The sequence below is a fragment of the Candidatus Lariskella endosymbiont of Hedychridium roseum genome (genome assembly GCF_964020185.1).
Classification (GTDB): Bacteria; Pseudomonadota; Alphaproteobacteria; order Rickettsiales; family Midichloriaceae; genus Lariskella.
The window spans coordinates 1,441,783-1,557,125 of record NZ_OZ026538.1 but is presented as its reverse complement, the minus strand read 5'-3'; the positions used below and the strand labels follow the sequence as shown (position 1 = coordinate 1,557,125).

Genomic DNA, 115,343 nt, shown 5'->3' with positions numbered 1-115,343 from the left:
GTAGAAGACATAGTATCATTAGAATTTCGTATAGAAATCAAAAATTTTATATTATCTGGAGCTTCAAAAAGAGGGTGGGCTGCGTGGCTTGCCGCACTTGAGGATGAACGTGTTTCTGCATTGATGCCAGTTGTAATAGATATTCTAAACGTAAGAAAAAATATACACCATATTTGTTCTGTATATGGTGGCACATGTCCTATCGCTCTTAAAGATTATATAAATGAAGGAGTAATAGAGGCTCTACAATCAAAAAACGGCGAGTATTTAATGGATATAGAAGATCCATTAAGCTACCTTAAACCTGAATATGATACGAAATATTTAAATAGGCTTGGAATAGCAAAATATATAATAAATGCGAGTGGCGATGACTTCTTTACTCCTGATTCTTCACGCTTTTATTTTAGCATGCTGCCAGGAAAAGAAAATTACATTAGGTATATTCCAAACGCTGCTCACTACTTGCTTGGGGGGAAGATAGGAAGCATATTAAAAACAGATGTGGTCGTACAAGATGCTGTTGAGAGATACCTATCTTTGCAATTAAATAAAGTTGCATTGCCGCAAGTTTCTTGGGAGTTTTTCCCTTCACAAATTGTGTTACACTCTTCTGAAATTCCACAAAGTGTAAAACTCTGGAGAGCTTATAATGAAGATTCTAGAGATTTTAGATGTCTTCAGATTAACCATTCTCCTTATCAAAAGCTTAGCCTTTGGTATTTTTTCGCCAAGAAATATATTGCTTCATGGTTTACAGAGAAACTTTGTGACGCACAATATTCTTCTATAAATATTGATTATCAATGTGACGGCATTTCACAATGTGTTATAACAGCAGAGTTACCTAAAATAACAAGAGGATTTCAAGCTGCATTTTTAGAAATAGATTATTTTTTAGATGATATGAATCCATTTACTATTACTACAGAAGTGAATATTGCTGGAGTAAGTGACAATCCTTACAAAGTCACTATTGACTAACCTTTAAAATTGTTTATATTTTGCTTGAAATTTTAGAAGGACAAAATAATAAACAAGAACTTTTTAAAGTCCTTGCATCATAATTCTAAGGAATATAGGATTTCTCTTGATCTGCAGAAAAATTGACAAAATTGCCAAAAACCTTATGGATTTTATGAAAGTATAGTTATTTGAGTTGCATTAGCCTATGTATTGAGTTATAAGGAAAGCTAAAATGCGCACAAGTCACTATGGTATAGATTTAAGAGAGAAAGTAATAAGCTTCATAGAATCGGGTAACGCCAAGTCTGTTGCATCTTGACACATTAGATGGCTTCTTTTCAACGTGCTAATCTAACTCAAATAACTATAGTTAACCTCATTATATTCCTTGCATAGAATTTTGAAGTGAAGTTGTAATTTCTCTGCCATTTATATATTCACCTAGCATATCTCTTGCAAATGCAATGGTGATTTCTCTTCTTTTTTCAAGAGCAATTCTATCAAAATATTCTACTATATCCAATATGCTGGAAAAACTGCCTTCAATTCTGCAACTTATATATTCTATCACATTTAATGAGACAGAAATCTGTTTATCTGAAAAATGTTTTATCAATAGCGCTTTGATCAGATCTAAACAAGGAGTTTTAATAAAAATATGATATGTCGAGTTTATTCTTGATTTCAGATCTGGAATTAAGCACTGTAATGGCGAGGCTGTCGTCATCAATAATGATATCTCATTTTCAAGTGCAAAGTTTATCAAGTAAAGTAGGGCTCTTTCGTCACTACATGTTTCCACATTTTCGAAAATTAGGTTCTTACTATATTCTAAGCTTAGTAAATTAGTTTGTTGACCTACATACACGGCATTTTTTCGTGTGCCCCAAATGTTCGCTAAATGGCTTTTTCCACTACCTTTTTCTCCTACTATAATTAACCTATTATGCGGCCAAATATTATCCCGTGTCACAGCATTGTACGCTTCTAAATTGCAAAGCGATACAACGAAATCATATGGATTATAATTAGATTTATAGACCAGAGGTAAAACTTGCTGTGTATATTCCATCTTTTTGACAACTACTCTACTTAGATTTATAGATATTAAAGGCATGGCCAATATACTAGTTACGCCTTGTGTCATAACTCTAAGGAATATGGGATTTATCTTGGCCTGCAAGTCATTATGGCGCACCGAAAATCCAGCAAAAAATGGCAAAATTGCCAAAAACCTTATGGATTTTGTTAAGTAGTCGTTGCAAGGTACAGGATAAATTATATATCCGAAAATTAGCGCATGGTAATTCTAAAAGCTAATTTTTGTATATTTAATTCTCCACAAAAATTTATTTGCGTAGCAAACTGATTTTTGACAAACAGACTCATTTGAAAACGAGTGTACTGACCAAATGAGCTTTTTAGCAAAAACTTCATCCAAGTCTGATACTCGCATATTTATGCTATAATAAAATACCTACAGCAGTATAGTTAAATCATTACTTTTGCTGCAAATAATGCAATTCAATAGACCTCTTGCATAACCTGTTCCAAACTGTGATTTGATTGTCACTAAAACATAAAAACACTCACGTGGATCATTGTTTGGACGTTTTGCAAAAATCTACTCTATAAGAATTTCTACCTCAGAATGAGGTTATGCAAGAGGTCTAATATCTAGTAACTTAATTTCTTTTCAATTTGTTTGCCTATATGCTCTATGATTAGGACGAATATATAATAGTAAACACCTGCGATCAATAGAGGTGTAAAAAAGGTAAATTGTTCTGCTGCGATAGCTTGTGACCTTCTCATTATATCCATTGCTCCTATTGTTCCTATTAGAGCAGTTTCCTTAAGCAACGCGATAATTTCATTTATCATGGAAGGAAAAATATTACGTATAACTTGCGGGAGTATTATGTCACGCCACATATAGAAATTCGGTATTCGCAAGGTTTGGGCAGCTTCAAACTGCCCTTTTGGGAGATATTCTATTCCAGCTCTTAGAATCTCTGCGACGTAAGCTGCGCTATTAAAACCAAATGTTAATATTCCAGCAAGCACAACGCTCATTTTTATTCCTAGGAATGAAGGAATTGCAAAGTAAACAAAGCTTAACTGTAGAATTACAGGCGTACCTCTTATCACAGAAATAACCGCACTTATACTTCTTGTGCAAAGATTTTTATGTCTCATTACAGCCAGTAGCGTTCCTAGTAGTATGCCTACAAATGCAGCAGAGAAAAGGATTTGCAAAGTTACAACTGCACCAACGCCTATCAAGAGAAACTGAGAGCCAATATCCCAGAAATAACTTTTTATAGATTCTATATACTGCATAAGTAATGACAGATTATCAAGATGAATGCAAATTGCAAGATGAGCTGTAAGACGTTACCATAAACTTTAAAGCAACACTTTTATCTATCACTTTTTCTATATCTGTCAAACTAAATATTAATTCTGCAGTACATTTTGAAACCACTGTGCTGTTATATGAAAGCTCAGTAATGAGAAAGTCCGCCGTGGCTCTAAAGGGGCGATTATAGTATTCAAAGAACTTTACATCCTTAACACTTACGTCTTTTCTTGTTTGTGTTTTATATTTTAGTACAGGGCTATCAGGATTTTGTCTTGTATCCATATAATTTAAAAACTCAGAAAGCACTTTTTTTGAAGAATTACTTTGTAAAAATGCTATTTTCTGATCCCAACTTTCTTTATTTGAATATTCTTCGTATTTATAGCTTTCTCTAGATTGAATATACGCAGTTATCATATATCTTGCAACGGATTTATCTATACTATCTCCTAAGTGTGATATAGAGTGAATCCTAGTGACATAATTAACTTGATCGTCTGTATAAGAAACTAATGGATATTGTTCAATAGAATAACGTGCTCTTGTCAGGTGTATAGCAACAATAGCAGCAACAAGTGCTAACAGTGTTACTATAAACATATATATGCATTGTGTATAATAAGAAAGATATCTGGATGTATGCCAATCCAAAGCAGCTTTAAAATAGCGCCCTGTTTCTATCTCATCATCAATGTTGAGCTCAGTCTTTTCCATTCCTAGGCTTAAGTAATATAAATATAGCTTCGTATCAAAATCCGAAACACCAACTCTTCATTTACCTGTGACATATATTGTAATATGCATTATTCTAAAAAACCAAATACTCTATTGCAATACTATTTAACTGCTTTCTTCTAATTGCTTTGTGTATCTTTACTACAGTGCCTGCAAACAAAGTGCTTATGTAAGAATTTTAATGGCATGATTTTTTAGAGTAGCAGTTAATTTCTGAATCAAATATTATATATTTGCAAAAAAATTAACGAAGTAATACTTGAAAATCAGGCTAAAGGAGTCTGCGCAAATGACTTGGCTGGCAGGGCCTACTATATAGTTTAATGCAGAGTTTGCCATTTATATCAATTACTACCGGCTAAAGCGCGGTAGTTTGTGTAACGCTTGCAAAGCAGATTAAAAGCGTAAACGCTAAAACTCTGATATTCTAAAATCATCTTTTTTGTGATGTTCCTCATGCTGTTCTATATAGTTTTTGCACTTCTTCTGAATTCACATTGCCAACTGTCACAACAAAATACCCTCTGGCCCAAAGATGTTGTCCCCAATACCGCTTACGGAGCAGTGCAAATTCCTGTAGCAACTTACGACTACTTATACCTTTAATATATTGCACAGCTTTAGATATTGATATACTAGGCGGAACCAATGCTAATATATGTACGTGATCAGGACTCATACTGCCACTAATTATATTTATGTAATTAGCAGCACATATTTCTCGGATTACTTCCCTAGTTCTAATCGCAACTTGCCCAGTTAAAACTCTATACCTATACTTAGTACAAAATACTGTATAGCATAAGTGACTAAGATACTGACAAAAGTTAGGAATTAAGATATAAAAAGTGAGTATGAAATAAAAAGCATAAAATTATGGCAAGAGCATATCCAATAGAACTTAGGGTAAGAGTAATAGAAGCATTAGAAAATGGTGCAAGAATCACTAAAGTGAGTAAACTATTTAGAGTGAGTCGTGATACTATCTATAAGTGGAAAATTCTGCAAGATAAGCACGGTTCTTTGAAAGCAGCAAGTGGTTATCAAAAAGGTCACAGTCATAAGATCAAAAATCTAGAAGATTTTAAAGAATTTTTTGAATTAAATATTGCTATGACATCAAAAGAACTAGCAAAGAAGTGGTGTAATATATCACCTACAACGATCTTACAGGCGATAAAAAAACTTGGTTATAGCTATAAAAAAAACTCATCTTCATCCGAAAAGAGATATTCCGTTAAGACATGAATTTATTGAAAAGATAAAAACCATCACAAGAGATAAAATAGTATATCTTGATGAATCTGGAATAGAAGATAATGCTTGTAAAGAATATGGTTGTAGTATTTTAGGAGAAAGGTGCTATGGGGAAAAGGTGTATCAACATAAAACTAGAATAAGTATGATAGCTGGTCTTTGTAATTGTAATCTTATTGCTCCCGTAATATTTGAGGGTAATTGCAATAAAGAGGTCTTTGAAGCTTATATTAGGGAGATGTTAATTAAAGAATTAAAACCTGGACAAACTGTTGTTATGGATAACATTAACTTCCATAAGAATCCTAAAGTGAAAGAGTTAATTGAATCTGTGGGTTGTTACATATTATTTTTACCAACTTACTCTCCTGATTTAAATCCTATAGAGCATTACTGGTTTAAGATAAAAAATGAAATTAGAAAAACTATAGATTTATTTGATACTCTTTATGATGCTGTTTTTAATACAATTAAATTGTCAGCACCTTAGTCACTTATGCTATATGATACTTTAGGTCATATATGCTGTGGGATCATCTCCTATATTCCATTCGTCCTCCCTTAGCACATTTCCTAGATAATAATACTAAAGTGTTCGCCTAAAGGCTAGGGTGTTAACCATATCACATATAACTACATAAATTACTTGCATTACAATAGACTTCTTCTTCATACTCGATTGCGAGGTAAGTGCAAGGAGCATAAGAAAGCGCAGTGTACAAGAAGCACATGAGCATACTATGTATGCTCAGGGTGCAACAAAGCAATTGTCAAGCTGTAACAAACGTTTGAAGAAGAAATCCAATAAAAATTCTACATGCCAGATCTAGCATCTGCATTTGGAAGCATAGGTAATAAGCTATATGATATGTATTAGTCGACATTTTATCTTACATTTAGTAAATTAAATTAGTTATTAAATGGAGATAAGCAATGAACTTAAATCAAAAAATCATCAAACCGAAACTAGGTTTACTTGAATTGGCAAAAAGCCTTGGTAGTATATAATCTGCATGTAAGGCAATGTGTTATAGTAGAGATAGCTATTACAGATTTAAAGAATTATATGAAACGGGAGGAGAAGAAGCGCTATACGAGATAAGTCGCAAGAAGCCAATAATCGCTAATAGAGTAGATCCTGCAGTAGAAAAAGCAGTAGTTGATATGGCGATAGAGTACAGCATATGGACAACTTAGAGTATCAAATGAGCTGAAGAAGAGTAGTATACTTGTTTCTCCTGGAGGAGTAAGATCGATTTGGTTACGTAATGATTTGAATAATATCAATAAAAGATTGAAAGCCTTAGAAGCTAAGATGGCCCAAGATGGTATTATATTGACCGAAGCACAGCTGCAAGTACTAGAGAAACGCCGTAATGAAAAAGAAGCACATGGAGAAATTGAGACACAACATCCAGGTTATTTAGGTTGCCAAGGCACATATTATGTAGGCAATTTCAAAGGGATAGGAAAGGTTTATGCTCAGGTATTTATTGATAGCTACAGTAGATTTGCTGATGCTAAACTGTATACTGACAAAACTGCGATTACTGCTGCTGATATGCTAAATGATCGAGTGTTACCATGGTATGAGAGTCAAGGGATACCGATGCTTCGTATTCTTACAGATCGTGAAGGAGAATATAAGGGAAATATAGAACATCATGCTTTTGAGTTATTTCTCAGTATAGAAGGTATAGAGCATACAACAACTAAAGCATATTCACCTCAAACTAATGGTATGTGTGAACGTTTTAATAAAACTATGAAACAAGAATTCTTTGATACAGCTATGCGTAAAAAGATTTATACATCATTGGATGACTTGCAATTAGATCTTGATATTTGGTTAGAATATTTCAACAATGAAAGACCTCATTCTGGTAAATATTGTTATGGAAAAACACCTATGCAAACTTTTTTGGATAGTAAAAAGTTAGCTGTGGAAAAGAATAATGAAATCTTGTATCTCAGTTACATATCTGACAGTCGAAACTTAACTGACAAGCAGATATAAAATTTATAACTGTCTGTAAGATCAAATCTTGACTTCTACATTGTATTTCATCGTGCAGCTTTAGCCATGAAACTAACTCCAGCGCTGTTGTTTGGGTAGTAGGCCTAGGTAGATCTTGTCTTGGTGTGTCTATAACATGAAGTGTTAAATCTTTGTCATGCAAATCAGATTGATTATATAAATACTGCATTAAGTGTGTCTCTGTTACTTCGTGCCAACTACTGAGTGCGAATTTGTCAGCTATTTCTGCTAATTCTTCCTCAGTGCCATCAACACTTGTATTTACATAGCGTTCTCCTGTAAGTAATATTACAGAACTAGCCTTCAAGCCAGACTCCAGAAGCGAGTTGGCATATTCAATTCTACTTAACATAGTTGGGCCAGTTGCTCCTAGAATGCACAGAGCATCAGCTTTTTTCATGACTGGGACGATAGCATTAATAAAACCTAGAATTTTGAGATTTTGAATATTAGGCGTTTTATTTTCTGTCATCCATTCAGCAGATTGCATCTCCCAGCGTTCTTTTGTTCATACTCTCATTGATAGATTACTTTGAGTTCCTTTAACCATTGTTAGAATATATAAGGCTAGCTGATCTTTGGTACTTCTCGGTGGAAATGCAGCAAGCAATGATTGGTCACTTGGAATTATCGATGATTGTTGTAGAAGATCTTGCATTGCACCTTTTTGTTCAGTGCTGTCAAATCCGTAGTAAGATAATGCATCATTTAGTGAGTATCGCATCTCTCGGTCACTGTAATACATAATAATCACCAATAATTGATAGCAGTATACAAATCTTTTTATAGCGACGCTTAACGATATTTAATATATTTAACAAAAAAACAAGTTGCACACCTAATAAGATTATAAATTTGTTTGCATTTATTCAACTATAAATTGTGCCGCGTTAAACATTAGAGCATGCTTACCTAAGATCGTCATACTGTTCAAAATTAATGTTTTTAGAATGTGCCTTATTATTTTGTTAACACTTGTGTACTATTCTTCTTAGCTCTTTTTGAAGTCTAATTTCGTATCTAGTCTGTTAGTCAAAAATCAATTTGCTGCGCGAATAAATTTTTGCCGAAAGTTAAATGTACAAAATTAGCTTTTAGGTGTGGCCCTATGCTAATTTTTGGATATATTCATTGGTCCCATGCCGCGCGCAAACACTATTTTCACAAAATCCGTAAGGTTTTTGCATTTATTATAACATTTTCTTACGGATTTAAAGCGCCATTTTATGCGCACTTTTGAGACTTTTGGCGCGCGTACTATATAATATTTGACTCAGAAAATTAAATACTAACTATTACTGGAAGTATGAATGCAAATAGTGATTTTGAAAACAAAATCAGGGATGTCAATTGCAGCACAAAATCAAATATTGAATCTAAAGTGCATTACATCGCCGTCTCGTATAATATATTCTCTTCCTTCAAGGCGCATTTTCCCTGCTTCTTTTGCCCCAATTTCGCCACTATGTTTTATGTAGTCATCATAAGATATTGTTTCTGCGCATATAAAGCCTCTAGTAAAATCTGTGTGTATTACTCCAGCTGCGTCTGGCGCTGTGGTATTTTCTTTGATATTCCACGCGTGCGCTTCTTTAGGTCCTATTGTAAAGAAAGTGATTAAATCGAGTGCTTTATAACTGCTCTTTATTAATTTGCTCAAAGCACTCTCTGTAAGTCCAATACTACTAAGGAATTCTTCCTTTTCAGCTTGATTCTGAAGAAGAGCTATCTCAGCTTCAATTTGAGCTGATATAAGGATAATTTCTGCGCCTAGCGGACCAATCTTATCTGATACGCTTTGTGTATAGATATTACCACTATTGACATCTTTCTCTGGGACGTTACATGCATATAAAATTGGCTTGGAAGTAAGTAATTGTAGGATATTGACATCATTTTTTGATATTCCTTCTTTTTTCAATATCTCTCTTGCTGGTTTTCCATCATTGAGTAGTTTAATAATCTCTTCTATTAACTGAAGTTGAGCTGCTGCGCCTTTATCTTGTTTTGCTTTTTTTTCTAGGTTAGGTCGCCTTTTTTGAAGACTTTCTAAGTCTGCCAGCATTAGCTCTGTTTCTATTATTTCAGCATCTCTTAGAGGGTCTACGTTTCCCGCGACATGGATAATGTCATCGTTATCGAAGCATCGTAGAACATATATTATGGCATCGACTTCTCTAATATGCCCTAAGAACTGATTCCCCAGTCCCTCTCCTTTACTTGCACCTTTAACAAGACCTGCGATATCAACAAAATCTATTTGAGTATGTATGATTTCCTTAGAGCCAGCAATTTTCGCTAGTGCCATTAGCCTATCATCTGGGACAGCAACTCGTCCGATATTTGGTTCAATAGTGCAAAAAGGGTAATTTGCAGCTTCTGCTGCCATAGTGCTGGTCAGTGCGTTGAAAAGAGTTGATTTTCCAACATTGGGAAGACCAACAATTCCACATTTTAAACTCATATCTAATTGCTATATATTTATTTAATCAAAACGTGCTATTTCTTATTCATTCATATAGTTTTCGTTGTTAAGTGAATCAGTCACTTTAACTGTGACTTTAGTAGGAATTCTATATGATATATTAGACCTCTTGCATAACCTGTTCCAAACTGTGATTTGATTGTCACTAAAACATAAAAACACTCACGTGGATCATTGTTTGGTGACGTTTTGCAAAAATCTACTCTATAAGAATTTCTACCTCAGAATGAGGTTATGCAAGAGGTCTATTAATTGGTGAATAAAACCGCATTTGTAGTAATGTATGTGATGCTTTTCAAAATTTGCGTCTTCAAAACGCGTTTTATGTGTTTTGTATACAGCTCTGTTAATCCAGTCATTGTATAGGATTTTAGCTTAAGTATTACATTATTACTTCGTTAATTTCTTTTCAAATATGTAAAAGTATTCGATATAGAAAGTAAACTTGTACTCTAAAAAAATCATACTCAAAACCCCTTGCGCAAAACACTTATATAGGCAGTGTTACACATGCAACTAAATTCTTCCTAACTCTTTTTGAATTCTAATACCAACTCCCACAAATAATAGAACACTTTAACTTCGCCTTTTTAGGAAATTTAAGCCCCTTCCTTGCTGCTGTACTTTTAGTACCACTAAATTCAAATCTCATCTTAAATTTTCTAAAAAATACGCAGCAAATAAATATATGCTATTATTTATGAGATTTTGTATAATTTCGTATGTACACAAGCTAAATACTAGCTCTGCATTTACCTACGGTATATATGCATAGCAAATTCTATTACTATTTACTCCTTTTCTTTGAAAACTAAAGGTTTATATCTAAAAGTTTATATGCTGTAGCATAAGTATAACAGATGTTACAGCGGATATATTACTAAATTTTTATAGGCGATTTACAGCAAATCTAATCAAAGCTTGCTCCTCTTGCTATGAAATCATAACTGCGCATGGTTTCTATTCCAAGGACTTCACTTGTGGCTTTTAATACTGATACAACACGTCCAATATCTCGGATTGTTGTCATGGCAATTCCATCGTCTGTCAACTTTTTTTTATGTATGTTGACGCAGTATTGGCATCCATTTAGGATAGATGCTGCCAAGCAATATATCTCAAAATCGCTTTTTGTAACTTCTATATTGAATATGCTATCCATGTAAAGTTCTAATGGCATATTGATTAGCTCTGGATCACATGTGTAATGAGCAAATCTATAATATGTGTTGTTCATAGACATCATCACTGCTGCGATTTTGCAGGCTTTTGCATCTACTTCTTCAAGATGAAGCTTTGCTTCAGCGCGGATTGCATTTAGCAACTGCTCGTTTCCTAGCAAGTAACCAACAGTTAGTGCAACACCATAAAGTTGCGGATTTGCTAAAGAGGTATTTCCGTTCACAAAGATTGAAAGGAGATTTTGCTTTATGTTCAACGCATACTCTGGTAGTTTCTTTGCTACGCTAGATACAGACATAATTAATATTCCCTAAAAAGTTTATTGATCTCTTGTATTTAAGTAATTTTATCAAAAAGACGCTAAAAATTTTTATATGCATGTAAAGGCATGTGGTGTAGTTCAGAATATGTATCACCTAATTTTAATATAAAAAATCAAAAGTGGACATAATTTTGAATTGCACATAGCTCAACCTGGCTAAATAAAGCATTGCAAAAATTAACTAACTACAACCTTCCTGAGTCAAAAGTTATTAGTTGGCATGCGATATCCTTTAATTACACGGCATATAGGTTAATACTAATAGTAGTCTGACATCTTTTATAGTTCTTTAATTGGTTATGCAACATTATTTTTGCACTTGGCAAAATATATTATAAGCGTCTTTGCTCATAAAGATTTTTCTAAAAATTCTTGTAAAGCAAAAATTGCAAAAATAAAGAGAAAAATGTATATTGCTATTTGTAAGCCTAATTTGCAACATGTAATCTTAATAATAAATCCAGCAAGTGCAGTCATGCAGAAACTTAGTAAAATAAAACAACTTCTTACTTCTGACATTTCTCCTCCTGTCATCTCAGCTCAAGAGGTACATGGTGAACTTGTTGTTCTTGTGGATACAGAAGATTTGCTTACATTAATGCAATTTTTAAGGGATGACAAGAACTGCAGATTCTCAGCGCTTATGGATATATGCGCCGTAGATTACCCAAGTCGTACTGAGAGATTTGAAGTAGTGTACCACATGTTAAGTGTTGAGCATAATCTTAGAGTAAGAGTGAAATTGTGTGCCGGCATAGAAGACATAGTTCCTAGTTTAACTGATTTATTTGGGTCAGCTGGATGGTATGAAAGAGAGGTTTGGGATTTGTATGGAGTTTATTTCAAAGGCAATACAGACTTGAGAAGAATATTGACAGATTACGGCTTTGTAGGGCATCCTATGCGGAAAGATTTTCCCTTAACTGGATACACTGAAGTTAGATATGATCTTATCCAGGAAAAGGTGGTCTATGAGCCTGTTAAACTAAGTCAAGAATTTAGGAACTTTGATTTCTCAAGTCCTTGGTATGGACCAAATTATATATTACCTGGAGATGAAAAAGCATCGAAATAGCATAGTACGTTTACAGATGTTTCTATCAAATTTTTTTGATAGGATGTCAAAAAGACGCTTGCTGATACCTAAAATTTACGATAATTTCATAAATTCTTCTAAAATAGCGCGCCTGATGCGCCTAGATAAGCCTGTGGCTTGTGTGTTGCTTATCCTCCCAGTTTTGTGGGCGATTGCCTTCAATCTGAAAGATGTATTTAAACTTATATACTTCTTCTTGCTGTTTTCAGTCGGCGCTCTTGTCATGAGGAGTGCTGGTTGTATCATCAATGATATAGCAGATCGCAAATTTGATCATAGTGTAGAAAGAACAAAAAATAGACCACTTACATCTGGGGAAGTCAGTTTAGGTATGTCTTTATGCGTTCTTGCAATACTTCTTTTGTTAGGTATGATCATATTGATGCAATTGCCGGATGCTGCTATTTATATCGGTTTTGCTGCAATGCTGCCAACTATCGTATATCCATTTATGAAGCGTTTCACACACTTTGCACAGTTTTTTCTTGGATTTACTTTTAATATTGGTGTAGTAATTGCTTGGATTGCTGCAACAGGATATTTTTCAATTCATGGCTTGTTGTTATATGTAGCATCTGCAATGTGGACTGCCGGATATGATACGATTTATGCACATCAGGACAGGACTGATGATGTTTTGCTGGGGCTCAAGTCAACTGCTATAAAATTTGGAGAGAATACACCGCTATTTGTTTGGTGTATATATCAGGTGTCAATTACTGCTATATGTATCGTTGGTCTTGCGCTACATATGAATATTATTTTTTATGCTTTTATGGGTATTGCTGCTTACCATTTATATTGGCAAACTGAAACTTTGGATATTCATGATGCTAAGAGTTGTGGTATTAAGTTCAAATCAAATATTGAATTTGGTGTGATAGTTTTACTTGGAATTTTGCTCGGTCACATATAAGTATATTTCAAATAAGAATTATACAATAATGAGTTGTGAGATAATAGATTTCTTCTTTAAACTCAAGCTTCAAGTGATGCAAGTGCAAGAAGCACAATTAGCATCACATGAAGGCTCAAGGATACGACAAAGCAATTTGCTGCCAGAACAAACGTTTTTTAGAAGAAGTCTAATGAGGCGCTTGGCCGGTAGTTATATGTGCTGTGTGGGGACTAAATTATCTAGGCACTGCCGGTAGAGCCTTAGTTTCTCCGTCAAAAATCGATTTGCTGCGCAAATAAATTTTTGTGGAAAGTTAAATGTACAAAAATCAGCCCCGGCTCTGCGCTCATTTTTGGATATATTAATTTGTCCTGTACCTAGCAAATACTACCTAACAAAATCCATAAGGTTTTTGGCAAATTTACCACTTTTTCTGCTGGGCTTTCGGTGCACCATAATTACTTATAACCTAGATAAATCCAGCGCTCCTTAGAGTTATGACGCAAGCGACTATCTATAGTGTTTTTCGCATATTATAAGATCATGGTATTTTTACGCAAATTAGGAGGTTAATAACTTGAATAAGATCAATAAAAGTGTATTGAAGGACATAATGCAAAATACTACTAATTTCTATGCAGGGCGCACGTTTCGTGCTGTTTTAATGTGTATAACTCTTTCTTTTACTTTAATCAGCGCTGGTTGTGCACTTTTTATTCCAGTTGCTGCTGTTACGGCTGGTGCTGTCATGATGGATCAGAGATCTATAGGGGCTGTTGTTGATGATAATGTGATATTTACAAAGATTAAGGGAGAGTTTGGTAGGTTTACTGTAAAGGATGTATTCACTAAAGTAGCCGTTAATGTTAAAGAAGGACGTGTTATGCTTACAGGCGCAGTAAAAGAGGAGTACTACAAGCATGAAGCAGTCAGAATTGTTTGGGGCGTTATGGGTGTCAAAGAAGTCATAGATGAAATTATTGTCTCAAGTGAGGTAATTAATAGTGCAAATGATACTTGGATCGCTAATCAGGTTAGAAGTAAGTTGTTATTCAGAAAAAATATGGATTCTGTAAACTATACAATTGCTGTCAATAATTCTGTTGTGTTCCTCTTTGGAATAGCTCAAGATCAGGCAGAATTAGATTTAGCAATAGAAATTGCTAGTTCTGTTAAAGGTGTTAGAAAGGTAATTAATCATGTTTTGTTGTCTAATGATCAAAGACGAAGAGTTCCTTAAATATATCGGTTAAGCACTTGTAAATAGCACTAGCACGTTTGTTTTATAAGATGAACGTTATGAATTTTTTTGTATGTTTAGTGCCTGCTGCGTCTTTTGGCAAAATTAGAATACTTCGTAAGTATATCCGCTAAAAATTGCTTTGCTACGCAAATAAATTTTTGTGGAGAAGTTAAATATGCAAAAATTAGCCCAGGATTCCGCCATGCGCTAATTTTTGTATATATTATTACTCATGTGCCTAAGCAAACACTGCTTTCACAAAATCCGTAAGGTTTTTGCGTTTATTAGACCTCTCGCATAACCTCATTCTGAGGTAGAAATTCTTATAGAGTAGATTTTTGCAAAACGTCACCAAACAATGATCCACGTGAGTGTTTTTATGTTTTAGTGACAATCAAATCACAGTTTGGAACAGGTTATGCAAGAGGTCTATTATAACATTTTCTTGCGGATTTAAAGCGCTATTTTGACACTTCAGGCGCTATTTCATGCGCACTTTCGAGACTTTTGGCGCGTACGAGAAAGGTTTTTCTAAGGAGGTAAGAGCATTATTTTAGTATTATATGTTCCAATCCTTATTCGAGATTCTCCTTTGATATTTCAAATGTAGCTTATTCATCTAAGATAATATACAAAGATGTAATAATTCCATCGTTCTTTCGGGCGCATATGAGGATTTTTAGGTATTTTGTGATTTGCAAACTCTATTTATCATGTCTATAATCGTTCTAGAAGGTGTTGCACAGTTTGTGTTTTTAACTTGTTTTAGATCTTTGGAGAGCAGGTGGGGCGTATAATACAATCTTTTGTAGATAGAAAGAGAGCAAGCATAATGTTATTAATTATGGTTGCTCTATGTGGTTACGTCGCTTTCTTAAAAATTCCAAAAGAAAGCAATCCAGACGTAAAAGTTCCGATGATTTATGTGCTTATAACCTATGAAGGAATTTCTCCTGAAGATGGGCAGAGGCTACTTTTAAAACCAATGGAGAATGCGCTTAGAAACATCTCTGGGATTAAAGAGATGACGGCATATGCAATGGAAGGTTCTGCATCAATAATAGTCGAGTTTGAAGCTGGTAAGGATGTAGATCAAGCTTTGACCGATGTTAGAAATGAAGTTAATGATCATGAGCATGAACTGCCCACTGATGCAGACAGGCCAATAGTTAAAGAAGTTGACCTTAGTCTTGAGCCAGTTCTTAATGTTATTTTGCTCGGAGATATCCCTGATAGAACTTTGCTTAAAGCTGCAAGAGATTTAAAGGATGCAATAGAGAATGTGCAAGGGGTTTTGGATGTCAATATAAGAGGTGACAGAGAAGAAGCTCTAGAAATAATAGTTGAGCCAAAAGTACTAGAAAATTACGGACTTCCACTGCAGCTATTAGGCAATGCAGTAGACAGTAATAACCAGCTGGTACCAGCTGGTACCATACAAAATCAAAACGGCTCTTTCCCATTAAAAATCCCGAGTCTTGTGAAGGATTTTCATGAATTAATGGAGTTTCCAGTCTTCGCCAAGGGAGAAATGGTATTAAAGTTAAAGGATATAGCAAAAGTCAGAAATACATATAAGGATATTAAAAACACAGCTAGAGTAAATGGAAAATCTGCACTGGTTTTGGAGATCTCGAAACGTACAGGATACAATATAATATTGACTGTTGAAGCTGTAAAAGCTGAAATTGATAACATGAGAGATTCCCTGCCAAACAACCTAGAAATCGTTTATTCACAGGATAAATCAGATGATATTAAAGATATATTGTCAGATCTTGAAAATACTATTCTTATAGCTTCAATCCTTGTTGTGATTGTCATCATGAAAGCCGTTGGGACAAGGGCTTCTTTTTTGATAGCATTTTCTATTCCATCTTCGTTTTTATCTGGAATCTTGATACTGCAACTAATGGGTTATACGCTAAACATAGTTGTATTATTTAGCTTAATACTGACCGTTGGAATGATCGTAGATGATGCAATAGTAGTAAGTGAGTATGCTGATCGCAAAATAATTGAGGGGGTCCCTCTACAAGAGGCATTTACTACTGCTGCAACACGTATGTTTTGGCCGATTTTTACATCTACACTGGTAAAAATCATAGTGTTTTCTCCTCTTCTATTTTGGCCTGGAGTTCTCGGACAATTTATGCAGTATTTGCCAATTACTGCTATTTTCATATTAGGTAATTCTCTGCTTTTTGCGCTTTTCTTCCAACCATCCCTTGGTCCATTATTTGGAAAGAGTGAATCTATACATGAAGATGAAATAGCGGCAATGAAGGCTTCAGAGGAAGGAGATATGGAGAATTTAGGAACATTCTCCAAGTTATATATGAAGTTTCTATTATACGTCTTAGATCATGCCAAAATTTTTGTATATGCAGTAATCGCAGGGATAATTGGAGTATATATATTCTTCTTCAAATTTGGCACTGGGATAGAGTTTTTCCCTAAGATAGAGCCAAGTTCAGCTGTTATTACTATAGGTTCTCCAGGAAATATTTCGATTACACAAGCAGATGAGATCATGAAACGGATCGAAGAGAAAGTTGTAGATATGTCGCTTGGAGTTAAGATATTTTATGTCAAAGCTGGAAATGTTAATGACAATAACCAATTCCCAGAAGATACGATAGGTGTCATAGAGATGGAGTTTGATGATTGGAAACGTAGACCAAAAGCCGAAGTAATTATAGAAGAGATTAAAAAAAGATTAGATACTGTAGGAGGTGTTTCATATCAGGTGCTTGAAGAGCGCGTAGGACCTCCATCACAGAAGCCTATCGAGATAGATTTTTCTGCGCCAGATTATGATAAATTGCTTTTGTTCGTAGATAAGTTTCGCAGTGCTATGGACGAGATTGGAGGGATGGAAGATATAGAAGATTCAAGGCCTGTTCCAGCAATAGAGTGGCACTTGTTAATTGATAGGGAGAAAGCCGCAAAATACTCTGTAGATGTTGGTTCAATTGGGTCTATGCTTAGACTTTTGACAGATGGTGTGAAAATCTCTTCATATAGGCCAGATGATACGGATGATGAGGTTGATATCATGGTCAGATTGCCAAAGGAGAAACGTTTTATTACTACAATTGAAAGTCTAAAAATTGTTAATACAAATGGCGTTGCTATTCCACTAAACACTTTTGTAAAAAGAATTCCAGATAGACAGGTGAGTCAGATCAAGAGAGTGGATAAAAAAAACGTTATAACTGTCAAAGCGAATGTTGAAAAAGGGGTTTTAGCTGATACAAAAGTAAAGGAATTGGGGGCTTGGTTTAAGCAAAATGCACAGGACGGAGTAAAAGTTAAATTCAAGGGTGATAATCAAGATCAGCAAGAAACTGGGACATTTTTAATTAATGCTTTCGTACTTGCGTTCTTTGCTATGTTTATAGTGATGTTGATACAGTTCAACAGTTTTTATCAAACTCTCATAGTAATGAGTGCAGTTTTTCTCTCAACAGTTGGGGTTTTGTTAGGATTGCTTATTGCATGGCAGCCTTTCGGAGTAGTTATGTGTGGCATAGGGATAATAGCGCTCTCTGGCATAGTATTGAACAATAATATTATATTTGTTGATACATATCAGCACTTAAGAAGAGATGGTTTTGACGTAAAGAAAGCTGTTATCACAACTGGAGTTCAAAGGTTGCGGCCAATTTGCCTTACAGCAAGTACTGCGATCCTTGGCCTTATACCAATGGTGCTTGGGATAACTATTAACTTTTTTGAAAGAGAGATTACATATGATGCACCTGCCAGCCAATGGTGGAGACAGCTTTCTACAGCAATAGCAGGTGGCCTTGCTTTTGCAACAGTATTGACATTATTTTTTACTCCTTGCCTGCTATTACTTTTAAAGAAATATGATAGCATAGGTAAGAAGTCTGAATCCTGATATGGAGCCTTGTGGTTTGATCCAAGGAGGGGGCAAGAGATATGATATGGCTAAAGCGCTATAAAACAGCCATGGCAAATGAGTATTTAGAATAAGTCCATCTGCCAGAAATATGCATTATAGCTTTTGAAATGCCTTGGCACAACTGTGTATTGTGTGGTTTATTGCTCAGCTGATGGTATCTGTATCAATTTATTGTGATTTTTTACGGCAGAATGGGAAAAATTTGAGAGTTTTCACATAAAGATAGATAAGAGCTGTTCTTGATATTGTTTGAATATTTGTGTAATAGTAAGAGCGCACCAAAGCTTGATGGATCCGTATACCCTTGACTCTTTTTTAGAAACGATTTTAGTGCGCCGTGTCATTCGGCATAAATGATGTCGCGTGTTGCTATTATCTCTCTCGATACATACTGTGCCAGACTTTCCAATTGTATGACGCTCTTTGGGTAAAATTTTAGAAAAAGCATCCCAATCATCCGTATAAAAATGACATTCTTTCAGATTACTCACTTTGTTGTAGAGCTTTTGGAATGTTGCAGTATCACGATTGCCTGTAACCCAGGCAACTGTTCTCCTTGTACTACGATCAACTGCCTTAATGATCCAAAGCTTGTTTTTTTTGAACCAGTAAAATGCCACATCTCGTCGAATTCCATCTCCATAATATCCGAAGAGACACCTGGCTCCTGAGTCTTGCCCATCACCTCTACTACCCAGCGATAAATTATGGACGGCGAATGCCATAATATCTTGCCTAACATAGAAAAAGGGCATTGCTAACCAAGAATAGATTTTGCTTTTAAATTCGCGTATATCGTATACTGCCTTGATAGTAAGTTATATTGGAAGCATTATATATGTTAAGTTGTAAGCATTGTGGCAGGATAGGAAGCACAAAGAATGGCTATATTAAAGGTCGTCAGAGGTATAAGTGCCTAGAGTGTAAAAAGAGCTATAAGTCTGGAGATATGAGAGTAAAGTACAGCCTTAATAAAAAGATGAAGGTTGTTAGTATGTATCTGGAGGGAGTTGGAATTAGATCAATCGAGAGATTAGAAAAGGTCTCGAGTTCACTTATAATAAAGTGGATTAGAAAATTCTCAAAGCTTCTAAAACAAAGGCTGAATGATGTTACGATACCTGAGGATGCCAAGCAAATCTCAATTATTGAGCTGGATGAGCTTTTTAGTTATTGCCAAAAAAAACTAACAAAGTCTACATTTGGCTTGCTGTTGATAGGGACAGAAATAAAGTTGTTGATTTTGAAGTGAGCATTGTCAGGGATTTTGCATCCTATCTTCCGATTGCCATGCGATTACAAAGTAGCTACGAGATAGAGATATCATGCAGTGACCATTACGACGTTTATGAAAAATTTAGGATTGCTAAAAAACACTATTCTACTAAGGCAGAAACGTCTTTAGTGGAATCATTCAACTCATTAATACGGCACTATTTAGCCAGGTTTCATCGTAAAACCAAACGTTACAGTAAGGCCATAGATATGATCTATAACTCTATCCTAATGCTTTTTAATAAAGACTTGCTGATATCTATCTTTAGTTAGCAATGCCAGAAAAAGAGCCATTACCAAGACTATATAGCATAACGCATAATGCTTTCTTAACAGCTGTTTGAGGCTTCTTGCGCAGATCGCCCTTAACAAAATTTAGAAAGCATGATCTGCACTTATAACGCTGTACACCCCTCACAATGCCATTCTTTACAAAGATATCAGAGCAACATCCCTTACAACAAACCATAAAACCACTCTTTAGTTTTTAAAAAAGTGATCATATCATACTTCTATCTAATTGTGAAAACTCTCAAAAATGTTTGTAAGGCACGCAAAATGCTGCGTTTTAAGCATACGTCCTCTATTGCCACTTTGTGGCATTTGATTTTTATCTATTTAAATTCAGGTGATTAGCCAGATATGGTGCGTCCTATCGCCTTCAGATTCATGCTTATGGCTGATATAAATGGGTTTATTATATCTCATAGTCCGTCCCTTGAATTCTAAAACGAAGTGCAACAATCATGGCCGAATCCTGAGCTAATTTTTGCACATTTAATTTTCTGCAAAAATTTATTTGCGCAACAAATCTATTTTTGATGGATAGACTAAGAAGAGTGCTGGTGGCATGCTGTATAATCATGTTAATTTTAAAAAGTATGACTGGTATATTTCTCAAATTTGGTTGCAGCCATACACTTACAGCGCAAATTTATCTGATCAATATATTTATCTGATCAATATTCATATATTAATTATTAATTGAGCAATAACTTGCCGTACGCTTTACATATTTTCGCTCAAAACACAATATTTTAGCGAAAATAAATACTATTGCATGTTTAGAATATAATTGGTATAATTACACGGCAAAAAGGGTACTTAACAGCATATGCTTAATCTTTCGCTTTGTCTTTGCTCTACATATTATAGATTGCGTTATTGGCATGCTATCTTCAGAGCCCCGCCGCATGTTATGCTCCTCTAAAAATTCCTTTCTTTACTGCCTTTACCAGATAGTACAAAAACAAGAAAGTTAGATCTCATATCTATTTTACAAATTGTGTTGGTATATGGCGCTGCCTTAAGTAAGTACACGCGCGAGTATTTTAATGGCATGATTTTTTATGGTACCAGTTAATTTCTGAATCAAACATTATATACATTTTTGCGAAGAAATTGACGAAGTAATACTTTAGAATCAGGCAAAAAGGTCTGTAAAATGACTTTTCCGGCAGCGCCATATTAGTCAAGTAGTTGGTAAAGGTGGCACGCGCTTTGTGTATACTACTCAAAAATCGCATTATCTACATATGTTGCAAGTTATCTAACCAACATCAGAGTGCTATTATGAGTTCGTTCTAAAAACACAAAGCGTCATTTCCAATTTGTTCATAAATTCAACAAATCTTTTTTTAGGGGTCTCATAATACATATGTTCACGATCAACAAGAGTAACAGTACTATTTACGGAATTATATTTATGCTGATTAATACAATGGCTCTTGCAGGGCTTGACATATCAGCAAAGACACTCAGAGGCACTATTGACGCTCCGCTTATAGTTTTCATGTATAAATTCAGCTTGTTTCTGATAATTTTGCCTTGGGTCTGTATGGAAGGGATATTACGCCTCAAGACTAAAAAGGCACATCTGCATATGTTTCGTAGTCTACTCAGTGTAGCTGGGTCATTCTCATTCATACATGGGCTTGGGCTTGTAAATATGTCAGATGCCGCTGCACTAGAAAACATACAGTATGTCCTAGTTGCAATAGTTGGAATGATATTTTTTAAAGAACGTTGTACAAAAATCAAGATAGCTGCAGTAATAGTAGGGTTTGCAGGAGCTGTGATAGTTGTAAAACCCGATATTTTTAACTCACTTTCAAATACTTCATTCAATAAAGATTATTGGTTTATAATACTTGCTATATGTTTTTGGTCTTTAAATACAATTCTTGTGAAGCTTCTTGGAAACACAGAGCACAATAAAACTCAGATGTTCTACCTACTGCTATTTGCTTCTATATTCTCTTTCCTAGGTGCATTTATAAACTACAAGTCTTTACAAATAATGGGCTTGCCATTGAAAATCATCCCTATTTCCTTCAGACAATTTGGACCGCTAGAAATAGGAATAAAATCATTACTACTACTTGCAACTATGGCTAGCTGTTATTTTATACACGGTGTTGCATATTTTAACGCGCTAAAATCTGAATTATCTATAGTCATTCCGTTTAGATACACAAAATTATTATTCAGCGGAATACTGGGCTATACCATTTTTGCAGAAATTGTGAGTAATCATTTCTCATATGTTGGATACTCTTTAATTATTGCAAGTGGTTTGTTGTTATTCAGCACACAAGTGCGCAAAAAAAAGGAAGAAATTCAGACTTCAGTGGATAACAATGATGCAGCAGTGAATATAGGGATTACAAGAAAAAAATTACTTAATATTTTGCAATCGTAACATACAAATAATTATCAGAGGTATATTACTAAACCCTGCGTATAGCAAAAATCTTAGTCTAAATCACATCAGTAAGATGCAATCAAACATCTCGATAGCAACATAGACAAAAGTTATGCCACTACCGGCAAAGCCGCTTGCGCAGATTTTTTTGGCCTGATTTTCAAGTATTACTTCGTTCATTTCTGCGCAAATATATATAGTATTTGATTCAGAAATTAACTGCTCCTATAAAAGATCATGTCATTAAAATCTTCGTGCGTGCATTTACTTAAGGCAGTGCCATAGCATGATTGCTATGTATTTTATCTTTCAGACAGCAGAAATATTTTGACAAACGCAATATTATAAGATCTATTGTTGCTAGCTACTTACTGTATATTAAGTCAAAGGTTATTCAAATATTGCTTTGCTTGTTTGCGCAACAAAGTCTTTATGTTTTGAAAATAAAAATTGACTGAAACATAAAGCGCTGCACTTATAAGACGTATATACCGCAGGTAAAATGAAGAGTTGGTATTTGATTTATGCATACGAAGTTATACTTCAAAAAGAGCTAGGAAGAGCTAATGCGGCATGTGTATAAACCAATACATAACGAGCGATTTTTCAGGCGCAAATTTTGAAAAGTATGACTAGTATATGAGTTGCAGTATGCACCCATCAACTAATCGTTTTGCAAGTACTAACGCGTAAGACTTTATAACTGGCTCAAATTTTTAGAGATACTAATCTGAGCACTAAGCTAAAACGGATAATGCTTAATTTATTCGACCATAAAGCAAAATAAAACTAAAACTAAAAGGAATCATATGAGTAAATTTTCGAAAAATGCTAAGACTGCTATTTCTGGAGTGCTCGGCTATCTTTTCTTCTTTGCAATTATTTCACTACCACTTTTTACACAATCTGCTCTAGGCGTTGATACTACTGCAATTTCTCAATCAAATTGCAAAATAGCTATAATAGATACGCGACAATTTATGGAGAAATCTCTAGCTTCTCAGAGCATGAATAAGCAAGTTGAGCAGAAAGCAGACGAATATAAGAAGAACGCAATTAAGATACAAGAAAAACTTCAAAAGAAGTTTCAGGAAATTGAAGCCCAAAAGTCTACCCTTTCAAAAGAAGCTTTAACAAAAAAGAACGAAGCACTTGCTCAAGAAGCTGAGTCTTACCAAAAATCTGTTTATGCAGAGAGAATTAGTCTCGACAAAGCTTTTAATGATGCAATGGTCATTTATGAGAACAAAATTCACGATATAGTCGCAAAGTATGCTGAAGAGAATGGTATAATGCTCGTCATAACAAAAGAAGCAGCTCTCTACAATGTAAATAGCATTGAAATCACAGATGTCATACTAGAGCAACTAAACAAAGAAATGACAGACATAAAAGTGAATTTCGAACCTTCTCCTACACATGAAAAGACATCACAGCCTACTAAAAAAGAAGGTGATAAGGCGAAGCAAACAAAGTAGTTTACGTAATTGCTTAAATGCACCATAGGTGACACATCGCAGACCTCAATCTCTCTTTAAAGTGCGAAATACATTAAACAATTTCGATTGTAGAGAGCATGATGATGCAGTGTGTTGTCACACTTTTTGTGTTTTACAGAAAAATTAGGCGCGGCCTTCATAAGTGTATGCACAAGGATTTTAATGGCATGATTTTTTAGAGTACCAGTTAATTTCTGAACCAAATATTATATACATATTTGCGCAGAATTTAATGAAGTAATACAAACTCCACAAATAACAGCATATATTTGCTGCGTATTTTTTAGAAAATTTAAGATGAGATTTGAGTTTAACTGTACTTCTAGCACAGTGACCATGAGTGTGCTTAAATTTTAAAGAAAAGAACGAAGCTAAAGTATTTTGTTACTTGGGAAGTCGGTATTATATGGAAAATCATGCCAAAAAGATCTGCGCAAGTAACTTTGGTGAGCAGTGCCATAGTGAGTATATAAACTCTTTATTCAGAGGTAATATGCAATTACACAAATTAACTCGCTATCTAGTAATTATTTTCTGCTGTTTTGGCTATCACTATACAGAAGCAGAAGCCAAAGAATCTAAATCAATTTTCGACTTCTTATTTGGCAAAAACAAAAAACAAGATGAAGTAGATACTTCACCACAAAACTTACTACCACCTGGTTATGATAATGGAGATACTTACTCAATTTTAACGGATGGCTCATTCAGAAGCTCTGCAAAATTAAGAATTCTTAATATCAACACTGGCAAATCGCAATACCACACAGTTGGCATGAGCGATGTTAAAAAACTCGATAGCTTTTCCATACATGTACTATCTTGTTGGCAAGAAGAAAAGGTAAAGATACATCCAGAAAGCATGAGTTTAGTTGCACTTTATAAAAATCAAGATATAGATGGAGAAGATGTATATATTGATGATGAACAATCGTCTATACAAGATCTTATTTTTTATGGCTGGATATTCGGAAATCACAAATCTATTGCGCAGCCACGTTACAAAAACTACTACATACAACTTGACAAATGTGAATAAACTTTCTGCAATGATTTGTGATATCAAGTCGCCTGCGCAATAACTCTAAGAAGCTGAGGATTTATGTTGGTTGCAAGTGATTATGAGGCACCGAAAGTCTAGCAGAAAAAATTGTAAAGTTGCTACAAATCTTATGGATATATAATTTGTCCTGCGCCTAAGCAAACACTACTTTCACAAAATCCGTAAGGTTTTTGCGTTTATTATAACATTTTCTTACGGATTTAAAGCGCTATTTCATGCGCACTTTCGAGACTTTTGGCGCGCGTACTATAAAAAAATCCTCAAACATAAGCACTTTGTTATCAGCTCCTATTATAAAGTTGGTCGCATCTTCATGATATAGGCAATTACATCTGCTACTGCCCTGTAGTGCTCGTAAGGAATTATGTCATCTAGCTCAACTGACTCGAATAAAGCCCGTGCTAAAGCCTTGTTTTCCACTATCGGCACGCCATTTTCTTTAGCGACTTCTCTAATCTTTAGCGCTAAGTGATCTTGTCCTTTTGCAACAACCTGCGGAGCCTTCATAGATTCTGGAAGATAAAAAAGTGCTACTGCATAATGTGTTGGATTTGTAATTACAACTGTAGCTTTTGGCACAGCAGCAAGCATTCTTCTCTTCATCCTTTGTATACGAATGCTTTTCATCTTTGCTTTAATCTCTTGATCTCCTTCAGATTGCTTCATTTCATCCTTTACTTCTTGTTTTGTCATACGCATTTTTTGCATGTATGTATGTCTTTGATAAAAGTAATCAAAAAGCGCAAGCAATGCCATTATAATAGAAACTGTAATAAACATCTTAAGAATGATGTTAGAAAGCAGTTTCAATATCCCAGACCAACTATGCAAATAAAGCTCCGTAAAAGACTGTATTTCTGGTATGATCACTATAAATATGGAAAAACCAACCAGCGATATCTTCAAAATATTCTTAATTAGCTCAACAATTGAGCGCATAGAAAATAACTTGCCAAAACCTGTGAGAGGAGAAATTCGATTTAAATCGAACTTTAGAGCTTTAGTAGAAAAAATAAAACCACCACGCTGTATCCAATATCCTAATATAATTGCTGTTATAACTGATAAAATTGGAATTGCTCCAATTACAGCAAAAATTATTATACTTCTTGCATATAAATTCTTTATGCTGAAAGCATCTATATGCATATCATGTATACTATACGTATATGGAGCTAGCATTTTTGTAGCACTCTTCATAATCAGAGGCATTCCAAAATAAAGAGAGAGAGTAAAAAACGTAAATAACAGAAACGTAATAGTTTCTCTAGAAGTCACTACATCTCCTTCTTCCCTAGCCTTTTCAAGCTTTCTGGAAGTGGGCTCTTCAGTCTTTTGTGATGGATCTTTTTGATCTTCCGACATAACATCCTACCAAACTAGAATATCCCAAATAAACCGGCCATTATCTCATGATATTGTTCTAAAAACCACACAACACTACTAGATATCACCATGTAAAATATAATAATAAATACAGCAATCTGCGCAGGTAACATCAGGAAAAACATTTGAAGCTGCGGCATAAGCCTAGACATGATACCCATTGCTATAAACATTACAAGACCTGCAATAACAAATGGCATAGAGAGACGCAGCCCAACAGACCACACATTAGAGACAGTCTTCACAAAAATCTCAGCAAAATCGTTATAATGCGTCGAGAAACTCATAAAGCTTATCACATCATAGCTATTTGCAAGCGTTCTCACAGAATCCAAATGCAAATTTGCAAGCAAAAGCAATACTATTACTATATTATAAAGAAAATTTCCAATTATACTGCTCTGTGTATCTTGAATATTACTAAACATCATAGCTGCAGATAATCCGGATTGCATACTAACCACCATTCCAGTAACGTGCAACGCAGATAACACAAGTTTGGTAATCAGCCCTAAACAGAGACCTACCAAAACCTCATGAGCTATTAATAAAAATAGTCCAATTATAGACGCTGGCATTTTTGGAAATTGAAAAGAGGCCGCATTGTATATAATTATGCTAAGACATATAGAAATAAGTAATTTCCACCTTGATGGAACATTAACCTCACCAATCCCTGGCATTAGCATGCAAGCACTACCTACTCTTGCAAAAACCAAAAAAACTGAAAATACGGTATTTGTCGAGATTGTTGTTACGACCACTGTTTTACTCACCAAACCTATGCTTATATGTTTTTGATAACAACTACATACTAAACTAAAAATTGATCGAGTATACACTACATTTTCATTTCTTTGTAGAATGCCTATGGCACTGTCGGCAAAGTCACTTGCGCAGACCTTTGAATAATTGACAAAATTACTTTCCTTCTTCCTGATTTATATTTGCACAAATGCTTGTCTCCCATTTCAAGCCATTCTGCAGGAGCTTTGCTTTATTAAAGATCAGCTCAACGTGAGTTTCTGTCGCATATTCAAAGTTAGGCCCCTCAACTATTGCATCTACAGGACAAGCTTCTTGACACATTCCGCAGTAAATACACTTGGTCATATCTATGTCATACTTAGTCGTCCTCCTACTAGCATCCAACCTAGCTTCAGCCTCTATTGTAATTGCTTGCGCAGGACAAATAGCTTCACAAAGCTTACACGCTATACATCTTTCTTCCTCTATATCATTTGCATAACGTCTCAGAGCGTGTTCTCCTCTGAACCTCGGACTCATATAGCCCTTCTCGTATGGATAATTTAGAGTGACCTTCTTCCTCACCATATGCTTCAGTACTCTAATCATGCCAACTATAATATCGACCATTAGGTAAGCTCTCAACCAGAATATCAAACTTTTTATAGGAGACGTTTGCATAAAATTAATCGACACATCTGAATTAATATGTAGAATCGCTTGCAATAAACATGCTATCCATATTATATAAATTATATCACAATAAAAGGCGAAAGTTTTTTATGATTTTAGCCTTTTGGATTGTGAAATACTAGTTCTTTGATAGCGCATTACTACATCTGGAAATTTTTATTTGCGTAATTTGCAAGCTTGTTTTATATAAGGAAGGCTGTCGACGCTTTGAAGCTTTCTTAGAAATGCGTATGTCTTTAAAGTGAGAACTGCAGTACATGCCGTTATAGCACAGTGGTAGTGCACTTCATTGGTAATGAAGAGGTCGCAGGTTCAATTCCTGCTAACGGCACCGCGAAGATGTAATAAAAGCAATTCTTGCGCTTTATAAACTTAAGCTCGCGCTGCATAAATTTTTGCTTACGCAACTCTGCTTCGAGCAATCTGATGAGCGCTATGTAACAAGTGTTAAAGGTTGACTATGCTCTGTTATAATTTAAGTATTGTTCAGTGTCTATATTTACTCTGAAAAACGCCAATAGCCGCTGCCACTGCGCTTCAATTTTTACGCCATGAGTAACATAAGAGATGACAAAATGCATATCCAAGTAGAAAAAAAATTATTTTTGAAGGCTCTAAATAAAGTACAAGGTGTTGTAGATAAAAAACATGCTCTGCCTATTTTGGCAAACGTTAAAATCACTGCTAAAGATGATAAAATAGAGCTATACACCACCGATACTGAAATGTCTGTTATCAGTACTACTGCTGGAGAAATTATATCACCTGGCGTTGCAACTGCCCCAGCTCAAATGCTTTGTGAAATCATAAAGAAAATGCCAGATGATCTAAAAATTCAGATTAGCAAAGTTGGAACTACAGATAGTTTATTAATTAAAACAGAAGTGAACGAGTTTGTGATACCTTCGCTACCTGCAGATACATTTCCGGATTTTGATGCTGGAAACTGCTTGTGGAAATTAAATCTAGATGCAAATTCACTATATATGTTACTTTCATTTGTAAGGCATGCTATGTCAACAGAGGAAATTAGGTATTATCTAAACGGCATATACCTTCACATAGAAAGTGTGAATAATGAGAAGAGATTATTTGCTGTTGCAACAGATAGTCACAGGATGGCGGTTGCTGACATTGCAATCCAAGATACCGCAGAGGAATTTTCTGGGATAATATTGCCGAAAAAAACTGTAGCTGAGATATTAAATATCTTGTCTGAAGCTGAAGAAGAAGTTGAATTAGAATTTTGTGATAACAAAATTGCTCTAGTAACAAACGGCACAAAGCTGATATCTAAACTAATAGATGGTAAATTTCCCGAGTATAAAAAAGCTATCCCACCACAAAGTACAATTACCGCAACTGTGCCTGCGCAAGATTTAAGTCGCGCTATAGATCTTGTAACTACTATCACGATAGATAAAACCAAATCAGTAAAACTATTATTTGATAAGCAAAAACTTCAGGTGACTGTAAATACTCAGAACAACTCGCATGCTCTACAAAACATAAGCGGTATTACATATAATGGTGATAGTATGCTTGAGATTGCTTTTAATTCTAGATATATCATGGATATACTATCCCTCTTAAATGGTTTTGACATAGAATTTTCACTGAGCTCTTCAAACACTGCTGCATCGATCCGCTGTAGTAATTATACAAATGTATTTTTTATCTTAATGCCTATGCAAGTCACTGCATAAGCTTGAGAATAAATGACTATACTCAAGTTCGTTAGTCTGTCCGTCAAAAATTGATTCGCTATATAAAATAAATTTTTGCGGAAAGTGAAATGTACAAAAATTGACTTAAAGCCGCAGCCCTGTGCTAATTTTCGGATATATAATTTGTCTGATACTTAAAAATACGAGAGTTTTCACATAAAGATAGATAAGAGCTGTTCTTGATATTGTTTGAATATTTGTGTAATAGTAAGAGCGCACCAAAGCTTGATGGATCCGTATACCATTGACTCTTTTTTAGAAACGATTTTAGTGCGCCGTGTCATTCGGCCTAAATGATGTCGTGTGTTGCTATTATCTCTCTCGATACATACTGTGCCAGACTTTCCAATTGTATGACGCTCTTTGGGTAAAATTTTAGAAAAAGCCTCCCAATCATCCGTATAAAAATGACATTCTTTCAGATGACTCACTTTGTTGTAGAGCTTTTGGAATGTTGCAGTATCACGATTGCCTGTAACCCAGGCAAATGTTCTCCTTGTACTACGATCAACTGCCTTAATGATCCAAAGCTTGTTTTTTTTGAACCAATAAAATGCCACATCTCGTCGAATTCCATCTCCATAATATCCGAAGAGACAACTGGCTCCTGAGTCTTGCCCATCACCTCTACTACCCAGCAATAAATTATGGACGGCGAATGCCATAATATCTTGCCTAACATAGAAAAAGAGCCATTACCAAGACTATATAGCATAACGCATAATGCTTTCTTAACAGCTGTTTGAGGCTTCTTGCCCAGATCGCCCTCAACAAAATTTAGAACATGATCTGCACTTATAACGCTGTACACCCCCTCACAATGCCATTCTTTACAAAGATATCAGAGCAACATCCCTTACAACAAACCATAAAACCACTCTTTAGTTTTTAAAAAAGTGATCATATCATACTTCTATCTAATTGTGAAAACTCTCGAAAATACTGCTTAACAAAATCCATAAGATTGTTGGCAATTTTACCACTTTTGCTGCGGGATTTTCGGTGTATCATAATTGCTTGCAGGCCAATATATAAACCACTCAGCTCCTTAGAGTTATGACGCATGCGACTAGTTCAAGTATAATGACAAATGTATTTTGTGTTATCCGCTGATTATGCAAAAAGTAACCTGAATGATGCCGCAGTTATTAATTAAGTTGCACTTTAGTTCTATTTTGTGTTATCTTCACTTCTCACTAAAGTTTGTTTTACATGGAGTGTTTTTTCGTGCTTTCATCTCGCATTCTAGCTTGTGGCTCCTTTCTTCCTGAAAAAATTTTATCTAATGACGAGATCACAACTTTTCTTGATACAAGCGACGCTTGGATTTCAGAAAGAACTGGAATAAAAAGCAGACATATTATCTCAAAGCATCATAACACTTCTGATCTTGCTACCTTTGCACTTTCTGATGCACTTAACTCAGCAAAACTAGGCCCAGAAGACCTAGATGGAATAGTTCTTGCAACAACCACACCTGATCTTGTATTTCCATCAACAGCAGTGCAAGTGCAGTCCAAAATACGTATGCCTAAAGGCTTTGCCTTTGATATTCAAGCAGTATGCTCAGGATTTTTGTACGCACTCTCTATTGCACATAACTTCATCATTTCAGGCTCCGCAAAACGAATAGCTGTAATAGGAGCAGAATCCATGTCAAGAATACTGGATTGGAATGATAGATCAACTTGCATACTTTTTGGCGATGGAGCAGGTTGTGTGATACTGGAAAGATCCGATATAATCGAAGGTATTCTTGAAATCCAGCTGTTTTCTGATATGAATACAATAGATTTACTAAAAGTAGATGGAGGAGTCTCGAAAGGTAATTTAGGTGCTAAATTACAGATGTCTGGTCGTGAAGTATTTAGAATTGCAGTGCTCAAAATGTGCGAATCTTTCCTTTCGCTACTTGAAAAATTAAATATACCAATAGAGGCATTGGATTGGTTTATTCCTCACCAAGCAAACTCTAGAATCTTATCTGCAGTTGCTGAAAAATTAGCACTACCAACACATAAAATAGTTTCAACAATTGCAACTCATGGCAACACTTCTGCAGCATCAATTCCACTTGCCTTTGATTCTTATGTAAAATCAGGCAGAATAAAACGTGGACAACTCATTGGGATGTCAGCAGTTGGCGCAGGAATGACATGGGCAAGCGGCCTTATTAGGTTTTAAAAAATGCTTGTTATAAAAAACCAACATACATAAACTAAATATATGACTAAGCTTGTTGGCGTATTGAATTATAATAATATATCATTTTCAGATGGTGGACGCTTTAGTACTCCACAAGCTGCAGCTGAAGGTGCAGCACAGATGTTGCAAGAAGGCGCCGAGATAGTTGATATAGGTATTACCTCAACTTCTTATGGAGCAAAGCTTCTATCACAAGAAGAAGAATGGGAAAAACTAGAAGCGCTGTTAAATTTATGCACAGAATACGAAATTAGTGTAGATACTTTTTATCCAGAAAATGCACTGCGTTCTATAATGCTTGGAGCTTCCATGATAAACGACGTATCAGGAGGAAAAGATCCAAGAATGCTTGAGATCATTGCAAACAATCCAAGTATCAAATATGTATTAATGCAAAGCTTAGTACTTCCCGCAGACAAAAAAGTAAGAGTTAAAGATATTTCAGAGATATATAGCTTTGGAGAACGTAAGATAGAGGAATGTTTAAGATATGGAATACAAAAAGCTCAGATTATTTTTGATCCAGGAATAGGATTTACAACAAATCCTGAACAATCATTAGAACTAATTGCAAACATTAAACACTATAAAAGACTAGGCGTGCCTATATACGTTGGACACTCTAGAAAGTCTTTTCTACAAGAATTAACATATTATCCACCAGAACAAAGAGATATAGAAACAACAGCGGCTTCCATATACCTTATGCTAGAAAATGTGGACTATTTGCGAGTACATAATGTTCATATGCATAAAAGAGCCTTGTCTGTAATCGAAGCTATTCTAAAACATAAAATCAATTAATAAAATAATGTGTCCATCAAAAATCGATTAGTATTACACATTCTTTACCTTGCAACGCCAAATTTGAGTTGTAACAAATTTATGTGCATAAAATATCGCAAAATACGACACTATATAGCATATCGCAGCAGACACTAGTAAAAATAACATTTCTAATATCTTAGAGTTTACAATTTGTAACAATTGCAAAACACATAATGATATTACCATTATCAGTGCTGCTATCATGCTATATATGAGACTAAAAATCGATCTAATGTCTATTTTATAACCACTGTGCTTATAACAACCTCTCATAAGCATAGCAGCGTTTATAAACGCAACAATAGATGACGACAGCGCGATCCCAGAATGCTGAAGAGGAATGACAAGCGCCACGCTAAAACAGGCGTTTAAAATAAGACAAATAGCTCCTATTGTCACAGGTGTCTTTACATCCCCTTTGCTGTGAAGATAACTAATAAAAATTTTATTTAAAACATAAGCTGGCAATCCAAGAGCAAAAAACTGTAGCGCAGCAGCAGTTTTAAGAGTGTCTGAATGTGTAAATGCTCCACGATGGAAAAGCAAATCAACTATTTCAAACGCTAAGTATATAATACCAAAGCAAGATGGAATGGCAAAAAACATTGTAAATTTCAACATGGAATTCTGAGTAGCATTCGCAGCTTCGAAATTACTTACTTGAAAACTTTTCGCAAGTGTCGGAAGAAGTGTAAATGATGATGCTGTGCCTATCACAGCAAGAGGGAGTTGCATTATTTTATCTGCAAAATATAAAAACGAAATACCGCCAGAAATAAATGAAGCAATCACCATATCTATCCAAACATTTACTTGCAATATTCCAGCCCCGAACATCCCAGCCGTCATTCTCTTTAACATGGTTTTTATTTTACTATTTATTTTTGGCTTCTTAATTGGAATAATTACATCATTCCTTTTTGCGAAATAAATCATCCAAATTAACTCGATAATGCCAGCAAGCAGCAGTCCATAACACAATGCATGAGCAGTAGTTTTGAATACAGATCTACACAATAAAAATATAATTAGTGTGATGTTGAATAGAATAGATATAGAAGCAAATGGAAAAAATTTGCCTATACTATTTAATACTCCACCATAAAAGGCCACCATTGAGATAAGTAATAGATAAGGAAATGTGATTCTTGCAAGTTCTGTGATGAAATTTAAATACTCAGGATTATCAAATGTCAGTCCTGGAGTTGTGATTTCTACGATAAATCTCATAGATAACAATGCAACCACACAAAAACAAAATAATGACAGAAATAATAAAGACTGTACTCTCGACGCAAAGGCTTTTGCATAGTTGATGCTCCTGCGTTTTATCATACCTGCAAATATTGGAATAAATGCACTGTGAAAGGCTCCTTCTCCAAATAAACTACGAAATAAGTTTGCTAGTCTAAATGCTACCAAAAAAGCATCATTCATAGACCCTGCACCTAGGATACTAGCGATCATCACGTCTCTTAAATACCCAATTATCCTAGATGCAAAAGTGACTATACTAACTATTAACGTTGATCTAACAATATGCACAAAAAAATTTGAATTTGATGTTAAAAGTATGTGAACCGCTGCTATGAATAGCGTATAATCACTGATCTCTGCATTTCACTTTTTTTTTGGAGCTCAAGCTGCCGCTTCCTTCATTTAAAAACTGCATTATAAATTGCAACAATCACTTATTTATCTAGATTACTCTTATAAAATCACCTTTTAGTCTTTCCATCAAAAATCGATTTGCTGTGCAAATAAATTTTTGCAGAAAGTTAAATATACCTCTTTCGAAACTCTACTTATGACAAGAATTTGTGCGTCGATTTTGTGTTCGCAGCTCCTCATGTATACCAAATATACTCTTGTCTTGCCGTATCTAAATCTTCTACCACTTTTTTGCCAGAAGCTAGTTTCGAAAGAGGTCTAATGTACAAAAATTAGCCTGAAGCCTCTGCAATGCGCTAATTTTGGGATATATTAATTGACCCTATGCTGCAAATGCTACTTTCACAAAATCCATAAGTTTTTTGCGCTTATTATAACATTTCCTTACGGTGCGTACTAAGTATATGCTATATACACCATAATATAAATTCAAAAGTTTTGTGCCACATAATACCAACTCCCGTAAGACACAATTCTATTAAACTATTTAGCAAGAGGATGTTTTGTAAAAACTATTTCTGCCGCTCTATTGCTGGTAATTTTTGTATATATCTGTGTAGAGGATATATCAGAGTGACCCATCAGCTCTTGTAAAATCCTAAGATTTGCTCCATTTTCTAACATGTGTGTTGCGAACGAATGTCTTATCTTATGTGGAGACACAAGATGTAGTGGAACCCCTGATTGTATCGCTAAGCTTTTTAATATCTGACCAAATCTCTGCCTGGTAATATGAGATATATTGCCTTTTTTATCAACAGATGGAAAGAGCCAATCTGTTTTTTGCTTATTTTTTATGAATACAGATCTAATTTCTAAATATTTGTCTAGTATATCGACCGCTTCCAGGTTTAGAAGTACTATACGCTCTTTGCCACCCTTTCCCCTAATTAGTATATGTCTTGCAACTTCTTTACTCTTTAAATCTCTTTCAATTACCTGCATTTTAAGCGTTACAAGCTCAGATATCCTCATTCCAGTTGCATATAACATCTCAAGCATAGCAGATGTTCTAATACCTTCATTAGATGTATCTTTACTTGCAGCCTCTATTAATAGAAAAACATTATCTTGAGATAATGCTTTAGGAAGAGAACTAGATATCTTAGGATTTTTTATTGATATGATAGGGTTATGATCACACCTCTTTTCACTAACTAAAAAGTCGAATATCTGTCTTGCTACAGAAAGCTTTCTTGCCAATGTCCTTGTGCTAAGATTTTTCACCTGAAGATATGAAAAATATTCTATAACATCAGACTTAGAAGCATACGCAATTGAGAGATTGCGGAAATTCATATATGCAACTAACTCCAGGGCATCGTTTTGATAAGCAAGTAGCGTATTATCAGACGTAGCTCTTTCAGCAGCTAACATCTCTATGAACTGTTCTACATATAATGTATCATCACATAACATAAGCTAGTTGAAACCTTCCGCGAAGCACATTACTACATATGGCATTGCTCACTAAATCAGTGTGCAGGTCTTGTTTGTCTCATTTTCCATATTTATAGTCAAGGAAGTTAAAAGTGTTATAGAGTGTTTATAACTCTAAAGATTGATATTTATACGGATTTCAAGCAAATGTGAGCTATAACAAGCAATCATATTGTAAGATATCCAAATATTGTTTTGCACCTTTAATACCTGTTTAAAAAGCGCTTGTGAAAAAGCAAGGCTTTTTTCATAGAGTCAGTACACTGGGGAGTGCTTTTGCGATTTTGACTAACAGTTCTTAACTATAAAACTCTTCAGCCTTAAAACCAGCAGTATAAAGCTTTGGAAGCCTGCGCACTTATGACAACATGCTTCCAAATTTTGGACGCAAAACAACTTCCACAGTACTCAAGTGCAAGTCCATACCTTACAGCAGCATCTACAGCTTAGGCGCTTGTACATGCACGTAAAATTAGTCTCTCACAACCGTGATAGCAACACGATTCTGTGCCCAAGCTTCTTCGTTACTACCTTGAACCACTGGTCTTTCTTTACCATAGCTTACAGTGCTGAGTCTTTGACAATCTACACCAAGCTCTTTTAGACACTTCTTAGCGCTATTTGCACGACGCTCACCAAGTGCAAGATTGTATTCTCTTGTTCCTCTTTCATCTGCATGCCCTTCGATTGTTGCAGTCATACTAGGATTTTCTTTGAAGAAACGTGCTTGTCTTCTTAGTGTATCTTGCTGTACTTGATCTAAGCTAGACTTATCAAATGAAAAGAATACCCTATCTCCAGCTTTTGCATTAAACTCATCTTGTAAAGTTGTTTGCATAGCAGTTCCCGAGCTATCAACATTTGCGCTATCAGATACAGTCTTCTTCCCACCGCAAGCTGTCAATGCTACTAGAGAGCAAGTGGTTAATAAAAATTTTGTAGCAATTTTCATAAAATTAACTCCTGAAGTAATATAAAATAGTTACGCATCACTATAAATTTTACCATTACATTTTTTTTGTATAATGGTCAAACATTTTGAGTTTCTAAGCTGGGAATCATGCAAGCCATTTAACCGAAATCAACAAGCTTTCAGCTTTCATTTTACAACTTATGAAAGTACCACTCAAAATCTTACAACACTGCGTTAGAACAACAACAAAAGCGGTTAAAACTAGTGCGCTTCGATATATACATTAGAGCGCAATACTTACAAGCAAAAGCCATATTTCGCACTAAATAAAGTATGAAAATTCTACATCCATAACATTTTGCCTGCAAAATAGTGTATTTACACTCACTTTAATACATACCGAAACGCACAAAACAAAGAACCATGATATTTTGATATGCTCCAGCTTATTAGGATACAACAAAGACATTAGAAGATCTAACTTATTTTGCTATGACTTACTATTTAACATTTAGCCATATGTTTTGACATAGTATACTCGCTATATTTCAAAAACTGGCGCCTCTTAAAAAGACCTAGTGTTATGTATTGTATACACCATCTATGCGCTCCCAAGTTTTTCCTCGCTCTTTTCGAAGTCTAGCTTCATATGCAAACGCAAGTTAAATACCAAACTCTTCATTTACCCTGCGGTATACACTCTCTAGCAACACTCTACACTTATATAACTGGAGTATATCCATTAGTGGTAATTACAAATGAAATCAAAACAAGCCAAACAAAAGTTAGCGGAAGAAAAACTTTCCAGCCAAGCCTCATCAACTGATCGTAACGATACCTCGGCAGTGCAGCTCTAACCCATATGAAAATAAATAAACAGAAACAAATTTTCAATACTAACCAAAGCGGACCAGGTATAAAACTCAGCCAATCAAAACCAAATGGAGGAAGCCATCCCCCCATAAAAAAGATTGCAGTAATAGCGCTCATTAGTATCATGTTCGCATATTCTCCTAGAAAGAAAAGAGCAAATGCCATAGAGGAATATTCAACATGATAACCAGCAACAAGTTCTGCTTCCGCCTCTGGCATGTCAAATGGATGTCTATTGGTTTCAGCAAGCACTGAAATGAAAAATATTACAAATACAGGTAATAAAAGCAAATCTAGATAAAACGGCGCATTAGACTTTATTATGACGACTTCTCTAAGATTCAAAGACTGCGTTACAAGTAGAACACAAACTACACAACAACCCATGGCAAGTTCATAAGAAATCATCTGAGCTGCTGATCTCATTGCACCAAGGAAAGCATATTGTGAATTACTTGCCCAACCAGCTATTATAATGCCATATACACCAAGCGAAGATGTCGCCAACAAATAGATTACACCAATGTTAATATCTGCTATTACAAAATCTCCTATTGGAATCACAGCCCACCCTATCATTGCTATGCTAAATGTAATGATTGGAGCAAGTAGGAACAAGATTTTATCTGCATTTCTTGGAATAAGCTGTTCCTTAAACATCAGCTTTAAAGCATCAGCCAATGGCTGCAGAAGACCAAATGGCCCAACTATATTAGGACCAAGCCTTAATTGCATCCACCCTATTATTTTACGCTCCGCATACGTTAAATAAGCAACGCATATAATGAGTGGTACAAGCAAAATAACTATATTCTTTAAATTTGGTATAATCAGCTGATATAAGACTTCCATATCTTTCCAAAAAACATGAGAAAAAGGATAAACTATATGCTGTAGGATACAACTGACATCCTATATTATCAAGTAACAAAAAAGGAGAGTTTTCACATAAAGATAGATAAGAGCTGTTCTTGATATTGTTTGAATATTTGTGTAATAGTAAGAGCGCACCAAAGCTTGATGGATCCGTATGCCATTGACTCTTTTTTAGAAACGATTTTAGTGCGCCGTGTCATTCGGCCTAAATGATGTCGCGTGTTGCTATTATCTCTCTCGATACATACTGTGCCAGACTTTCCAATTGTATGACGCTCTTTGGGTAAAATTTTAGAAAAAGCATCCCAATCATCCGTATAAAAATGACATTCTTTCAGATGACTCACTTTGTTGTAGAGCTTTTGGAATGTTGCAGTATCACGATTGCCTGTAACCCAGGCAACGGTTCTCCTTGTACTACGATCAACTGCCTTAATGATCCAAAGCTTGTTTTTTTGAACCAATAAAATGCCACATCTCGTCGAATTCCATCTCCATAATATCCGAAGAGACAACTGGCTCCTGAGTCTTGCCCATCGCCTCTACTACCCAGCGATAAATTATGGACGGCGAATGACCTAATATCTTGCCTAACATAGAAAAAGAGCCCTTACCAAGACTACATAGCATAACGCATAATGCTTTCTTAACAGCTGTTTGAGGCTTCTTGCCCAGATCGCCCTCAACAAAATTTAGAACATGATCTGCACTTATAACTCTGTACACCCACTCACAATGCCATTCTTTACAAAGATATCAGAGCAACATCCCTTACAACAAACCATAAAACCACTCTTTAGTTTTTAAAAAAGTGATCATATCATACTTCTATCTAATTGTGAAAACTCTCAAAAAAAGCTTTATTATGCTTTCATATATAAGTCAGTACTCGCTGTTTTTTAGATATTGATTGAGTGGTTTATAAGTAAACAACTATGCAAACTTTGTAAGGAAGAATAAGGACCGCTCACCAAGTTATTTTGCAGGCTTCTTTGGCTTAATTCTCCATATTACTTTGTTAATTTCTTTGCAAATATGCGCCTTCTGAGAAATGAAGAATTATTATTTATCAGAGTATATAGTGTATGTCCGTCAAAAATCGATTTGCTACGCTAATTTTTTGGATATGACACTGTTCACAAAAATCCACAAGGTTTTTGGCAATGTTGCCATTTCTTCTGCTGGACTTTCAGCGCATCATAACTGCTTACAACAGAAATAAATCCTCTGCTTCTTATAGGTGATGACACAAGGCTGTCATATAAAGACTAGCTCGCAATGCCAAAAAGTCTCGGAAGCAAGTATGAAATGGCGCTTGGGGCGCAAAAATAGCGCTTTAAATCCGTAAGAAAATATTATAATAAACGCAAAAATTTTACGGATTTTGTGAAAGTAGTGTTTGCCTAGGCACATGAGTAATAATATATCCAAAAATTAGCGCAAGACCGAATCCTATGCTAATTTTTACACATTTCACTTCTCCACAAAAATTTTGGCGGATGGACTAGCAAGCTTCTAGTACTCGAGACACAACTTTTTATTTACTTTCACAAATAATATCACCGCTAATATACACCTAAAAGCAAGTGCCGGCTCCTTACCTTCAAAACCAGCACCAAAATAGAACTCTCAACCAGCACTCTTCTCTAAATAATTTAAGGTGTAACGCTACTTGAGGCCACTTATAACTATGCCAAAACTCTCAGCAAGACGCTCTATAGAACGCAACTTCTTATTTGCTTTCATTACAATCTCATCACTGATATTCATTTCAGCAGCATAACTTCTAACCTTTAACGCTAGATTTAAAGCAGAGCTTTCAAGAAGCTTCATTTTCTCTCTTACATTCTCAGCAATTTCATGAGCAGATTTCTCAGCATTTAATACATATGACCTTGCGCCATCTGCTATACGCTGAGCCGCAGCTTCAATGAATTTGAGATTAGCTTGGAGTCTACTGATTGCACGACTTTGCGCTTCCTTCTCTTTTGCTTCTATTCTCGCAACAGGTGTCTTGATTAGATCCCAAGCAAGACCAAGTTTTGACATAGCATATATTATCCACTTATGCACATCAAATTGATACCACTTCCATCCATTCCTATAATCCCTTGCAAATGCATGGTGGAAATTATGCCAATTTTCACCGAGCAGCAGGAAAAACATCCACCAAATATCTCCAGCTGTTCCATCAGTATATTTTCTAGCTCCAAGGTAGTGACAAAGTGAGTTGACACAAAATGTCATATGTTGTTGAAATGCTCTACCAAGACCTAAAAAGATGTAAGCAGCAATAGCACCTTGTAAACTAAACGTCAGCAAATAACCAAGCACTAGCGGCACCACAACATTCATGAAAATAGCGAGCTTATAATAATGCTTCAGCTGCCAAAGCAACGGACTACCAGGCTTTCCTAACTTCCTCATTGTCATAGTATCTATATGAAAGTCACTACGTATTAGCATCCAGCCCATATGAGACCATAAGAAACCAAGCCATCTATTTTTATATTTTAATGGAGAATGTGGATCAAGCTCTGTATCAGTATACGCATGATGCCTCTGATGATCAGAAGCCCACATCAAAGCAGGACCTTGAAGCACACCAGCTGTAAAAAGTGCTAAGAACCATTCAACCCATTTGCTTGTTTTAAAAGCTCCATGTGCCCAAAGTCTATGCAGCCCAACACCAACAGATATATTCGTGCAGTAATGCCCCATCAGCAACATAGAAAGTTCAAATATCCCAAACTGACGATTTCTTAAATACACAAATGCCATGGAAGCAAGAATAATTGGATAGACTATTAAAATGAACGCAACAAGCCAATTAATGCGTCCAGCTACGCCAGATCCAGCATACTTCATAAGGATAAACCCCCTTTAGATCAAAATATATTATATATGACCAACTAATCAAAATTAGAGCTGCACAGCTACACCATTTTCAACTGAAAGTAAAGCTGGTATGACACTGCTCACCAAGCTATTTCCGTATCAACTTAAGCACTTTGTTATTAGTATCATATGCTTCCTACACAGTATACAAGCAACTGCTGAAAATTGCACGCAATCAATCAAGACTACTCTTTTGATATTTATTAGCGGAGCTTATAACACGAGCTAGCAGTTACATAAGGAAGCAGATGCAGAAAAACATGGCTTAAGAACACTAAATTAAGGCAATATAAGACTACACCCATGCAAACACACGACGCAATTATAATAGAATAACAACTGCTTCTCACACACATGAAACAACAGAACAAAATTTTCAAAGCTTCACTGCATCCTGTCTACCATATTTAGAAGAATGCGTCAAACTACAAAATCGATATGATAAAGCAAGCAAACATATAGCAAGCGAAACTGCAGAGTAGATAATATGCCAAACAACCATAGAAATTCCCAAAAATACTCCTTGTTTCGCATCGCATGTTACAATGCCAACATTCTCAATAATATTCTTTATGTCTAGTAATGAACGTGCGTCGCTAAAATCACTGATGCACTTAGACTTATATGATATCAAGCCACTCTCAACGCAAAAATGAAATATTGAGATTGAAAATCCAGAGAAAATTACAACGGTACAAATTACAACATACCAGGAATATAGAAAATGCCACCTACTGTGCATAAGCATAGCAAAAAGTGTCAAAAACATTAATAGATAATAAGGAATCCTTTGATATATGCACAAATTACACGGCATCATCCCACCGAAAAATTCTATTGTATATGCAACGAGTAGCGCTACAGCACTTATTGTCAGAGCTATAAAATAAAAGTGTCGATAAAGAAGTTCTAGGTAAATAACCTTTTTATTATTCATGATACAACCATATTGTTAAAATCTAAACCTATGATATAAATACTACTATTAGTAATCATATATATGTAATGATATTGCAAATTTTAGAAGACCACACACATATATAGTATAAAATTATAGAACAATTAAGCTCTCTAAATTTAGCTGCAGTCTTACAACTTTTCTATATACAGCAATTGACGACGTTACTTAGCAAATTGTTTGCGCTACTTAGAACGAAGGGCGCTTATACGCTTTGCGATAAGATATTTTCAATAGATTCAAGCACTCCCACCATCCTAGAGGAATTCTGTCCCTCTACCATAATACGTATCAATTTCTCAGTCCCAGAAGGACGAACTATGATTCTAACATCTGAACTATCATTTTGAATCTTGCTTAACTTCTCTATAATTTCTTTATCTTCAAGCGGACTGGATCCCAAAAACCCTATATCTTTTCTTATCTGAGGACGTAATTTAAAAATATCACTTATGTCGCTTGCCTTGCAATTTTTTTCAATCAGAAGTGTGAGGATCTGAAGTGCAGCAAGTATTCCATCTCCAGTTGTGCTATGATCGCTAAATACTATGTGACCAGATTGTTCAGCGCCAAAATTGCAACCTGAATTTTTCATCCTCTCTGAAACATGCTTGTCCCCTACTTTACAGCGATACACAGAAATTCCATTCTGAGCAAGAAATTCGTCGAGCGCACTGTTTGACATATGAGTAACAACAATACTGCTTCCATTCAATAGCGCCCTTTCCTTTAGAGATAACGCAATCGCTGCAATCACATGATCGACATGTACAACTTGCCCAAGCTCATCACATATAATCACTCTATCTGCATCACCATCCAATGCTATCCCTATATCTGCTCTAGTCTCTATAACTTTAGCAGAGAGCAAAGCCGTATGAACAGCTCCACAGCCCTCATTTATATTAAAACCATTTGGCTCACATCCGATAGAGATAACTTCAGCACCAAGCTCCCAAAGTATAGCAGGCGCAAGTCTATAAGCTCCTCCATTTGCACAATCCAAAACTATGCGCATGCCGTTTAAAGTCTTATCTTTTGGAAAAGAATTTTTTACATGTTCAACATACCTTCCAGGCGCATCATCAAGACGTTTAGCTCTGCCTAATTTCTCTGGCAGCGCAAGGTGTTCTTCAAAGTCATTACAAATGATTAGCTGCTGAAGTTTATCCTCACAATGTTCTCCAAGCTTATAACCATCATTACCAAATAATTTAAGTCCATTATCATAGTAAGGATTGTGTGAAGCTGAAATCATAATGCCAAAGTCTGCTCTTAGTGACTTTATTAACATTGGTACTGCAGGAGTTGGCATCGGACCGACTAAAGTAACATCAACACCTACTGAGATTAGACCTGCTGTTACTGCTGGTTCTATTAAATAACCTGAAAGTCTAGTGTCTTTTGCTATTAATGCACGATTTCTATAACCAGCACGATGTAGGTAAACACCGGCAGCCATACCAAACTTGAGTGCAACCTCAGCTGTCATAGGATACTGATTTACTTTGCCTCGTATACCATCAGTGCCAAATAGTTTTTTTGTCATTTTTAAGATATCAGGATTTATGCTTTCTTATAAAATTTATAAAATTATTGGAATATGAGTGCAGCGCCATTATATCACTCTCAGAAATCTTACCAACTGCAGCGCGAGGTAAACACAGATATTCTGGCATCACAACACTTTTTAGATGCACCAGAATATCATGTAGATGAAGCACTGCTCTAACTGCACCAAATTGGCTAGGACTTGCACTTAAAACTCCACAAATCTTTCCAACAAATGGTTGAATATAACCTTCTTCCTGCAAAATGTTGAATGATAACCAGTCTATCAGATTCTTTAAACATCCTGGTACCGAGCCATTATATTCAGGACATGCGATCAAGATTGCATCAGCTGAATGCGTCATTTCCAGCAGCTTTAGTATGTCAGCATTTCTCTCCAACTTGCTAAGCGCTATGTCACTAAACATCGGAATGTCAAAATCTGCCAGTCTGAAATTCTCTAATGCATAACCTTCTTTTTTGCGTATATTGTCTAAAGCAAAATCAAGCACATGCTCAGTCAAAGAGCCAGATCGTATGCTACCGGCAAAAGCTAAAATCTTCATATATTCCCCACAAATAACGCATATTCATCCTTCCCTTTGGCAGTACAGAACCACACATGCGAAGCTATATAGCACACAAGATACACTAGTAATACTTTTGGCATCTGTCGAAGCGCTTCTATGTATTTTGCATACACATGCACTCAAATTCTTCCTAGCTTTTTTGAAGTCTAACTTCGTATACATATAACAGACTTCTTATTAAAACTCGCTTCCAGTTTAGACAAGCGCAAGAAGCATACGAAAGCGCGAGGAAACGCAAGTGTACAAGAAATACACGAGCATCCAAAACACGGACGCGGCCAAGCAACTGGCTGCCGAAACAAGCGTCTGAAGAAGGGATCTAATAAATACCAACTCTTCATTTACCTGTGGTATATATCCTTTTGCACGACCATTTTTCCTATACAATTATCAGTTAAATAAAAGTCAAAATCGCTTTAAGGAATATGAACTTTATATTTGCTGGATATTACACAATATCACCAAAAAAGAATCGGATTTCTCGCATAGCATTTTCTTTTGAATCAGAGCCATGTACTGCATTGATTCCTATACTTTCTCCGAAATCCCTCCTAATTGTTCCTGGCTCAGCCTGACTTGGATCTGTAGCGCCCATAACATGCCTATTCTTCTCAACAGCACCAGGCCCTGAGAGAACCTGCACAACAACAGGTCCGGAAGTCATATACTCAACAAGTTCGCCGAAAAATGGCCTTTCTTTATGAACAGCATAAAAATCTTCCGCTTGCTTTTGCGTCATATGCAATTCTTTTGCAGCGACAATTTCCAGCCCAACATCTAAGAATCTTTGATTTATTGCAGATCTTAAATTCTTTCTGATTGCATCAGGTTTAATAATGGATAACGTTTGTTCTATCATTATGTTTAGTAAAATTTTATTTTTAATCAATAACTTTTTGATGTTTCTGCTGCATTTTTAACATAAATCTCATATCACTTGCATTAAAAACGCTCTAGATACTGCCGAACTACTTTCTGCAATTTTGCCTCTGCCTCATCACAAAACCTAATTTTTAAATAGATCATGCTCTAGATAAAATGATCATAACTCAAAAATCAGCATCATTTCAAACATATTAGTTTGGCATCATGAATAATTTGTCCATACGTTAAATAAAAACGCTTGAAAAACAACACTACTTTACAGACTTAAGTACTAGGCACTGCCTTAAGTAAGTGCACGTGCAAAGGATTTTAATGGCATGATTCTTTAGACTACAAGTTAATTTTTGGCAAATATTTATATATATCTGCGAAGAAATTAACGAAGTAATACTTGAAAATCAGGCAAAAAAATCTGCGCAAGTGACTTTGGTGAGCAGCGCCTAGATGCTGCTTTCTATAGAAAATGAATAAATAAAGCGCACATACCGACCATAAGCCAAAAAACACATGGGATGGAATTATAGCTTAAAACAACGAAATTTTCTACAAGATTATGCTATATAATGTTCAGATGGCCTCTTCCTAACACAAGGCGCGTTATCGTATAATCCATCTTCACTTGCCGCACAAGGGCTTTTCAGATCGTAAGCTGAAGGATCTGACCTGCATGATGCAAGAGATAACATTGAGACAATAATCAAAAGTTTTATGTAAAAATCGAATTTGTTCATAGTTTACCGCTCACTCCTCACGATCCAAACCAAAAGCAGTATGCAAACTGCGCATGGCTAATTCTTTATGTATATCATCTACCAAAACAGCCACCTTTACTTTTGAGATGGCAGTAGCTAAAATATTTATACCTTTTTCTGATAAGATTTGAAACATTTTTTGTAATATAGAATCCTGCTTGCTTGTATTAGTATTTACTATAGCAATTTTTGCGACCGACGTATTTAATGTGTATTCCATGCCACGAAGCTGCGATTCTGAAGCAAAAACTTGTTGTACTTTGTTTATTTCTGACTTATTGACTATAAACACCAAATAATTCATTGCTCTCAGGCTCTGCGCGCTTAGTTGCAATACTTCCGTATATAAAGAATGATACTCGAAAAGCTTGTATATTTTTTGTGCTAAGGAGCCCACTATGTCAGCACATGGCAACATTAGAACCGCTATATCACTTCGGCCAGCTATACCAGTTATGTAATTTTTACTACTTGCATTACAATCACTCACCAGTATTGTTCCTGGCGTATTATCAAAAGTTGATAATACTTGCATTTTAAGGTTCGAGCGCATTGCGATTTCAACAGCTCTTGGATGCAGAACTTTTGCACCCGTCATAGACATCTCAAGCATCTCTGCATAAGCAATCATTTCTATCTGATTTGCTTTTTCTACAATTTTTGGATCTGATGTGTAAACACCTGATATATCAGTGTATATATAACATCGCTCTGCATTAAGTGCGGCCGCAATGGCAGCTGCTGTTGTATCTGACCCGCCGCGCCCTAATGTTACAATTCTACCTTCATATACCCCTTGAAAGCCACATATTACAGGGATTTCATCGATGCTGAGAGACTGAAGTATTGGAGCCGTATTTATTTCAACTATATTTCCACTGGAAAAATTTCCATCAGTTTTTATTGGAAGTTGCCAGCCAAGATATGACCTTGCTTTTAAGCCAATAGACTGTAGCGCAAGTGCAAGTAGTCCCGCACTAACTTGCTCTCCAGATGAGAGGATAGAGTCATATTCAAAAGATGTAGCAGGAGAACTCAAATCTGAAACTTTGCGTATTGTTTCAATTAAAGAATCTGTTACCCCGGACATTGCAGATAAGACAACGACCACTTTTTGCCCACTTTTCAAAGAACGACTAATTATGTTAGCAACACGCTTTATCTTCTCGATATTGCCAACAGACGTTCCTCCAAATTTCTTTACAACTACTTGCACAAACTTTACATCGTGAAAATTGAAAATTTGTTATCCATAAACCCTGCTAATTATTATGAAACAGAGCATTTTACATGCTCATTAAAAATAAATCTAAAGGTAGCATGCAGTTGTCAATACGCAATATCACAACGGCGATATCTTTGCAAATCTTAATAATTTTAAAATACATAGGTTGTATTAAATAACAAAAAAGTAAGCAATGAAATTTAGTTATGTATAACGCATTATCTATATGATACCATCCAAAAGTCGACCTCTGTTTAGCGCTAATCTTGTACCTAAGCACCGCTTACAGTGCTAAGCTATGCATCTATATAGAACGACCACCTAGTTCTTTTTGAGAATTGATATATAATAGACCTCTTGCATAACCTGTTCCAAACTGTGATTTGATTGTCACTAAAACATAAAAACACTCACGTGGATCATTGTTTGGTGACGTTTTGCAAAAATCTACTCTATAAGAATTTCTACCTCAGAATGAGGTTATGCAAGAGGTATAATGTCTAAAACTAATTATTCATGAAATACAAAGAAGTGGAAAAAATAAGAGACGAATCTTATAAACGTGGCATTTACTTAAGTGTGTTTTTATTTGCTGTCTTTATAGTTACCTCTTTTAGCTATAAAATATTTGCCTCAAACTCTCAATATATAGCTGATTATTTTATTGCTCTTTTAAGTTCTGCAGTTGCAGCACTTGTAGTATTTCTTATGGCAATTCTATACTTAATATTGAAGTATCTCTGTCCAAAGTGTCATGGTCGTTGGACTTATAGAGCTGTTAACGAGATAGTAGTGGATATCGTCACAAAGCGTATAAGAATGCCTTATTCTAATAGGGAATTTGTATACAAAATACAAAAATGCATAGTAGAATTTGAATGTTGCAATTGTTTACACATAAACTCTGTGTTAAAAACTTATCGATCTCGTGAAATATAGATTTACACTTCAAGCGAGGTCATAAAGCTTTTCAGTGCATTTTAGATCTGCAAGTGCCAGTGAAATCTACCGCTGATAAATTACTTATTTTTATATGGAGCGTTTTATGCAAGATTTTGATGTCATCGTAATAGGAGCTGGCCCAGGTGGTTACGTTGCTGCAATTAAGGCTGCACAACTTGGCAAGAGCGTTGCTTGTATAGATACATCAAATTTTCTTGGTGGAACTTGTTTAAATCAAGGCTGTATTCCATCAAAAACGCTCTTAAACTCATCGTATAAATATTATGAGACTTTACATAAACTAGAAGAACACGGCATATCCTGCACTTCTGTAGAATTCTCCTTATCTAAGATGATGGAACGTAAGGATACTATAGTATCAACTCTAGGCAAGGGTATAGAAGGTCTTTTCAAGAAGAATAAGGTAGCTTTATTTAAAGGTCGTGGAAGTTTTATATCATCAAATGAAATTAAAATCACACAGAAACAGAATGACATTGAAAGTTCTATAAGAGGCAAAAACATTATAATAGCCACAGGCTCTCAACCAATTTCATTACCAAACATAGCAATAGATGAGAAATTTATATTTTCTTCCACCGGGGCTCTTGCACTACCTTCTGTACCAGGTGAGATGATAATACTTGGTGGTGGAGTAATAGGTCTTGAAATGGGCTCAATTTGGTCAAGACTAGGAGCAAAAGTGACTATTATAGAGTACGCAGAAAAAATAATGGGAAATTCTGATACAGAAATAGCCAAAGAAGCTCAAAAAATACTTGAAAAGCAAGGTATCAATTTCTTACTGAAAACCAAAGCTATTTCAGCAAGTATTAATGATAATGTTGTGTCACTTAACATAGATATCAATGGCAATATAGAGACAAAAAAAGCTGATGTTATACTGGTTGCTGTAGGAAGAAAAGCCTATGTAGAGGGACTTGCGCTTGAAAATGTAGGAATTGTTTTAGATAAATATGGCAAAATTCCAGTTGATAGCTCTTTCAAGACATCACGCGAGAACATATTTGCCATTGGAGATGTAATATCAGGCCCTATGCTTGCTCATAAAGCTTCAGAAGAGGGCATTGCAGTCGCAGAAATAATTGCAGGACAACATGGGCACGTAAACTACAGCGCTATACCAAGCGTCATTTACACACATCCAGAAATCGCAAGCGTTGGAGCAACAGAAGATCAATTAAAATCACGAGGAATTGAATATAATATAGGGAAATTCCCATTTGTGGCAAATAGTAGAGCTCGAACAACTGCTGAAACGGAAGGCTTCGTGAAAATAATAGCGTGTAAAAAAACTGATGAAGTGTTAGGTGCCCATATAATAGGACCGTGTGCTGGTGAGCTGATCACAGAAATTTCTCTTGGAATAGAGTTTAAAGCCGCATCTGAAGATATTGCTAGAACAAGCCATTCTCACCCTGGCTTCAGTGAGGCAGTAAAAGAGGCTGCGCTTGCTGCATTCTCAAAGCCAATACATATATAAATAGTCAATCCTATCTTCCGATGGCCATGTGATTACAAAGTAGCTACGAGATAGAGATATCATGTACCATTACGACGTTTATGAAAAATTTAGGATCGCTAAAAAGCACTATTCTACTAAGGCAGAAACGTCTTTAGTGGAATCATTCAACTCATTAACACGGCACTATTTAGCCAGGTTTTATCGTAAAACCAAACGTTACAGCAAGGCCATGGATATGACCTACAACTCTATCCTAATGCTTTCTAATAAGAAGTTATTGATAGCTATCTTTTGGTTAGCAATGCTCAAAACTTACGCATGCAGACATTGACTTAATATGCAAAAATCTAAATAATACACCAAGGAAAATTCTTCATTTCAGAAAGCCTAGAGAAGATATTCTCCAGGCTGTACGATAGATTGGTGCACTTAGTTTTAGAATGCAAGGCGCGTACTATATATATTATTTGTGAAGAAATTAACGAAGTAATACTTAAAAATCAGGCCTAAAAGGTCAGCATAGGTGACTCATGAAGGCAGTACCTAAGCACTTTATTATCAGCGCTATGGATATTTTATAAGTGAAATATGGAGACAAATGCTTAGAGATGATGGTTTACTAAAGGGATTTTTTCAGTATACAAAGTTTATTGCAGGCACAACAACACTTAATGGATTGAATATTCCAATATACCCAGAAATAGCATTTGTTGGACGCTCAAATGTTGGTAAGTCTAGCATGATTAATCTTATTACTGGTAACAAGAAAATGGCGCGTGTTTCTAGATCACCTGGCTGCACAAGGCAGATAAACTTTTTTTTGGTGCGAAACACTTTCATACTTGTTGATTTGCCTGGTTATGGATATGCATCAGCTTCTAAGTCAATGATAAAAAACTGGCAACGATTAATGGTTGAATATTGTCTGCTCAGAGCACAGTTAAAGCAAATAATGTTGTTAATAGATTCAAAACTTGGGATTACAAAAAAAGATGCTGAGATAATAGAAACTCTTAGAGAGTGTGGAACAATTACCCAGATTGTGCTGACAAAATGTGACCGCATATCTCAAACAGCAGTAAAAAACACACAGGAGCAAATCCTCAAATCTATAGAAAACGAAGCATTCATAAAGCCAAATGTCTTGCTCTCATCAAGTAAATCTGTGGAAGGTTTTTGCGATATGCGCAGTGAAATACTAAATACTCTCTCTATCAACTTATCAAAATAGTAAGTCATCATCTATGTATGTTTCGCAGGTAAATGAAGAGTTGATATCTCACTTATGCGCATCAAAAGTCTCAAAAGCTGTATTAAATGGTGTTTAGAGTTGGAAATAGTGTTTTAAATCCGTAAGGAAATATTATAATAAGCGCAAAAATTTACGGATTTTGTGAAATCAGTGTTTGCTGGGCACATTGTAGAAGTCAAGATTTGATCTTACAGACAGTTATAAATTTTATATCTGCTTGTCAGTTAAGTTTTGACTGTCAGATATGTAACTGAGATACAAGATTTCATTATTCTTTTCCACAGCTAACTTTTTACTATCCAAAAAAGTTTGCATAGGTGTTTTTCCATAACAATATTTACCAGAATGAGGTCTTTCATTGTTGAAATATTCTAACCAAATATCAAGATCTAATTGCAAGTCATCCAATGATGTATAAATCTTTTTACGCATAGCTGTATCAAAGAATTCTTGTTTTATAGTTTTATTAAAACGTTCACACATACCATTAGTTTGAGGTGAATATGCTTTAGTTGTTGTATGCTCTATACCTTCTATACTGAGAAATAACTCAAAAGCATGATGTTCTATATTTCCCTTATATTCTCCTCCACGATCTGTAAGAATACGAAGCATCGGTATCCCTTGACTCTCATACCATGGTAACACTCGATCATTTAGCATATCAGCAGCAGTAATCGCAGTTTTGTCAGTATACAGTTTAGCATCAGCAAATCTACTGTAGCTATCAATAAATACCTGAGCATAAACCTTTCCTATCCCTTTGAAATTGCCTACATAATATGTGTCTTGGCAACCTAAATAACCTGGATGTTGTGTCTCAATTTCTCCATGTGCTTCTTTTTCATTACGGCGTTTCTCTAGTACTTGCAGCTGTGCTTCGGTCAATATAATACCATCTTGGGCCATCTTAGCTTCTAAGGCTTTCAATCTTTTATTGATATTATTCAAATCATTACGTAACCAAATCGATCTTACTCCTCCAGGAGAAACAAGTATACCACTCTTCTTCAGCTCATTTGATACTCTAAGTTGTCCATATGCTGTACTCTATCGCCATATCAACTACTGCTTTTTCTACTGCAGGATCTACTCTATTAGCGATTATTGGCTTCTTGCGACTTATCTCGTATAGCGCTTCTTCTCCTCCCGTTTCATATAGTTCTTTAAATCTGTAATAGCTATCTCTACTATAACACATTGCCTTACATGCAGATTATATACTACCAAGGCTTTTTGCCAATTCAAGTAAACCTAGTTTCGGTTTGATGATTTTTTGATTTAAGTTCATTGCTTATCTCCATTTAATAACTAATTTAATTTACTAAATGTAAGATAAAATGTCGACTAATACATATAATATATACAAAAATTAGTGCAGTGCTGAGTCCTGTGATGATTTTTGCACATTTTACTTATCCACAAAAATTTATTTGCGCACACAAATCGATTTTTGACGGACAGACTACATAACACTGTTACCAAAGCGTACGTACAATTTTGTGTCCTACTACATGCGTTCAAATATTTTTTCCAAATCCTTTAGTGCGAATTTTGTATATGTTGGGCGACCATGATTGCACTGCCCACTAAATGCCACTGTTTCCATCTCTCTAAGCACAGCGTTCATCTCATCAACACTCAACTTTCTACCCGCTCTAACGCTGTTATGACAAGCTATAGTACTCAATATTTTTTCTATCTTTGCATCTACTACTGCGATATCATCAAACTCATCTATATGCTCTGCTAAATCGACCATTAAGCCTTTGAGGTCTACACTCTCTGGTAAAATTGCTGGAACGCGAGTCACAGCAATTTGAGCAGCACCGTTACGATCTATAAAAAAACCAAATCTCTCAAGCTCAGATTTTTTAGCTAGTATTTGATTCACAAGAGCTGGTCTAAGTTCTACAACCTCTGGCACAAGCATTAACTGCATTTCTAAGCAACCATTTTTGATTTGAGCTTGCAATTTTTGTAGCGTTATTCTCTCATGCGCAGCATGCTGATCAACTATGATAATGCCTTCATAATTTTCAGCGATTATATACATGTTATTAATTTGACACTTTGCAAAGCCTAGAAATTGCTTTTTGTCTAATGTTTCGTTGCTTGTTGAAATTTTGACGCTGCTTTTCACGGGCGCTGTGCTATCATGTGCGTCTAAAATATCTTGAGATTTAATGTGTACTTCAGGCATTCGCATACTATCTCTAAATGGAATGCTGCCTTGAGATATCTCAAGGTCTTTAGAAGTGACTACTTTGTTACTACTGGGTTGCGGCAGGTTAGTAAAGCGCTTTAGTCTGCTATCTTCACTTAAAATGTCGTGCATTTTTCCAGTGTTCGGTATTTGCTTTGCGGCACTTAAGTTGTCTATATCATTTTCACTCTGTTTTAACTCTTTTTTTGTAAAAATATCACTAGCAGTAAGCTTAATATTATCTTGCAGAATCTCTGAATTTTGAGCTTTTATATATGATATGGCCTTCTCTTCAATGACAGTCGAAGAACGTGGACCACTTGCAGCTATAGCATTTCTTATCGCTTTTGTGATACAGCTATGCAATAATTTCTCGTTTTTAAAACGCACTTCAGTTTTTGTAGGATGGGCATTCACATCTACTTCAGAGAATGGAAGTTCTATAAAAAGGATAATAGATGGATATCTGCCGCTTGGGATTAGATCCCTATACGCATTTCGAATGATGTATACAACTAATTTATCTTTGATAACTCTATTGTTAACATATATAAATTGTTTATTTGATGTCGCGTGATTGTAAGTTGGAATTGAGGTATATCCAAACACTCTGTGACCACTTTCTGAAAATTCGAAAAATATAGAATTATCTACAAACTCCTTGCCTAGAATCGATAATAATTTACTGCTATCACTTGATATGCATCCATCAGTACCGCAGGCTTCTATATATCTTTTTCCATCTATGATGAGTTCAAATGATACGTGATAAAAAGATATAGCAAATCTATTTATCAGATCTACACATGCAGATGTTTCATGATTCTCAGATTTTAAAAATTTTAATCTAGCAGGAGTAAAACAGAATAGATCTCTTACCTCGACTGTGGTTCCGGATTGTCTTGCCGCTGGCTTGACATCAGACTCGCTACTACCCTCTATGTAAATTTCCCAAGCTTCATTTGCGTCTTTATGACGGCTGGTAATGCGCATTTTACTGACAGATGCAATTGATGGCAGAGCTTCTCCTCTAAATCCAAGATTTGTTATATTGCTTATGTCTTCTTCATCTAGTTTAGATGTTGCATGACGCTTAATTGCTCTATGTAGATCATCTTTTATAATTCCATATCCATTATCCGAAACTCTAATTAAGTTTCTGCCGCCACTTATAATTTCGACTTTGATTGAGGTGGCGCCAGAATCTAAAGAATTTTCAACTAATTCTTTCACGACGGATATAGGCCGCTCTATTACTTCTCCTGCTGCTATCTGATTAATAGCTTTTTCCGATAAAAACTTTATCTTAGATGATTGCATAATAAAATTCCAAAAAACACATCATAATTCGCAATAAAAGACTCTTTATTTCTAGCAAATTGATATAATACTTTCTTTGGCACGTCATACTTTGTTGTTCCTGCTCCGAGACTTTTTAAATGCCGCATGAAATGCAGAGGAGTAGGGTGAGACACATTATATCTAATTTTATCAAATTGATAGTGTAGAGGTTTTAAACTTAAACAAATTTTTACAATTTCGTCAAATGATTGATAGTTTGAAATATTTGAAGGTACGTTATACTGTTTATAAAAATCTTCTAAATGCTGAAAGCTACCTCGTATCGGCATAGAAAACGCTATGATATTTCCTATTTTTGACAAATTTAAAAGTGTACTTTCGATATCATAAAACCATTGCATTGCAAAGTTTGATATAACCAAATCTACCATATGAAAATGCATCATTTCCGCATCTCCATACACAGCTTCAAATTTAACACCAAGGGTTTTGAACTTAGAAGTTGCAACTTTTAGCATTTCTACTGAGATATCATTCAAATAATAAGTAGCGTTTGGCAAAATATCACATAATAATTGAGATGCTGTTCCAGTCCCTGTTCCGATATCAAGAACTGAAGCGCAGTTCTCAATAAAGCCTGAATACTTTATTTTTTTCACAAGCTCTTGAGCAGTACGATTTTGCACATGTGCTATATTGTCATAGTTATAAGAGCCAATATCAAAGTTTTTTGCTACTGTATTTTTGTACGACATTTATAGCTCAAACTATAGATTAATAATGCGATATATCTAAAGCAGTATAAAATACTCGTTTATAACACTCATTTGTACTGTCTTATCTATAAATAAAAATTTTCTAGAATACTCGCGTATCATATATATTTTATAGCACTTTAGCTATAAATAAAATTTCCTGTTTTTGTATGAGGAGTTACATCATTATACACAAGCCCTTTTCTGAATTTAGACATGAGCTGATTAAATTACTAGACATAATACGCATTTGTTGCTATAAACTTCCACTGATCCCTCTTCTGTTGGCTCGTTCTATTTTGTTTTATTGAAGCCTGGCTTTGATTTATTCTGCTATATGGGACCTTAGTTCAGAGGTTAGAACGCACCGCTCATAACGGTGTTGTCGCAGGTTCGAATCCTGCAGGTCCCACCATGTTACCTCTTCGACATTCTTTTCGTCGTTTAATCATGCAGTTCCCGCATTTAATCTCTGAAGCTTAAACGTATGTAGTCCATCAGCAAAAAATTATTTGCTGCGCAAATAAACTTTTGCTGAGACAGTTAAATGTACAAAAATTAACCTTTAGAACTGCCATGCACTAATTTTCAGATATATTAATTGGCCTTATGCTGCAATTTACTTTCACAAAATTCGTAAGATCTTTGCACTTATTATAACATTTTCTTACGAACTTAAAACACCATTTTGACATTCGGGGCGTCATTTTCACCGCTTCTGAAACTTCTGGCGGATATATACTATCTAGCTTAAGCATCTTCAATATTATAATTCTTTGAGATAAGTGCCAAAATACCTGGTAGTGTTGCATTCTCCAAAAATTCTAAGAATGCTCCGCCTGCAGTAGAGACATATGAAAAGCTTTTTGATACACCAGCTGAGTTGATAGCAGCTGCAGTATCACCACCACCTGCTATACTAATTACACCACCAAGCATAGTCAAAGATGCAATGTATCTGGCAATGAATTTTGTACTGTTGTCAAAATACGGATTTTCAAATATGCCAAGTGGTCCATTCCATAAAATTTGTTCCATTCCTTCAATGGTATGACTGATTTTTATCAGACTTTGAGGGCCTACATCCATTATTGCTGCGCCTGTCGGTATGCTTGATAAGCAGCATATTTCTATTGCATTATCTGAAGTTTGAACAACAAAATCTGAAGGTAATATGATCTTATCATCAGAGGTTGCCAATATTTTTTGAGCGTGAACTAGCATTTCAGGTTCAAAAAAAGAATCTTTTATGTCAAAACCTGAAGCTTTTAAGAAAGTATTTGCCATGCCGCCTGCTATGAAAACTCTCTCAAACTTAGGAATAATACTGTTTAATACTTTTAGTTTTGTGGAAACTTTTTTACCACCAACTATAAGCATGCTAGGTTTTTGCTCCGCATCAATCAAATTTTGTAAGAATGCTAATTCTTTTTTAAAAGCAATTCCTGAGTAAGAGGGTAAAAAGCGACATACACCAACTATTGAAGCATGTTTCCTATGCGAACAGGAAAATGCTTCGTTTACATAGCAATCAGCTAGATCTGCCAGCATCTTAGCAAAATTCAGATCGCAAGCTTCTTCTTCATGGAAAAATCTAAGATTTTCCAGTAATAAAACTTGTCCAAAATCTAGCTCGTTTACTGCTTTTTTAGCAATTTCTCCTATACATGAGCTAGCGAACTTAACATCACATTCCAGAACCTCAGATAAATATGGTAATACCTTTGCAAGTGACATGTCAGAAATTGTATCTGGTATTTCAGAATGTTGTTCAGATAGTGATAAATATTGTTTTGGTCTGCCAAAATGGCTGATCAATATAACTTTTGCTTCCTTTTTGATTAAAGAAAGCACAGTTTCTTTGATTTGCAATAATCGACTTAAGTCGCAGGCAAAACCTTCATGCATCGATATGTTTAGATCAACACGTACCAAAACGGTTTTTCTATTGCAGTACGCATTTTCTATAGAACATATGTATTGTGCCATTTTCTTCATATAACACTAATTCCCAACAGATTTAACTTTATTAAATTTTAAAAATATTCTTTCAGGTGCAAGCCTAAGGTCAAGACATTTCACATCTCCACGTTTTAATATATAATCCTTTAATTTCGAATCGAAAAGAGATGCAGCTTTTTTTATATCATTTTCTGGTAATTTAACCATAAGACCATTTTTTAAAAGAATATTCCATCTACGTTTTCCTATAAATTGTAGAGAAGAAATCTGATCCTTAAATTGTGTTTCATCAATTATCTTTAGTGCCTGAATGAAAGTAGCATTTGCTTCATCACCAACAACAATTATATAATCAGTTGGTAGTGGGATAAACTGTTCTTGCAAGACGTTGCCATCTACGTCTATTAGAAAGAATTTGCCACCATGCCACCAAATTGCTTTGTGGATCCTTTCATTAATTTCAATATCAATTGTGCTAGGTAATATAATACGTACTTTTACACTTTTCACTACGTTGAATTCTTCCAAAGAAGATTTGATATGATATGGCGATATATTCCAGATCTTATGATTTCGACTGCACTGAAAGTTGTAATCACTTTTTTCTTCTCCTGCTTCATTATGAGTATACGGGATATTCTGAGAAAGGTCAGCTAAAGATAAGTTGATGTGATCCAAGATTTGTTTATTAGATAGTCTTAGGTTGCCTCGAATCTCAATATTTTTCACAGTAAAGTAGTCGCAATATAAAAAGCGAGAGAAGCCTATCATATCAGAATATAAGGTGCGCAGCGGAATAACGGAATTTATCGCAAATAGCGCAGCAGATATGGTTATACAATGCTTTAAAAGTTTGATGATACTCGGTATGTAATTATAACTCTTTTTTTTCCTGCTTGAAATCTTTGGATTCAAGGTGCGTCTAGCACTACGAATACGTGGTTTTATGGCCTTTTTTCGCATATTGCATCATTTAGTAATTGCATCACTAACATTTCAAACGAGATCTCATTGTGAGCAGCTATTTCTGGCAAAATCGAGAGAGTGGTAAATCCTGGATGTGTATTGAGTTCAAGGAAATAAAGCCCGTTGTCGCCTTCCTCTGGGTTATATCTAAAATCACTTCTGCTAATTGTTCGGCAGCCAAGAACATTATGCATCACTTCAGCGGCATTTAGTGCTTCTTTATAAGCATTTTCTGGAATTTCAGCCGGATATATATGACTTGCAGCTCCATCTGTATACTTTGATTGATAATCATAAAATCCTGATTTTGGCCTCAGTTCAAGAACGCCAAGCGCAGTGCCAGAAAATACAGCAGCACTTATTTCTTGTCCTGGAATATATCTCTCAACCAATACTTGATCTCCATAATGCCAATCCTCAGCAATTGGTAGATGGGAATGATGATCTTTTACTAAAAATACGCCTATTGTAGATCCTTGCTCAACTGGTTTAATTATGTAAGGGAATGTCATAGGATGCTCCTTTTTACTTAGCATTTTAAAGAGATCTGTACTTCTGATCATTACATGTTCTGGCATTTTTATACCAAGAGATTGGGCTATCCTTCTGGTCATTCCTTTATTCATTGCAACGGCAGATGCTATAACTCCTGAGTGTGTGTATGGAATTTGCATCACCTCAAGGAGTCCAGGAATAGAGCCATCTTCCCCGTATGTCCCATGCAAGCAATTAAAGACGACATCTGGCCTTTGAGCAATAATCTCGACAGGCAAATTTTGTCCTGGATCTATCTGCAGAACATCATATTTCATGTTTTCGAGAACAGTCTTTACACTTGCAGCAGACATTATAGAAATATCATGCTCTGCTCCTAGCCCACCTGCAAGAATTAGAATACGCACTTGTTAATTCACCTCCAATACTTATGGATACCTATCATTTATTTTACTTATATACTCGTCATACTTTTCAAAATTGGCTGGTGTCAAAATGACCCTTACTCTTAATAGCTCTTTTTCAAGTCTAATTTCATATGTACATAATCAAATACCAACTCTTTATTTACGTGCGGTATATAGGCACTGCGCTCAAGTCAGTGCACGCTTTTTTAGGATTTAAATGGCATGATTTTTTAGAGTACCAGTTAATTTCTGAGTCAAATATTATATATACTTGCAAAGAAATTAACGAAGTAATACTTGAAAATCAGGCTAGAAATCTGCGCAAGTGACTTTGCCGGCAGCGCCTAATCATATGAAATTTTTCATATGATTAACACATAAAACCATCAAACTTTCTCTGTATTCTTCAATCCATAAAAATTATTAATCATGATTAGGATAGGCGCAGAAATATAGATGGATGAATATGTTCCAAATGCAATTCCGAAAAACATTGCCATACTAAAGCCCCTAAGATGATAGCCACCGAGCAATATCAAAGCAAGACACACAAGAAGTGTAGTCAAAACTGTCATGATTGTTCTAGATAGTGTCTCATTTATGCTTCTATTAATGACCTCTATTAGGGTTTTTCCATTATGCTTGTTCAAGTTTTCTCTAATCCTATCATATATAACTACACTGTCGTTAACAGAATATCCAACAACCGTAAGTATAGCTGCTATGGATGTTAGATCAAATTCATATCGGGTCACCATATAAAATCCAAGAGTTGCGAGTGCATCATGAAACAACGCAACTGTAATGCCAACTGCAAAACGCAAATCAAAGCGCAGTGCTATATAAATCATTATACCAAGTAATGAGAATAGTACAGCTAAAGTCGCTTTATGGACCAGAGCTTCTCCGACCTTAGGACCAACATAATCTATCTTGTTAAACTCTGCATTTTCTATATTTTGAGTAATCAGATCTTTGAAAGATGTAACATCTTCAAGCCGTCTATTTTTATCGATACGCAATCTGATTATTACAGATTGATTACCACTTTCTTGTATCGTACTATTTTCATATTTATTTAATGTAAGAGTTTTTCTGAGCGAATCTATATCAATTTTTTTGTCAGACCTTATATCAAAAATCATTCCTCCGGTGAAGTCTATACCGAGGTTCAGGCTGTTGAAAAATAAAAGGAATATTACACAAGCGCTTAGCAATATGCTAAATATAAACGCATAGTGTTTTTTCCCCACAAAATCCACATTTAGTTTACTTGGAATAATGGATATAGGAAAAGACATACAACAGTTACTTGGGATACGTTTTTTAAGAAGAACAACATGAGCGCTGTTCTGGTTACAATGTAAATCATGTGCATTATAATCAAAACAAGTATTTTAGAAAATAAAAAAAACTGCACGCACAAAATTGATACAAAGAATAACAAACCAAATTTTAAGATAAAGGCGAGATGCTGCCTTACAAAATGAAAGCTGCAATATATGGAATGAAATACAGAAGATTTATTAAATATTACGAAGAAATCACTAAACACACATGCTATTGCTACGAATATAGTGATAGGTGGGAATATAAATATTCCTATGCCATAGAATAAAGATATAACAAAGTATAGCTGTGCTAGGTTAAATAAATTGGTTTTGACGAAGTTAAGTAGTTTTTGTATAAAAAGTGGATCTTTATTATTTAATATTATCACTCCAGTTTGCAAAGAGCGCACAATAGCTGCAACGAATGCTTCTAAGAAAACAAGTACTATTAGAATTAAAGGCTGAGTTTTGCTATTTGCATGAACCAAATCTGCAAGATCAGCCGACTCTTCCATATTGATAGTGGAATCTGTAAATTGTAGTAACAGATAAATGTATAAAACACTGCGCAGAAGATCTAGCAACTGCACTGTAATTACAGCCTTCATATTATTAAAACATACAAATGCGGATTGTTTAACTAAATTGATTACTTCACGCATAAATCAACTGAATATAATTGCTAGATTCAATAAACTCCTTCTGCAAATATTTGTTCCAGGGGCCCATTGCTTTGTCGCATATTTAGCCTTTATTCTAATACTCATGTACTTCTTGTACACTTGTTGCCCCCGCGCGCTCGTATGCTACTTGCACCTCGCATAACTAGAACAAGCGTTTGAAGAAGAAGTCTAATCAATATCAACTCTTTATTTACCTGCGGTATATGTATATTGCTACTTCTATTAGAATACTATTATGACGTATGCAAAAAGCTAATCACGTTTTGTAGAGACATCATACTTTTTAATTTTAAGAAAGGTATCAGAAATTGATTTTTAGTAACACAAATTACCAATTATTTTATAATTTGCAATCCATCTCAATGCATGAGAAAATTGAGCCAGAAGAGTTTTTCCTAAAGCTTTCAAAATGTAACATTCAACGCTTTTTGTATGGAAAATAGTACTGCAAGTCATTAACTAAAGTAGCAAAACATTCACTAAATCGCCATTTGAAGAAAACACTTTCCTGCTATTGGCTCTTTTTTAGAGCGCTAAAAATTTTTATTTGAATGCTTAGATTCGAAATAAACATCCGTATAAAGTTCACTCTCATCTGGTTCAGGACTGTTTTTTGCAAATTCTATTGCTTTATCTACTATTGTTTTTATTTGTTTCTCTGCTTCCTTAAAAAAGTCGTCTTTAACTAATCTATTGCTGAGCATGTAAGTTTTTAGAGCAACAATAGGATCTTTATGTTCTTTATATTCTTCTACTTCCGCTTTTGTTCTATAAGTTGCGGGGTCAGACATAGAATGCCCTCTATACCTATAGGTTTTTGTTTCAACTATGATAGGTCCTTTGCCGCTTCTAACATGCTCACAGGCTTTGGTAAATGCTTCATGTACAGCAAGGAATGACATACCATCAACTTGCATGCCTGGAATACCAAAAGATTCTCCACGCTTATAGAGTTCTACAGTACTACACCCCCTTGCGACAGAAGTGCCCATTGCATATTCGTTGTTCTCTATTACGTATAAAACAGGTAAATTCCAAAGTTTTGCCATATTAAATGACTCATATACCTGCCCCTGATTCGCCGCTCCATCTCCAAACATTGTAACTGCAATGTTGTTTTGTTCTCTGTATTTGAAAGCAAAACCTAGACCTGTTCCAAGTGAAACTTGGGCCCCTACTATTCCATGCCCACCATAAAATGCGTTTTTAGTATCAAACATATGCATAGAGCCGCCTTTTCCTTTTGAACAGCCACCAGCTCTTCCCAATAATTCAGCCATTATCCAACTTGGATCACTTCCAGTTGCTAGCATCACACCATGATCTCTATAGCTTGTTATCATGGCATCACCTTTCTGAAGAGTACTTTTTATGCCAACGGCGACGGCTTCTTCTCCTATATAAAGGTGACAAAACCCGCCTATTAAACCCATGCCATAAAGTTGTGCAGCTCTCTCCTCAAACCTGCGCAGTAGCAGCATATCGCGATATGCAGGTTTCAATAAATTGAGATCGACAACAGCGCTATTTTCTTGTACCATCTTGCTGAAAACAAAAGAAATGTTATCTCAAGAGGTAATAGTAAGTGGAGAAGCATAGCTTGTAAAGCAATAATTTTGTTATTTATGCAGCGCAAAATAAAACTACCAGAAGGTGTTAATAAGGTCTATTTGATAGGTATCGGTGGAATAGGCATGAGTGCCATAGCGAAGATTTTAAATAGCTTAAAGTGCTCTGTTCAAGGTTCTGAAGCAAAGCGCAGTCACTTGACTCAAGACATGGAAAACGATGGAATAAAGGTTTTTTATGAACATGTTGCGAGTAATATAGCTGGTGTTGATCTGGTTGTAAGATCAACTGCGATTATAGATCAAAATCCAGAAGTGGTTGCTGCAAAGTCTGCTGGAATTCCAGTTATCTCTCGTGCAGATATGCTTGCTATGATAGTCAAAAATTATTATTCAATAGCAGTTTCCGGTACTCATGGAAAGACAACTACTACAGCACTGATAGGCAATATGCTTGTAGAGGCAGGGCAAACTCCTCTAATAGTGAACGGCGGTATTATGAATGGATTTGCTAGTAATGTTGTTCAAGGCGGTGGAGATATAGCAGTCTTTGAGGCAGATGAATCCGATGGTAGTTTTTTGAAGACTGCTGCACAAATAAAGGTTGTGACAAATATTGACAAAGAACACCTAGATTACCACGGTGGTTTTGACAATTTAAAGGCTGCATACAAAGAGTTTATTGTATCAGTTCCAAGTGATGGCTTTGCTGTGCTATGTCATGACAATGAAAATCTAAAGGAAATTTCATACTCTCTAAATAATGCGAATATTATCAGTTATGGTATAGGAGAAGGAGAATTTGATTTGTCTGCTTCTTCTATAAATGTTTTAGAGACAGGGTCAGCTTTCGATGTTTCCCTCAGCGAAAGATTTTCTAAGATATGTAGTATGAAAGCTGGTGTGATGATAAGTGACTTAAAGCTTTCTGTGCTTGGTGAGCATAATGTGCAGAACTGCCTTGCTGTTATTGCAGTAGGCTTGATACTGAAAATACCTATTGAAATAATAAGGAAAGCCATAGCAAGTTTTAAAGGAGTACAGCGGAGATTTACTGAGGTTGCAGATCTTAGCGGGTTAAAAATCATAGATGATTATGCTCACCATCCAGAAGAGATTCAAGCAACATTAAAACTAGCAAGGAAGATAGCGGATATCCGTGGCGGAAGACTTTATGTAATATTTCAACCACATAAGTATAGCAGGCTCAGAGCATTATTTGATGAGTTTTTAATATCATTTGATTATGCCGATCATGTTCTGATATCTGATGTATATTCTGCTGATGAACCATATGATGAGATATTTAATACAAAAAAATTAATAGAATCATTAAAAATTAGGCTAGAAACAAGAGTAGAATATCTTGATAAGCATGAAAACTTACCTTATATAATAGAGAGGTTGTGTTCTTATGGAGATTTGGTTGTGTTTCTTGGTGCAGGAGATATAACATCCTGGGCAAGAAGCTTGCCAGCTAAGCTTTCTTCGCTGTGATTTTATTAAGTATGCTAATTTTTTAAAGATTTACGATGTATAGTACTAGATTACTCATAGTAACAATGATTTTTTTGCTATGTACTGCTGTGCGAGATGCTAATGCAACGCAAAATGTATTTGATATTGTGATAGCTGCGCAGAAAAATAATAATGCGCTTTTAGCCGCTGAGCAAGAGCTTAAGGCTCGTAAGCTTGATAAGTTGAAAGCTATGTCTGGGTTCTTGCCACAAGTGTACGCACAGGGCACACTTTCCGAAATGAAATACAATAATAATCCGGCTGCTAATTATGGCTCAAGTCAGCAAGGTCAGTTGCTCGCTTCTCAGGAATTATTTTCTGGAGGAACAACGCTTTCTTCAGTTCACAAAACAAACAGTATAATTGAATCTGCAGAGGCAAAATTTATCAGTACTAGAGATGGCATTATATATAAGGCTATAGAAGCTTATGAGAATGTAATCCTTACAAGGCAATTGTATCAAATAGCTATTAGCAAAGAAGAAGCAATGCGGAAACACTTGCAAACTGCCGAGCTCAAGTTTTCTGTTGGGGAGCTTACAAGGACGGACGTTTCAACTGCTAAGTATAATGTTGCAGAAGCAGTCGCAGAAAAGGAAAGGATGCGTGGCGAGATGTTATCTGCTGAATCAGTATTTGCCTATACGATAGGACTGCTGCCAGATGAGGATTTAAGATCTATCAATGCATCTATATTAGATGTACCAAGCTCTATGGATGAATTTGCAGCTGTAGTAAATAATGCAAATCCAAATTTGCTTATTGCTAAAAAGAATCTTGAGGCTTCGGAGTACGCTGTAGCAGAATCTACAGGTAAGTTATTGCCCAGAGTAGAGCTGCAAGGATCTTTAACGAAGAGCAATGCGGCCAGGAATTTTGAGAACAAGGACGGTTCAAATGTTGCACTTATTGTGAGCATTCCAATTTTTGATAAAGGCTTGACTGTAACTGATATACGTGAAAAGAGATATACAAAACGTAAGGCGGAATTTGATTTTGATGATACGCGTGGCAGTGTTAATGAAAATATAGTCAAAATTTGGACAGGGTATCAGGTTGCAAAGTATAGCATAGTATCAAATAGAGAAGCTTTAGAGGCGGCGCAGGATGCAGCTGCGAGTGCTGATGAAGAATATAAGGCTGGTGCAAAAACTACCATTGATGTTCTTACTGCAGAGATTAGTCTTGCAAAAGCAAAAGCAAGTATGAAGAAGGCGGAGAGAGATCTGGTTCTTGCAATATTTCAGATGCACAATTATATGGGTAGTCTTGCTAAGTTAGATTTTGCCAAGCTCTCTTCAAAGTAGCATACAATTCAACAGCACAAATTTTAGTTATATGAATCTTATCGCCTGACTAACTCTAAGGAACATGGGATTTATCTTGATTGTAAGTAATGATGATGCACATAAATCCGGCAGGAAAGGTGGTAAACTTGCCAAAAACCAAAAACCTTATGGGTTTTGTTAAGTTATAGTAAATTAAGTTGAGGTTTGCGTATTAAAGAATTGAACCAAAGCATTATATAATTTATCAACTGTGTTAGTTTTACGTTTGATCCATTGTTTCATATTAGCCCAAAATTTCTCTATAGGATTCAAATCAGGAGAGTAAGGTAGCAGAAAAATTACTCTGCAACCAACAGATTCAATTAGATCCTTAGTTTTTTGTGAACGATGGAATGTAGCGTTATCCATTACTACAACTTGTCCAGGTTTTAGTTCTTTTATCAAAAACTCTTCAACCCAAGCTTCAAATAATTTTGTATTACAATATTTCCAGGCGCTAGCGGTCTATTATTGACCAATCCAGATATAATATTAGTTCTTTCGTAATATTTACCACCCTTCTTACAAACGAGATTTTCTCCTTTCTTGCACCATCCTCTGTCTTGGCAAATATTCATATCAATGCCACTTTCATCTATATATACAAGATTTTGAGGCCGCATCCCTTTTATGACTTCTTGGTAGGACTTGCGCTTTTCTTCACTTGCTTCCACATACGTGTAGGTTTTTTTTATAACTGTAGCCTAGCTTACGAAGCCAATATAACGCACCTGATGCACCCATACCAAAATGTGCTCCCATTTCGGATAAAATAAAATCAGCCTTGCTATTTACGTATATTGCAACTTCTTCCACATTTATTCTTCCTTTTTTACCACCTACCTTTCTTGACGAATAGCTTCCTTCTGCATTATATCTTTTATACCAATTCCTCACCGTGTTTGATGCTATTTCAAATTTTATTGCGGCGCTTTCGCAGCTATTACCTCTTTCTACATATGTGATTACTTTTTTCCGAAAATCTTCGCTGTATGAGGATGGCATTTTCCTTTGGGTATAACACACACATATGTATTACGCAAACTTCAACTTAATTTACTATAGTGTTCGCTAGCTAGTACGCGCGCCAAAAGTCTCAGAAACCGCATAAAATAGCGCTCTGAGTGCCAAAATAGTATTTTAAATCCGTAAGAAAATGTTAAAAAGACCAACAAACCTTACGGATTTTGTGAAAGTAGTGTTTGCAGGGCACATGAGTAATAATATATCCAAAAATTAGTACAGGGCGGAATGGCTTTGTTGGATAATGCGTAGTGCATATTAGAAATGTTAAAAGATAATGAAACGAGTTCTATAGGCACTTTTATTGGTGATGGTGCTTATTGTAAAATGTCGGTGCACAGCACTGCACAAGTGATAACGCCACCAACATTAACGTTTGGTTACCATTGTCTTGGTCTACCCGCATTTAAAGATTTCAACGAATCTATTAGCTATATGAAAAGGCATGATGACAAAAAAAAGGCTTAAAGCTTTGGAAAAAAGATACAGGCTATTACAGGCGCTTAAGAATAGAGCTTATTTTGCCAGTTTTAAGCGGGCTTTTGGCAGATATTTTGTTGCCAAATGCGATATTAAAAAGCAAATTGAGATGATTATTAAGGTAAGCACTCTAAATCTCTTGAAAAAAGACTTCATTCTTATATCTTCTAAAGCTTCTTGAAGTGAGAAGCTTTAGCATTTTATCTGTATTAGTCGACATTTTATCTTACATTTAGTAAATTAAATTAGTTATTAAATGGAGATAAGCAATGAACTTAAATCAAAAAATCATCAAACCGAAACTAGGTTTACTTGAATTGGCAAAAAGCCTTGGTAGTATATAATCTGCATGTAAGGCAATGTGTTATAGTAGAGATAGCTATTACAGATTTAAAGAACTATATGAAACAGGATGAGAAGAAGCGCTATACGAGATAAGTCGCAAGAAGCCAATAATCGCTAATAGAGTAGATCCTGCAGTAGAAAAAGTAGTAGTTGATATGGCGATAGAGTACAGCATATGGACAACTTAGAGTATCAAATGAGCTGAAGAAGAGTGGTGTACTTGTTTCTCCTGGAGGAGTAAGATCGATTTGGTTACGTAATGATTTGAATAATATCAATAAAAGATTGAAAGCCTTAGAAGCTAAGATGGCCCAAGATGGTATTATATTGACCGAAGCACAGCTGCAAGTACTAGAGAAACGCCGTAATGAAAAAGAAGCACATGGAGAAATTGAGACACAACATCCAGGTTATTTAGGTTGCCAAGACACATATTATGTAGGCAATTTCAAAGGGATAGGAAAGGTTTATGCTCAGGTATTTATTGATAGCTACAGTAGATTTGCTGATGCTAAACTGTATACTGACAAAACTGCGATTACTGCTGCTGATATGCTAAATGATCGAGTGTTACCATGGTATGAGAGTCAAGGGATACCGATGCTTCGTATTCTTACAGATCGTGGAGGAGAATATAAGGGAAATATAGAACATCATGCTTTTGAGTTATTTCTCAGTATAGAAGGTATAGAGCATACAACAACTAAAGCATATTCATCTCAAACTAATGGTATGTGTGAACGTTTTAATAAAACTATAAAACAAGAATTCTTTGATACAGCTATGCGTAAAAAGATTTATACATCATTGGATGACTTGCAATTAGATCTTGATATTTGGTTAGAATATTTCAACAATGAAAGACCTCATTCTGGTAAATATTGTTATGGAAAAACACCTATGCAAACTTTTTTGGATAGTAAAAAGTTAGCTGTGGAAAAGAATAATGAAATCTTGTATCTCAGTTACATATCTGACAGTCAAAACTTAACTGACAAGCAGATATAAAATTTATAACTGTCTGTAAGATCAAATCTTGACTTCTACACTTAGATGAGTCTTGGCTCTGCTGGCGATTTTTCGCTAATTTCTCCGCATGACTCTTGTTAAGTTTTTCACCCGACTTTTCAGGTTCTAGCGCATCAATCATTCCTCCTTTAGTTTGATTTGATTGACTCAACTCTGACATCTTGCTAGTTTCCAATATACCTAATTGTCGTGCTGTTTTTTGTTTCTCACTTCGTGAAAAATTAAGAAAATCACCAACATAATAAGATGGTTCCGTATCTTTTCTGCGAATTAAATTTTTATTGCTGTCATTCAGCCTATCAAAGCTGAAGCTTATATCTTTTTCTTGTGCTAGATCAATAAAACCTGACACAAGATGTTCACCTAATTTCCCTGATATTGTCTCAGATAACTTATTAAGTTCAAAGAACATTGCTGCGATTCGCTCAGAATGCACTGCTTGTGATATATTACTAGTAAATCCATCTATCACGCCTTTCATCTCTCTAACTAAATCTTCCGTATCTTTATTACCAAGTGCAGTTATTTTTTCTACTTCATCTTGTAAAAGCCTTGCAGCATCAATAGATTTTCTAGGAAAATTCTTAAAAGAATATGCTATTAAATTCTCACCATCATAATTGAGTGTCGGCTGAATACCGTCACGCAGAGGTTGTATTATATTTAATAAATCACTTAATCGACTCCTCTCTTCTTCTGGCAGCTGCTTCTTATCGACTTGCTGAGAGAGTTTGATAAGATTTTCACTTAGCTCCAGCTTCTTTGATATTTCTTCGGAGAACTTATCAAGTACTTTGCCCATTGCTTCGACTTGCTTAGAAAGAGCGTTTTGTGAAACGAAAAAAGCAAATCCTTCTCGCACTAGGTGCATCTTTTTCAATACATCATCTGCACCTTGAAGATCAAACCGCATTATTACTTGCATCATATCACTTATAAACTGTTTTCCTACCCAACTGCCTCTAGAAAATTCACGGAAAGTATATGTTGGATTTTTATCAATTTCCTTCACAATAATATCTCCTCTCAGAGATTGTATCATACTTAATAAAAAGCTTAACTTTCTCCTCTCTGCCTCAGATAACGGCTTGTTATCCACCTGCTGAGAGGTTTGTAGAGGATTTTTACTAATATCTTCCCTTTTTTCACTAATTATGCTATTACTGGTCTCTTGTATTACTGACCTGCTCAGATTTGACTCTTCTAATTCTTTTTCACTGAGCCCAAGCTTTTCAGATATTTTCTTAGATAACTCATCAAGTTCCATGGCCACTGCTTCGACTGCCTCAGAGAGAGTTTCTTGTGCATATCCTTTTTCATACCCAGATTGCAGATATTTAATCTGGTGCAATAAAAAATATGCGTCTCGCTGCTGCAACTTCTCTATTTCTTCAATAATATCTGCTAGAAACTTGCTATCTCGAGCGTTTTCCGCAAAATCTCTAAAAACATAATTTTTATCCCCATCAATGTATTTGATAACAATATTTTTGAGAGTTTTCACAATTAGATAGAAGTATGATATGATCACTTTTTTAAAAACTAAAGAGTGGTTGAGAGTTTTCACATAAAGATAGATAAGAGCTGTTCTTGATATTGTTTGAATATTTGTGTAATAGTAAGAGCGCACCAAAGCTTGATGGATCCGTATACCATTGACTCTTTTTTAGAAACGATTTTAGTGCGCCGTGTCATTCGGCCTAAATGATGTCGCGTGTTGCTATTATCTCTCTCGATAACATACTGTGCCAGACTTTCCAATTGTATGACGCTCTTTGGGTAAAATTTTAGAAAAAGCCTCCCAATCATCTGTATAAAAATGACATTCTTTCAGATGACTCACTTTGTTGTAGAGCTTTTGGAATGTTGCAGTATCACGATTGCCTGTAACCCAGGCAAATGTTCTCCTTGTACTACGATCAACTGCCTTAATGATCCAAAGCTTGTTTTTTTTGAACCAATAAAATGCCACATCTCGTCGAATTCCATCTCCATAATATCCGAAGAGACAACTGGCTCCTGAGTCTTGCCCATCGCCTCTACTACCCAGCGATAAATTATGGACGGCGAATGCCATAATATCTTGCATAACATAGAAAAAGAGCCATTACCAAGACTATATAGCATAACGCATAATGCTTTCTTAACAGCTGTTTGAGGCTTCTTGCCCAGATCGCCCTCAACAAAATTTAGAACATGATCTGCACTTATAACGCTGTACACCCCTCATAATGCCATTCTTTACAAAGATATCAGAGCAACATCCCTTACAACAAACCATAAAACCACTCTTTAGTTTTTAAAAAAGTGATCATATCATACTTCTATCTAATTGTGAAAACTCTCATTTAATTTACTAAATGTAAGATAAAATGTCGACTAATACACATAATTCTCTTTAGCTTTGAATTTTTTTGTAAAATTACTGTTATTACTTTGTTCGTTTTCTTTCCCTTGATCTAAGCCTTGTGGTGTATCCTCCAAACGCGCTCTCGGTATACCAAAAACTTTTTCCTGCACTTTGTCGAAGAAATCTTTAATAGCAGTGATAAAACCCTTAAAATTATCCAAAACAAACTTGAATACTTCTTTGACTTGATCCAACATGCCTTGTGCCTTTTTCTGGTCTAGTTCTTTTCCAGTAGCAGCATATTCAACAAACCCTTCAAGTACTACTTGTAATTTGTCAAGTGACTCATTATAGCCATTGATAGATTTGAGGATCTTATTAAAATCCTGGTGCGTGTTTATATGATATGTATTTTGAAAAGAGGAAAACTGCTCTGAAAGCGTTTGTTTATAATATTGAATATTATTTGGGACAATCCATTGCAAATAGCTCGTAATACCATCTTCGCGAGATATATCAACACTGGAATATTGATCTTCAATATTTTCTTTTGAAACACCGCTCTCTATACTCTTTAAACCTTTCTGTAGTGATTGTATGCACTGATCAATTAAATAAGTATACGAATTTCCTTCCGCATTGATATTAGGCTGTTTTTGCTGAACTGCATTTAGTACCAATGCCCTCGTTGTCTTCAAATATTCTATAGCCTCATTAGATTGTTTTTTAATATCACCCTTAAACTTATTAAAAGATGTCATAAATTGCTTTTGCAAGCGCTCGCTTAACTCAGCATTATTCTCACTTGAATTTAAATTTCCTTCCATCATCCCTTCCCCCAATGCGTGATCAATTAATATATTGCATTTCTTAGTCTAATATCATATCAGAGTGACGCAATATATTTTTAATATACCGGGCGTCATGATATTATTGCATGAACATTTTGCTGCGGCCGCGATTAACTTGCAACTGACTTTGCTTTATCTAAGCATATTGCTTGTAGAAGTAGGCTAGGAATATAGCATATAGCTTTAAAAACTATATGAATAAAAGCAGAAGCTTCACACGATAAAACTTAACCAGTAGCAGCATTTGGGCATTGCTAACTAAAGATAGATATCAGCAAGTCTTTATTAAAAAGCATTAGGATAGAGTTATAGATCATATCTATGGCCTTACTGTAACGTTTGGTTTTACGATGAAACCTGGCTAAATAGTGCCGTATTAATGAGTTGAATGATTCCACTAAAGACGTTTCTGCCTTAGTAGAATAGTGTTTTTTAGCAATCCTAAATTTTTCATAAACGTCGTAATGGTCACTGCATGATATCTCTATCTCGTAGCTACTTTGTAATCGCATGGCAATCGGAAGATAGGATGCAAAATCCCTGACAATGCTCACTTCAAAATCAACAACTTTATTTCTGTCCCTATCAACAGCAAGCCAAATGTAGACTTTGTTAGTTTTTTTTGGCAATAACTAAAAAGCTCATCCAGCTCAATAATTGAGATTTGCTTGGCATCCTCAGGTATCGTAACATCATTCAGCCTTTGTTTTAGAAGCTTTGAGAATTTTCTAATCCACTTTATTATAAGTGAACTCGAGACCTTTTCTAATCTCTCGATTGATCTAATTCCAACTCCCTCCAGATACATACTAACAACCTTCATCTTTTTATTAAGGCTGTACTTTACTCTCATATCTCCAGACTTATAGCTCTTTTTACACTCTAGGCACTTATACCTCTGACGACCTTTAATATAGCCATTCTTTGTGCTTCCTATCCTGCCACAATGCTTACAACTTAACATATATAATGCTTCCAATATAACTTACTATCAAGGCAGTATACATATACGCGAATTTAAAAGCAAAATCTATTCTTGGTTAGCAATGCCAGCATTTGGGCAAAAAAGACTTGCACTATTTGCAAAACATGATATCTATATCTTGCTTACTTTGTTTTCGGCCCCTTCGTCTAGCGGTTAGGACGTCACCCTTTCACGGTGAAAACGCGGGTTCGATTCCCGCAGGGGTCACCATTTTGCCGGATTTTCTTTAAGGTAGGCTCTTGCCCAGATAGCTCAGTCGGTAGAGCAAAGGACTGAAAATCCTTGTGTCGGTGGTTCGATTCCGCCTCTGGGCACCACTCCATTCTAGTTTCATCAAACTATTGTTGCATTCTTCACTGCATCCGGTATAAAATTATTACATTCAAAAACACTTTAAAGCGCAGTCCAGAATGAATAACCTCACAATAAGGAACATTGTCGCGATAAAAATTTCACTTCTGATTCTTTGTTTTCTCCTCTCACATGCTGCGTCTTGTATTGCCGCCAATAAACCATTAGATATTCTAGGCAACGTTCAGGCATACATTAATTCCATATCAACAATGCAAGCTAATTTTGAAGAGAGAGACTTGCAAAAAGGGATAATACGGAAGGGGATGTTATATATCTCAAGGCCTGGAAAAATTAAATGGGAATATGAATCTCCAGATAAAAGACTAGTAATAGCATCAGGTGATAAGGTGATATATTATGATTATGCACTTGAGGAGTTAAGCACGCTTCCTGTTAAATCTAATATACTAAAAGTATTGAGCAAAACACCAATTGATTTACACTCTGATTGCCAAGTAATTTCTGTATATGAAGATCAAAAGGGAAACTACATAGATTTAGCGCTTACAGATAAAGCGCAAGAAGAAATAGCAAATATATTAATTCTGAAATTTACAGTAAAGCCAAAAATATCTCTATCACACATAGGTCTCATGGGACCTAATGGAGAAGCGCTTACAGAGATATCGATTACTAATTTGCAGTATGGAATGAAATTTGGAAAAGATATGTTTTCGTTTAAGGACCCTAAATTCTTTGAGTTAGAGCGCTAGTTTTATAATAAGTTTAGTTGGTCCATCCGTGTCATAATTCAAACTAGAATGCACCGGATGGACAATTGTGATAGGAGATACTATATAAGTCAGAAGTGGATTTTCTCAACGTTCAAAAATATCAAATTCAATGATTGTTTCAGAGTAGATATATTGCAGCAGTAAATCTTTGATTGGGTATTTTGCAAGTTTTAGGCGGAATTTACCTGAAACTCTTTGATAATATAACAGACTGCGCTTTATTCATATGCTAAGCTGTCAAGTAAAGCTGTTTCATAGAACTATAGCTAAAGTAGTATAAAACAGGCATGATCAATTACTACCGGCTAAAGCGCGGTAGTTTGTGTAACGCTTGCAAAGCAGATTAAAAGCGTAAACGCTAAAACTCTGATATTCTAAAATCATCTTTTTTGTGATGTTCCTCATGCTGTTCTATATATTTTTGCACTTCTTCTGAATTCACATTGCCAACTGTCACAACAAAATACCCTCTGGCCCAAAGATGTTGTCCACAATACCGCTTACGGAGCAGTGCAAATTCCTGTAGCAACTTACGACTACTTATACCTTTAATATATTGCACAGCTTTAGATATTGATATACTAGGCGGAACCAATGCTAATATATGTACGTGATCAGGACTCATACTGCCACTAATTATATTTATGTAATTAGCAGCACATATTTCTCGGATTACTTCCCTAGTTCTAATCGCAACTTGCCCAGTTAAAACTCTATACCTATACTTAGTACAAAATACTGTATGATACTTTAGGTCATATAGACTGTGGGATCATCTCCTATATTCCATTCGTCCTCCCTTAGCACATTTCCTAGATAACTAATACTAAAGTGTTCGCCTAAAGGCGAGGGTGTTAACCATATCACATATAACTACATAAACGAGTACTTTAGAATAAATTTTTATTTGTTTAGAGCCTGGAATATAACTATATTTCAGGCAAGAGAGTGATGAAAATTTTCAAAAAGACAAAGTGTAGCGCGCTTGTTTTATACTACTTTAGCTGTAATATCGCATTGTATACCTCTTAATAAATGGAGAGTTAATTATACACATACGACATTAGACTTCAAAAAAAACTAGGAAGAACACGAGGAGGTGTATAATCAATACATAACAAGCGATCTGACGACGCAAATTTTTGAAGCATGACGAGTATATATATGATTTTAATAACCAGGCCTAAACACCTAGCAGAATTAACTGCAGCTAAGCTTGCAAAATTGCATTTAAGATCGATTATTGTACCATTTCTAGATGTAGAGTATCTCAATGTAACATTTAATAACAATAAACTGGATAATTACCAAGCACTGATAATTACCAGTCAAAATGCAGTGAGAATACTGCAAAATCAAAACCTTATTAATAAAAAAATCCTAGTATATACTATAGGAAGTAAATCTAAGGCTGCATTATATAGCATTGGATTTAAAAATGTTGTTTCGCTCGGAGAAAATGTGGGAGCTTTAATAAGATTTTTTCACAAGCAATCATCATATAATAAGAAAATGCTATACTTGAGAGGAGAAGAGATTTCTCTTGATATTAAAGGTAATTTGGAAAAAGTTGGATATATTGTAGATGAAATTATTGTGTATAAATCCAAGCCTATTAATAGATTAAGCCGCAATATAGTAAGTATTATAGAATCTGATGTGACTAGTACCCTTTTATACTCAAGTAGGACTGCGCAACATTTTCGCACTATTGCATTGCAATACAAAACAAGCCTTCGAAATATTAGAGCAGTTTGTATTAGTAAAAAAGTTTCATCACAGATACTTGATCTAGAATGGCACTGTGTTGAAGTTTCCAACTTTCCTAATGAAGATCAAATGCTGCGTCTGTTAACAACCTCACCTCGATATAAGATTTAGTCTGTTCGTCAAAAATCAACTTGCTACGCAAATAAATTTTTGCGGAGAAGTTAAATGTACAAAGATTAGCCCAGGATTCTGCGGCTTTGTTGCATAATGAGACTATTTCATTATCGGTACTATAAAATGTAGAAGTCAAGATTTGATCTTACAGACAGTTATAAATTTTATATCTGCTTGTCAGTTAAGTTTTGACTGTCAGATATGTAACTGAGATACAAGATTTCATTATTCTTTTCCACAGCTAACTTTTTACTATCCAAAAAAGTTTGCATAGGTGTTTTTCCATAACAATATTTACCAGAATGAGGTCTTTCATTGTTGAAATATTTTAACCAAATATCAAGATCTAATTGCAAGTCATCCAATGATGTATAAATCTTTTTACGCATAGCTGTATCAAAGAATTCTTGTTTCGTAGTTTTATTAAAACGTTCACACATACCATTAGTTTGAGGTGAATATGCTTTAGTTGTTGTATGCTCTATACCTTCTATACTGAGAAATAACTCAAAAGCATGATGTTCTATATTTCCCTTATATTCTCCTCCACGATCTGTAAGAATACGAAGCATCGGTATCCCTTGACTCTCATACCATGGTAACACTCGATCATTTAGCATATCAGCAGCAGTAATCGCAGTTTTGTCAGTATACAGTTTAGCATCAGCAAATCTACTGTAGCTATCAATAAATACCTGAGCATAAACCTTTCCTATCCCTTTGAAATTGCCTACATAATATGTGTCTTGGCAACCTAAATAACCTGGATGTTGTGTCTCAATTTCTCCATTTAAGTTCATTGCTTATCTCCATTTAATAACTAATTTAGTTTACTAAATGTAAGATAAAATGTCGACTAATACAAATGATATATTATAAAATATACACTTCCTATTCATTTGATAACAGAGCCTTAATTTTTCTGTGTAGCGCAGCCCTATCCATACCTATAAAACTTGCAGTCTTGGCTATATTTCCATTAAATTTCTGAAGCTGCGCTTGTATATATTCTCTCTCAAATATATCTCGCGCTTCTCTTAGGGATTTTGTGAGAAAAATGTTTGCTGATGCATTAATACCTCTATACCCCCCACTCACGGAAGAAACTATTTCATATGGCAACATATCATGAGATATTATATCTTTCCTCCCATTTATTGCGAGCATTATGAGCCACTCAATAGCGTTATGCAACTCTCTAGAGTTACCAGGCCAGTTATAAGCTAGCATGATAGAATATGCCTCATCAGAAATAGCAAGCTCTCTAATAGAAAATTGTTTGCAAAGGCTACTCAAAAAATGCTCTGCCATTAATTGTATATCTTCTCTATGTTCTCGCAGAGGCGGGATTTCTATGCTTACTATGCTTAATTTGTAGTATAAGCGATCGTCTAGCTTGCAATTTTTTATAGATTGCATTGGATCAAATACTGATGCAGCTATTACTCTTATATTAGACTTAATTTCTTTGTTCATTCCTGGATTAATAAAACATTCATTCTGTAGCATCTGCAAAAATTGTTTTTGCAATTGCAAAGGAATATTTGTAATTTCATCTATATAAAGAGTTCCGCCTTGTGCTTGTTCAACTAGTGCTGCATTACTATTTGAGAGTCCGCCAAATAATTCCAATGAAAGTTCTGTATGAGATTTCCCAGCGGTATGCCATACTGTTAAAGGTCTTGCACTTCTTTGGGACGTAGAATGTATAATTTTTGCTATAGTATTTTTACCACTTCCAGGCTCTCCCACTATAAACGTATGACTATTTGTCCTTGCAAAAGTCTTAATGGTGCCTCTAATTTTTTGAATTTCCTTAGAATTGCCAACAAGCTCTTGAGGAAAAAGCTGACGCTTTAGCACAGAATTTTCTCTTATTAACAATCCCGCTTCTATAGCACGTTTCACTAAAATCGTTAGCTTTTCTGATTTAAAAGGCTTTTCTATAAAGTCATATGCTCCAAGCTTTATCGCTTGCACAGCAGTTTCTATATTTCCGTGCCCACTTATCATCACAACAGGCACAGAAGGAAAGTCCTTCTTAATGATCTGCAACAACCCCATTCCATCCATTTGACTGCCTTCAAGCCATATATCAAGGATTACTAGAGCTGGAATTGTATTTGCAAGATGCACAAGAGCGCCAGATACATTTGAAGCCTGCAAGGCGTTATATCCCTCATCTTCTAAGATCTCAGCTAATAACCCTCTAATATCAGACTCATCATCAACAATTAACACTTGATTCATATTTTATGCGCACACTATTCATAGTTATTGCTTATCAATTCATTTTTATATTGCCTTACAGTTAGGTTATATTACAAGCTAATATAGTAAATTGCCTGATAATTGGCTATAATTAAATTATTTATCAAAATTGGCCTTATAAATAGGAAAATACATGTATTTCAATATGAGAGTCTCAATACTTCTATAAAAAGCTTATGATTTAAGATGCTGCTTCTTTAGCTATGCAAAGTAGCCATGCTACGCTCAACCAATCTGAAATATTTTATCAAACAATCTATCAGTCAAAAATCGATTTGCTGGGTAAATAGATTTGTGTGGCAAGTTAAATGTACAGAAATTAGCTGGCATTGCTAACTAAAGATAGATATCAGCAAGTCTTTATTAAAAAGCATTAGGATAGAGTTATAGATCATATCTATGGCCTTACTGTAACGTTTGGTTTTACGATGAAACCTGGCTAAATAGTGCCGTATTAATGAGTTGAATGATTCCACTAAAGACGTTTCTGCCTTAGTAGAATAGTGTTTTTTAGCAATCCTAAATTTTTCATAAACGTCGTAATGGTCACTGCATGATATCTCTATCTCGTAGCTACTTTGTAATCGCATGGCAATCGGAAGATAGGATGCAAAATCCCTGACAATGCTCACTTCAAAATCAACAACTTTATTTCTGTCCCTATCAACAGCAAGCCAAATGTAGACTTTGTTAGTTTTTTTTGGCAATAACTAAAAAGCTCATCCAGCTCAATAATTGAGATTTGCTTGGCATCCTCAGGTATCGTAACATCATTCAGCCTTTGTTTTAGAAGCTTTGAGAATTTTCTAATCCACTTTATTATAAGTGAACTCGAGACCTTTTCTAATCTCTCGATTGATCTAATTCCAACTCCCTCCAGATACATACTAACAACCTTCATCTTTTTATTAAGGCTGTACTTTACTCTCATATCTCCAGACTTATAGCTCTTTTTACACTCTAGGCACTTATACCTCTGACGACCTTTAATATAGCCATTCTTTGTGCTTCCTATCCTGCCACAATGCTTACAACTTAACATATATAATGCTTCCAATATAACTTACTATCAAGGCAGTATACATATACGCGAATTTAAAAGCAAAATCTATTCTTGGTTAGCAATGCCAATTAGCTTGCAGCTTGCAAATTTAAATGATTTGATCCCTAGGGTATAAATTATTAGCTTTAACACTGTCGTTTCTAGCAAGATCCAATTGTTGTAATTCTACAAAAATAGAAGCCCGCAATTCATATATATATGCAGCGTATTTGTGGTATCTTTGATGAGCAGTCTCAATAGATTTGGCGGCCTTCTCTATGTTTTTTATAGAAGCTGCGGTATCAGCCCTATAAATATCGCAAATAGCAAGAGATGTATATAATCTATGAGAATCATAAGTTATATCATCCAGTAAAATCTTTGCATCATCTATTCTATCAGATATTATTAGTTTAATCGATAAGTCTAACTGCTTTATCTGTTTTACCCGCTTAAAACTGCCTAATGCAAATTTTAGAAAAGCTGTTTCATACAGGTAGTTTTTATTATATTTGAATAAGCTAGATATTTCTCTATTATCATTTTTTACAACATCATTAATTTTATCTTGAAATAGAGCCATTTCTACATATCTGATCTTGTCATCAAACTTTCCTGCCTTATGCAATATATAAGCATATAGTGTATATATCCAAGATTGTTCGAAATGAAAATAACAGTGAAATTTCTCTATCATTCTTATAACAGTATTTATATGCTCAAGTTTATCGTATAAACTGCTTTTGGCATTTGATAAACCTTGATAAAATTGCTCTAAGAAATGCGCGATAGTTATTTCATGTTTAGAAATTATTGCTTGAGAGATATTCAGTATCCTGTATATTTCATAAATTTGGCTATTATTTCTCATTTTCAAAAACAGTATTTATTATATAATGCTTCCTAAAAATATGATAGGCGATTATATACTCAAAGAATACGAAGAATTAGATAGCACTCAGCTTGAGGCAAAAAGGCTACTCTCAAATTCTCCCAGCGCACAAACAACCATCATATCAACTAAAAGACAATTATCAGGGAGAGGGCGCTACGAAAGAGTTTGGCATAGTGATGAAGGAGACGCAATATTTACCATTATAGTATCTCCAAGATGTGCAATTGAAACATGGTCTCAGGTAGCTTATATAGGTGCAATAGCAGTTGGAGAAACGATATTAAGTTACATAAATGATCTTGATGTGACTTATAAATGGGTAAATGATGTACTGATACAGGGAAGAAAGATTGCAGGAGTTTTATTAGAGGTTTACAATAGTTCTACATTATTGATTGGAATCGGTGTAAATATAGTAAAAAAAGAGCAAATAAGCGGCGTAGCAAAAAAACCTATAAGTATTGAAGATTTAGATATTGTAGTAGATCGGAAAGCATTAATAAATTCTATATTAGACAGATTTTTTTCTGTACTAAGAGCTTGGGAATGTTATGGTTTTACCCCAGTGCGTGAAATGTGGATCAAACGCGCGCAATCTATAAATTCTGACATAAATGTGCGATTTCTTGATAAAGAAATAAGAGGAAAGTTTATAGACATTGATAAAGACGGTAAATTATTGTTGAATGTTGAAAATTCAGTGAGAATCATCACTGCTGGAGAAGTTTGGAATTAACACTGTATTTTTAAATGCTGATTTAATAGTTGCTTGTACAAAAATAGATTTACTGGTATAAATCCTTGAGCTGTGCTGTAGTCTATAGTATTTCCAGTTGAAAGCTTCTGCATTACATTTCTCAAGCTCTGTTTTGTGGTTTGATTTGCCGATTATATCCAACATCCGGCAAGGAACGTTAAGTTTTCTAATGTCATGCTTTTGATTATTCATTGCTTCGAATACATATACAGCAGGTAAATAAAGAGTTGGTATTTATTGTATGCACGCGAAGTGAGACTTTAAAAAGCTAGGAAGAACGTGTGTATACAAAATATATAATGAGCATTTTGAAGGCACCAATTTTGAAAAGTATGTTGAGTATGCATGATCTATAGCATTATACAATGCTCTTGCTTTGAAAAGAGTAAATGTATTGTTTGATTCTACTTGAGTGATGATGAATACATGTTGCTGCAAGTATTGATCGCTTTGGCCAGTACACGTTTTAATAGTTGGTTACGTATAAGAGTCAGTGTGTAAAAAAGGTTATTAGTCATAGAAGGCCTTATTTTTAATAAGGTTGGAGGTATTTAAATGATGAGTTTATTTTATAGCATCTTAGGGTTCTTAGTAGTAGTACTTGTGACTGTCTCTGTACACGAGTTCGGGCATTTTTATATTGCAAGACTTTGTGGTGTTAAGGTTGATGTTTTCTCAATAGGTTTTGGCAAAGCATTCTATAGATGGATTGATAAGTATGGAACGGAGTTCAGAATTTGTACCGTTCCATTGGGTGGTTATGTGAAGATGTTTGGAGATAAAAATATTGTGAGTGCCCCAGATTTTGAAGCTTTTCAAGATATGAATGAAGAAGAAAAGCGTATATCTTTTTATCACAAGCCTTTATGGAAAAAAGCATGCATTGTCGCTGCAGGTCCCGCTTTCAATTATCTGCTTGCAATAGTTTTGATGAGTCTATTGTTTTCTGTATATGGCAAAGTTTCCACAACAAATCAGATATCACACATAGCAGAGAAGAGTATTGCTAGTTATCTTGGGCTACTCCCTGGTGACACCATTATTTCTATCAACAATCGTACTATAAACGATGTGCTAGATATTAAAAATTCTATAGCAAGTGCTAGAAGTATTTTGGACTTAAAAATTGAAATAATGCGTGATGGTCAGAAACAAATATATGATGTAAAAGAGATTATTGATAGATCGGGAGTAAATTACAATACCATAGATCACTCTATGCTTGGAGTGAATTTTTTAGCTAATCGAAAAGAGGTGAATTTGCTAGAGTCTGTCTTAGCTTCTATTTCAGACGCAATTACTATCTCTTTTGCAATGTTAGAGGGGCTTGTATCCATCATAATTCATGATCACTCTGCATCTGATTTAGGCGGCCCTATTAAAATAGCTCAGTATTCAGGAGAATCGTTGAAGCTTGGTCTAGCGCCAATGATTTGGTTTGTTGCAATGATTTCTTTAAATTTAGGATTGGTTAATTTGCTTCCAATTCCTATGCTAGATGGCGGACATTTGTTGTACTATCTGATAGAATCCGTTACTGGACGCTCGATTTCGCAAAAAATGCAAAAATTTTGTGGGCATTTAGGATTTTTTATACTCATTGCACTTATGTTGTTTGCTACTTTTAATGATATTAGAGGACTGATTCGTTGATCATGCGAAGTGTTAAAAAATGTCTGATTGTGTTGCTGTCACTGTTTTCCCTTTATTCAATTGCATTGGCAGATAGTGGAAAGATAACTGCTATTGAAATAAGTGGGACAGAAAGGCTTTCTAAAGAAACAGTGATTGCATATTTAGAGTTTAGGCTCCCAATGCAGTATGATCAAGATAAGATTGACATCGCAATGCGTAGGTTATTTGAAACGGGACTTTTCGCTGACGTTGATGTGAAGCAAGTAGGGAGTGCTCTACATATTGCAGTAGCTGAAAATCCTATAGTATATCGAGTAGCGTTTGAGGGCACATCAAGTACGGATGACGAAATGATGCGAAAAGAAATCTCACTGCTCCCAAGAAGCATTTATTCGCTTGCGAAACTACAGAATGACATCAGAAAAATAGTCGCAATATACCGTTCTAAAGGTTATTACTCAGTAAAAGTTGACCCTCAGATCGTGAAATTGTCACAAAATCGAGTAGATCTAGTCTACAAAATAAAGAAAGGCTCAAAAGCTAAGATCATACAAATCAACTTCGTTGGTAATAAGGAAGTATCAAGCGCAGAGCTTGCATCTATTATTCTCTCCAAAGAATATGCTTGGTATAGGATATTGAATCAATTTGAAAAATATGAACCTGATAGACTAATACTTGATCAAGTATTACTGAGAACGCATTACATGAATCTTGGTTTTATAGATTTTCATGTAATTTCTGTTACATCTGAGCTATCTCAGAATAGAGATTCTTTCATAATAACATTCAACTTGCATGAAGGAGATCGCTATAGAATAGATGATATTGAAGTACAAAGTCATATTCCAGGTTTTGATAACACGTTATTGAGAGAGAAAATAAAAATAGAAAAAGGAAGTATTTTTAAACAAGCAAGTATCGAGAATGCTACTGATGTATTGACAAAGTACTTTGGAGAACACGGATATGCTTTTGTTAACGTTGATTATGATTTGGATAGAGTGGATAAAAATCTATCCAAATTTGTAAATGTTAAGTTCAATATCAACAAGAGCAAGAGAATATACATAAATAAAATAAATGTGTTTGATAATGTTATCACAAGAGATAGAGTGATACGTCGAGAATTTAGAATAAGCGAAGGAGATCCTTATAATGTTTCATATATAAATCGCTCTAAACAGCGTGTTACTAACCTTGGTTACTTCAGTATGGTTGACTTGTCTAAATCAAAAACTGAGTATCTTGACCGTGTTGATATTGATGTTAGAGTAAAAGAAATAGAAACTGGTTCTTTTAAATTCGCCCTCGGATACAATTCACAAACTGGCCCAAGTTTGGGAGCAGTAGCCTCAGAGTATAACTTTCTTGGGAAGGGCCAAATATTAACTTTTGATTTTAATTATGGTACAAAAACAACGGATGTATCCTTTGGTTTTGCAGAACCCTACTTCTTAGGAAAAGAACTAAGAACAGGCTTTGATGTATTTGCAAATAGCTTAGATCTCACAGACGGAAGTGCATATAAAGACTCAAAATATGGAGCTTCTTTCAGCGCTACTTATGCGTTAAGGGAGTATTTAGCTCATTCTTTGGGTTATACGATCTCAAAGCGTCAGGTAAATCCTGCCAAGGATGCAACTTCTTTAATAATTCAAGATGCAGCTGGAGAGACGATAGTCTCATCAATTAATCAATCTTTTATTTATAATAGGCTTAACAGTAATATTTTTCCTACCAGTGGCTATATCATAAAATTATCACAGGAGTTTGCGGGCCTTGGCGGAGATGCTAGATATTTAAAAAATCAGATCTCTGGAAGCACTTATTGGACTTTATATCGTAAAGGTGTAATATTGCAGTTGTTTGCTAAAGCAGGAAACATAATAGGAATTGAAGATAAACCAATTAAGTTAGTTGATAATTATCGAATTGGAAAGCAACAAATAAGGGGCTTTGCAGATTATGGTATAGGTCCAAGAGATGTAGCGCGTGATAAAGATGGTAAAATGCGCTTAGATGCAAATGGCAATACAGTATACACTGATGCACTTGGTGGTAAATACTTTTACTATGCGACTGCTGAGGTAACCTTCCCGCTTGGTTTCCCTGAGGAAGTTGGGATACGCGGAGCTATATTTTTTGATGCTGGAGATTCTTGGGGTGTAGATGTTGCCTGTAAGAGCAGCAATGATTCCAGCAATGATTTATGTAGACAGCAATATGAACAAGCAAAAAAGCTAACTGATAAATCTGCACTTAGAACTTCATTTGGCATTGGTATATCATGGGCTTCTCCACTGGGGAATATAAGATTAGATTATGGTATTCCAATTAGTGCTCAACCTTTTGATCAGAAAGAAAGGCTAAGGTTAACGTTTGGTTACGGTGCTATGTAGATGAATAAAAACTTAATGTTTGGTAGTATATTTTTTGAGAAAAAAGCTCCCTCTAATAGACAGCTTAGAGTTTCGCAGGCTATTAAGAATGAGTTATCTATTATGCTAGTTTCTGGCGCATTATTTCATCCAGAAATAGAAAATACATATCTTACTATTGCTCACGTAAAAATTACTCCTGACCTGAGGCTTGCAACTATATACATCGCGGTGCATGATGATTCCAGAACTCAAGCTTATCTTGAAGCTTTACGTCTGCTTGTGCCAAATATGCGTAGAGTAATTGGCAGCAGTATCAGACTTAAATATACACCTGAAATTAAGTTACGTTCAGTATCTTACGCTGAGTCAATAGTGCATCACACATGATTTTATGTTGTATAAAGCATCATATTTTTCAATACCTTTTTGATGCTCAAGCGTTTGAGAACCTGTAACTTTTGTAATCACATGTTCACTATTCAGTTAAATTCTATTCGATTATACAGTAAAATTGCTTCAAGACATTGTATAGCGTGAGTTGCCGGTTAATTGATTGCTGTGGACTAGGTTTTTACTCTATCCGCCAAAAATTGATTTGCTGTGCTAATTTTTGGCAGACGGACGAAGTAATATGAAAAATGAAGCAAAAAAGGTCTGCGCAAGTGGCTTTATGAGTAGTGCACACACAATGCGTCTCCTATCTTTCCTAGCTCTTTTTGAAGTCTAACTTTGTATATACGCAAGTTAAATACCAACTCTTCATTTACCTGCGGACTGGCATTGTTGCATAATGAGACTATTTCATTATCGGTACATATAAAATGCTAAAGCTTCTCACTTCAAGAAGCTTTAGAAGATATAAGAATGAAGTCTTTTTTCAAGAGATTTAGAGTGCTTACCTTAATAATCATCTCAATTTGCCTTTTAATATCGCATTTGGCAACAAAATATCTGCCAAAAGCCCGCTTAAAACTGGCAAAATAAGCCTCTATTCTTGAGCGCCTGTAATAGCCTGTATCTTTTTTCCAAAGCTTTAAGCCTTCTTTTTTGTCATCATGCCTTTGCATGGCATTATGTAACAATGCCCGATAACCTCTCTAGAGCCTTGCAAAGCTCAACTATCTGAAACCGAGCCCTTTTTCCATTATATGACAATCATGTGGATGTTTTATATGCTTTGGCTGAACTGTCGTGTCAATAATCACGGCTGCCAAATCTTTTTTTAACTGCGCCAATCTTACAGACTATTCTGACCACCTCCTTTAATAGACCTCTTGCATAACCTCATTCTGAGGTAGAAATTCTTATAGAGTAGATTTTTGCAAAACGTCACCAAACAATGATCCACGTGAGTGTTTTTATGTTTTAGTGACAATCAAATCACAGTTTGGAACAGGTTATGCAAGAGGTCTAATATCTCACGACAACCAGATTTGACGGAATCTTCTTATGCAACTTTCAGATACAATCATGTCATTTTTGAAATAGTCATATCCACAAAAATACTGCCAATATGCATTTTCCTGAAGGCCACTCCTCGGTATAACAATCAGAGGCATTTGAAATGGCTTTGCAGCATAAACAACTATAGCATAACACGACGGTCTTTACGGCTTCTACCATATCGTTTCGCAGAAACTTTACCAAAAATTCACTCCTAAAAGACCACAACAATCAACTTTCGATCTTAATATATTCTACTTTGAGTGTCATTAATTTTCACTTCTTCTGCTTGCATATAATACAAATCCGTAAGGTTTTTGGGTCTTTTATGTAGTTATATGTGATATGGTTAACACCCTCGCCTTTAGGCGAACACTTTTAGTATTATTATCTAGGAAATGTGCTAAGGGAGGACGAATGGAATATAGGAGAGGATCCCACAGCCTATATGACCTAAAGTATCATATAGTATTTTTGAGAGTTTTCATATAAAGATAGATAAGAGCTGTTCTTGATATTGTTTGAATATTTGTGTAATAGTAAGAGCGCACCAAAGCTTGATGGATCCGTATACCATTGACTCTTTTTTAGAAACGATTTTAGTGCGCCGTGTCATCCGGCATAAATGATGTCGCGTGTTGCTATTATCTCTCTCGATACATACTGTGCCAGACTTTCCAATTGTATGACGCTCTTTGGGTAAAATTTTAGAAAAAGCATCCCAATCATCCGTATAAAAATGACATTCTTTCAGATGACTCACTTTGTTGTAGAGCTTTTGGAATGTTGCAGTATCACGATTGCCTGTAACCCAGGCAACTGTTCTCCTTGTACTACGATCAACTGCCTTAATGATCCAAAGCTTGTTTTTTTTGAACCAATAAAATGCCACATCTCGTCGAATTCCATCTCCATAATATCCGAAGAGACAACTGGCTCCTGAGTCTTGCCCATCGCCTCTACTACCCAGCGATAAATTATGGACGGCGAATGCCATAATATCTTGCATAACATAGAAAAAGAGCCATTACCAAGACTATATAGCATAACGCATAATGCTTTCTTAACAGCTGTTTGAGGCTTCTTGCCCAGATCGCCCTTAACAAAATTTAGAAGGCATGATCTGCACTTATAACGCTGTACACCCCCTCACAATGCCATTCTTTACAAAGATATCAGAGCAACATCCCTTACAACAAACCATAAAACCACTCTTTAGTTTTTAAAAAAGTGATAATATAATACTTCTATCTAATTGTGAAAACTCTCAGTTTCTTAAGCATCCGGCCACTTATTACCACGGCATTCTTCTCAACTATTTATTAAAGATTGAATAATGAAAAAGTTTTTAATAGTCATAGCTGTTTTTTTCTTGTATTTATATGCTAAGGAGTGGCTAGATACTCGGCCTATTCAATTCGAGCGCTATAAAGATAGTGATCAATTTGATGCAGATCTACAAAAGAAATTTCCGCTTGGTTCTGATATGAGGGAAATGATGAAATTATTTGAGCAATCTGGTGCAAAGTGTGAAGATAGATCAGGTGAAGAGCAGTTGAAAGAAGAGGTAGAAAAATATGGGTTAGTTTATTGGTGCAAGTATAGCAGTGATTGGCTTAGTTTTGATCCTCTTGGAGGATATATCATGTGGGTTATGGGAGATAAACATTATAAGTTATTGCATGTTGGTGGAACGAAGACCCCAAAGCTAGTTACATAATATTATGATACTTTTAACAACTTATTAAAGCAATTTTGAGAGTTTTCACAATTAGATAGAAATATGATATGATCACTTTTTTAAAAACTAAAGAGTGGTTTTATGGTTTGTTGTAATGGATGTTGCTCTGATAGCTTGGTAAAAAATGGCATTGTGAGGGGTGTACAGCGTTATAAGTGCAGATCATGCTTTCTAAATTTTGTTGAGGGCGATCTGGGCAAGAAGCCTCAAACAGCTGTTAAGAAAGCATTATGCGTTATGCTATATAGTCTTGGTAATGGCTCTTTTTCTATGTTAGGCAAGATATTAGGTCATTCGCCGTCCATAATTTATCGCTGGGTAGTAGAGGCGATGGGCAAGACTCAGGAGCCAGTTGTCTCTTCGGATATTATGGAGATGGAATTCGACGAGATGTGGCATTTTATTGGTTCAAAAAAAACAAGCTTTGGATCATTAAGGCAGTTGATCGTAGTACAAGGAGAACCGTTGCCTGGGTTACAGGCAATCGTGATACTGCAACATTCCAAAAGCTCTACAAAAAGTGAGTCATCTGAAAGAATGTCATTTTTATACGGATGATTGGGATGCTTTTTCTAAAATTTTACCCAAAGAGCGTCATACAATTGGAAAGTCTGGCACAGTATGTATCGAGAGAGATAATAGCAACACGCGACATCATTTATGCCGAATGACACGGCGCACTAAAATCGTTTCTAAAAAAGAGTCAATGGTATACGGATCCATCAAGCTTTGGTGCGCTCTTACTATTACACAAATATTCAAACAATATCAAGAACAGCTCTTATCTATCTTTATATGAAAACTCTCATTTTTTTTAAAAAATACTCATCCTCTTCTAAATTTTTCTATATTCTTTGTATATATTGAACTTACATTATTATCTATTTGGCTTTTATTATCGCTATATATTTTGTGTATAGTAGGCCAAATATGATAAAAATGATGAACTGGACCGTTTCCCTTGCCAATTTTATATTCTGCAGAAGCTTCTATAGCTTCCGAGAGATATTTCTTGGCTACTCTACATGCTTCTTGTACTGGAAAACCCAAAGATAAACAAGCACAAATTGCAGATGAGAGCGTACATCCTGCTCCGTGTATATTGTTAGATTTTACTCTTACTCCTGTTAACCAAGTTTTATTTCCACTTCTTTCCAATAGTAGATCACTAGAATCATCACTATCTAAACGCCCTCCTTTCAGAAGCACCGCCTGTGGTCCAAGCATCAAAACATCTCTTGCAATAGATTCCATATCATCAACTCTTTCTGCAAGCACGTATGCTTCCTGAAGATTTGGAGTAACTACTGTTACAAGCGGTATTAACTTACGCTTCATTATATCTATAGCTGTGTCTCTAAGCAATGTATCTCCACTTCTTGCAACCATTACAGGGTCGAGGACTATAGGAATATTTTTTGCAAATTGTTTTAAAAACTCAGTCACTATTTCAATTACTTCCGATGAGAATAACATACCTATCTTAATGCTGTCCGGGATGATATCTTCAAATAGTACTTCAAGCTGTGCAGATATACTTTGTGGCGGAATACTAAAGCAAGTATTCACACCACATGTGTTTTGTATAGGCATAGCTGTTAGAATACTCATTCCGTAACAGCCAAATGCAGAAAAGGTTTTGAGATCTGCTTGAATCCCCGCTCCTCCAGAACAATCAAATCCGGCAATTGATAAACATTTGTACTTCATGCTATTTCCCCAAAGTGGTAAAAAGGCTGTAATTGAAGTGATCTACTAACATTTTTGTGTATAAATTTTACACAATTATCTTTTATAATTTCCCCTATGATTATAGGAGTATAGCCAAAACTTAAACAAAATTGTTGCGCCATTTCTTTATATTCAGGGGCAGGTACGGTAAATAATAGACCATAATCTTCTACATCTATTAGTTGAGTTTTAGTACATTCCATTCCTAAGCTCTTACAAGCAGCCTTGAACTCCTTTTCATAATGCAATTTATCCAAATCTATTTGTGCTCCAACACCTGAACTTTTGCATAGCTTGTTTAAATCAAGGTATAAACCATCTGATATATCCATCATACTTGTTATGTGTTGCATCTCTCCTAAAAACTTTCCTTCTGCAACACGAGCAATTGGTCTTAAGAATGCCTCTTTAAAATTGTCAAAACCTGGCTCATGTTTTTCAAGAGAATGTAATCCTATATGTGCATATCCTAAATTTCCAATAACGCATATAACATCACCTATTTTTGCTGTGCTGCGAAGTTTAATATTAGATTCTGGAGCTTTGCCAATTAACGTAACACTAATAGACATTCTCTCAGCAGATCTTGTCGTATCTCCACCGATTAAAATAACGTTTGAAGCTTTGCATGCTTTTGCAAATCCTATTATGAATGTATCTGCGTATAGCGCATAGTGTACAGGAAGAGCTATTCCAAGCATGGCATACATTGGAGATGCTCCCATTGCTGCTATGTCGCTTAAATTAACATGCAATGCTTTATGTAGTTATATGGGATAGGGTTAACACCCTCGCCTTTAGGCGAACACTTTAGTATTATTATCTGTAGAAGTCAAGATTTGATCTTACAGACAGTTATAAATTTTATATCTGCTTGTCAGTTAAGTTTTGACTGTCAGATATGTAACTGAGATACAAGATTTCATTATTCTTTTCCACAGCTAACTTTTTACTATCCAAAAAAGTTTGCATAGGTGTTTTTCCATAACAATATTTACCAGAATGAGGTCTTTCATTGTTGAAATATTCTAACCAAATATCAAGATCTAATTGCAAGTCATCCAATGATGTATAAATCTTTTTACGCATAGCTGTATCAAAGAATTCTTGTTTCATAGTTTTATTAAAACGTTCACACATACCATTAGTTTGAGGTGAATATGCTTTAGTTGTTGTATGCTCTATACCTTCTATACTGAGAAATAACTCAAAAGCATGATGTTCTATATTTCCCTTATATTCTCCTCCACGATCTGTAAGAATACGAAGCATCGGTATCCCTTGACTCTCATACCATGGTAACACTCGATCATTTAGCATATCAGCAGCAGTAATCGCAGTTTTGTCAGTATACAGTTTAGCATCAGCAAATCTACTGTAGCTATCAATAAATACCTGAGCATAAACCTTTCCTATCCCTTTGAAATTGCCTACATAATATGTGTCTTGGCAACCTAAATAACCTGGATGTTGTGTCTCAATTTCTCCATGTGCTTCTTTTTCATTACGGCGTTTCTCTAGTACTTGCAGCTGTGCTTCGGTCAATATAATACCATCTTGGGCCATCTTAGCTTCTAAGGCTTTCAATCTTTTATTGATATTATTCAAATCATTACGTAACCAAATCGATCTTACTCCTCCAGGAGAAACAAGTATACCACTCTTCTTCAGCTCATTTGATACTCTAAGTTGTCCATATGCTGTACTCTATCGCCATATCAACTACTGCTTTTTCTACTGCAGGATCTACTCTATTAGCGATTATTGGCTTCTTGCGACTTATCTCGTATAGCGCTTCTTCTCCTCCCGTTTCATATAGTTCTTTAAATCTGTAATAGCTATCTCTACTATAACACATTGCCTTACATGCAGATTATATACTACCAAGGCTTTTTGCCAATTCAAGTAAACCTAGTTTCGGTTTGATGATTTTTTGATTTAAGTTCATTGCTTATCTCCATTTAATAACTAATTTAATTTACTAAATGTAAGATAAAATGTCGACTAATACACTTTAGTCACCCGCGTCTCAAACTCTAAGAAGTACGCGCCAAAAGTCTCAGAAGCTGTATCAAATGACCTTTAGAGTTGGAAAATAGTGTTTTAAATCCGTAAGGTTTTTGCGTTTATTATAACATTTTTTTTTGCGGATCTAAGCGCTATTTTATGCTTGTTTTGAGACTTTTGGCGCGCGTGCCATCTAATGAAAAAGGCACACTTTGCAGACATTTTTCTCATTCTGCCATAAAAAATCACAACAAATTGACACAGATGCCATCAGCTGGGCAATAAAATACACAATATAAAGTTGTGCCAAGGAATTTCAAAAGCTAGAATTCATACTTTTGGCGGATGGACTGACTATTGCACTGGCAAATTCTTCAGGAGAAAATTCCTGTAGATCATCAAGAGTTTCACCTATGCCGATTGCACATATAGGAATCCCAAACTTTTGTGCAAGTGCAATGGCGATGCCGCCTTTTGAGCTTCCGTCCAGTTTAGTTAAGATGAGGCTAGATACTCCTACTGCTTTGCCAAATAGTTCGACCTGGTTGATAGCATTCTGCCCTGTAGTAGCATCGAGCGTTAAAATAATTTCATGTGGAGTAGACTCATCAAGTTTTTGTAGGACTCGCTTACATTTTTCGAGCTCTGACATTAAGTTTGCTTGGTTTTGCAATCTACCTGCTGTGTCTATAATCAGTACATCAAGTTTCAAATTTTTAGATTCTTGTAATGCTTTATACGCAACACTTGCAGGATCAGAACCTTCGCTTCCACTTATAAATCTGCATCCTATTCTATTTGCCCATTCGTTTAGTTGCTCAACTGCAGCAGCTCTAAATGTATCGCAAGCAGCAATTGCTACATTTTTACCAAGATCCTGGAATTTTTTTGCGAGTTTTGCTACAGTTGTAGTTTTCCCATTACCATTTACCCCACATATCATCAGTACATACGGCTTATACTCAGCAGTATTGTCAAAGATACTTTGCTGTTTCTTTGCGCTCAGCAAAATTTCTTTAATTTCATTACGTAATAAGGTTTTTATCTCATTTTCGAGGTCAACACCGCTTGGTTTTGCTGCTGCAAGTTTAGATACTAGATGTTCTGCACTTGCAACTCCGATATCTGAGGCTATCAAAAGTTCTTCAACTTGCGCTAGTGATTCTTTATCAAATTTGCCTAGTCCGAAGATTTTCCCTACGCCAGAGCTGATCTTCCCAGAAGTTTTAGCAAGGGTAGAATATAGTTTATTAAAAAATGTCATTAAATTGTCTCCGCTTCATTTTAAAATTAGCAATATATTGATTGATTAATAACACGGACAAAAAAGAAGTATAGACAAAGTGTTATGTCTCAGAATTGATATATAGCTAAAGCGCTATAAAATAGGCATGGCAAACGAGTATTTAGAATAATTTTTATTCGTATGCTGCTTTAGCTATATGTAATACATTCTGTAGCATACTTATTATTACTAATTGTTTTTTTAGATGATACTAGGCACTGCCGGCAGTAACCTAGCACTACTATAACATCTATTGGCATAGACTAGACATTAGCACTGCTTCTTTTGCAACAAATTTAAATCTATCTTTAAAAGAAATTTCAGGACTAATCAGCTATTATCTTTTCTATCAACACTCTAGCTATTCTACGGTTTTCCATTCCTATAACTGTGAATCTCCAGCCAACTGCAATGAAACTATCACCAAGCTTAGGAAAATTCAGCATTTGCTTTAAGATAAAGCTTGCGAGTGTTCTATACTCATGCTCATCTTCTCCAGGAAGCTTTGTAATATTAAGTAGCGTCATTATCTCTTCTATCAGAGTGTTGCCTTGAACATGATATACACCATCTTTTTGCTTAATAATATTTGGTTGTATACTAGGAACACCTATAGCAATATCTCCAACTAGAATTTTTAAGATATCATTTAAAGTGACTAGCCCTTCTATATCACCATATTCATCAAGTACCACTGCTATTCTAGCACGCTTTTGCCGGAAAATTTCAATTAACTTGCTAACCTTAGCAACCTCAGGTATGTATAAGATTTTAGATTTTTTAGCTATGTGTTCAAGCGTATCATTTGTTACTCTTACATTTAATAATTTCTTTACAGGTACGATCCCTATTAGATCATTCAATTCTTTGTTAATCACTGGAAAGTAATTAAACGGATATGCAGATAACTTATACACATTTGTTTTACTATCATCATGAAGATTAATACATACCATCTTGCTTCTTGGTGTCATTATTGCACCTACTTTTGCATTACTTAGATGCAATATTCTTTTGAAGATATCCTGCTCAGTTGCTGCGAACATACCAGAAGCTTCAGTGTGCTGGATTAGACAACGTACTTCATCAAGCGAGACTTGTGTTTGTGCTTTTTTCACTCTAATTATATACAGCACAGCTTTTGTGGATACTGTAATTAGCCAAACAAAAGGGTATAATATTTGCGTCACAATAATCATGCTGTGAGAAACAATTGATGCTACCTTTTCAGGATAAAGCATTGCTATACGTTTTGGTGCAACTTCTCCCAGAACTGTAAAATATGTTACCACTATCATCACACTAGCATAACTTATGGCTTGATGATATTCTCCTATCACTGGTAATTCCGCAACAAAATTGTCTACGCCTTTGATTATAGAGGTTCCTCCATAAAGCCCTATCAAAATGTTTAGAAATGTTATGCCTACCTGTACAGTAGATAGAAATACCTCTGGAGTTGAGGATAACTTCATTGCAAGTCTAGAGCCTCTATTTCCTTTTCTAGACAGTTCTTCTAATTTGGGTTGTTTGGAGGTGATTATAGCAATTTCTGCCATGACAAAAAGCGCGTTTAGCATCAAAATTGCAAGCAACACAAGAACATCTAAAGAGAAATGAATCATGTTCTTTTATACATGTGAGCATTATTATATTGCGGTTGCAAATCTGTGCCTAAGGCTCTCCTGTCATCAAATGTGAAACAAGCGCCTTGCCACATACCACTTTTATTACTTGTTTTTGCTAGATAGTTAATAATGCCACCCTTAAGTTGGTAAACATTTTTATACCCTAGAGATTTCATATATGCGGTAGATTTTTCACACCGAATGCCACCAGTACAAAACATTGCTATGTTTTTTTTGTGTCCTATATCCAAAGAGTGTAGCCAATTTTTAAGCTCTGTGAAATTTTTGATGTTTGGGTTAATCGAGTTTGCAAACGTACCGATCTCCACCTCATAATCATTGCGAGTGTCAATTACTAGAAATTCCTCTTTGTTTTGCAACAATGAATCCCACTCTTCTGGCTCAACATGTATTCCTGCTTGTGCAATATCTAACTCTTGTTCACGAAATGTCACTATTTCGTTTTTAGTCTTTACCTTGAGCTTATGAAATGGCATAAAGTCGACTTTGCTTCTCTGTACGTAAAGATCAGAAAACAATTTTTGTTTGAACAAGCTATTTAGAAATAGTTCAATATTATTTTCTTTGCCAACGAGTGTTGAATTAATTCCTTCTTTTGCAATTAAGATTGTTCCTTTTATAGAATGCTTTTTGCAGATCTTTAATAGTTGAATCTGTAGTTCAGGAATATTTTCTATGTTAATGAATTTGTAGAACGTTATTACAGTATATTGTTCCATTATAATCTCTCTATGGTTTCTCGAATTTTATCCTATATATTCCCCAAAAACATTAATAGTGCTGCTGCTGTGAACAGAGCTATACAATTATTATATACCCATACAGTTTTGAACGATACATTCAATCTGAATCTAATTTATACTAAAGGAAATAACAACTTTGTTTTTATATATGCACTACGATCTGCTGTGTTGCTGCGCTTTAAAGTTAGCTGCTCCTGATTGTATGATTTGTTGCGCGTAAGCAACACCTTCCCATCCCTTTATATTAACCCATTTGCCTTTTTCAAGAGCTTTATAATGTGTAAAAAAGTGATTTATCTGTTGTATCAGATTTTCCGGGAGGTCCAAATAAGATTTTACTTTCTCAAAAAATGGATCTAATTTTGTAATAGGGACAGCCAAAATCTTCTCATCTTGACCTTTTTCGTCTTCTGTAAGCAGAACCCCGAGCGGCCTTACTGTCACTACAGCGCCTGATATGATAGGGTAATTTGCATATACTAGAACATCAACAGGGTCTCCGTCACCGCTGAGTGTGTTTGGTATGAAGCCGTAATTGCATGGATAACGCATACCTGTGTGTATAAACCTATCGACAAACATAACACCTATATCAGAGTTGAACTCATATTTTGTAGGCTCGGCGTTCATTGGCACTTCCACTAGGACATTAACCTCATGTGGCAGATTGCTACCAGCGCTCAATTTTTCGTAATTAACTATCATAATATTATCTCGCTTTGCGATTTTTAAAACATGAAAAACGGGCACGCGCTAATGCTAAACAATTTTTTATTAATGTCAAGAAACTGAATGAAGTGTTTTGCTGATAAAAATGATTTGATGGATGCTAATATTTTTTGTTAAACTAAAAGATGTTACACTGTTGTTTGTAGTTTTTTAACTTTCTTTACATACTAACAATATGCCTGAGCTCAATAGCACGCCACAAATTGATACAGATCGTAATGAGAGTTTCAATAATATAAAAACATATGAGTTGAATTCTAACTTTGACAATACACTGAGAGAGTTTACTTCTATCGATTATATGGGCAGGTATAGATATAAGCATAAGGGTTATTATATGGTATATGTAGGTCTTGACTTTCAATTGGTAGAGGCCATCACTGCACTTGAGGCTATTAAAAAACAACAAAATAGTGCGGCAGTTCCAACAAAGGTTGTAATTTGCCTATCTGGTTTGCCTATGTTTCCGCCAGAATCACTAGAGATTGCATCATAAACCTTTTTCTCTTCTTGCTATATTAGTATTGCACTGCCTGCAAAGTTATTGTACAAGCCTTTTTGGATTCCTCATTTTTCATATTACTTTGTTCATGCTTTTGCAAATATGTTAAAACATTAGGTGCAGCAATTAACTTGGGCTCTAAAAGAGCATTCCCTCAAAATCCTCCAACTTGTGTTGCATTAATTAGTGATTTGCACTGTTTAATGGCATTGGAATTTATTATTTTTGTTGCAAAGTTGCGCACTTTTATCTAAAATCCACCCGCAGATGCTTATGATTTTTTAAAATTCAGTGTTTTTATCGCGTTAGGACGTCATATGATGGATTATTTAGAGTTGTTAAGATCTTTAATTAGATTTCGGAGCATTACTCCGCTTGATGATGGAGCTATAGATTTTTTATATGAGACTTTGATAAACGCTGGGTTTAAATGTGAAATTCTCGAATTTGGTGGAGATGTATCCGCAAGGATTAAAAATCTTTATGCATGGATAGGAGATTCCGGGCCAAACTTATGTTTTGCTGGTCATGCAGATGTTGTGCCAGTTGGTGAAATATCTAAATGGAAATTTCATCCATTTGAAGCGGTGCTGGAAGATGGCGTTATTTATGGTAGAGGCTGTGTTGATATGAAAGGAGCAATAGCAGCTTTCATATCAGCTGCATGTGAATATCTCAAGGAATGTGCTGGACGTGAGAGTGGCATGATAAGCCTGTTGATAACGGGTGATGAGGAGGGGCCAGCAATTCATGGCACAAGAGATGTCATTGCATGGCTTAGGCGCCGCGATATCAAGATAGATGCTTGTATCATAGGGGAGCCTACTAGCAATGCGCGTGTTGGAGATATAATTAAGGTTGGCGCAAGAGGTAGCGTCACATTTTCTCTAATGATGTATGGAAAGCAAGGACATGTCGCGTATCATCGTATGGCAAATAATGCTGTGGATATAATGCTTCCGATTCTGCAGTCTATTAAATCATACAAACTTGATGATGGATCTGATAAATTTGAGCCTTCAAATCTAGAGTTTACTGATATAAATATAGGAAATAGTGCGGAAAATATAATACCTGGGTCTGTTCGTATACAATTTAATGTAAGATTCAATGATCGTCATACATGTGAGAGTCTCCATGAGCTAATACGAGACATATGTTCTCAGTATATCAGTAATTTTTCTCTAGATTATAATATGAATAGCATGCCATTTTGCACAGATCATAGCGCAATTTCAGATATGCTTTCAGATTCAATATTTGAAGTAACAAAGATCAAACCTGATATCAATACTTTTGGTGGCTCATCTGATGCAAGGTTTATAATGCATCATTGTCCAACGCTGGAATTTGGGTTGCTTAATAAAACTGCGCATCAAGTTGATGAACATGTAAGCGTGTCAGATGTCATGATATTGAAAGCAATATACAAAAATTTCTTGCATAAATTTTTTAATACAAAAATATAGATATCTTCTGATATTTAAGTTTGCTTTATATGCGCTGCACGCGAGAAAAATATAATTTATAGCACAAAGAACAGTGGGAATATTTGATTATTATGGGTAGAAAGTGGATTATGCGCGCAGGTTGTGTGAAGTCGCAGGTGTTTTTCATAATATCCTCTGTATTTACTTTTTTATACGCAAACTTAAATATTGGCAAAGCAAACGTATGGGTGTATAAGTCTCTCATCGCTTTGCTTTTATTATTAACATGTTGTTCGTCACATAGACCTACATCTGGAAGTATGCAGGGAATAATAATCTCTTCTGCTCAAAAGGTTTCTATTCAATAGACCTCTTGCATAACCTCATTCTGAGGTAGAAATTCTTATAGAGTAGATTTTTGCAAAACGTCACCAAACAATGATCCACGTGAGTGTTTTTATGTTTTAGTGACAATCAAATCACAGTTTGGAACAGGTTATGCAAGAGGTCTAATACAAGAAATTGGATCAGAGTACGTGGTTGACACTTCATATGCCAGATGGTTCTGTGTTCCAAGGAAGAGTAATACACTCAGGTCGAATTCTTAAGACAGATACTATGACAGGACTTCGCATGGATGGGGCTGTAGTGGGTCGCAGCAGAAATGCTGCTCGCACAGGCTTCTTGAAAAATGGGAAAAGATCTGAGCATACATCTGGTAAGATGTCTGGCAAATTGATTGCAGATGATGGTCTTCTGATGGAGTGCAATATGCAGATGCAAGTGGAGATCCATCATATGGCGGATTTGGAGTTTGTATTACAGGTGATACCAAGGTAGAGACATATCTTGGTGATGTTTGCATTCTGTTTTTCTTACAGCTTTTTAGTGAGATTAAGGGCTTATTTTATGGATTATGACCTAAAGATACATCTAACTTATAGCACATACCTCCTATAGGTGAAGAGTTGTTATTTATTAATTATGTACATACGAAGTTAGACTTCAAAAAGAGCCAAGAAGAATGAGAGTACATATACATATGTATACATAAAATACATAAGGAGCATTTTAAAGGCGTCAATTTTAAAAAGTATGTTGAGTATAGTCGCCTGCGTCATAACTCTAAGAAGCAGAAGGTTTATATTGGCTTGCAAGCAATTATAATGCAACGAAAGTCATGCAGGAAAAGTGGCAAAGTTGCCAAAAACCTTATGGCTTTTGTTAAGTAATCTTTGTCAGTATTGGACAAATTATATATCCGAAAATTAGCGCAGGGCCGCGCCTAAAAGCTAATTTTTGTACATTGCACTTTCGGCAAAATATTTATTTGCGCAGCAAATCGATTTTTGATGGACAGATTATATAACTTAAATTCTTAGTGTTTGTTGTGTGGATTTCTGATCACTCTAAGCCCAGTACCTATATGGATTTCATATTACATAGAAGATTTTTTTGCAAAGAAAAGATACGTCTGAATGCTGAAAAGTCAATTTGAGTGAATGTTTTAATTTATTATTATTTAATTTATTATTAATAGTTATGGATCTATTCTTTGATTTTTTATCTTTGCTTGATGATCTGCTGTGGACGTATATTTCACTGGCGGTGATATTGTTCTCTGGTATATATTTTACGATTTCTTCTAAGTTTTTCCAATTTCGTTCGGTCTTTAAAATTAGCAGTCATGTAAAAGAACTTATACAGTGTGCAGAGAAGGGAAAAGAAGGTCTGCACCCAATAAAGCTATACTTCGCATCGGTTGGTGGCATGGTTGGTATTGGTAATATTGTGACTGTAATGGCTGCAGTTACTATGGGTGGGCCTGGAAGCCTGGTGTGGCTTTGGATGGCATCATTTTGTGGGATGCTTGTTAAGTATTCTGAAATATATCTTGGTATTAAATATAGAGTTTCAGATAATAAAGGTGGGTATAATGGTGGCCCGATGTATTACCTGCAAACTGCATTTGGAAATAAATTTTTGTCTTATATAGTTTGCATACTGCTTTGCATATATGGGGCTGAGGTCGCACAGTTCTTAATTGTCACAGATACGATAGTTAGCACAACTGGTAGCAATCGTTATTTGGTGATTGGTGTATTGCTTGTGCTAGTAATGCTTGCTGCGATTGGCGGGGTTTCCAGACTTGCAAATATATGTTCTACTTTGATGCCTCCTTTTATAATATGTTACGTTTTGATCGGTCTTTGGGTTATATTTGATCATGCAGCTGAATTGCCATCAGTGCTGAAGGTGATTGTGCAGTCTGCATTCTCAGGTCATGCCCCAGTTGGAGGATTCGTTGGCAGTACAATATTACTTGCTGCGCACTATGGAGTTTCCAGAGCAGTTTATTCTGGAGATATTGGAATAGGTTATGATTCTACTGTGCAAAGTGAAACACAAACGCTATATCCTGAAAGACAGGCAAGAATGGCTATATTTGGTCTGTTTACTGATTCATTCATTTGTACGATTACTATTTTGATAGCGTTGCTAACTGGTGTGTGGCAAGCTGAAAATCTTCAGCCTTCGGAGTATATATCAGTAGCGCTTTCAGATTATATAGCTCACATAGATATTTTTACAATGTGTTTATTTTTTGTTGCTGCATATACTACTATTGTGGGTTATCTTGTAGTAGGACAAAAATGTGCGCAGTTTATCAGTCCTAAATTTGGAAAAGTTGTTTACATAATATACTCTATGTTTGCTTTCATAGTGTTTTCCTTTCAAACGCAGGAGAAAGTGATCCTTGTAATGAGTGTTTCCGGTGGGTTATTGATGTTAATCAACATTTTAGGTGTGTTCAAGCTTCGTAAAGATATAAAGTTTTTATAGTAATTATGATAAACATTACGTTACAAGATGGCAGTGTAAGAAGTTTTAATTCTCCTGTTACAGGTTTTACAATTGCGGAAAATATTAGCAAGAGTCTTGGAAAAAAGGCCATTGCGATTGGAGTGAATGGTGTCATTAAAGATTTAAGTCATACCTTAAACGATGATGCTATTATATCAATTATCACCGAGGATAGTATTGAAGCTTTGGATGTAGTAAGGCATAGCGCAGCACATATCCTTGCACAGGCTGTGAAGAAGCTTTATCCTGACGTGCAGGTTACTATAGGGCCTGTAGTTGAGAACGGCTTTTATTATGATTTTGTGAGGACGGATGCGTTTACTACTGACGATTTAATTGCGATTGAATCTGAAATGCGTAGTATAGTGAAGCAAAATGAGAAAATCACTCGTGTTGTCATGACAAGAGCAGAGGCCATAAAGTATTTTCAGGATAAAGGAGAAGATTATAAGGTCGAAATTATAAAAGATATTCCAGCTCATGAGGAATTAAGTTTTTATTTTCAAGGTGATTTTGCTGATCTTTGTAGAGGGCCACACTGTCCTTCCACAGGCAAAGTGAAAGCTTTTAAGTTAATGAAGGTTGCTGGGGCTTACTGGCGTGGTGATAGCAAAAATCAGATGCTGCAAAGGATATATGGCACTGCATTCTCTAAAGAAGAACAACTGCAAGAATATCTAAATTTTTTGGAAGAAGCAAAGCTGCGTGATCATAGAAAAATAGGTCAAGAGATGGGCTTATTCCACCTTCAAGAAGAGGCACCAGGGGCTGTATTCTGGCATCCAAAAGGTTGGACATTATTTCAGCTTTTGGTAAATTATATGAGAGAAAAGCAGAATGCTGCTGGATATAACGAGGTCAGTACTCCAGAAATTATTGACAGAAGTCTTTGGGAGAAATCAGGACACTGGGAAAAGTTTAGCGAGAATATGTTTACTGCCAGTGCTGCAGACGAAAGAACTTATGCTGTACGTCCAATGAATTGTCCAGGCGGTGTGCAAGTTTTTAAATGTGGGTTGACTAGTTATAAAGATTTGCCGCTACGTCTTTCGGAATTTGGGAAAGTGCATAGATATGAACCATCCGGCGCATTGCATGGTTTAATGAGAGTTAGAGCATTTACTCAAGATGATGCACACATATTCTGCACGCCAGAACAAATGCATGAGGAGTGTCTCTCTGTTTGTCGTTTGGTCCTTAGTATTTATAGAGATTTTGGATTCAAAGATGTTAGAATTAAACTTTCTGACAGACCATCAAAAAGAATAGGATCTGATGAGAGTTGGGATAATGCAGAAACTGCACTGCTTGCTGCGATTCAAGAACTGAATCTGGACTATGTAATTAACAGTGGAGAAGGAGCATTTTATGGCCCTAAAATAGAATTCGTTTTGAAGGATGCAATTGGTCGTGACTGGCAACTTGGAACATTGCAAGTAGATTTTAACTTGCCATATAGACTTGGAGCTAGTTATATAGGACAAGATGGGCAGAAGCATACTCCCGTCATGTTACATAGAGCTGTTTTTGGTTCTTTAGAGCGGTTTATAGGAATTTTGCTTGAACATTATATAGGGAAATTACCAATTTGGCTTGCACCGATCCAAGTAGTGATTGCTACTGTATCAAGCAGTGCTGAAAATTATGCCGAAGAAGTATTTTCATTTTTGCGAGAACACAAGATACGTGCTATATTAGACTCCAGCGCCGAAACCCTCGGTTATAAAGTTAGATCGCACTCGCTCGCTAAAGTTCCAGTGATTCTCACCATTGGGAACAAAGAGGCAGTAAATCGTACAGTATGTATGAGACGACTTGGAGAAGATTCTAACATAGAGCTTTCATTGGATGATTTTATGTTGCAATTTATTGAAATGAGCAATATACCCAGGTAAATAGCTTGTTATTTGACATAATGTTTATAGCTGAAGTTTTTAATTTAAATAATGAGAGGAAGTCATAAGCAGTAAACTGGATATCCGCGTTAACGAGCAGATTAAGGCTGATGAAGTGCGGTTGATAGATGAAAATGGAGATATGGTAGGTGTGATTGCACCGCGTGAAGCTCTAAATATTGCAAGACAAAGAGGATTGGATCTTGTGGAGATTTCGCCAAATGCTTCTCCTCCTGTCTGCAGGCTGATAAACTACGGTAAATATCGATATGAGCAGCAGAAGAAATTTCATGAAGCCAAGAAGCATCAAAAGGTGGTGTTGGTGAAGGAATTAAAGCTGAGGCCAAATATAGATATTGGCGATTACGCAGTGAAGATCCGCAGTGCGCAGAAGTTTATCAAGGAAGGAAACAAAGTGAAGATTTCACTCATGTTTAAAGGGCGTGAAATTACTCACCAAGAGGTGGGATTTAGCTTGATGCAAAGGTTCCAAAATGACGTTGATGAATTTGCGAAAATAGAGTCTACACCTAAGATGGAAGGAAAACAGATATATATGATTATCGTTCCTAAGTAATACTTAAGATGTAAAGCTATATATGAGATCTGAGCATGATATTGCTTATAAGTTCGTTGTTATGTCTTTAATAATGAGTCATAACTGACCTTAAGTTACTGTGTTTTGTAGTTTTAGAATAAGCCTAGAAACTCAAAGAAGTCGAGTGAATGTATTGCAAATAGAAAGTCGCCTGCGTTGTAACTCTCGGAGGTGAAGATTTATGTTCTTGTTGCAAGCAATTATGATGCGCCGAAAGTCCAGCAGAAAAAGTGGCAAAATTGCCAAAAACCTTATGGCTTTTGTTAGATACTGCTTGCAAAGTGCACGCACGTGAATTTTAATGGCATGATTTTTTAGAGTACAAGTTAATTTCTAAGTCAAATATTATATATCTTTGCGAAGGAATCAATGAAGTAATACTTGAAAATTAGGCCGCAAAGTTCTGCACAAGTGGCTTTGCCGGCAGTACCTAAGTATATTTGCAAGTACGTAATTAATATATCCAAAAATTAGAGCAGGGTCGCGCCTAAAAGCTAATTTTTGTATATTTAACTTTCCACAAAAATTTATTTGCGTAGCAAATCGATTTTTGACGAGCAGACCAGAAAGTCTTATTTCTTTAGTATGTAAAAAATTACATCAAGTATGATATCAATTTTGTCTAAAATATACTCTTAATATATTTATGTATATTAGTGAAAATAGATCAATTTCTTGTAGGTTGCCACGTTTTTTAAATCTTTTTAAGAGGTCGTATGTTTGATAGCATTAAAGATTATATTCCAAGTATACATAAAGAGGGATATATATTTATCATACTCTTCTTGCTAGGAACAGTTATATTATTTGCAATCTCGAGTACATTAGGGTATTGCGGATTGATTCTTACTTTATGGTGTGTATTTTTCTTTAGAGATCCCGAACGTGTAACGTTTGAAGATCCCGATATTGTAGTCAGTCCAGCTGATGGTGTTGTGCAAAAGATAACTCAATCTATTCCTCCAAAAGAATTAGACATGGGAGATCATATGATGACAAGAATTAGCATTTTTCTGAATGTTTTTGATGTACATGTAAATCGCGTACCAATCGCAGGAAGAGTAAAGGAGTTGCATTATAATCCTGGAAAGTTTTTCAACGCATCGCTAGACAAAGCAAGCGAATATAATGAGCGTCAATCAATACTTATAGAAACTAAAGATGGGAATGAAATCGCTATAGTGCAGATAGCAGGGCTAATTGCTCGTAGAATAGTATGTGACTTGAAAAAGGATGATGCTGTAGATACTGGTCAAAGATTTGGAATCATTAGGTTTGGTAGTAGAGTTGATATTTATCTTCCGATTGATGTTCAACTGCAAGTGTTAGAAAAACAAAGAATGACTGGCGGCGAGACTATTATAGCAGACTTCAAAAATAGATTAGCTAAAAAGTAGAAAATGACTAATAATACTCGTCATATTTCAAAATGCCATAGCTAAAGCACTATAAAGTATGTATGGCAAGCAGTATTTAGAATAAGTTTTTATTCATTTGAAATCAGCAATATAACTCTATTTTATGGGAGAGGCTGACTTAAAATTTATCAAAAGTACAAAGTATAACATGACTTTTTTATGCTGCTTTAGCTATATCTTTAGCTCGCAAATTCCAAATGGTTTAGCATGTTGCTGATTTTGCTTTTAATATATAATCTCTCCACCTTCTTTGGCCATATACTTCCACACTCTCTCAAGCTTTATATGTGAGAAATGGTATTCAGGATTAGCGGATGAGATTTCTTAATCTCATTGCAGCTTCCTGTTTTTTAGCAAAAAATAATTGATGATTAGGAATTAATATATCGCTAGAGTTAAATTTACTTTTTTGATCATCTAAAGAAGTGTCATTATCTGCTTGTATAGGAGATTTCTTAGGATCAATTAAGATAATTTAGTATGTGAGTAAGCAATTTATGATTTTTTTGCACAATCTCTAAATGTGTTTTTCCTTTAGTCAAGTGAGAAAACTTTGTTATTAAATCTGGCATATCTATAAATCTTTTATAAATCTGTCGCAATTCAGGAAACATGTATAGTAAGTCTATTTTCTGTTCTTGAATAGACAATTCTTCTGCAATTGAACAGCTCCATAATATATGATCAAAGATGCAAATACAGGCCTGTATTAAGTGGACCCAACAATACTTTTGATTATCTATAGTTAACTCTTGATAGAAGTGCATTAATTTATTTGCGGCGACTTCTGGAGAGGCAACTTGAGCAGTCAATGCTAAGCACTTATATAGCGATACAGTGAGTTTTGCCAAGATATTTTCTGCGCATAATGTAAATTCCTCATCAAGTGGTGAGATTGTGTACAGAATGACTAGTTCATGCATTACTGTCATAATATCAGATACTCCAGAGCGTATATTCTGAATGAACAATAGCTCGTCTGAGAGGCCGGTATATGAACGAATACGAGCATTTTGCGGGTTGAAAATTGTATAGTGTAATATAGTATCTCTAGGCGGAAAATCTGTGTCTTTTGCAAATTTCATCAGTACATCAGGTAGCCATGGTAAAATATAACATGGTTGTATGTCTAGTCTTATTAAAGAGCCTAGCAAGATACCAATATCACGTATGGCTGCTATTTTTTCATAATAATTAAAATCTCTGATAGCAGCTCTCTCTGCTAGAGTTTTTAGTATTCTAATGAGTTCACTTGAGTTTTTTTGTGCATTAGAATCGTGTATTAGAGAAACAAGCTCATCAAAGTAAAGTGGATCGAGAGATGATACATATTTAGAGTAAGTTAATGCCGTCTCCATACAAATAACCTATAGCTATGCAGTTGACTAAATCTTTATGAAAGCATTGGTATTATGACTTTTTATCAAACTAATCTTTTCTTATAATTTAATTTTTCGAGAGTTTTCACAATTAGATAACCTCAGTTCGATATAAGAGCTAAGTTTATTATTTTATTTTTCCATGAGACTGCTGGTTTATTTGGTTTTAAAGTATAAGCAGTTATTCCAGCAAATAAGTTAGCTAAGAAATTAGTTGTTGATCTATGCCTTGTGTGCTGTATATGACAGATATTCTTCAGTTGTCCTATAGCTGTTTCAATAAAGTTACGCTTGTTTAAAAAGGATTTTTGAGCTTCAGAATATAGCTTTTCTTTCATGTTTTTCTTAAGTCTAGTAATTAGCTCTAAACCTTGAGCACGTAGCTTTTTAGCTATGTTCTTGCATATATATCCACGATCTCCAAACAGCCATCCTTTCAAGTTGCGTGCAAGATTCTCTACAACTGCTCTATCATCTTTATTACCAGGTGTTATTGATATATTAATAATTTCACCACAATCATTCATGATAATATGCAATTTAAATCCAAAGAACCAACCAGTTGATGTTTTCCCACGTTTTGCTATATCTTTGAAAACTTTGTGTCTTCTTATGCGCATATTATGACAAACCTCAAGCTTTGTTGAATCAATATAGTATTTACCAGTCTTACTTCCAGATAAAGAGCGTAGCATAACCATCTGTGGCACAACAGCATGCTTCATAAGCTCAACAAATCTATTGTAACTCACTAATCTTGGAAATTCCGACGCATAGTGTATGCTTAGACAGTCTTTATAAAAATCTTTAAATGTTCGATAATGACTAAGTTGGAACATCACAAGTATTGTAATGATCTCTGATAAGCTCAGCATGTATTGCCTATGTCTTAATCTTCTCTCACTGCATAAACCTCGATTCTGCAATTGCTCTTCAAATAGCTTGCAAAAGTCATCTATATAACAGTATAGCTCTAATAAGGGAACCATGGTATATCCTCAAAATGTAGTGGTTTTGGAGGAATTCTAATGGTTCCATTCTTATGCCGCTAATCTTATTTCTCTATTCCTTACGTCGAACTGGGGTTAGATAGAAGTATGATATGATCACTTTTTTAAAAACTAAAGAGTGGTTTTATGGTTTGTTGTAAGGGATGTTGCTCTGATATCTTTGTAAAGAATGGCATTGTGAGGGGGTGTACAGCGTTATAAGTGCAGATCATGTTCTAAATTTTGTTGAGGGCGATCTGGGCAAGAAGCCTCAAACAGCTGTTAAGAAAGCATTATGCGTTATGCTATATAGTCTTGGTAAGGGCTCTTTTTCTATGTTAGGCAAGATATTAGGGCATTCGCCGTCCATAATTTATCGCTGGGTAGTAGAGGTGATGGGCAAGACTCAGGAGCCAGTTGTCTCTTCGGATATTATGGAGATGGAATTCGACGAGATGTGGCATTTTATTGGTTCAAAAAAAACAAGCTTTGGATCATTAAGGCAGTTGATCGTAGTACAAGGAGAACAGTTGCCTGGGTTACAGGCAATCGTGATACTGCAACATTCCAAAAGCTCTACAAAAAGTGAGTCATCTGAAAGAATGTCATTTTTATACGGATGATTGGGATGCTTTTTCTAAAATTTTACCCAAAGAGCGTCATACAATTGGAAAGTCTGGCACAGTATGTATCGAGAGAGATAATAGCAACACGCGACATCATTTATGCCGAATGACACGGCGCACTAAAATCGTTTCTAAAAAAGAGTCAATGGTATACAGATCCATCAAGCTTTGGTGCGCTCTTACTATTACACAAATATTCAAACAATATCAAGAACAGCTCTTATCTATCTTTATGTGAAAACTCTAAAAATGACATTCTTTCAGATGACTCACTTTGTTGTAGAGCTTTTGGAATGTTGCAGTATCACGATTGCCTGTAACCCAGGCAACGGTTCTCCTTGTACTACGATCAACTGCCTTAATGATCCAAAGCTTGTTTTTTTTGAACCAATAAAATGCCACATCTCGTCGAATTCCATCTCCATAATATCCGAAGAGACAACTGGCTCCTGAGTCTTGCCCATCGCCTCTACTACCCAGCGATAAATTATGGACGGCGAATGCCCTAATATCTTGCCTAACATAGAAAAAGAGCCATTACCAAGACTATATAGCATAACGCATAATGCTTTCTTAACAGCTGTTTGAGGCTTCTTGCCCAGATCGCCCTCAACAAAATTTAGAACATGATCTGCACTTATAACGCTGTACACCCCTCACAATGCCATTCTTTACAAAGATATCAGAGCAACATCCATTACAACAAACCATAAAACCACTCTTTAGTTTTTAAAAAAGTGATCATATCATACTTCTATCTAATTGTGAAAACTCTCACCGCAACTATTACAATGGTAATATGTAGGATGTTGCAAGGATTTTCTTCTTTAGGAGAGATTGTTGGAGCGCAGCTTTATTTAGCAGAAACTATAAAGCAGCCATATAGATATGTATGTAATGGTATCATTAGTATAGCTTCAAAAGCTGGAGGGTTATTTGCTTTAACTGTTGCTTCGTTTGCTATTTCCATGGATTTTAACTGGAGAATTGCTTTTTGGATAGGAGCTATAATAGCTGTTGTTGGTTTCGTTGCTAGAATGAGGCTTAGAGAGACTCCTGAGTTTGTAGACTTCAGACTCAGGATGAAGATAAAAGCAGAAATAAGTAAGCAAAATCCAAATATAGCAGAGAATTTATATGTATATAAGAAAAAAGCGGATAAAAAGATTATTTTAGCATATTGCTTTGCAGTATCAATGTCATCGGTTTGTTTTTATATGACATTTATCTACATGGGCAATTTTATGAAAGAAGTTTTGGGAATGAGCTATGAACAGGTTATTAATCAAAACTTGAGAGTTCATATAATGATAATACTTATAGTGTCATTTGCAGTATTCTTTCTTAAAAAATATCATCCTGTAAAAATTGCTAGTATATTTACTTTGTTATTTTGTGTTTTATTGCCATTCCTGCCATATTGTCTTGATCATGCTTCGAGTGTTATTTCATTAACGTGTTTACAACTTATAATGCTTCTCCCTACTGCATTATCATTTGGAGTAGAAATTGCCTGTTTTAAGCATATACCTATTGCTAGGCGCTTTGTAATGATAGCAACAACATTTGGAGTATCTGTTGCTTTCTCAATATTAATAGTTTCATTTAGTGTTATTCTTCTAACTGAATGCATAGGACATTATGCTGTTTTGACCATATATACTCCATCAGTGATTAGTTTCTTATGGGCAATAAAGTATAGCATAAGTGACTAAGGTGCTGACAATTTAATTGTATTAAAAACAGCATCATAAAGAGTATCAAATAAATCTATAGTTTTTCTAATTTCATTTTTTATCTTAAACCAGTAATGCTCTATAGGATTTAAATCAGGAGAGTAAGTTGGTAAAAATAATATGTAACAACCCACAGATTCAATTAACTCTTTCACTTTAGGATTCTTATGGAAGTTAATGTTATCCATAACAACAGTTTGTCCAGGTTTTAATTCTTTAATTAACATCTCCCTAATATAAGCTTCAAAGACCTCTTTATTGCAATTACCCTCAAATATTACGGGAGCAATAAGATTACAATTACAAAGACCAGCTATCATACTTATTCTAGTTTTATGTTGATACACCTTTTCCCCATAGCACCTTTCTCCTAAAATACTACAACCATATCCTTTACAAGCATTATCTTCTATTCCAGATTCATCAAGATATACTATTTTATCTCTTGTGATGGTTTTTATCTTTTCAATAAATTCATGTCTTAACGGAATATCTCTTTTCGGATGAAGATGAGTTTTTTTTATAGCTATAACCAAGTTTTTTTATCGCCTGTAAGATCGTTGTAGGTGATATATTACACCACTTCTTTGCTAGTTCTTTTGATGTCATAGCAATATTTAATTCAAAAAATTCTTTAAAATCTTCTAGATTTTTGATCTTATGACTGTGACCTTTTTGATAACCACTTGCTGCTTTCAAAGAACCGTGCTTATCTTGCAGAATTTTCCACTTATAGATAGTATCACGACTCACTCTAAATAGTTTACTCACTTTAGTGATTCTTGCACCATTTTCTAATGCTTCTATTACTCTTACCCTAAGTTCTATTGGATATGCTCTTGCCATAATTTTATGCTTTTTATTTCATACTCACTTTTTATATCTTAATTCCTAACTTTTGTCAGTATCTTAGTCACTTATGCTATATCTTTTGAAGTTTTACTAATCAAAAAAGTTTTCATAAACGAGGACGGATCAACTGGTATTCTATACCTTGCTTCTAATGATACAGAACATGATGCTGCCTATTTGTACGAAATCTATCAAAAACGATGGAGAATTGAGGAATATCACAAATCTATCAAAGAAAATACAAGCTTGGCAAAATCTCCAACGAAAAAGATGCGATCTCAAGCAAACCATATATTTGCTTCAATCGTAGCATTTTGCAAGTTAGAAATTATAAAGGTTGCCACTGCAACCAATCATTTTGCTATTAAATATAAATTGTTAGTAGCAGCGAATATAGCATCTATGAATGAATTGATAAATTTACGCAAAAATAATGCTCTTGCGTAAGGTGAGTTATTAACCGAAAGATATTTAAAAACAAACAGGAACGAGAAAATATTTATTCTTTGGCAACTAAACAGCTCTCTAAAATTATGAAGATCAACACGATTGTTGAACATTTGATGCAAGCTCCATATCAAACATCTTTTTCTAAAATAATAATGGCGCTTGACCCTAAGGCTCAAGCTCAAAGCGATTACAATATGAAATATCAGCTATTAATGAGCATTAAATTCCATTTTATAATTCGTGCTATAAATGAGGCAGAAAACATTGCAAGAATGTATAACATAGATATCGATACAACAGAAATGTTGTATGATACTCTCTTACAAAGAGAACAAAATGATGGAGAACATATTGCCATTTTACAGCCACAGCAAAATTTTAGTCAAGACAGAGGATTTAATGATAGTGGCGAACGGATCAATCCTATGCAAATTAATGTAAATGAAGAATTATATGATCAGAATATGTTCTTTGCAGCTATTGATTACTTTAGCAACCTTTAAAAAACTAAGGTGGTTATATAAATATTGCTCAACTCCTTATATTTATACAAAACTCTTAAAGAGATTGATACACTGATCTAGTATATTGGCATTGCTAACTAAAGATAGATATCAGCAAGTCTTTATTAAAAAGCATTAGGATAGAGTTATAGATCATATCTATGGCCTTACTGTAACGTTTGGTTTTACGATGAAACCTGGCTAAATAGTGCCGTATTAATGAGTTGAATGATTCCACTAAAGACGTTTCTGCCTTAGTAGAATAGTGTTTTTTAGCAATCCTAAATTTTTCATAAACGTCGTAATGGTCACTGCATGATATCTCTATCTCGTAGCTACTTTGTAATCGCATGGCAATCGGAAGATAGGATGCAAAATCCCTGACAATGCTCACTTCAAAATCAACAACTTTATTTCTGTCCCTATCAACAGCAAGCCAAATGTAGACTTTGTTAGTTTTTTTTGGCAATAACTAAAAAGCTCATCCAGCTCAATAATTGAGATTTGCTTGGCATCCTCAGGTATCGTAACATCATTCAGCCTTTGTTTTAGAAGCTTTGAGAATTTTCTAATCCACTTTATTATAAGTGAACTCGAGACCTTTTCTAATCTCTGGATTGATCTAATTCCAACTCCCTCCAGATACATACTAACAACCTTCATCTTTTTATTAAGGCTGTACTTTACTCTCATATCTCCAGACTTATAGCTCTTTTTACACTCTAGGCACTTATACCTCTGACGACCTTTAATATAGCCATTCTTTGTGCTTCCTATGCTGCCACAATGCTTACAACTTAACATATATAATGCTTCCAATATAACTTACTATCAAGGCAGTATACATATACGCGAATTTAAAAGCAAAATCTATTCTTGGTTAGCAATGCCAGTATATTCGTCAAAAATGGGTTTGCTGCGCAAATAAATTTTTGGCGGATAGACTTTTTTTAGGTTTAACCTTTGTATGTGTATAATACAATACTAACCCTTCATTTCTCAGCTGGTATACTCAAGAAAATTGACGATAAAGCTTCCTGCGGCGTCTGACAGATTCTGCCCTCTCCCTTACTCTTGCCTCAGAGGGCTTCTCATACGCTCTTTTCGTCTTCATGACTTTAAATACCCCTTCGTATTGCATCTTTTTCTTGAGAGTTTTTAATGCATAATCTATGTTATTGAATCTTACTATGATCTGTACCAAGAACCTTACGCTCCAATCCGCAAATGTTGATATTTATAAAACCAGAGTGTTACTTGCAAATACAATAACCAACTCTGAACCAAGCTATCACATTTTAGGTAATTAATAGCGATATGTCAATTGCGTAAAATGCAAAATAAAGCAATGTTTTTCAGATATAAAATCATCGTAGAGTATGACGGAACAGGTCTTTCAGGATGGCAAAAGCAAAAACATAGCAGCTCCGTACAAGAATGCATTGAAAATGCTATAAATAGTTTTACGCGAGAGAATGTCACAGTATACGGGGCTGGCAGGACGGATGCAGGAGTGCATGCCCTTGGACAAGTTGCGCATTTCGATTTAACAAAATGCTTAGAAGAAAAAGCAATAAGGAACGCAATTAACCATTTTTTAAAACCACATAAAATATCTATTGTAGATGTTAAACACGTTGAGAATAGTTTTCATGCTAGATTTGACGCAAAACAAAAAGTGTATACATACAAAATATTAAACCGAGAAGCGCCTAGCCCAATATTAAAAAATAAAGCATGGCATGTTAAAGAATATCTAGATATAGATAAGATACAATCTGCAGCAAATTTATTAATAGGCAAATATGATTTTTCTAGTTTTAGAGGTACTTCATGCCAAGCAAAATCACCAATCCGAACTATAGATTACATTTCGGTATGCAGAGAGCAGGATATAATTAGCATATCAATTGCAGGAAGGTCATTTTTATATAATCAAGTTAGGATTATCACAGGTTGCTTGCGCAAAGTAGGGAGTGGAAAGATTAATAATGAAGACATAAAAACAATCTTACTTTCAAAAAATAGAAGTAATGCCGCAGAAACTGCACCTGCATACGGTCTATATTTGTCAAAAATATTCTATGATGCTTGAAATCTTTGACAAAACACTGCCCGATAGTGTATTCGTCACTCTAATTTGGCATTTTTTATAATAAAGAGAAAGAACAAGGAGAGATATGAACACTACTTTACTTTCGAAAGAAAGCCACTCTACAACTCCAATGATGAAGCAATATTTCAGCATCAAAGAAGCGCATAGAGAATATATGTTGTTTTATCGTATGGGTGATTTCTATGAGCTCTTTTTTGAAGATGCAGTTATAGCGTCAAAGGAATTAGACATAGTACTTACTTCAAGAGGGAAGCATATAGGAAATGACATCCCAATGTGCGGTGTCCCTGCACATGCTGGCGATGGTTATTTACATAAATTATTAAAGAATGGTCATTCTATAGCAATATGTGAACAACTGGAGTCTCCTGAAGAAGCTAAAAAACGTGGATATAAAGCAGTAGTCAGAAGAGAAGTAACAAGGATTATAACGCCAGGCACTCTTACAGAAGAAACTTTGCTAAGCGCAGGTAGTAATAACTATTTATGCGCAATTGCTGTGCAAGAAAATTTAGTTTCTATAGCTTGTGTTGATATTTCGACTGGAGATTTTAGCGTATCAAGTGTTGAGCTCGCATCACTTTCACCAGAGCTTGCTAGGCTTTCACCAGCTGAAATCATAATTTCTGACAAATTAACTGCTGATGAAACAGTAAGCAAGATGTTGCAAGAAAGCAGTGGAACAATTACGCAGCGTCCAGCAAGTATATTTCAGTATGATCGCAGCGAAAACAGAGTAAAACATTTTTTTGGGCTTGCTAGCACAAGTGGTCTTGGCTCATTTACCAAAAATGAAATAGTAGTAACTGGTGTATTGCTTGAATATCTTGAACACACCCAGAAAGGAAATTTACCAAAGCTGACAAGACCTAAAAAGGTGCAAAATTCCGATTATATGATGATTGACCCCGTCACAAGACGGCACCTTGAAATAGATCAAAGCGCTCCAAATAGGCAAAATTCGCTGCTGCGCATTATTAATAAGACGATAACGGCTGGAGGCTCAAGGCTGATGAATATATATCTTGCCTCTCCACTTGTAAATCCGGACGCTATTAATAAAAGGCTAGATAGCTTGGAATATTTTTTTAATAATTATGCAATAATGTCTGAAATTAGAGAGGAACTTAAAAAATTTCATGATATAGAGAGAGCGCTTCTTAGAATATCGACGGGCCGCGCTACTCCAAGAGAGCTTGCCGCAATAAACTTAAGCATGAGAGTGGCAATAAACATTGCAGAGCTACTGAGATTTTCAAATACAGAATTAACAGATGGTATTAATTCATTAATATCTCAAATCGGTGTTTTTGGAGATATACTTGACGCACTACAAAATGCACTTGCACCAGATGCTATATCCGGTTCCAATGACGTTTGTTTTTTGAGAAAAGGTTATTCAAGACATTTAGATCAGCTATATGCACTTCAAGATGGAACTCTGAAATCGATTGAAGCGCTTAAGTCGAAATACCAAAATATATCCGGAATAAACAACTTAAAGTTGGTGCGAAATAATATAATAGGCTACTTTATAGAAGTTAGTCCAAGCAACGCACAGAAAATGCAAGATCAGATTTTTATACACAAGCAGTCACTAGGTACTGCGATTCGGTATACTACTGAAGAACTAAAAAAACTAGAAACAGATTTACTAGTGTCTTCTGAAAAGATCAAAAACTTAGAACAGGAACTGCTGCAGGAGCTATGCGCAAAAACTCTTGAGGTATCTGATGAAATTTTCTTAACAGCAGAGAGCATTGCAAATCTGGATGTTATTACGACTCTCGCTTATGTTGCTAAAAAAAACAACTATAGTAGACCATGCGTAGATAACAGCCAGAATATTACAATAACAAAAGGAAGGCACCCAATAGTTGAGTCTAATACAGCAATTCAATTCATTGCAAATGACTGCTTAATAAATGAAAATAGTCATATGATTTTATTAACTGGCCCAAATATGGCTGGAAAAAGTACTTTTCTCAGGCAGAATGCCCTAATAATAATTATGGCACAAATCGGCAGTTTCGTTCCAGCGGAATCAGTAAGAATCGGCGTAGTAGACAAGTTATTTAGCAGGATAGGCTCAGGTGACAAGATATCTGCTGGACAGTCAACATTTATGACTGAGATGCTTGAGACATCCTATATTTTAA

Annotated in this window: 109 protein-coding genes, 4 tRNA genes and 7 pseudogenes (2 of these 120 only partly in view); 51 read left to right on the top strand and 69 right to left on the bottom strand. The window is 35.3% G+C overall.

Annotated elements, in window-relative coordinates:
- A protein-coding gene (locus AACK98_RS07865; protein ID WP_339041291.1) for a PhoPQ-activated protein PqaA family protein crosses the window boundary here: on the top strand, positions 1 to 984 show its 3' portion. 660 nt of this gene lie to the left of the window's left edge; only the last 984 of its 1,644 coding nucleotides appear in the window; its start codon lies off the left edge, out of view; its stop codon occupies positions 982 to 984.
- 361 nt (positions 985 to 1,345) lie between these two features.
- Here AACK98_RS07865 and AACK98_RS07860 read toward each other — a convergent pair whose 3' ends face one another.
- From AACK98_RS07860 to tnpA (AACK98_RS07845), 4 genes and pseudogenes are all read right to left on the bottom strand, one after another.
- Positions 1,346 to 2,188, bottom strand: a complete 843-nt coding sequence (locus AACK98_RS07860) for a hypothetical protein (protein ID WP_339041289.1) — start codon at positions 2,186 to 2,188, stop codon at positions 1,346 to 1,348.
- 455 nt (positions 2,189 to 2,643) lie between these two features.
- Positions 2,644 to 3,309, bottom strand: a complete 666-nt coding sequence (locus tag AACK98_RS07855; protein ID WP_339041287.1) for an amino acid ABC transporter permease — start codon at positions 3,307 to 3,309, stop codon at positions 2,644 to 2,646.
- A gap of 16 nt (positions 3,310 to 3,325) precedes the next feature.
- Positions 3,326 to 4,045, bottom strand: coding sequence for a VirB8/TrbF family protein (locus AACK98_RS07850; RefSeq protein WP_339041285.1), 720 nt, complete (start codon positions 4,043 to 4,045; stop codon positions 3,326 to 3,328).
- A gap of 432 nt (positions 4,046 to 4,477) precedes the next feature.
- Positions 4,478 to 4,907, bottom strand: a pseudogene (gene tnpA, locus AACK98_RS07845) (IS200/IS605 family transposase).
- A 35-nt stretch (positions 4,908 to 4,942) separates the two neighbouring features.
- On the opposite strand from tnpA (AACK98_RS07845), the gene AACK98_RS07840 reads away from it, so the two are divergent.
- A protein-coding gene (locus AACK98_RS07840; RefSeq protein ID WP_339041283.1) for an IS630 family transposase occupies positions 4,943 to 5,813 on the top strand; the annotation gives its coding sequence in 2 pieces (ribosomal slippage) (positions 4,943 to 5,266 and positions 5,268 to 5,813; 870 coding nt in all).
- A 533-nt stretch (positions 5,814 to 6,346) separates the two neighbouring features.
- Positions 6,347 to 7,340 (top strand): annotated as a pseudogene (locus AACK98_RS07835) (IS481 family transposase).
- On the opposite strand, the gene AACK98_RS07830 reads toward AACK98_RS07835, so the two are convergent.
- From AACK98_RS07830 to AACK98_RS07820, 3 genes are all read right to left on the bottom strand, one after another.
- Entirely contained in the window at positions 7,294 to 7,851 is a 558-nt protein-coding gene (locus tag AACK98_RS07830) for a hypothetical protein (protein WP_339041281.1), read from the bottom strand. The pseudogene AACK98_RS07835 and the gene AACK98_RS07830 overlap by 47 nt on opposite strands.
- A gap of 873 nt (positions 7,852 to 8,724) precedes the next feature.
- Entirely contained in the window at positions 8,725 to 9,825 is a 1,101-nt protein-coding gene (gene ychF / locus AACK98_RS07825) for a redox-regulated ATPase YchF (protein WP_339041279.1), read from the bottom strand.
- A 931-nt stretch (positions 9,826 to 10,756) separates the two neighbouring features.
- Positions 10,757 to 11,326, bottom strand: coding sequence for a carboxymuconolactone decarboxylase family protein (locus tag AACK98_RS07820; RefSeq protein ID WP_339041277.1), 570 nt, complete (start codon positions 11,324 to 11,326; stop codon positions 10,757 to 10,759).
- A gap of 343 nt (positions 11,327 to 11,669) precedes the next feature.
- On the opposite strand from AACK98_RS07820, the gene AACK98_RS07815 reads away from it, so the two are divergent.
- From AACK98_RS07815 to AACK98_RS07800, 4 genes are all read left to right on the top strand, one after another.
- Positions 11,670 to 12,425, top strand: a complete 756-nt coding sequence (locus AACK98_RS07815) for an NADH-quinone oxidoreductase subunit C (protein WP_339041275.1) — start codon at positions 11,670 to 11,672, stop codon at positions 12,423 to 12,425.
- A 58-nt stretch (positions 12,426 to 12,483) separates the two neighbouring features.
- Positions 12,484 to 13,362: a 4-hydroxybenzoate octaprenyltransferase gene (ubiA, locus tag AACK98_RS07810; protein ID WP_339041273.1), complete on the top strand. Its 879-nt coding sequence runs from the start codon at positions 12,484 to 12,486 to the stop codon at positions 13,360 to 13,362.
- A 559-nt stretch (positions 13,363 to 13,921) separates the two neighbouring features.
- Entirely contained in the window at positions 13,922 to 14,584 is a 663-nt protein-coding gene (locus AACK98_RS07805; RefSeq protein ID WP_339041271.1) for a BON domain-containing protein, read from the top strand.
- A 787-nt stretch (positions 14,585 to 15,371) separates the two neighbouring features.
- Entirely contained in the window at positions 15,372 to 18,494 is a 3,123-nt protein-coding gene (locus tag AACK98_RS07800) for an efflux RND transporter permease subunit (protein ID WP_339041269.1), read from the top strand.
- A gap of 236 nt (positions 18,495 to 18,730) precedes the next feature.
- On the opposite strand, the gene AACK98_RS07795 is transcribed toward AACK98_RS07800, so the two are convergent.
- Positions 18,731 to 19,099 carry an IS1 family transposase gene (locus tag AACK98_RS07795; RefSeq protein ID WP_339042689.1) on the bottom strand — a complete coding sequence of 123 codons (369 nt, stop codon included), beginning with the start codon at positions 19,097 to 19,099 and terminating at the stop codon, positions 18,731 to 18,733.
- The gene (locus tag AACK98_RS07790) at positions 19,006 to 19,260 is read right to left on the bottom strand and encodes a hypothetical protein (RefSeq protein ID WP_339041267.1); all 255 of its coding nucleotides are present in this window, start codon (positions 19,258 to 19,260) and stop codon (positions 19,006 to 19,008) included. Before AACK98_RS07790 ends, AACK98_RS07795 begins: the two co-directional genes overlap by 94 nt.
- 96 nt (positions 19,261 to 19,356) lie before the next feature.
- On the opposite strand from AACK98_RS07790, the gene AACK98_RS07785 reads away from it, so the two are divergent.
- Both AACK98_RS07785 and AACK98_RS07780 read left to right on the top strand, forming a co-directional pair.
- A complete protein-coding gene (locus tag AACK98_RS07785; protein WP_339041173.1) occupies positions 19,357 to 19,770 on the top strand; it encodes a hypothetical protein in 414 nt (137 codons plus the stop codon).
- On the top strand, positions 19,692 to 20,066 hold the full coding sequence (locus AACK98_RS07780) for an IS1 family transposase (RefSeq protein WP_339040222.1): 375 nt from the start codon (positions 19,692 to 19,694) through the stop codon (positions 20,064 to 20,066). The genes AACK98_RS07785 and AACK98_RS07780 overlap by 79 nt, the downstream gene beginning before the upstream one ends.
- Here the strand turns inward: AACK98_RS07780 and AACK98_RS07775 are convergent.
- A complete protein-coding gene (locus tag AACK98_RS07775; RefSeq protein ID WP_339041265.1) occupies positions 20,059 to 20,262 on the bottom strand; it encodes a hypothetical protein in 204 nt (67 codons plus the stop codon). The genes AACK98_RS07780 and AACK98_RS07775 overlap by 8 nt on opposite strands.
- Before the next feature lie 1,188 nt (positions 20,263 to 21,450).
- Here AACK98_RS07775 and AACK98_RS07770 point away from each other — a divergent pair.
- The 3 genes from AACK98_RS07770 to AACK98_RS07760 all read left to right on the top strand — a co-directional run bounded on the left by AACK98_RS07770 (position 21,451) and on the right by AACK98_RS07760 (position 25,035).
- Positions 21,451 to 22,494, top strand: a complete 1,044-nt coding sequence (locus AACK98_RS07770) for a DMT family transporter (protein ID WP_339041263.1) — start codon at positions 21,451 to 21,453, stop codon at positions 22,492 to 22,494.
- Positions 22,495 to 23,306: 812 nt separating this feature from the next.
- Positions 23,307 to 23,975: an OmpH family outer membrane protein gene (locus AACK98_RS07765; protein ID WP_339041261.1), complete on the top strand. Its 669-nt coding sequence runs from the start codon at positions 23,307 to 23,309 to the stop codon at positions 23,973 to 23,975.
- Between the two features lie 427 nt (positions 23,976 to 24,402).
- Positions 24,403 to 25,035 (top strand): hypothetical protein, encoded by a 633-nt coding sequence (locus AACK98_RS07760; RefSeq protein WP_339041259.1) that lies wholly within the window; start codon positions 24,403 to 24,405, stop codon positions 25,033 to 25,035.
- A 315-nt stretch (positions 25,036 to 25,350) separates the two neighbouring features.
- On the opposite strand, the gene flhB is transcribed toward AACK98_RS07760, so the two are convergent.
- The 3 genes from flhB to nuoI all read right to left on the bottom strand — a co-directional run bounded on the left by flhB (position 25,351) and on the right by nuoI (position 27,849).
- Complete coding sequence (gene flhB, locus AACK98_RS07755) at positions 25,351 to 26,424, bottom strand: flagellar biosynthesis protein FlhB (protein ID WP_339041257.1); 1,074 nt, start codon at positions 26,422 to 26,424, stop codon at positions 25,351 to 25,353.
- A 14-nt stretch (positions 26,425 to 26,438) separates the two neighbouring features.
- Entirely contained in the window at positions 26,439 to 27,221 is a 783-nt protein-coding gene (locus AACK98_RS07750) for a flagellar biosynthetic protein FliR (protein ID WP_339041255.1), read from the bottom strand.
- A 145-nt stretch (positions 27,222 to 27,366) separates the two neighbouring features.
- The gene (nuoI, locus tag AACK98_RS07745; protein ID WP_339042687.1) at positions 27,367 to 27,849 is read right to left on the bottom strand and encodes an NADH-quinone oxidoreductase subunit NuoI; all 483 of its coding nucleotides are present in this window, start codon (positions 27,847 to 27,849) and stop codon (positions 27,367 to 27,369) included.
- A 295-nt stretch (positions 27,850 to 28,144) separates the two neighbouring features.
- Between nuoI and AACK98_RS07740 the strand changes: the two genes are divergently transcribed.
- A tRNA-Thr gene (locus AACK98_RS07740) sits at positions 28,145 to 28,216 on the top strand.
- A 220-nt stretch (positions 28,217 to 28,436) separates the two neighbouring features.
- Positions 28,437 to 29,591, top strand: coding sequence for a DNA polymerase III subunit beta (dnaN, locus tag AACK98_RS07735; RefSeq protein ID WP_339041253.1), 1,155 nt, complete (start codon positions 28,437 to 28,439; stop codon positions 29,589 to 29,591).
- A gap of 173 nt (positions 29,592 to 29,764) precedes the next feature.
- On the opposite strand, the gene AACK98_RS07730 is transcribed toward dnaN, so the two are convergent.
- Together AACK98_RS07730 and AACK98_RS07725 are read right to left on the bottom strand one after the other, a co-directional pair.
- Complete coding sequence (locus AACK98_RS07730; RefSeq protein WP_339042685.1) at positions 29,765 to 30,133, bottom strand: IS1 family transposase; 369 nt, start codon at positions 30,131 to 30,133, stop codon at positions 29,765 to 29,767.
- Positions 30,040 to 30,423 carry a hypothetical protein gene (locus AACK98_RS07725; protein WP_339041250.1) on the bottom strand — a complete coding sequence of 128 codons (384 nt, stop codon included), beginning with the start codon at positions 30,421 to 30,423 and terminating at the stop codon, positions 30,040 to 30,042. Before AACK98_RS07725 ends, AACK98_RS07730 begins: the two co-directional genes overlap by 94 nt.
- A gap of 416 nt (positions 30,424 to 30,839) precedes the next feature.
- Between AACK98_RS07725 and AACK98_RS07720 the strand changes: the two genes are divergently transcribed.
- Entirely contained in the window at positions 30,840 to 31,796 is a 957-nt protein-coding gene (locus tag AACK98_RS07720; RefSeq protein WP_339041248.1) for a beta-ketoacyl-ACP synthase III, read from the top strand.
- A 63-nt stretch (positions 31,797 to 31,859) separates the two neighbouring features.
- The gene (gene folP, locus AACK98_RS07715; RefSeq protein ID WP_339041246.1) at positions 31,860 to 32,621 is read left to right on the top strand and encodes a dihydropteroate synthase; all 762 of its coding nucleotides are present in this window, start codon (positions 31,860 to 31,862) and stop codon (positions 32,619 to 32,621) included.
- 33 nt (positions 32,622 to 32,654) lie between these two features.
- Here folP and murJ read toward each other — a convergent pair whose 3' ends face one another.
- The 12 genes from murJ to AACK98_RS07660 form a co-directional block, all read right to left on the bottom strand.
- A complete protein-coding gene (gene murJ / locus AACK98_RS07710) occupies positions 32,655 to 34,190 on the bottom strand; it encodes a murein biosynthesis integral membrane protein MurJ (RefSeq protein WP_339041244.1) in 1,536 nt (511 codons plus the stop codon).
- Between the two features lie 609 nt (positions 34,191 to 34,799).
- Positions 34,800 to 35,735: a tyrosine recombinase gene (locus AACK98_RS07705; protein ID WP_339041241.1), complete on the bottom strand. Its 936-nt coding sequence runs from the start codon at positions 35,733 to 35,735 to the stop codon at positions 34,800 to 34,802.
- 493 nt (positions 35,736 to 36,228) lie between these two features.
- On the bottom strand, positions 36,229 to 36,708 hold the full coding sequence (gene pal / locus AACK98_RS07700; RefSeq protein ID WP_339041239.1) for a peptidoglycan-associated lipoprotein Pal: 480 nt from the start codon (positions 36,706 to 36,708) through the stop codon (positions 36,229 to 36,231).
- Positions 36,709 to 37,389: 681 nt separating this feature from the next.
- On the bottom strand, positions 37,390 to 38,394 hold the full coding sequence (gene nuoH, locus AACK98_RS07695; protein WP_339041237.1) for an NADH-quinone oxidoreductase subunit NuoH: 1,005 nt from the start codon (positions 38,392 to 38,394) through the stop codon (positions 37,390 to 37,392).
- Positions 38,395 to 38,486: 92 nt separating this feature from the next.
- Positions 38,487 to 38,882, bottom strand: a complete 396-nt coding sequence (locus AACK98_RS07690) for an IS1 family transposase (protein WP_339041235.1) — start codon at positions 38,880 to 38,882, stop codon at positions 38,487 to 38,489.
- Positions 38,851 to 39,144, bottom strand: a complete 294-nt coding sequence (locus AACK98_RS07685) for a hypothetical protein (protein ID WP_339041233.1) — start codon at positions 39,142 to 39,144, stop codon at positions 38,851 to 38,853. The genes AACK98_RS07690 and AACK98_RS07685 overlap by 32 nt, the downstream gene beginning before the upstream one ends.
- Positions 39,145 to 40,086: 942 nt before the next feature.
- Positions 40,087 to 41,286 carry an acyl-CoA desaturase gene (locus AACK98_RS07680; protein WP_339041232.1) on the bottom strand — a complete coding sequence of 400 codons (1,200 nt, stop codon included), beginning with the start codon at positions 41,284 to 41,286 and terminating at the stop codon, positions 40,087 to 40,089.
- Between the two features lie 406 nt (positions 41,287 to 41,692).
- Complete coding sequence (locus tag AACK98_RS08325) at positions 41,693 to 42,253, bottom strand: disulfide bond formation protein B (RefSeq protein ID WP_410519985.1); 561 nt, start codon at positions 42,251 to 42,253, stop codon at positions 41,693 to 41,695.
- A 226-nt stretch (positions 42,254 to 42,479) separates the two neighbouring features.
- Positions 42,480 to 43,823, bottom strand: coding sequence for a phosphoglucosamine mutase (gene glmM / locus AACK98_RS07675; protein WP_339041230.1), 1,344 nt, complete (start codon positions 43,821 to 43,823; stop codon positions 42,480 to 42,482).
- Positions 43,824 to 43,833: 10 nt separating this feature from the next.
- A complete protein-coding gene (locus AACK98_RS07670; protein ID WP_339041228.1) occupies positions 43,834 to 44,391 on the bottom strand; it encodes an NAD(P)H-dependent oxidoreductase in 558 nt (185 codons plus the stop codon).
- Between the two features lie 472 nt (positions 44,392 to 44,863).
- A complete protein-coding gene (gene ndk / locus AACK98_RS07665; protein ID WP_410520032.1) occupies positions 44,864 to 45,274 on the bottom strand; it encodes a nucleoside-diphosphate kinase in 411 nt (136 codons plus the stop codon).
- Positions 45,275 to 46,041: 767 nt separating this feature from the next.
- A complete protein-coding gene (locus AACK98_RS07660) occupies positions 46,042 to 47,268 on the bottom strand; it encodes an aspartate kinase (protein WP_339041226.1) in 1,227 nt (408 codons plus the stop codon).
- 525 nt (positions 47,269 to 47,793) lie between these two features.
- On the opposite strand from AACK98_RS07660, the gene AACK98_RS07655 reads away from it, so the two are divergent.
- The 4 genes from AACK98_RS07655 to yihA all read left to right on the top strand — a co-directional run bounded on the left by AACK98_RS07655 (position 47,794) and on the right by yihA (position 50,936).
- Positions 47,794 to 48,216 (top strand): hypothetical protein, encoded by a 423-nt coding sequence (locus tag AACK98_RS07655; RefSeq protein ID WP_339041224.1) that lies wholly within the window; start codon positions 47,794 to 47,796, stop codon positions 48,214 to 48,216.
- Positions 48,217 to 48,322: 106 nt separating this feature from the next.
- Positions 48,323 to 49,723: a dihydrolipoyl dehydrogenase gene (gene lpdA / locus AACK98_RS07650; protein ID WP_339041222.1), complete on the top strand. Its 1,401-nt coding sequence runs from the start codon at positions 48,323 to 48,325 to the stop codon at positions 49,721 to 49,723.
- 61 nt (positions 49,724 to 49,784) lie between these two features.
- Positions 49,785 to 50,036, top strand: coding sequence for a hypothetical protein (locus AACK98_RS07645; RefSeq protein WP_339041220.1), 252 nt, complete (start codon positions 49,785 to 49,787; stop codon positions 50,034 to 50,036).
- Between the two features lie 267 nt (positions 50,037 to 50,303).
- The gene (gene yihA, locus AACK98_RS07640) at positions 50,304 to 50,936 is read left to right on the top strand and encodes a ribosome biogenesis GTP-binding protein YihA/YsxC (RefSeq protein ID WP_339041218.1); all 633 of its coding nucleotides are present in this window, start codon (positions 50,304 to 50,306) and stop codon (positions 50,934 to 50,936) included.
- A 228-nt stretch (positions 50,937 to 51,164) separates the two neighbouring features.
- Here yihA and AACK98_RS07635 read toward each other — a convergent pair.
- From AACK98_RS07635 to AACK98_RS07625, 3 genes and pseudogenes are all read right to left on the bottom strand, one after another.
- Positions 51,165 to 52,158: pseudogene (locus AACK98_RS07635) on the bottom strand (IS481 family transposase).
- Between the two features lie 309 nt (positions 52,159 to 52,467).
- On the bottom strand, positions 52,468 to 54,483 hold the full coding sequence (gene mutL / locus AACK98_RS07630; RefSeq protein WP_339041214.1) for a DNA mismatch repair endonuclease MutL: 2,016 nt from the start codon (positions 54,481 to 54,483) through the stop codon (positions 52,468 to 52,470).
- Positions 54,465 to 55,220, bottom strand: a complete 756-nt coding sequence (locus AACK98_RS07625) for a methyltransferase domain-containing protein (RefSeq protein ID WP_339041212.1) — start codon at positions 55,218 to 55,220, stop codon at positions 54,465 to 54,467. The genes mutL and AACK98_RS07625 overlap by 19 nt, the downstream gene beginning before the upstream one ends.
- 339 nt (positions 55,221 to 55,559) lie before the next feature.
- Here AACK98_RS07625 and AACK98_RS07620 point away from each other — a divergent pair.
- Positions 55,560 to 55,635 (top strand) — tRNA-Met (locus tag AACK98_RS07620).
- Between the two features lie 335 nt (positions 55,636 to 55,970).
- On the opposite strand, the gene AACK98_RS07615 is transcribed toward AACK98_RS07620, so the two are convergent.
- The 5 genes from AACK98_RS07615 to pdhA all read right to left on the bottom strand — a co-directional run bounded on the left by AACK98_RS07615 (position 55,971) and on the right by pdhA (position 62,605).
- Positions 55,971 to 57,218 carry a phosphoglycerate kinase gene (locus tag AACK98_RS07615; RefSeq protein WP_339041209.1) on the bottom strand — a complete coding sequence of 416 codons (1,248 nt, stop codon included), beginning with the start codon at positions 57,216 to 57,218 and terminating at the stop codon, positions 55,971 to 55,973.
- Between the two features lie 6 nt (positions 57,219 to 57,224).
- On the bottom strand, positions 57,225 to 57,911 hold the full coding sequence (locus tag AACK98_RS07610; RefSeq protein ID WP_339041207.1) for a cell division protein FtsQ/DivIB: 687 nt from the start codon (positions 57,909 to 57,911) through the stop codon (positions 57,225 to 57,227).
- A gap of 215 nt (positions 57,912 to 58,126) precedes the next feature.
- Positions 58,127 to 59,050 carry a D-alanine--D-alanine ligase gene (locus AACK98_RS07605; RefSeq protein WP_339041205.1) on the bottom strand — a complete coding sequence of 308 codons (924 nt, stop codon included), beginning with the start codon at positions 59,048 to 59,050 and terminating at the stop codon, positions 58,127 to 58,129.
- A gap of 386 nt (positions 59,051 to 59,436) precedes the next feature.
- Positions 59,437 to 60,351: a protein translocase subunit SecF gene (secF, locus tag AACK98_RS07600; RefSeq protein ID WP_339041203.1), complete on the bottom strand. Its 915-nt coding sequence runs from the start codon at positions 60,349 to 60,351 to the stop codon at positions 59,437 to 59,439.
- A gap of 1,246 nt (positions 60,352 to 61,597) precedes the next feature.
- Positions 61,598 to 62,605, bottom strand: a complete 1,008-nt coding sequence (gene pdhA, locus AACK98_RS07595; RefSeq protein ID WP_339041201.1) for a pyruvate dehydrogenase (acetyl-transferring) E1 component subunit alpha — start codon at positions 62,603 to 62,605, stop codon at positions 61,598 to 61,600.
- Positions 62,606 to 62,689: 84 nt separating this feature from the next.
- Between pdhA and murC the strand changes: the two genes are divergently transcribed.
- Positions 62,690 to 64,129, top strand: a complete 1,440-nt coding sequence (gene murC / locus AACK98_RS07590) for a UDP-N-acetylmuramate--L-alanine ligase (RefSeq protein WP_339041200.1) — start codon at positions 62,690 to 62,692, stop codon at positions 64,127 to 64,129.
- Positions 64,130 to 64,218: 89 nt separating this feature from the next.
- On the top strand, positions 64,219 to 65,457 hold the full coding sequence (locus AACK98_RS07585; RefSeq protein ID WP_339041198.1) for a TolC family protein: 1,239 nt from the start codon (positions 64,219 to 64,221) through the stop codon (positions 65,455 to 65,457).
- A gap of 174 nt (positions 65,458 to 65,631) precedes the next feature.
- On the opposite strand, the gene AACK98_RS07580 is transcribed toward AACK98_RS07585, so the two are convergent.
- Genes AACK98_RS07580 through AACK98_RS07570 form a run of 3 tightly spaced genes read right to left on the bottom strand, consistent with a single transcriptional unit; the run spans position 65,632 to position 66,483 of the window.
- Positions 65,632 to 65,883 carry a transposase gene (locus tag AACK98_RS07580; RefSeq protein WP_339041196.1) on the bottom strand — a complete coding sequence of 84 codons (252 nt, stop codon included), beginning with the start codon at positions 65,881 to 65,883 and terminating at the stop codon, positions 65,632 to 65,634.
- Positions 65,880 to 66,152: a hypothetical protein gene (locus AACK98_RS07575; protein ID WP_339041194.1), complete on the bottom strand. Its 273-nt coding sequence runs from the start codon at positions 66,150 to 66,152 to the stop codon at positions 65,880 to 65,882. Before AACK98_RS07575 ends, AACK98_RS07580 begins: the two co-directional genes overlap by 4 nt.
- Positions 66,139 to 66,483 carry a helix-turn-helix domain-containing protein gene (locus tag AACK98_RS07570; protein ID WP_339041192.1) on the bottom strand — a complete coding sequence of 115 codons (345 nt, stop codon included), beginning with the start codon at positions 66,481 to 66,483 and terminating at the stop codon, positions 66,139 to 66,141. Before AACK98_RS07570 ends, AACK98_RS07575 begins: the two co-directional genes overlap by 14 nt.
- A gap of 282 nt (positions 66,484 to 66,765) precedes the next feature.
- Here AACK98_RS07570 and AACK98_RS07565 point away from each other — a divergent pair, with 282 nt between their 5' ends.
- From AACK98_RS07565 to AACK98_RS07555, 3 genes and pseudogenes are all read left to right on the top strand, one after another.
- Positions 66,766 to 66,969 carry a hypothetical protein gene (locus AACK98_RS07565; protein ID WP_339041190.1) on the top strand — a complete coding sequence of 68 codons (204 nt, stop codon included), beginning with the start codon at positions 66,766 to 66,768 and terminating at the stop codon, positions 66,967 to 66,969.
- Positions 66,950 to 67,162, top strand: coding sequence for a hypothetical protein (locus tag AACK98_RS07560; protein WP_339041188.1), 213 nt, complete (start codon positions 66,950 to 66,952; stop codon positions 67,160 to 67,162). The genes AACK98_RS07565 and AACK98_RS07560 overlap by 20 nt, the downstream gene beginning before the upstream one ends.
- Positions 67,163 to 67,340: 178 nt before the next feature.
- Positions 67,341 to 68,334 (top strand): annotated as a pseudogene (locus tag AACK98_RS07555) (IS481 family transposase).
- On the opposite strand, the gene AACK98_RS07550 reads toward AACK98_RS07555, so the two are convergent.
- The 7 genes from AACK98_RS07550 to AACK98_RS07520 all read right to left on the bottom strand — a co-directional run bounded on the left by AACK98_RS07550 (position 68,288) and on the right by AACK98_RS07520 (position 72,520).
- The gene (locus AACK98_RS07550) at positions 68,288 to 69,859 is read right to left on the bottom strand and encodes a hypothetical protein (RefSeq protein WP_339041186.1); all 1,572 of its coding nucleotides are present in this window, start codon (positions 69,857 to 69,859) and stop codon (positions 68,288 to 68,290) included. The pseudogene AACK98_RS07555 and the gene AACK98_RS07550 overlap by 47 nt on opposite strands.
- Positions 69,860 to 69,918: 59 nt before the next feature.
- Entirely contained in the window at positions 69,919 to 70,116 is a 198-nt protein-coding gene (locus AACK98_RS07545; protein ID WP_339041184.1) for a hypothetical protein, read from the bottom strand.
- The gene (locus tag AACK98_RS07540) at positions 70,079 to 70,288 is read right to left on the bottom strand and encodes an IS1 family transposase (RefSeq protein WP_339042681.1); all 210 of its coding nucleotides are present in this window, start codon (positions 70,286 to 70,288) and stop codon (positions 70,079 to 70,081) included. The genes AACK98_RS07545 and AACK98_RS07540 overlap by 38 nt, the downstream gene beginning before the upstream one ends.
- Positions 70,195 to 70,578, bottom strand: coding sequence for a hypothetical protein (locus AACK98_RS07535; RefSeq protein WP_339041182.1), 384 nt, complete (start codon positions 70,576 to 70,578; stop codon positions 70,195 to 70,197). Before AACK98_RS07535 ends, AACK98_RS07540 begins: the two co-directional genes overlap by 94 nt.
- A gap of 156 nt (positions 70,579 to 70,734) precedes the next feature.
- Positions 70,735 to 71,535 carry a hypothetical protein gene (locus AACK98_RS07530; protein ID WP_339041180.1) on the bottom strand — a complete coding sequence of 267 codons (801 nt, stop codon included), beginning with the start codon at positions 71,533 to 71,535 and terminating at the stop codon, positions 70,735 to 70,737.
- Positions 71,536 to 71,810: 275 nt separating this feature from the next.
- A complete protein-coding gene (locus AACK98_RS07525) occupies positions 71,811 to 72,185 on the bottom strand; it encodes an IS1 family transposase (RefSeq protein ID WP_339040222.1) in 375 nt (124 codons plus the stop codon).
- Positions 72,107 to 72,520, bottom strand: a complete 414-nt coding sequence (locus AACK98_RS07520) for a hypothetical protein (protein ID WP_339041173.1) — start codon at positions 72,518 to 72,520, stop codon at positions 72,107 to 72,109. Before AACK98_RS07520 ends, AACK98_RS07525 begins: the two co-directional genes overlap by 79 nt.
- 156 nt (positions 72,521 to 72,676) lie before the next feature.
- Between AACK98_RS07520 and AACK98_RS07515 the strand changes: the two genes are divergently transcribed.
- The 3 genes from AACK98_RS07515 to AACK98_RS07505 all read left to right on the top strand — a co-directional run bounded on the left by AACK98_RS07515 (position 72,677) and on the right by AACK98_RS07505 (position 73,608).
- Positions 72,677 to 72,751 (top strand) — tRNA-Glu (locus AACK98_RS07515).
- Positions 72,752 to 72,782: 31 nt separating this feature from the next.
- Positions 72,783 to 72,858, top strand: a tRNA-Phe gene (locus AACK98_RS07510).
- A 93-nt stretch (positions 72,859 to 72,951) separates the two neighbouring features.
- Positions 72,952 to 73,608 (top strand): outer membrane lipoprotein carrier protein LolA, encoded by a 657-nt coding sequence (locus AACK98_RS07505; protein WP_339041178.1) that lies wholly within the window; start codon positions 72,952 to 72,954, stop codon positions 73,606 to 73,608.
- Positions 73,609 to 73,987: 379 nt separating this feature from the next.
- On the opposite strand, the pseudogene tnpA (AACK98_RS07500) reads toward AACK98_RS07505, so the two are convergent.
- A pseudogene (gene tnpA, locus AACK98_RS07500) lies at positions 73,988 to 74,389 on the bottom strand (IS200/IS605 family transposase); the annotation flags it as partial.
- Positions 74,390 to 74,793: 404 nt separating this feature from the next.
- Here tnpA (AACK98_RS07500) and AACK98_RS07495 point away from each other — a divergent pair.
- Positions 74,794 to 75,510 carry a uroporphyrinogen-III synthase gene (locus AACK98_RS07495; protein WP_339041176.1) on the top strand — a complete coding sequence of 239 codons (717 nt, stop codon included), beginning with the start codon at positions 74,794 to 74,796 and terminating at the stop codon, positions 75,508 to 75,510.
- A gap of 167 nt (positions 75,511 to 75,677) precedes the next feature.
- Here AACK98_RS07495 and AACK98_RS07490 read toward each other — a convergent pair.
- The 5 genes and pseudogenes from AACK98_RS07490 to AACK98_RS07470 form a co-directional block, all read right to left on the bottom strand.
- Positions 75,678 to 76,304, bottom strand: a pseudogene (locus AACK98_RS07490) (integrase core domain-containing protein); the annotation flags it as partial.
- Between the two features lie 100 nt (positions 76,305 to 76,404).
- Entirely contained in the window at positions 76,405 to 77,754 is a 1,350-nt protein-coding gene (locus AACK98_RS07485; RefSeq protein WP_339041175.1) for a sigma-54 dependent transcriptional regulator, read from the bottom strand.
- A 362-nt stretch (positions 77,755 to 78,116) separates the two neighbouring features.
- A complete protein-coding gene (locus AACK98_RS07480; RefSeq protein ID WP_339040222.1) occupies positions 78,117 to 78,491 on the bottom strand; it encodes an IS1 family transposase in 375 nt (124 codons plus the stop codon).
- The gene (locus AACK98_RS07475) at positions 78,413 to 78,826 is read right to left on the bottom strand and encodes a hypothetical protein (RefSeq protein ID WP_339041173.1); all 414 of its coding nucleotides are present in this window, start codon (positions 78,824 to 78,826) and stop codon (positions 78,413 to 78,415) included. Before AACK98_RS07475 ends, AACK98_RS07480 begins: the two co-directional genes overlap by 79 nt.
- A 109-nt stretch (positions 78,827 to 78,935) precedes the next feature.
- Complete coding sequence (locus AACK98_RS07470) at positions 78,936 to 79,697, bottom strand: hypothetical protein (RefSeq protein ID WP_339041171.1); 762 nt, start codon at positions 79,695 to 79,697, stop codon at positions 78,936 to 78,938.
- Between the two features lie 25 nt (positions 79,698 to 79,722).
- Here AACK98_RS07470 and AACK98_RS07465 point away from each other — a divergent pair, with 25 nt between their 5' ends.
- From AACK98_RS07465 to AACK98_RS07450, 4 genes are all read left to right on the top strand, one after another.
- Complete coding sequence (locus tag AACK98_RS07465) at positions 79,723 to 80,457, top strand: biotin--[acetyl-CoA-carboxylase] ligase (RefSeq protein WP_339041169.1); 735 nt, start codon at positions 79,723 to 79,725, stop codon at positions 80,455 to 80,457.
- 576 nt (positions 80,458 to 81,033) lie between these two features.
- Positions 81,034 to 82,131, top strand: a complete 1,098-nt coding sequence (locus AACK98_RS07460) for an RIP metalloprotease (protein ID WP_339041167.1) — start codon at positions 81,034 to 81,036, stop codon at positions 82,129 to 82,131.
- A gap of 65 nt (positions 82,132 to 82,196) precedes the next feature.
- Positions 82,197 to 84,515 (top strand): outer membrane protein assembly factor BamA, encoded by a 2,319-nt coding sequence (bamA, locus tag AACK98_RS07455; RefSeq protein ID WP_339041165.1) that lies wholly within the window; start codon positions 82,197 to 82,199, stop codon positions 84,513 to 84,515.
- Positions 84,516 to 84,884 carry a ribosome-binding factor A gene (locus AACK98_RS07450; protein WP_339041163.1) on the top strand — a complete coding sequence of 123 codons (369 nt, stop codon included), beginning with the start codon at positions 84,516 to 84,518 and terminating at the stop codon, positions 84,882 to 84,884.
- Between the two features lie 452 nt (positions 84,885 to 85,336).
- Here the strand turns inward: AACK98_RS07450 and AACK98_RS07445 are convergent, their stop codons facing one another.
- The 4 genes from AACK98_RS07445 to AACK98_RS07435 form a co-directional block, all read right to left on the bottom strand.
- Complete coding sequence (locus AACK98_RS07445) at positions 85,337 to 85,579, bottom strand: hypothetical protein (protein WP_339041161.1); 243 nt, start codon at positions 85,577 to 85,579, stop codon at positions 85,337 to 85,339.
- A gap of 336 nt (positions 85,580 to 85,915) precedes the next feature.
- Entirely contained in the window at positions 85,916 to 86,056 is a 141-nt protein-coding gene (locus AACK98_RS08320) for a transposase (RefSeq protein ID WP_410519984.1), read from the bottom strand.
- Positions 86,057 to 86,424: 368 nt separating this feature from the next.
- A complete protein-coding gene (locus AACK98_RS07440; RefSeq protein WP_339042679.1) occupies positions 86,425 to 86,793 on the bottom strand; it encodes an IS1 family transposase in 369 nt (122 codons plus the stop codon).
- Positions 86,700 to 86,987: a hypothetical protein gene (locus AACK98_RS07435; RefSeq protein WP_339041159.1), complete on the bottom strand. Its 288-nt coding sequence runs from the start codon at positions 86,985 to 86,987 to the stop codon at positions 86,700 to 86,702. Before AACK98_RS07435 ends, AACK98_RS07440 begins: the two co-directional genes overlap by 94 nt.
- 289 nt (positions 86,988 to 87,276) lie before the next feature.
- Here AACK98_RS07435 and AACK98_RS07430 point away from each other — a divergent pair, with 289 nt between their 5' ends.
- From AACK98_RS07430 to AACK98_RS07420, 3 genes are all read left to right on the top strand, one after another.
- On the top strand, positions 87,277 to 87,660 hold the full coding sequence (locus AACK98_RS07430) for a hypothetical protein (RefSeq protein WP_339041157.1): 384 nt from the start codon (positions 87,277 to 87,279) through the stop codon (positions 87,658 to 87,660).
- A 102-nt stretch (positions 87,661 to 87,762) separates the two neighbouring features.
- Positions 87,763 to 88,239, top strand: a complete 477-nt coding sequence (locus AACK98_RS07425; protein WP_339041154.1) for a hypothetical protein — start codon at positions 87,763 to 87,765, stop codon at positions 88,237 to 88,239.
- Positions 88,202 to 88,480, top strand: a complete 279-nt coding sequence (locus tag AACK98_RS07420; RefSeq protein WP_339041152.1) for an IS1 family transposase — start codon at positions 88,202 to 88,204, stop codon at positions 88,478 to 88,480. Before AACK98_RS07425 ends, AACK98_RS07420 begins: the two co-directional genes overlap by 38 nt.
- 26 nt (positions 88,481 to 88,506) lie before the next feature.
- Here the strand turns inward: AACK98_RS07420 and thiD are convergent, their stop codons facing one another.
- From thiD to ppa, 7 genes and pseudogenes are all read right to left on the bottom strand, one after another.
- A complete protein-coding gene (thiD, locus tag AACK98_RS07415; RefSeq protein WP_339041150.1) occupies positions 88,507 to 89,391 on the bottom strand; it encodes a bifunctional hydroxymethylpyrimidine kinase/phosphomethylpyrimidine kinase in 885 nt (294 codons plus the stop codon).
- Entirely contained in the window at positions 89,388 to 90,167 is a 780-nt protein-coding gene (thiL, locus tag AACK98_RS07410; RefSeq protein WP_339041147.1) for a thiamine-phosphate kinase, read from the bottom strand. Before thiL ends, thiD begins: the two co-directional genes overlap by 4 nt.
- Positions 90,168 to 90,276: 109 nt before the next feature.
- Positions 90,277 to 91,270: pseudogene (locus AACK98_RS07405) on the bottom strand (IS481 family transposase).
- Positions 91,271 to 91,735: 465 nt separating this feature from the next.
- On the bottom strand, positions 91,736 to 92,683 hold the full coding sequence (gene ftsY / locus AACK98_RS07400; protein ID WP_339041145.1) for a signal recognition particle-docking protein FtsY: 948 nt from the start codon (positions 92,681 to 92,683) through the stop codon (positions 91,736 to 91,738).
- 347 nt (positions 92,684 to 93,030) lie between these two features.
- Positions 93,031 to 94,329 carry a hemolysin family protein gene (locus AACK98_RS07395; protein WP_339041143.1) on the bottom strand — a complete coding sequence of 433 codons (1,299 nt, stop codon included), beginning with the start codon at positions 94,327 to 94,329 and terminating at the stop codon, positions 93,031 to 93,033.
- On the bottom strand, positions 94,326 to 95,072 hold the full coding sequence (locus AACK98_RS07390) for a rhodanese-related sulfurtransferase (RefSeq protein WP_339041141.1): 747 nt from the start codon (positions 95,070 to 95,072) through the stop codon (positions 94,326 to 94,328). Before AACK98_RS07390 ends, AACK98_RS07395 begins: the two co-directional genes overlap by 4 nt.
- A 177-nt stretch (positions 95,073 to 95,249) precedes the next feature.
- Complete coding sequence (gene ppa / locus AACK98_RS07385; RefSeq protein WP_339041139.1) at positions 95,250 to 95,801, bottom strand: inorganic diphosphatase; 552 nt, start codon at positions 95,799 to 95,801, stop codon at positions 95,250 to 95,252.
- 199 nt (positions 95,802 to 96,000) lie between these two features.
- On the opposite strand from ppa, the gene AACK98_RS07380 reads away from it, so the two are divergent.
- From AACK98_RS07380 to AACK98_RS07350, 7 genes are all read left to right on the top strand, one after another.
- Complete coding sequence (locus tag AACK98_RS07380) at positions 96,001 to 96,321, top strand: hypothetical protein (protein WP_339041137.1); 321 nt, start codon at positions 96,001 to 96,003, stop codon at positions 96,319 to 96,321.
- Positions 96,322 to 96,644: 323 nt separating this feature from the next.
- A complete protein-coding gene (dapE, locus tag AACK98_RS07375; RefSeq protein ID WP_339041134.1) occupies positions 96,645 to 97,796 on the top strand; it encodes a succinyl-diaminopimelate desuccinylase in 1,152 nt (383 codons plus the stop codon).
- Between the two features lie 483 nt (positions 97,797 to 98,279).
- Positions 98,280 to 98,597 (top strand): hypothetical protein, encoded by a 318-nt coding sequence (locus AACK98_RS07370; protein WP_339041132.1) that lies wholly within the window; start codon positions 98,280 to 98,282, stop codon positions 98,595 to 98,597.
- A gap of 702 nt (positions 98,598 to 99,299) precedes the next feature.
- Positions 99,300 to 100,601, top strand: coding sequence for an amino acid carrier protein (locus tag AACK98_RS07365; protein ID WP_339042677.1), 1,302 nt, complete (start codon positions 99,300 to 99,302; stop codon positions 100,599 to 100,601).
- A 5-nt stretch (positions 100,602 to 100,606) separates the two neighbouring features.
- The gene (gene thrS / locus AACK98_RS07360; RefSeq protein WP_339041130.1) at positions 100,607 to 102,517 is read left to right on the top strand and encodes a threonine--tRNA ligase; all 1,911 of its coding nucleotides are present in this window, start codon (positions 100,607 to 100,609) and stop codon (positions 102,515 to 102,517) included.
- A gap of 64 nt (positions 102,518 to 102,581) precedes the next feature.
- The gene (infC, locus tag AACK98_RS07355; RefSeq protein ID WP_339042675.1) at positions 102,582 to 103,094 is read left to right on the top strand and encodes a translation initiation factor IF-3; all 513 of its coding nucleotides are present in this window, start codon (positions 102,582 to 102,584) and stop codon (positions 103,092 to 103,094) included.
- 737 nt (positions 103,095 to 103,831) lie between these two features.
- Positions 103,832 to 104,512, top strand: coding sequence for a phosphatidylserine decarboxylase (locus AACK98_RS07350; RefSeq protein ID WP_339041128.1), 681 nt, complete (start codon positions 103,832 to 103,834; stop codon positions 104,510 to 104,512).
- Between the two features lie 482 nt (positions 104,513 to 104,994).
- Here AACK98_RS07350 and AACK98_RS07345 read toward each other — a convergent pair whose 3' ends face one another.
- Both AACK98_RS07345 and AACK98_RS07340 read right to left on the bottom strand, forming a co-directional pair.
- Complete coding sequence (locus AACK98_RS07345) at positions 104,995 to 105,891, bottom strand: monodechloroaminopyrrolnitrin synthase PrnB family protein (protein WP_339041126.1); 897 nt, start codon at positions 105,889 to 105,891, stop codon at positions 104,995 to 104,997.
- A 122-nt stretch (positions 105,892 to 106,013) separates the two neighbouring features.
- Positions 106,014 to 106,787 carry an IS982 family transposase gene (locus AACK98_RS07340; RefSeq protein ID WP_339040242.1) on the bottom strand — a complete coding sequence of 258 codons (774 nt, stop codon included), beginning with the start codon at positions 106,785 to 106,787 and terminating at the stop codon, positions 106,014 to 106,016.
- 320 nt (positions 106,788 to 107,107) lie between these two features.
- Between AACK98_RS07340 and AACK98_RS07335 the strand changes: the two genes are divergently transcribed.
- Positions 107,108 to 107,524 carry a hypothetical protein gene (locus AACK98_RS07335; protein ID WP_339041124.1) on the top strand — a complete coding sequence of 139 codons (417 nt, stop codon included), beginning with the start codon at positions 107,108 to 107,110 and terminating at the stop codon, positions 107,522 to 107,524.
- Entirely contained in the window at positions 107,487 to 107,765 is a 279-nt protein-coding gene (locus tag AACK98_RS07330; RefSeq protein ID WP_339040270.1) for an IS1 family transposase, read from the top strand. The genes AACK98_RS07335 and AACK98_RS07330 overlap by 38 nt, the downstream gene beginning before the upstream one ends.
- A gap of 31 nt (positions 107,766 to 107,796) precedes the next feature.
- On the opposite strand, the gene AACK98_RS07325 is transcribed toward AACK98_RS07330, so the two are convergent.
- Positions 107,797 to 108,180: a hypothetical protein gene (locus AACK98_RS07325; protein ID WP_339041123.1), complete on the bottom strand. Its 384-nt coding sequence runs from the start codon at positions 108,178 to 108,180 to the stop codon at positions 107,797 to 107,799.
- Between the two features lie 111 nt (positions 108,181 to 108,291).
- On the opposite strand from AACK98_RS07325, the gene AACK98_RS07320 reads away from it, so the two are divergent.
- Entirely contained in the window at positions 108,292 to 109,242 is a 951-nt protein-coding gene (locus tag AACK98_RS07320) for an MFS transporter (RefSeq protein WP_339041121.1), read from the top strand.
- On the opposite strand, the gene AACK98_RS07315 is transcribed toward AACK98_RS07320, so the two are convergent.
- A protein-coding gene (locus AACK98_RS07315) for an IS630 family transposase (RefSeq protein WP_339040258.1) occupies positions 109,239 to 110,109 on the bottom strand; the annotation gives its coding sequence in 2 pieces (ribosomal slippage) (positions 109,239 to 109,784 and positions 109,786 to 110,109; 870 coding nt in all). The genes AACK98_RS07320 and AACK98_RS07315 overlap by 4 nt on opposite strands.
- Before the next feature lie 60 nt (positions 110,110 to 110,169).
- On the opposite strand from AACK98_RS07315, the gene AACK98_RS07310 reads away from it, so the two are divergent.
- Positions 110,170 to 110,562 (top strand): transposase, encoded by a 393-nt coding sequence (locus tag AACK98_RS07310; protein WP_339042673.1) that lies wholly within the window; start codon positions 110,170 to 110,172, stop codon positions 110,560 to 110,562.
- An 86-nt stretch (positions 110,563 to 110,648) separates the two neighbouring features.
- Positions 110,649 to 111,068: a hypothetical protein gene (locus AACK98_RS07305; protein ID WP_339041118.1), complete on the top strand. Its 420-nt coding sequence runs from the start codon at positions 110,649 to 110,651 to the stop codon at positions 111,066 to 111,068.
- Positions 111,069 to 111,162: 94 nt separating this feature from the next.
- Here the strand turns inward: AACK98_RS07305 and AACK98_RS07300 are convergent, their stop codons facing one another.
- The 3 genes from AACK98_RS07300 to rpsU form a co-directional block, all read right to left on the bottom strand.
- Entirely contained in the window at positions 111,163 to 111,537 is a 375-nt protein-coding gene (locus AACK98_RS07300) for an IS1 family transposase (protein ID WP_339040222.1), read from the bottom strand.
- Complete coding sequence (locus AACK98_RS07295; protein WP_339041116.1) at positions 111,459 to 111,872, bottom strand: hypothetical protein; 414 nt, start codon at positions 111,870 to 111,872, stop codon at positions 111,459 to 111,461. Before AACK98_RS07295 ends, AACK98_RS07300 begins: the two co-directional genes overlap by 79 nt.
- 208 nt (positions 111,873 to 112,080) lie before the next feature.
- Positions 112,081 to 112,272 carry a 30S ribosomal protein S21 gene (gene rpsU / locus AACK98_RS07290; protein ID WP_339041114.1) on the bottom strand — a complete coding sequence of 64 codons (192 nt, stop codon included), beginning with the start codon at positions 112,270 to 112,272 and terminating at the stop codon, positions 112,081 to 112,083.
- Between the two features lie 129 nt (positions 112,273 to 112,401).
- On the opposite strand from rpsU, the gene truA reads away from it, so the two are divergent.
- Both truA and mutS read left to right on the top strand, forming a co-directional pair.
- Positions 112,402 to 113,163: a tRNA pseudouridine(38-40) synthase TruA gene (gene truA / locus AACK98_RS07285; protein ID WP_339041112.1), complete on the top strand. Its 762-nt coding sequence runs from the start codon at positions 112,402 to 112,404 to the stop codon at positions 113,161 to 113,163.
- An 85-nt stretch (positions 113,164 to 113,248) separates the two neighbouring features.
- On the top strand, positions 113,249 to 115,343 hold the 5' portion of the coding sequence (gene mutS / locus AACK98_RS07280) for a DNA mismatch repair protein MutS (protein ID WP_339041110.1). Its footprint extends 509 nt past the window's final position; only the first 2,095 of its 2,604 coding nucleotides appear in the window; its start codon is at positions 113,249 to 113,251; its stop codon lies beyond the right edge, outside the window.

What these genes read in the sequence shown, in the direction of transcription:
- AACK98_RS07855 (WP_339041287.1), bottom strand. Translation starts at nt 3,309, where the DNA reads ATGCAGTATATAGAATCTATAAAAAGTTATTTCTGGGATATTGGCTCT.
- AACK98_RS07850 (WP_339041285.1), bottom strand. Translation starts at nt 4,045, where the DNA reads ATGGAAAAGACTGAGCTCAACATTGATGATGAGATAGAAACAGGGCGC.
- AACK98_RS07830 (WP_339041281.1), bottom strand. Translation starts at nt 7,851, where the DNA reads ATGCAATCTGCTGAATGGATGACAGAAAATAAAACGCCTAATATTCAA.
- ychF (WP_339041279.1), bottom strand. Translation starts at nt 9,825, where the DNA reads ATGAGTTTAAAATGTGGAATTGTTGGTCTTCCCAATGTTGGAAAATCA.
- AACK98_RS07820 (WP_339041277.1), bottom strand. Translation starts at nt 11,326, where the DNA reads ATGTCTGTATCTAGCGTAGCAAAGAAACTACCAGAGTATGCGTTGAAC.
- AACK98_RS07790 (WP_339041267.1), bottom strand. Translation starts at nt 19,260, where the DNA reads ATGTTAGGCAAGATATTATGGCATTCGCCGTCCATAATTTATCGCTGG.
- AACK98_RS07785 (WP_339041173.1), top strand. Translation starts at nt 19,357, where the DNA reads ATGTTAAGTTGTAAGCATTGTGGCAGGATAGGAAGCACAAAGAATGGC.
- AACK98_RS07775 (WP_339041265.1), bottom strand. Translation starts at nt 20,262, where the DNA reads ATGGTTTGTTGTAAGGGATGTTGCTCTGATATCTTTGTAAAGAATGGC.
- AACK98_RS07770 (WP_339041263.1), top strand. Translation starts at nt 21,451, where the DNA reads ATGTTCACGATCAACAAGAGTAACAGTACTATTTACGGAATTATATTT.
- AACK98_RS07765 (WP_339041261.1), top strand. Translation starts at nt 23,307, where the DNA reads ATGAGTAAATTTTCGAAAAATGCTAAGACTGCTATTTCTGGAGTGCTC.
- AACK98_RS07760 (WP_339041259.1), top strand. Translation starts at nt 24,403, where the DNA reads ATGGAAAATCATGCCAAAAAGATCTGCGCAAGTAACTTTGGTGAGCAG.
- flhB (WP_339041257.1), bottom strand. Translation starts at nt 26,424, where the DNA reads ATGTCGGAAGATCAAAAAGATCCATCACAAAAGACTGAAGAGCCCACT.
- dnaN (WP_339041253.1), top strand. Translation starts at nt 28,437, where the DNA reads ATGAGTAACATAAGAGATGACAAAATGCATATCCAAGTAGAAAAAAAA.
- AACK98_RS07705 (WP_339041241.1), bottom strand. Translation starts at nt 35,735, where the DNA reads ATGTTATGTGATGATACATTATATGTAGAACAGTTCATAGAGATGTTA.
- pal (WP_339041239.1), bottom strand. Translation starts at nt 36,708, where the DNA reads ATGAAAATTGCTACAAAATTTTTATTAACCACTTGCTCTCTAGTAGCA.
- nuoH (WP_339041237.1), bottom strand. Translation starts at nt 38,394, where the DNA reads ATGGAAGTCTTATATCAGCTGATTATACCAAATTTAAAGAATATAGTT.
- AACK98_RS07680 (WP_339041232.1), bottom strand. Translation starts at nt 41,286, where the DNA reads ATGAAGTATGCTGGATCTGGCGTAGCTGGACGCATTAATTGGCTTGTT.
- AACK98_RS08325 (WP_410519985.1), bottom strand. Translation starts at nt 42,253, where the DNA reads ATGAATAATAAAAAGGTTATTTACCTAGAACTTCTTTATCGACACTTT.
- glmM (WP_339041230.1), bottom strand. Translation starts at nt 43,823, where the DNA reads ATGACAAAAAAACTATTTGGCACTGATGGTATACGAGGCAAAGTAAAT.
- AACK98_RS07670 (WP_339041228.1), bottom strand. Translation starts at nt 44,391, where the DNA reads ATGAAGATTTTAGCTTTTGCCGGTAGCATACGATCTGGCTCTTTGACT.
- ndk (WP_410520032.1), bottom strand. Translation starts at nt 45,274, where the DNA reads ATGATAGAACAAACGTTATCCATTATTAAACCTGATGCAATCAGAAAG.
- AACK98_RS07655 (WP_339041224.1), top strand. Translation starts at nt 47,794, where the DNA reads ATGAAATACAAAGAAGTGGAAAAAATAAGAGACGAATCTTATAAACGT.
- lpdA (WP_339041222.1), top strand. Translation starts at nt 48,323, where the DNA reads ATGCAAGATTTTGATGTCATCGTAATAGGAGCTGGCCCAGGTGGTTAC.
- AACK98_RS07645 (WP_339041220.1), top strand. Translation starts at nt 49,785, where the DNA reads ATGTACCATTACGACGTTTATGAAAAATTTAGGATCGCTAAAAAGCAC.
- yihA (WP_339041218.1), top strand. Translation starts at nt 50,304, where the DNA reads ATGCTTAGAGATGATGGTTTACTAAAGGGATTTTTTCAGTATACAAAG.
- mutL (WP_339041214.1), bottom strand. Translation starts at nt 54,483, where the DNA reads ATGCAATCATCTAAGATAAAGTTTTTATCGGAAAAAGCTATTAATCAG.
- AACK98_RS07625 (WP_339041212.1), bottom strand. Translation starts at nt 55,220, where the DNA reads ATGTCGTACAAAAATACAGTAGCAAAAAACTTTGATATTGGCTCTTAT.
- AACK98_RS07615 (WP_339041209.1), bottom strand. Translation starts at nt 57,218, where the DNA reads ATGAAGAAAATGGCACAATACATATGTTCTATAGAAAATGCGTACTGC.
- secF (WP_339041203.1), bottom strand. Translation starts at nt 60,351, where the DNA reads ATGTCTTTTCCTATATCCATTATTCCAAGTAAACTAAATGTGGATTTT.
- pdhA (WP_339041201.1), bottom strand. Translation starts at nt 62,605, where the DNA reads ATGGTACAAGAAAATAGCGCTGTTGTCGATCTCAATTTATTGAAACCT.
- murC (WP_339041200.1), top strand. Translation starts at nt 62,690, where the DNA reads ATGCAGCGCAAAATAAAACTACCAGAAGGTGTTAATAAGGTCTATTTG.
- AACK98_RS07570 (WP_339041192.1), bottom strand. Translation starts at nt 66,483, where the DNA reads ATGCCATCCTCATACAGCGAAGATTTTCGGAAAAAAGTAATCACATAT.
- AACK98_RS07565 (WP_339041190.1), top strand. Translation starts at nt 66,766, where the DNA reads ATGTTAAAAGATAATGAAACGAGTTCTATAGGCACTTTTATTGGTGAT.
- AACK98_RS07560 (WP_339041188.1), top strand. Translation starts at nt 66,950, where the DNA reads ATGACAAAAAAAAGGCTTAAAGCTTTGGAAAAAAGATACAGGCTATTA.
- AACK98_RS07530 (WP_339041180.1), bottom strand. Translation starts at nt 71,535, where the DNA reads ATGATGGAAGGAAATTTAAATTCAAGTGAGAATAATGCTGAGTTAAGC.
- AACK98_RS07520 (WP_339041173.1), bottom strand. Translation starts at nt 72,520, where the DNA reads ATGTTAAGTTGTAAGCATTGTGGCAGGATAGGAAGCACAAAGAATGGC.
- AACK98_RS07505 (WP_339041178.1), top strand. Translation starts at nt 72,952, where the DNA reads ATGAATAACCTCACAATAAGGAACATTGTCGCGATAAAAATTTCACTT.
- AACK98_RS07495 (WP_339041176.1), top strand. Translation starts at nt 74,794, where the DNA reads ATGATTTTAATAACCAGGCCTAAACACCTAGCAGAATTAACTGCAGCT.
- AACK98_RS07475 (WP_339041173.1), bottom strand. Translation starts at nt 78,826, where the DNA reads ATGTTAAGTTGTAAGCATTGTGGCAGGATAGGAAGCACAAAGAATGGC.
- AACK98_RS07470 (WP_339041171.1), bottom strand. Translation starts at nt 79,697, where the DNA reads ATGAGAAATAATAGCCAAATTTATGAAATATACAGGATACTGAATATC.
- AACK98_RS07465 (WP_339041169.1), top strand. Translation starts at nt 79,723, where the DNA reads ATGCTTCCTAAAAATATGATAGGCGATTATATACTCAAAGAATACGAA.
- AACK98_RS07460 (WP_339041167.1), top strand. Translation starts at nt 81,034, where the DNA reads ATGATGAGTTTATTTTATAGCATCTTAGGGTTCTTAGTAGTAGTACTT.
- AACK98_RS07450 (WP_339041163.1), top strand. Translation starts at nt 84,516, where the DNA reads ATGAATAAAAACTTAATGTTTGGTAGTATATTTTTTGAGAAAAAAGCT.
- AACK98_RS08320 (WP_410519984.1), bottom strand. Translation starts at nt 86,056, where the DNA reads ATGCCTCTGATTGTTATACCGAGGAGTGGCCTTCAGGAAAATGCATAT.
- AACK98_RS07435 (WP_339041159.1), bottom strand. Translation starts at nt 86,987, where the DNA reads ATGCTATATAGTCTTGGTAATGGCTCTTTTTCTATGTTATGCAAGATA.
- AACK98_RS07430 (WP_339041157.1), top strand. Translation starts at nt 87,277, where the DNA reads ATGAAAAAGTTTTTAATAGTCATAGCTGTTTTTTTCTTGTATTTATAT.
- AACK98_RS07425 (WP_339041154.1), top strand. Translation starts at nt 87,763, where the DNA reads ATGGTTTGTTGTAATGGATGTTGCTCTGATAGCTTGGTAAAAAATGGC.
- thiD (WP_339041150.1), bottom strand. Translation starts at nt 89,391, where the DNA reads ATGAAGTACAAATGTTTATCAATTGCCGGATTTGATTGTTCTGGAGGA.
- ftsY (WP_339041145.1), bottom strand. Translation starts at nt 92,683, where the DNA reads ATGACATTTTTTAATAAACTATATTCTACCCTTGCTAAAACTTCTGGG.
- AACK98_RS07395 (WP_339041143.1), bottom strand. Translation starts at nt 94,329, where the DNA reads ATGATTCATTTCTCTTTAGATGTTCTTGTGTTGCTTGCAATTTTGATG.
- AACK98_RS07390 (WP_339041141.1), bottom strand. Translation starts at nt 95,072, where the DNA reads ATGGAACAATATACTGTAATAACGTTCTACAAATTCATTAACATAGAA.
- ppa (WP_339041139.1), bottom strand. Translation starts at nt 95,801, where the DNA reads ATGATAGTTAATTACGAAAAATTGAGCGCTGGTAGCAATCTGCCACAT.
- AACK98_RS07380 (WP_339041137.1), top strand. Translation starts at nt 96,001, where the DNA reads ATGCCTGAGCTCAATAGCACGCCACAAATTGATACAGATCGTAATGAG.
- dapE (WP_339041134.1), top strand. Translation starts at nt 96,645, where the DNA reads ATGATGGATTATTTAGAGTTGTTAAGATCTTTAATTAGATTTCGGAGC.
- AACK98_RS07365 (WP_339042677.1), top strand. Translation starts at nt 99,300, where the DNA reads ATGGATCTATTCTTTGATTTTTTATCTTTGCTTGATGATCTGCTGTGG.
- thrS (WP_339041130.1), top strand. Translation starts at nt 100,607, where the DNA reads ATGATAAACATTACGTTACAAGATGGCAGTGTAAGAAGTTTTAATTCT.
- AACK98_RS07350 (WP_339041128.1), top strand. Translation starts at nt 103,832, where the DNA reads ATGTTTGATAGCATTAAAGATTATATTCCAAGTATACATAAAGAGGGA.
- AACK98_RS07345 (WP_339041126.1), bottom strand. Translation starts at nt 105,891, where the DNA reads ATGGAGACGGCATTAACTTACTCTAAATATGTATCATCTCTCGATCCA.
- AACK98_RS07340 (WP_339040242.1), bottom strand. Translation starts at nt 106,787, where the DNA reads ATGCTGAGCTTATCAGAGATCATTACAATACTTGTGATGTTCCAACTT.
- AACK98_RS07305 (WP_339041118.1), top strand. Translation starts at nt 110,649, where the DNA reads ATGAAGATCAACACGATTGTTGAACATTTGATGCAAGCTCCATATCAA.
- AACK98_RS07295 (WP_339041116.1), bottom strand. Translation starts at nt 111,872, where the DNA reads ATGTTAAGTTGTAAGCATTGTGGCAGCATAGGAAGCACAAAGAATGGC.
- truA (WP_339041112.1), top strand. Translation starts at nt 112,402, where the DNA reads ATGCAAAATAAAGCAATGTTTTTCAGATATAAAATCATCGTAGAGTAT.